The organism is Streptomyces sp. NPDC014733 (assembly GCF_043083385.1).
Lineage (GTDB): Bacteria > Actinomycetota > Actinomycetes > Streptomycetales > Streptomycetaceae > Streptomyces.
The window spans coordinates 154,937-268,676 of sequence record NZ_JBIBYO010000005.1; the positions used below are offsets into that span (position 1 = coordinate 154,937).

At 73.6% G+C, this 113,740-nt stretch carries 95 protein-coding genes, 1 other RNA gene and 1 pseudogene (1 of these 97 only partly in view); 51 read left to right on the forward strand and 46 right to left on the reverse strand.

Annotated elements, in window-relative coordinates:
- Window positions 1-327, forward strand: a pseudogene (locus tag ACF1BH_RS14485) (hypothetical protein); the annotation flags it as partial.
- A gap of 273 nt (window positions 328-600) precedes the next feature.
- Here the strand turns inward: ACF1BH_RS14485 and ACF1BH_RS14490 are convergent.
- Window positions 601-1,245, reverse strand: coding sequence for a TetR family transcriptional regulator (locus ACF1BH_RS14490; protein ID WP_391642794.1), 645 nt, complete (start codon window positions 1,243-1,245; stop codon window positions 601-603).
- 240 nt (window positions 1,246-1,485) lie between these two features.
- Here ACF1BH_RS14490 and ACF1BH_RS14495 point away from each other — a divergent pair, with 240 nt between their 5' ends.
- The 4 genes from ACF1BH_RS14495 to ACF1BH_RS14510 all read left to right on the forward strand — a co-directional run bounded on the left by ACF1BH_RS14495 (window position 1,486) and on the right by ACF1BH_RS14510 (window position 5,614).
- Window positions 1,486-2,859 carry a glycosyltransferase family 4 protein gene (locus ACF1BH_RS14495; RefSeq protein WP_391642795.1) on the forward strand — a complete coding sequence of 458 codons (1,374 nt, stop codon included), beginning with the start codon at window positions 1,486-1,488 and terminating at the stop codon, window positions 2,857-2,859.
- 59 nt (window positions 2,860-2,918) lie between these two features.
- Window positions 2,919-3,653 carry a class I SAM-dependent methyltransferase gene (locus ACF1BH_RS14500; protein WP_391642796.1) on the forward strand — a complete coding sequence of 245 codons (735 nt, stop codon included), beginning with the start codon at window positions 2,919-2,921 and terminating at the stop codon, window positions 3,651-3,653.
- Window positions 3,650-4,720, forward strand: coding sequence for a prenyltransferase (locus tag ACF1BH_RS14505; RefSeq protein ID WP_391642797.1), 1,071 nt, complete (start codon window positions 3,650-3,652; stop codon window positions 4,718-4,720). Before ACF1BH_RS14500 ends, ACF1BH_RS14505 begins: the two co-directional genes overlap by 4 nt.
- Window positions 4,721-4,804: 84 nt before the next feature.
- On the forward strand, window positions 4,805-5,614 hold the full coding sequence (locus ACF1BH_RS14510; protein WP_391642798.1) for a maleylpyruvate isomerase family mycothiol-dependent enzyme: 810 nt from the start codon (window positions 4,805-4,807) through the stop codon (window positions 5,612-5,614).
- 32 nt (window positions 5,615-5,646) lie between these two features.
- Here the strand turns inward: ACF1BH_RS14510 and ACF1BH_RS14515 are convergent, their stop codons facing one another.
- The 5 genes from ACF1BH_RS14515 to ACF1BH_RS14535 all read right to left on the reverse strand — a co-directional run bounded on the left by ACF1BH_RS14515 (window position 5,647) and on the right by ACF1BH_RS14535 (window position 10,076).
- A complete protein-coding gene (locus tag ACF1BH_RS14515; RefSeq protein ID WP_391642799.1) occupies window positions 5,647-6,657 on the reverse strand; it encodes an LLM class F420-dependent oxidoreductase in 1,011 nt (336 codons plus the stop codon).
- 218 nt (window positions 6,658-6,875) lie between these two features.
- Window positions 6,876-7,727 carry a hypothetical protein gene (locus ACF1BH_RS14520; protein WP_391642800.1) on the reverse strand — a complete coding sequence of 284 codons (852 nt, stop codon included), beginning with the start codon at window positions 7,725-7,727 and terminating at the stop codon, window positions 6,876-6,878.
- A 198-nt stretch (window positions 7,728-7,925) separates the two neighbouring features.
- Complete coding sequence (locus ACF1BH_RS14525) at window positions 7,926-8,831, reverse strand: N-acetylmuramoyl-L-alanine amidase (protein WP_391642801.1); 906 nt, start codon at window positions 8,829-8,831, stop codon at window positions 7,926-7,928.
- A 19-nt stretch (window positions 8,832-8,850) separates the two neighbouring features.
- On the reverse strand, window positions 8,851-9,510 hold the full coding sequence (locus ACF1BH_RS14530) for a class I SAM-dependent methyltransferase (RefSeq protein ID WP_391642802.1): 660 nt from the start codon (window positions 9,508-9,510) through the stop codon (window positions 8,851-8,853).
- Window positions 9,511-9,791: 281 nt separating this feature from the next.
- Entirely contained in the window at window positions 9,792-10,076 is a 285-nt protein-coding gene (locus tag ACF1BH_RS14535) for a hypothetical protein (protein ID WP_391642803.1), read from the reverse strand.
- Window positions 10,077-10,165: 89 nt separating this feature from the next.
- Here ACF1BH_RS14535 and ACF1BH_RS14540 point away from each other — a divergent pair, with 89 nt between their 5' ends.
- The 3 genes from ACF1BH_RS14540 (at window position 10,166) to ACF1BH_RS14550 (ending at window position 15,244) form a co-directional block, all read left to right on the forward strand.
- The gene (locus ACF1BH_RS14540; protein WP_391642804.1) at window positions 10,166-12,397 is read left to right on the forward strand and encodes an acyl-CoA dehydrogenase; all 2,232 of its coding nucleotides are present in this window, start codon (window positions 10,166-10,168) and stop codon (window positions 12,395-12,397) included.
- A 52-nt stretch (window positions 12,398-12,449) separates the two neighbouring features.
- Window positions 12,450-13,643 (forward strand): lipid-transfer protein, encoded by a 1,194-nt coding sequence (locus tag ACF1BH_RS14545; protein WP_391642805.1) that lies wholly within the window; start codon window positions 12,450-12,452, stop codon window positions 13,641-13,643.
- A 161-nt stretch (window positions 13,644-13,804) separates the two neighbouring features.
- The gene (locus ACF1BH_RS14550; protein ID WP_391642806.1) at window positions 13,805-15,244 is read left to right on the forward strand and encodes an MFS transporter; all 1,440 of its coding nucleotides are present in this window, start codon (window positions 13,805-13,807) and stop codon (window positions 15,242-15,244) included.
- 109 nt (window positions 15,245-15,353) lie between these two features.
- On the opposite strand, the gene ACF1BH_RS14555 is transcribed toward ACF1BH_RS14550, so the two are convergent.
- Window positions 15,354-15,986 (reverse strand): response regulator, encoded by a 633-nt coding sequence (locus ACF1BH_RS14555; protein ID WP_391643066.1) that lies wholly within the window; start codon window positions 15,984-15,986, stop codon window positions 15,354-15,356.
- Between the two features lie 323 nt (window positions 15,987-16,309).
- Window positions 16,310-17,614, reverse strand: coding sequence for a sensor histidine kinase (locus tag ACF1BH_RS14560; protein ID WP_391642807.1), 1,305 nt, complete (start codon window positions 17,612-17,614; stop codon window positions 16,310-16,312).
- 578 nt (window positions 17,615-18,192) lie between these two features.
- On the opposite strand from ACF1BH_RS14560, the gene ACF1BH_RS14565 reads away from it, so the two are divergent.
- From ACF1BH_RS14565 to ACF1BH_RS14575, 3 genes are all read left to right on the forward strand, one after another.
- Window positions 18,193-19,077 carry a MaoC/PaaZ C-terminal domain-containing protein gene (locus ACF1BH_RS14565; protein ID WP_391642808.1) on the forward strand — a complete coding sequence of 295 codons (885 nt, stop codon included), beginning with the start codon at window positions 18,193-18,195 and terminating at the stop codon, window positions 19,075-19,077.
- A 68-nt stretch (window positions 19,078-19,145) separates the two neighbouring features.
- Window positions 19,146-20,222, forward strand: coding sequence for a Zn-dependent alcohol dehydrogenase (locus ACF1BH_RS14570; RefSeq protein WP_391642809.1), 1,077 nt, complete (start codon window positions 19,146-19,148; stop codon window positions 20,220-20,222).
- Between the two features lie 61 nt (window positions 20,223-20,283).
- Window positions 20,284-21,234 (forward strand): 3-oxoacyl-ACP reductase, encoded by a 951-nt coding sequence (locus ACF1BH_RS14575; RefSeq protein WP_391642810.1) that lies wholly within the window; start codon window positions 20,284-20,286, stop codon window positions 21,232-21,234.
- A gap of 86 nt (window positions 21,235-21,320) precedes the next feature.
- On the opposite strand, the gene ACF1BH_RS14580 is transcribed toward ACF1BH_RS14575, so the two are convergent.
- Window positions 21,321-21,488 (reverse strand): hypothetical protein, encoded by a 168-nt coding sequence (locus ACF1BH_RS14580; RefSeq protein ID WP_391642811.1) that lies wholly within the window; start codon window positions 21,486-21,488, stop codon window positions 21,321-21,323.
- A 206-nt stretch (window positions 21,489-21,694) separates the two neighbouring features.
- A complete protein-coding gene (locus ACF1BH_RS14585) occupies window positions 21,695-23,302 on the reverse strand; it encodes a hypothetical protein (protein WP_391642812.1) in 1,608 nt (535 codons plus the stop codon).
- A gap of 235 nt (window positions 23,303-23,537) precedes the next feature.
- Here ACF1BH_RS14585 and ACF1BH_RS14590 point away from each other — a divergent pair, with 235 nt between their 5' ends.
- The 4 genes from ACF1BH_RS14590 to ACF1BH_RS14605 all read left to right on the forward strand — a co-directional run bounded on the left by ACF1BH_RS14590 (window position 23,538) and on the right by ACF1BH_RS14605 (window position 27,444).
- Complete coding sequence (locus ACF1BH_RS14590) at window positions 23,538-24,569, forward strand: ABC transporter substrate-binding protein (protein WP_391642813.1); 1,032 nt, start codon at window positions 23,538-23,540, stop codon at window positions 24,567-24,569.
- A 115-nt stretch (window positions 24,570-24,684) separates the two neighbouring features.
- Window positions 24,685-25,557 carry a Nif3-like dinuclear metal center hexameric protein gene (locus tag ACF1BH_RS14595; protein ID WP_391642814.1) on the forward strand — a complete coding sequence of 291 codons (873 nt, stop codon included), beginning with the start codon at window positions 24,685-24,687 and terminating at the stop codon, window positions 25,555-25,557.
- Window positions 25,554-26,297 carry a zinc ribbon domain-containing protein gene (locus ACF1BH_RS14600; protein ID WP_391643067.1) on the forward strand — a complete coding sequence of 248 codons (744 nt, stop codon included), beginning with the start codon at window positions 25,554-25,556 and terminating at the stop codon, window positions 26,295-26,297. The genes ACF1BH_RS14595 and ACF1BH_RS14600 overlap by 4 nt, the downstream gene beginning before the upstream one ends.
- A 4-nt stretch (window positions 26,298-26,301) precedes the next feature.
- Window positions 26,302-27,444 carry a bifunctional RNase H/acid phosphatase gene (locus ACF1BH_RS14605; protein ID WP_391642815.1) on the forward strand — a complete coding sequence of 381 codons (1,143 nt, stop codon included), beginning with the start codon at window positions 26,302-26,304 and terminating at the stop codon, window positions 27,442-27,444.
- Window positions 27,445-27,505: 61 nt separating this feature from the next.
- Here the strand turns inward: ACF1BH_RS14605 and eda are convergent, their stop codons facing one another.
- Together eda and yaaA are read right to left on the reverse strand one after the other, a co-directional pair.
- Window positions 27,506-28,147, reverse strand: coding sequence for a bifunctional 4-hydroxy-2-oxoglutarate aldolase/2-dehydro-3-deoxy-phosphogluconate aldolase (gene eda, locus ACF1BH_RS14610; RefSeq protein ID WP_391642816.1), 642 nt, complete (start codon window positions 28,145-28,147; stop codon window positions 27,506-27,508).
- 70 nt (window positions 28,148-28,217) lie between these two features.
- Entirely contained in the window at window positions 28,218-29,015 is a 798-nt protein-coding gene (yaaA, locus tag ACF1BH_RS14615; RefSeq protein WP_391643068.1) for a peroxide stress protein YaaA, read from the reverse strand.
- A gap of 189 nt (window positions 29,016-29,204) precedes the next feature.
- Here yaaA and ACF1BH_RS14620 point away from each other — a divergent pair, with 189 nt between their 5' ends.
- Window positions 29,205-30,716: an RNB domain-containing ribonuclease gene (locus tag ACF1BH_RS14620; protein ID WP_391642817.1), complete on the forward strand. Its 1,512-nt coding sequence runs from the start codon at window positions 29,205-29,207 to the stop codon at window positions 30,714-30,716.
- A gap of 39 nt (window positions 30,717-30,755) precedes the next feature.
- Window positions 30,756-31,156, forward strand: an RNA gene (gene rnpB / locus ACF1BH_RS14625) — RNase P RNA component class A.
- A gap of 267 nt (window positions 31,157-31,423) precedes the next feature.
- Here the strand turns inward: rnpB and ACF1BH_RS14630 are convergent.
- The 5 genes from ACF1BH_RS14630 to ACF1BH_RS14650 all read right to left on the reverse strand — a co-directional run bounded on the left by ACF1BH_RS14630 (window position 31,424) and on the right by ACF1BH_RS14650 (window position 37,231).
- Window positions 31,424-32,263 (reverse strand): hypothetical protein, encoded by an 840-nt coding sequence (locus ACF1BH_RS14630; protein WP_391642818.1) that lies wholly within the window; start codon window positions 32,261-32,263, stop codon window positions 31,424-31,426.
- 173 nt (window positions 32,264-32,436) lie between these two features.
- On the reverse strand, window positions 32,437-33,804 hold the full coding sequence (locus ACF1BH_RS14635; RefSeq protein ID WP_391643069.1) for a DUF3616 domain-containing protein: 1,368 nt from the start codon (window positions 33,802-33,804) through the stop codon (window positions 32,437-32,439).
- Between the two features lie 284 nt (window positions 33,805-34,088).
- On the reverse strand, window positions 34,089-35,030 hold the full coding sequence (locus tag ACF1BH_RS14640) for a PhzF family phenazine biosynthesis protein (protein ID WP_391642819.1): 942 nt from the start codon (window positions 35,028-35,030) through the stop codon (window positions 34,089-34,091).
- Between the two features lie 160 nt (window positions 35,031-35,190).
- Entirely contained in the window at window positions 35,191-36,024 is an 834-nt protein-coding gene (locus ACF1BH_RS14645) for an SDR family oxidoreductase (protein ID WP_391642820.1), read from the reverse strand.
- A gap of 307 nt (window positions 36,025-36,331) precedes the next feature.
- A complete protein-coding gene (locus tag ACF1BH_RS14650; RefSeq protein WP_391642821.1) occupies window positions 36,332-37,231 on the reverse strand; it encodes a DUF4429 domain-containing protein in 900 nt (299 codons plus the stop codon).
- A 304-nt stretch (window positions 37,232-37,535) separates the two neighbouring features.
- Between ACF1BH_RS14650 and ACF1BH_RS14655 the strand changes: the two genes are divergently transcribed.
- The 6 genes from ACF1BH_RS14655 to ACF1BH_RS14680 all read left to right on the forward strand — a co-directional run bounded on the left by ACF1BH_RS14655 (window position 37,536) and on the right by ACF1BH_RS14680 (window position 44,602).
- Complete coding sequence (locus tag ACF1BH_RS14655) at window positions 37,536-39,188, forward strand: alkaline phosphatase D family protein (RefSeq protein ID WP_391642822.1); 1,653 nt, start codon at window positions 37,536-37,538, stop codon at window positions 39,186-39,188.
- 136 nt (window positions 39,189-39,324) lie between these two features.
- Window positions 39,325-40,647: a multidrug effflux MFS transporter gene (locus ACF1BH_RS14660; RefSeq protein ID WP_391643070.1), complete on the forward strand. Its 1,323-nt coding sequence runs from the start codon at window positions 39,325-39,327 to the stop codon at window positions 40,645-40,647.
- A gap of 35 nt (window positions 40,648-40,682) precedes the next feature.
- Window positions 40,683-41,816, forward strand: a complete 1,134-nt coding sequence (locus ACF1BH_RS14665) for a serine hydrolase domain-containing protein (RefSeq protein WP_391642823.1) — start codon at window positions 40,683-40,685, stop codon at window positions 41,814-41,816.
- Between the two features lie 224 nt (window positions 41,817-42,040).
- Complete coding sequence (locus ACF1BH_RS14670) at window positions 42,041-43,009, forward strand: small ribosomal subunit Rsm22 family protein (RefSeq protein WP_391642824.1); 969 nt, start codon at window positions 42,041-42,043, stop codon at window positions 43,007-43,009.
- 103 nt (window positions 43,010-43,112) lie between these two features.
- Window positions 43,113-43,709, forward strand: a complete 597-nt coding sequence (locus ACF1BH_RS14675) for a TetR/AcrR family transcriptional regulator (RefSeq protein WP_391642825.1) — start codon at window positions 43,113-43,115, stop codon at window positions 43,707-43,709.
- A gap of 149 nt (window positions 43,710-43,858) precedes the next feature.
- A complete protein-coding gene (locus ACF1BH_RS14680; RefSeq protein WP_391642826.1) occupies window positions 43,859-44,602 on the forward strand; it encodes a bifunctional DNA primase/polymerase in 744 nt (247 codons plus the stop codon).
- Window positions 44,603-44,654: 52 nt separating this feature from the next.
- Here ACF1BH_RS14680 and ACF1BH_RS14685 read toward each other — a convergent pair whose 3' ends face one another.
- The 5 genes from ACF1BH_RS14685 to ACF1BH_RS14705 all read right to left on the reverse strand — a co-directional run bounded on the left by ACF1BH_RS14685 (window position 44,655) and on the right by ACF1BH_RS14705 (window position 49,744).
- Entirely contained in the window at window positions 44,655-45,563 is a 909-nt protein-coding gene (locus ACF1BH_RS14685) for a hypothetical protein (protein ID WP_391642827.1), read from the reverse strand.
- The gene (gene efeU, locus ACF1BH_RS14690) at window positions 45,514-46,506 is read right to left on the reverse strand and encodes an iron uptake transporter permease EfeU (RefSeq protein ID WP_391642828.1); all 993 of its coding nucleotides are present in this window, start codon (window positions 46,504-46,506) and stop codon (window positions 45,514-45,516) included. Before efeU ends, ACF1BH_RS14685 begins: the two co-directional genes overlap by 50 nt.
- A 60-nt stretch (window positions 46,507-46,566) precedes the next feature.
- Window positions 46,567-47,877, reverse strand: coding sequence for an iron uptake transporter deferrochelatase/peroxidase subunit (gene efeB / locus ACF1BH_RS14695; RefSeq protein ID WP_391642829.1), 1,311 nt, complete (start codon window positions 47,875-47,877; stop codon window positions 46,567-46,569).
- The gene (gene efeO / locus ACF1BH_RS14700) at window positions 47,874-49,022 is read right to left on the reverse strand and encodes an iron uptake system protein EfeO (protein WP_391642830.1); all 1,149 of its coding nucleotides are present in this window, start codon (window positions 49,020-49,022) and stop codon (window positions 47,874-47,876) included. Before efeO ends, efeB begins: the two co-directional genes overlap by 4 nt.
- A 410-nt stretch (window positions 49,023-49,432) precedes the next feature.
- Window positions 49,433-49,744 carry a hypothetical protein gene (locus ACF1BH_RS14705; RefSeq protein WP_391642831.1) on the reverse strand — a complete coding sequence of 104 codons (312 nt, stop codon included), beginning with the start codon at window positions 49,742-49,744 and terminating at the stop codon, window positions 49,433-49,435.
- A 147-nt stretch (window positions 49,745-49,891) separates the two neighbouring features.
- Between ACF1BH_RS14705 and ACF1BH_RS14710 the strand changes: the two genes are divergently transcribed.
- Window positions 49,892-50,551, forward strand: a complete 660-nt coding sequence (locus ACF1BH_RS14710; protein ID WP_391642832.1) for a PhzF family phenazine biosynthesis protein — start codon at window positions 49,892-49,894, stop codon at window positions 50,549-50,551.
- Between the two features lie 31 nt (window positions 50,552-50,582).
- Here ACF1BH_RS14710 and ACF1BH_RS14715 read toward each other — a convergent pair whose 3' ends face one another.
- Together ACF1BH_RS14715 and map are read right to left on the reverse strand one after the other, a co-directional pair.
- The gene (locus tag ACF1BH_RS14715) at window positions 50,583-51,260 is read right to left on the reverse strand and encodes a heme oxygenase (biliverdin-producing) (RefSeq protein WP_391642833.1); all 678 of its coding nucleotides are present in this window, start codon (window positions 51,258-51,260) and stop codon (window positions 50,583-50,585) included.
- 131 nt (window positions 51,261-51,391) lie between these two features.
- A complete protein-coding gene (gene map, locus ACF1BH_RS14720; protein WP_391642834.1) occupies window positions 51,392-52,249 on the reverse strand; it encodes a type I methionyl aminopeptidase in 858 nt (285 codons plus the stop codon).
- 67 nt (window positions 52,250-52,316) lie between these two features.
- Here map and ACF1BH_RS14725 point away from each other — a divergent pair, with 67 nt between their 5' ends.
- Both ACF1BH_RS14725 and ACF1BH_RS14730 read left to right on the forward strand, forming a co-directional pair.
- The gene (locus ACF1BH_RS14725; protein WP_143940444.1) at window positions 52,317-52,547 is read left to right on the forward strand and encodes a hypothetical protein; all 231 of its coding nucleotides are present in this window, start codon (window positions 52,317-52,319) and stop codon (window positions 52,545-52,547) included.
- A gap of 188 nt (window positions 52,548-52,735) precedes the next feature.
- Complete coding sequence (locus ACF1BH_RS14730; protein ID WP_391642835.1) at window positions 52,736-53,812, forward strand: sugar ABC transporter substrate-binding protein; 1,077 nt, start codon at window positions 52,736-52,738, stop codon at window positions 53,810-53,812.
- A 21-nt stretch (window positions 53,813-53,833) separates the two neighbouring features.
- Here ACF1BH_RS14730 and ACF1BH_RS14735 read toward each other — a convergent pair whose 3' ends face one another.
- Genes ACF1BH_RS14735 through ACF1BH_RS14745 form a run of 3 tightly spaced genes read right to left on the reverse strand, consistent with a single transcriptional unit; the run spans window position 53,834 to window position 57,032 of the window.
- Window positions 53,834-54,457: a hypothetical protein gene (locus ACF1BH_RS14735; RefSeq protein WP_391642836.1), complete on the reverse strand. Its 624-nt coding sequence runs from the start codon at window positions 54,455-54,457 to the stop codon at window positions 53,834-53,836.
- 52 nt (window positions 54,458-54,509) lie between these two features.
- Window positions 54,510-56,021: a sialate:H+ symport family MFS transporter gene (locus ACF1BH_RS14740; RefSeq protein ID WP_391642837.1), complete on the reverse strand. Its 1,512-nt coding sequence runs from the start codon at window positions 56,019-56,021 to the stop codon at window positions 54,510-54,512.
- A 51-nt stretch (window positions 56,022-56,072) separates the two neighbouring features.
- The gene (locus ACF1BH_RS14745; protein ID WP_391642838.1) at window positions 56,073-57,032 is read right to left on the reverse strand and encodes a dihydrodipicolinate synthase family protein; all 960 of its coding nucleotides are present in this window, start codon (window positions 57,030-57,032) and stop codon (window positions 56,073-56,075) included.
- A 174-nt stretch (window positions 57,033-57,206) separates the two neighbouring features.
- Between ACF1BH_RS14745 and ACF1BH_RS14750 the strand changes: the two genes are divergently transcribed.
- The 6 genes from ACF1BH_RS14750 to ACF1BH_RS14775 all read left to right on the forward strand — a co-directional run bounded on the left by ACF1BH_RS14750 (window position 57,207) and on the right by ACF1BH_RS14775 (window position 63,072).
- A complete protein-coding gene (locus ACF1BH_RS14750) occupies window positions 57,207-57,890 on the forward strand; it encodes a FadR/GntR family transcriptional regulator (RefSeq protein ID WP_391642839.1) in 684 nt (227 codons plus the stop codon).
- Window positions 57,891-58,668: 778 nt separating this feature from the next.
- Entirely contained in the window at window positions 58,669-59,997 is a 1,329-nt protein-coding gene (locus tag ACF1BH_RS14755) for an ABC transporter substrate-binding protein (protein ID WP_391642840.1), read from the forward strand.
- A complete protein-coding gene (locus ACF1BH_RS14760; protein WP_391642841.1) occupies window positions 59,994-60,977 on the forward strand; it encodes a carbohydrate ABC transporter permease in 984 nt (327 codons plus the stop codon). Before ACF1BH_RS14755 ends, ACF1BH_RS14760 begins: the two co-directional genes overlap by 4 nt.
- Window positions 60,974-61,819, forward strand: a complete 846-nt coding sequence (locus ACF1BH_RS14765) for a carbohydrate ABC transporter permease (protein WP_391642842.1) — start codon at window positions 60,974-60,976, stop codon at window positions 61,817-61,819. The genes ACF1BH_RS14760 and ACF1BH_RS14765 overlap by 4 nt, the downstream gene beginning before the upstream one ends.
- 144 nt (window positions 61,820-61,963) lie before the next feature.
- Window positions 61,964-62,713 (forward strand): NADPH-dependent F420 reductase, encoded by a 750-nt coding sequence (npdG, locus tag ACF1BH_RS14770; RefSeq protein WP_391642843.1) that lies wholly within the window; start codon window positions 61,964-61,966, stop codon window positions 62,711-62,713.
- 134 nt (window positions 62,714-62,847) lie between these two features.
- Window positions 62,848-63,072 (forward strand): hypothetical protein, encoded by a 225-nt coding sequence (locus ACF1BH_RS14775; protein WP_391642844.1) that lies wholly within the window; start codon window positions 62,848-62,850, stop codon window positions 63,070-63,072.
- A gap of 22 nt (window positions 63,073-63,094) precedes the next feature.
- Here ACF1BH_RS14775 and ACF1BH_RS14780 read toward each other — a convergent pair whose 3' ends face one another.
- Window positions 63,095-63,889 (reverse strand): site-2 protease family protein, encoded by a 795-nt coding sequence (locus ACF1BH_RS14780; RefSeq protein ID WP_391643071.1) that lies wholly within the window; start codon window positions 63,887-63,889, stop codon window positions 63,095-63,097.
- 324 nt (window positions 63,890-64,213) lie between these two features.
- Between ACF1BH_RS14780 and ACF1BH_RS14785 the strand changes: the two genes are divergently transcribed.
- The gene (locus ACF1BH_RS14785) at window positions 64,214-67,675 is read left to right on the forward strand and encodes a BTAD domain-containing putative transcriptional regulator (RefSeq protein WP_391642845.1); all 3,462 of its coding nucleotides are present in this window, start codon (window positions 64,214-64,216) and stop codon (window positions 67,673-67,675) included.
- Window positions 67,676-67,787: 112 nt separating this feature from the next.
- On the opposite strand, the gene ACF1BH_RS14790 is transcribed toward ACF1BH_RS14785, so the two are convergent.
- The 3 genes from ACF1BH_RS14790 to panB form a co-directional block, all read right to left on the reverse strand.
- Window positions 67,788-68,618, reverse strand: coding sequence for an ABC transporter permease (locus ACF1BH_RS14790; protein ID WP_391642846.1), 831 nt, complete (start codon window positions 68,616-68,618; stop codon window positions 67,788-67,790).
- Complete coding sequence (locus ACF1BH_RS14795) at window positions 68,615-69,646, reverse strand: ATP-binding cassette domain-containing protein (protein ID WP_391642847.1); 1,032 nt, start codon at window positions 69,644-69,646, stop codon at window positions 68,615-68,617. Before ACF1BH_RS14795 ends, ACF1BH_RS14790 begins: the two co-directional genes overlap by 4 nt.
- Window positions 69,647-69,768: 122 nt before the next feature.
- Window positions 69,769-70,662 (reverse strand): 3-methyl-2-oxobutanoate hydroxymethyltransferase, encoded by an 894-nt coding sequence (gene panB / locus ACF1BH_RS14800; RefSeq protein ID WP_391642848.1) that lies wholly within the window; start codon window positions 70,660-70,662, stop codon window positions 69,769-69,771.
- Between the two features lie 196 nt (window positions 70,663-70,858).
- On the opposite strand from panB, the gene ACF1BH_RS14805 reads away from it, so the two are divergent.
- From ACF1BH_RS14805 to ACF1BH_RS14820, 4 genes are all read left to right on the forward strand, one after another.
- On the forward strand, window positions 70,859-72,478 hold the full coding sequence (locus ACF1BH_RS14805) for an MFS transporter (protein ID WP_391642849.1): 1,620 nt from the start codon (window positions 70,859-70,861) through the stop codon (window positions 72,476-72,478).
- Window positions 72,475-73,098: a TetR/AcrR family transcriptional regulator gene (locus ACF1BH_RS14810; RefSeq protein WP_391642850.1), complete on the forward strand. Its 624-nt coding sequence runs from the start codon at window positions 72,475-72,477 to the stop codon at window positions 73,096-73,098. Before ACF1BH_RS14805 ends, ACF1BH_RS14810 begins: the two co-directional genes overlap by 4 nt.
- A gap of 240 nt (window positions 73,099-73,338) precedes the next feature.
- Window positions 73,339-74,355, forward strand: a complete 1,017-nt coding sequence (locus tag ACF1BH_RS14815) for an endonuclease/exonuclease/phosphatase family protein (RefSeq protein WP_391643072.1) — start codon at window positions 73,339-73,341, stop codon at window positions 74,353-74,355.
- Between the two features lie 334 nt (window positions 74,356-74,689).
- Window positions 74,690-75,919: an MFS transporter gene (locus ACF1BH_RS14820; protein ID WP_391642851.1), complete on the forward strand. Its 1,230-nt coding sequence runs from the start codon at window positions 74,690-74,692 to the stop codon at window positions 75,917-75,919.
- A gap of 25 nt (window positions 75,920-75,944) precedes the next feature.
- Here ACF1BH_RS14820 and ACF1BH_RS14825 read toward each other — a convergent pair whose 3' ends face one another.
- Both ACF1BH_RS14825 and ACF1BH_RS14830 read right to left on the reverse strand, forming a co-directional pair.
- Complete coding sequence (locus ACF1BH_RS14825) at window positions 75,945-77,699, reverse strand: NAD+ synthase (protein WP_391642852.1); 1,755 nt, start codon at window positions 77,697-77,699, stop codon at window positions 75,945-75,947.
- A gap of 148 nt (window positions 77,700-77,847) precedes the next feature.
- On the reverse strand, window positions 77,848-79,452 hold the full coding sequence (locus ACF1BH_RS14830) for a multicopper oxidase family protein (protein WP_391642853.1): 1,605 nt from the start codon (window positions 79,450-79,452) through the stop codon (window positions 77,848-77,850).
- 756 nt (window positions 79,453-80,208) lie between these two features.
- On the opposite strand from ACF1BH_RS14830, the gene ACF1BH_RS14835 reads away from it, so the two are divergent.
- The 3 genes from ACF1BH_RS14835 (at window position 80,209) to ACF1BH_RS14845 (ending at window position 85,784) form a co-directional block, all read left to right on the forward strand.
- On the forward strand, window positions 80,209-81,030 hold the full coding sequence (locus ACF1BH_RS14835; protein ID WP_391643073.1) for an alpha/beta fold hydrolase: 822 nt from the start codon (window positions 80,209-80,211) through the stop codon (window positions 81,028-81,030).
- 312 nt (window positions 81,031-81,342) lie between these two features.
- On the forward strand, window positions 81,343-82,704 hold the full coding sequence (glnA, locus tag ACF1BH_RS14840; protein WP_345083548.1) for a type I glutamate--ammonia ligase: 1,362 nt from the start codon (window positions 81,343-81,345) through the stop codon (window positions 82,702-82,704).
- 56 nt (window positions 82,705-82,760) lie between these two features.
- On the forward strand, window positions 82,761-85,784 hold the full coding sequence (locus ACF1BH_RS14845; protein ID WP_391642854.1) for a bifunctional [glutamine synthetase] adenylyltransferase/[glutamine synthetase]-adenylyl-L-tyrosine phosphorylase: 3,024 nt from the start codon (window positions 82,761-82,763) through the stop codon (window positions 85,782-85,784).
- Between the two features lie 29 nt (window positions 85,785-85,813).
- Here ACF1BH_RS14845 and ACF1BH_RS14850 read toward each other — a convergent pair whose 3' ends face one another.
- Window positions 85,814-86,953 carry a Dyp-type peroxidase gene (locus ACF1BH_RS14850; RefSeq protein WP_391642855.1) on the reverse strand — a complete coding sequence of 380 codons (1,140 nt, stop codon included), beginning with the start codon at window positions 86,951-86,953 and terminating at the stop codon, window positions 85,814-85,816.
- An 87-nt stretch (window positions 86,954-87,040) separates the two neighbouring features.
- Between ACF1BH_RS14850 and ACF1BH_RS14855 the strand changes: the two genes are divergently transcribed.
- On the forward strand, window positions 87,041-88,378 hold the full coding sequence (locus ACF1BH_RS14855; RefSeq protein ID WP_391642856.1) for a nitrous oxide reductase family maturation protein NosD: 1,338 nt from the start codon (window positions 87,041-87,043) through the stop codon (window positions 88,376-88,378).
- A gap of 7 nt (window positions 88,379-88,385) precedes the next feature.
- Here the strand turns inward: ACF1BH_RS14855 and ACF1BH_RS14860 are convergent, their stop codons facing one another.
- The 4 genes from ACF1BH_RS14860 to ACF1BH_RS14875 form a co-directional block, all read right to left on the reverse strand.
- Complete coding sequence (locus tag ACF1BH_RS14860; protein ID WP_391642857.1) at window positions 88,386-89,060, reverse strand: hypothetical protein; 675 nt, start codon at window positions 89,058-89,060, stop codon at window positions 88,386-88,388.
- Window positions 89,061-89,369: 309 nt separating this feature from the next.
- The gene (locus ACF1BH_RS14865) at window positions 89,370-91,775 is read right to left on the reverse strand and encodes an SdrD B-like domain-containing protein (RefSeq protein ID WP_391642858.1); all 2,406 of its coding nucleotides are present in this window, start codon (window positions 91,773-91,775) and stop codon (window positions 89,370-89,372) included.
- 600 nt (window positions 91,776-92,375) lie between these two features.
- A complete protein-coding gene (locus ACF1BH_RS14870; RefSeq protein WP_391642859.1) occupies window positions 92,376-93,200 on the reverse strand; it encodes an aldo/keto reductase in 825 nt (274 codons plus the stop codon).
- Between the two features lie 113 nt (window positions 93,201-93,313).
- Window positions 93,314-94,534, reverse strand: coding sequence for an MFS transporter (locus ACF1BH_RS14875; protein WP_391642860.1), 1,221 nt, complete (start codon window positions 94,532-94,534; stop codon window positions 93,314-93,316).
- Window positions 94,535-94,716: 182 nt separating this feature from the next.
- Between ACF1BH_RS14875 and ACF1BH_RS14880 the strand changes: the two genes are divergently transcribed.
- Complete coding sequence (locus tag ACF1BH_RS14880) at window positions 94,717-95,184, forward strand: MarR family winged helix-turn-helix transcriptional regulator (protein WP_391642861.1); 468 nt, start codon at window positions 94,717-94,719, stop codon at window positions 95,182-95,184.
- A gap of 83 nt (window positions 95,185-95,267) precedes the next feature.
- On the opposite strand, the gene ACF1BH_RS14885 is transcribed toward ACF1BH_RS14880, so the two are convergent.
- Window positions 95,268-95,894: a TetR/AcrR family transcriptional regulator gene (locus ACF1BH_RS14885; RefSeq protein ID WP_391642862.1), complete on the reverse strand. Its 627-nt coding sequence runs from the start codon at window positions 95,892-95,894 to the stop codon at window positions 95,268-95,270.
- A 165-nt stretch (window positions 95,895-96,059) separates the two neighbouring features.
- On the opposite strand from ACF1BH_RS14885, the gene ACF1BH_RS14890 reads away from it, so the two are divergent.
- The gene (locus ACF1BH_RS14890) at window positions 96,060-97,640 is read left to right on the forward strand and encodes an APC family permease (RefSeq protein WP_391642863.1); all 1,581 of its coding nucleotides are present in this window, start codon (window positions 96,060-96,062) and stop codon (window positions 97,638-97,640) included.
- Between the two features lie 53 nt (window positions 97,641-97,693).
- Window positions 97,694-99,307: an amidohydrolase gene (locus ACF1BH_RS14895; RefSeq protein WP_391643074.1), complete on the forward strand. Its 1,614-nt coding sequence runs from the start codon at window positions 97,694-97,696 to the stop codon at window positions 99,305-99,307.
- A gap of 45 nt (window positions 99,308-99,352) precedes the next feature.
- Here the strand turns inward: ACF1BH_RS14895 and ACF1BH_RS14900 are convergent, their stop codons facing one another.
- From ACF1BH_RS14900 to ACF1BH_RS14910, 3 genes are read right to left on the reverse strand one after another with little or no spacing between them, the layout of a single operon-like run.
- On the reverse strand, window positions 99,353-100,210 hold the full coding sequence (locus tag ACF1BH_RS14900; protein WP_391642864.1) for a phosphatase PAP2 family protein: 858 nt from the start codon (window positions 100,208-100,210) through the stop codon (window positions 99,353-99,355).
- Between the two features lie 36 nt (window positions 100,211-100,246).
- Window positions 100,247-101,452, reverse strand: coding sequence for a LacI family DNA-binding transcriptional regulator (locus ACF1BH_RS14905; RefSeq protein ID WP_391642865.1), 1,206 nt, complete (start codon window positions 101,450-101,452; stop codon window positions 100,247-100,249).
- A 24-nt stretch (window positions 101,453-101,476) separates the two neighbouring features.
- Entirely contained in the window at window positions 101,477-103,087 is a 1,611-nt protein-coding gene (locus ACF1BH_RS14910; protein WP_391642866.1) for a glycoside hydrolase family 13 protein, read from the reverse strand.
- 261 nt (window positions 103,088-103,348) lie between these two features.
- Here ACF1BH_RS14910 and ACF1BH_RS14915 point away from each other — a divergent pair, with 261 nt between their 5' ends.
- The 3 genes from ACF1BH_RS14915 to ACF1BH_RS14925 are packed head-to-tail and all read left to right on the forward strand — an operon-like array spanning window position 103,349 to window position 106,412.
- The gene (locus ACF1BH_RS14915; RefSeq protein ID WP_391642867.1) at window positions 103,349-104,623 is read left to right on the forward strand and encodes an extracellular solute-binding protein; all 1,275 of its coding nucleotides are present in this window, start codon (window positions 103,349-103,351) and stop codon (window positions 104,621-104,623) included.
- On the forward strand, window positions 104,620-105,555 hold the full coding sequence (locus ACF1BH_RS14920; protein WP_391642868.1) for a carbohydrate ABC transporter permease: 936 nt from the start codon (window positions 104,620-104,622) through the stop codon (window positions 105,553-105,555). Before ACF1BH_RS14915 ends, ACF1BH_RS14920 begins: the two co-directional genes overlap by 4 nt.
- The gene (locus ACF1BH_RS14925; protein WP_391642869.1) at window positions 105,552-106,412 is read left to right on the forward strand and encodes a sugar ABC transporter permease; all 861 of its coding nucleotides are present in this window, start codon (window positions 105,552-105,554) and stop codon (window positions 106,410-106,412) included. Before ACF1BH_RS14920 ends, ACF1BH_RS14925 begins: the two co-directional genes overlap by 4 nt.
- Window positions 106,413-106,488: 76 nt before the next feature.
- On the opposite strand, the gene ACF1BH_RS14930 is transcribed toward ACF1BH_RS14925, so the two are convergent.
- Window positions 106,489-107,667, reverse strand: a complete 1,179-nt coding sequence (locus ACF1BH_RS14930; RefSeq protein ID WP_391642870.1) for an RNA-guided endonuclease InsQ/TnpB family protein — start codon at window positions 107,665-107,667, stop codon at window positions 106,489-106,491.
- A gap of 182 nt (window positions 107,668-107,849) precedes the next feature.
- Between ACF1BH_RS14930 and ACF1BH_RS14935 the strand changes: the two genes are divergently transcribed.
- Complete coding sequence (locus tag ACF1BH_RS14935) at window positions 107,850-109,469, forward strand: glycoside hydrolase family 13 protein (protein WP_391642871.1); 1,620 nt, start codon at window positions 107,850-107,852, stop codon at window positions 109,467-109,469.
- Window positions 109,466-110,503: a LacI family DNA-binding transcriptional regulator gene (locus tag ACF1BH_RS14940; RefSeq protein ID WP_391642872.1), complete on the forward strand. Its 1,038-nt coding sequence runs from the start codon at window positions 109,466-109,468 to the stop codon at window positions 110,501-110,503. Before ACF1BH_RS14935 ends, ACF1BH_RS14940 begins: the two co-directional genes overlap by 4 nt.
- A gap of 4 nt (window positions 110,504-110,507) precedes the next feature.
- Here ACF1BH_RS14940 and ACF1BH_RS14945 read toward each other — a convergent pair whose 3' ends face one another.
- Window positions 110,508-110,696: a DUF397 domain-containing protein gene (locus ACF1BH_RS14945; protein WP_391642873.1), complete on the reverse strand. Its 189-nt coding sequence runs from the start codon at window positions 110,694-110,696 to the stop codon at window positions 110,508-110,510.
- Complete coding sequence (locus ACF1BH_RS14950) at window positions 110,693-111,523, reverse strand: Scr1 family TA system antitoxin-like transcriptional regulator (RefSeq protein ID WP_391642874.1); 831 nt, start codon at window positions 111,521-111,523, stop codon at window positions 110,693-110,695. The genes ACF1BH_RS14945 and ACF1BH_RS14950 overlap by 4 nt, the downstream gene beginning before the upstream one ends.
- A gap of 193 nt (window positions 111,524-111,716) precedes the next feature.
- Here ACF1BH_RS14950 and ACF1BH_RS14955 point away from each other — a divergent pair, with 193 nt between their 5' ends.
- Entirely contained in the window at window positions 111,717-112,130 is a 414-nt protein-coding gene (locus tag ACF1BH_RS14955; protein ID WP_391642875.1) for an ATP-binding protein, read from the forward strand.
- A gap of 68 nt (window positions 112,131-112,198) precedes the next feature.
- On the opposite strand, the gene ACF1BH_RS14960 is transcribed toward ACF1BH_RS14955, so the two are convergent.
- Entirely contained in the window at window positions 112,199-112,855 is a 657-nt protein-coding gene (locus ACF1BH_RS14960; protein ID WP_391642876.1) for a TetR/AcrR family transcriptional regulator, read from the reverse strand.
- Window positions 112,856-112,973: 118 nt separating this feature from the next.
- On the opposite strand from ACF1BH_RS14960, the gene ACF1BH_RS14965 reads away from it, so the two are divergent.
- A protein-coding gene (locus ACF1BH_RS14965; RefSeq protein WP_391642877.1) for a hypothetical protein crosses the window boundary here: on the forward strand, window positions 112,974-113,740 show its 5' portion. 244 nt of this gene lie beyond the right edge of the window; only the first 767 of its 1,011 coding nucleotides appear in the window; its start codon is at window positions 112,974-112,976; its stop codon lies off the right edge, out of view.

Below are 113,740 nucleotides of genomic sequence, written 5' to 3' on the forward strand. Positions count from 1 at the left end.
ATCAACTCGGTCGGTGAGCGGACGGGGCACTGCCCGGCGCCGGAGAAGGGTGCCAAGCCGGTGGGTACGCCGAAGAAGCCCGGCGTGAAGTGCACGGACCAGATCAATTACGCGGGCGACTCGCGGTCCAATGCCGAGATCAACTCGGTCGGTGAGCGGACGGGGCACTGCCCGGCGCCGGAGAAGGGTGCCAAGCCGGTGGGTACGCCGAAGAAGCCCGGCGTGAAGTGCACCGACCAGATCAACTACGCGGGCGACTCGCGTCCCAACGCCGAGATCAACTCGATCGGCGAGGAGAGCGGTTACTGCCCGCCGGTCCAGAAGTAGGAAGGCAGCAGGCGGAGTACGGCGGCGCGGAGATACGCACCGCACGCGGGGCCCGACGCGAACGGCGTCGGGCCCCGCATGTCGTTGTACGGAGTCGCGGGAGGCGGACGGAGTTCCCCGTACGGGCGCCGGGCATGCCCCGTTCGGCCCCGTAGGGTGCGTCCCGTAAGGGTCACATGGCCCCCTTGCGGGCCAACTACCCCTGATCCCGCCGGAATCAACCCGTCGGCGCGGGGCCGGGAAACACCCCGCCCCGCAGGCGCCGGAGCCCCGCTACCGCCCGTCCCCGGCCTCGCTCCCGCCCCCCGTGACCGCGATCAGCCGGCAGGCCATCTCGATGTCGATCTTCACCTGGGCGATCGAGGCGCGGCCCGACAGCCAGGTGATGAGGGCGGAGTGCCAGGTGTGTTCGATGACGCGGACGGCGGAGAGCTGTTCCGGGGTGGGCGGGCCGTCGAGGCCCATGGCGTCGAGGATGATCGTGGTGGTGAGGCGGGAGACGGTGTCGACCTCGGGGCTGACGGAGCGGTCGGCGAAGGTGAGGGCGCGCACCATGGCGTCGGCCAGGTGGGGTTCGCGTTGCAGGGCACGGAAGGCCCGCATGAGGGTCTGGGCGACGCGGGCGCCGGGGTCCTCGTCGGACGGCGGGCGTTTGCGGAGCGTGGTGTGCAGGTGTTGGAGCTGGTCCTGCATGGTGGCGACCAGCAGGTGCACCTTGGACGGGAAGTAGCGGTAGAGGGTGCCGAGGGCGACGCCGGAGGATTCGGCGACCTCGCGCATCTGGACGGCGTCGAAGCCGCCGCGGCCGGCCAGCCGGGCGCTGGTGTGCAGGATGCGTCGGCGCCGCGCCTCCTGACGTTCGGTCAGGGGTGGACTCGCGGGAAGTGCCGGCCTGGCCGCCCTGGATTCCGTAGTCATATATCCCATTCCGTGGCATTTCGTCCGCGATGCGGTGCTGTGCCGGTGGTGCGATCGGCACAGCATGGCAGGGGTCCGGCCGTGGCGCGAATCACCCGATGCGGCTCCTCGGGCTCCGCGACCGGCCGGTAGATTCAACAGCTCGTGAACTGATCAGTAGCTCTTCAGTTCTGAAACTTGTTCTAGATTACCGTCAGCGGTTACGCTCCGGCGGACGTCCAGTGAGGAAGGGGGCCGCGCGTGACCGCAGAGGCCGTCCAGGCAGCGACGCCCCGCCCCGGTGGCGCTCCCTCCACCACCGCCCGGCCGCACGGCGACGACCCCCTCCGCATCGCGATGCTGACGTACAAGGGGAACCCGTTCTGCGGCGGACAGGGCGTCTACGTACGCCACCTCTCCCGCGAACTGGCCCGCCTCGGGCACACCGTCGAGGTCATCGGCGCCCAGCCCTACCCGGTGCTCGACGAGGGCGTCCCGCTCACCGAGCTGCCCAGCCTCGACCTCTACCGCCAGCCCGACCCGTTCCGCACGCCGAAGCGCGGCGAGTACCGCGACTGGGTCGACGCGCTGGAGGTCGCCACCATGTGGACCGGCGGCTTCCCCGAGCCGCTCACCTTCTCCCTGCGGGCCCGGCGCCACCTCGCCGCCCGCCGCGGCGAGTTCGACGTCGTCCACGACAACCAGACCCTCGGCTACGGCCTGCTCGGCGGCCCCGGCGCGCTCGGCGCCCCGCTGGTCACCACCGTCCACCACCCCATCACCGTCGACCGGCGCCTCGACCTCGCCGCCGCCGACGGAACGCTCCGCCGCCTCTCGGTGCGCCGCTGGTACGGCTTCACCCGCATGCAGAAGCGCGTCGCCCGCCGCCTCCCGTCCGTCCTCACCGTCTCCGGCTCCTCGCGCCAGGAGATCATCGACGACCTCGGCGTGCGCGGCGACCGTATCCACGTCGTGCCCATCGGCGCCGACACCGACCTGTTCTCCCCGGACCCGGCCGTCCCCGAGGTGCCCGGCCGCATCGTCACCACCTCCAGCGCCGACGTGCCCCTCAAGGGCCTGATCCACCTCGTCGAGGCGCTCGGCAAGGTCCGTACGGAGCACCCCGACGCGCATCTCGTCGTCGTCGGCAGGCGCGCCGACGACGGGCCGGTCGCCGCCGCCGTCGAACGCCTCGGCCTCGCGGGCGCCATCGAGTTCGTCAAGGGCATCACCGACGCCGAACTGGTCGACCTGGTGCGCAGCGCCCAGATCGCCTGCGTCCCCTCCCTCTACGAAGGGTTCTCGCTGCCCGCCGCCGAGGCGATGGCCACCGGCACCCCGCTGCTCGCCACCACCGGCGGCGCCATCCCCGAGGTCGCCGGGCCCGACGGGGAGACCTGCCTCGCCGTGCCGCCGGGCGACGCCGGCGCCCTCGCCGACGGACTGCTGCGCCTCCTCGGCGACGCCGCACTCCGCCGCCGCCTGGGCGCCGCCGGACGCGAACGGGTCCTGGCCCGCTTCACCTGGCGGCAGGCGGCCCTCGGCACCGCCGAGCGCTACCGCGAGGCCATCGCCCGGCAGTCCGGGGCCGGCGCCCGCCGCGCCGCCGCACCGAGCCCGGCCGCGCGCGTCTAGCCCCTCGTACCCGCCCAGAGTTCCCACCGCCCCGCCCCGCCGGACGAAAGCAGAACGCCGTGCTGACCGTCGACTTCTCCCGCTTCCCGCTCGCCCCGGGCGACCGCGTGCTCGACCTGGGCTGCGGCGCCGGCCGCCACGCCTTCGAGTGCTACCGCCGCGGCGCGCAGGTCGTCGCCCTCGACCGGAACGCCGACGAGATCCGCGAGGTCGCCAAGTGGTTCGCCGCCATGGAGGAGGCGGGTGAGGCGCCCGCCGGTGCCACCGCCACCGCCATGGAGGGCGACGCGCTGGCCCTGCCCTTCCCCGACGACTCCTTCGACGTCGTGATCATCTCCGAGGTCATGGAGCACATCCCCGACGACAAGGGCGTCCTCGCCGAGATGGTGCGGGTGCTGCGCCCCGGCGGCCGCATCGCCGTCACCGTCCCGCGCTACGGCCCCGAGAAGATCTGCTGGGCGCTGAGCGACGCGTACCACGAGGTCGAGGGCGGCCACATCCGCATCTACCGCGGCGACGAACTCCTCGCCAAGATGCGTGCCGCCGGACTCAAGCCGTACGGCACCCACCACGCCCACGGACTCCACAGCCCCTACTGGTGGCTGAAATGCGCCTTCGGGGTCGACAACGACCAGGCGCTGCCGGTGAAGGCGTTCCACAAGCTGCTGGTCTGGGACATCATGAAGAAGCCGCTGGCCACCCGGCTCGCCGAGCAGGCGCTCAACCCCCTCATCGGCAAGAGCTTCGTCGCCTACGCCACCAAGCCGCACCTGCCCGAGGCGGCCGCCAAGTGACCAGCCCCGGCCGCACCGAACGCCTCGTCCTCCCCGGGGTGCTCACCGCCGAACAGGCCGCCCGTACGGTCGCCGGCATCCTCGTCACCCAGCGCACCGACGGCGCCATCCCCTGGTTCCGCGGCCACCACCTCGACCCGTGGGACCACACCGAGGCGGCCATGGCGCTCGACGCCGCCGGTGAGCACGAGCGCGCCGCGGCGGCCTACGACTGGCTGCGCCGCCATCAGAACCCCGACGGCTCCTGGTACGCCGCCTACGCCGACGGCGACGCGGACGAGCCCACCGACCGCGGGCGGGAGACCAACTTCTGCGCCTACCTCGCGGTCGGCGTCTGGCACCACTTCCTGTCCACCGGCGACGAGGCGTTCCTCGACCGCATGTGGCCCGCCGTCTACGCCGCGATCGAGTTCGTCCTCGCCCTCCAGCAGCCCGGCGGCGAGATCGGCTGGAAGCGGGAGGACGACGGCACGCCCGTCACCGACGCGCTGCTGACCGGCTCGTCCTCCGTCCACCACGCGCTGCGGTGCGCGCTGGCCATGGCCGACCAGCGGGAGGAGCCGCAGCCCGACTGGGAGCTGGCGCTCGGCCGCCTCGGTCACGCGCTGCGCGAGCACCCCGAGCGGTTCCTCGACAAGTCCCGCTACTCCATGGACTGGTACTACCCGATCCTCGGCGGCGCGGTCCGCGGTGGGGCCGCCCGGGACCGGATCGACGCGCAGTGGGACGCGTTCGTCGTCCCCGGGCTCGGCGTCCGCTGTGTCCTGCCCAACCCGTGGGTCACCGGCGGCGAGAGCGCCGAACTGGCCCTCGCGCTGTGGGCGATGGGCGAGTCCGACCGCGCCGTGCAGATCCTCGCCTGGATCCAGCACCTGCGCGCCGATGACGGCATGTACTGGACCGGGTACGTCTTCGACGACAAGGTGATCTGGCCACGGGAACGGACCTCCTGGACGGCCGGTTCGCTGCTGCTCGCGGTGGCGGCGCTCGGCGGCGACGAGGCCACCACGTCGGTCTTCGGCGGCGAGAACCTCCCCACCGGCCTCGCCCCGGATTGCTGCCGCTGACACCGCACACGGGGCCAAAACGGCTCGCCCGCGTGTTCGGGAAAATCCGGCGCGCCCCGGGAGCCGCCGTATTACGGTGCGCCCATGACACTCCAAGGATCACTCAGCCACGAGCGGTACTGCGCCGAACTCCTCGCGGAGGCCGAGGCGTTCCGTGACACCGTGCGCGGCGCCGACCTCACGGCCACCGTGCCCACGTGTCCGGACTGGAAGCTCGCCGACCTGATCCGGCACGTCGGCGGCGCGCACCGCTGGGCCGGGGCGATGGTCGCCCGCCGCGCCACCGAAGCCCTCTCGTTCAGCGACGTCACGGACGTCCAGGGTCCCGAGGGCGACGACCCGGACGCCCTCGACAGCTGGCTCGCGGAGGGCGCCGAGGACACCGTACGGGCGCTGCGCGAGGCCGGTCCGGAGGCCACGGTGTGGACGTGGACGCCGGAGCGGCGGGCCGGGTTCTGGTCGCGGCGGATGGCCCACGAGACGGTCGTGCACCGCGCCGACGCCGCGCTGACCGCCGGTGTGCCCTTCGAGGTCGCCCCGGAGATGGCGGCGGACTGCCTGGAGGAGTGGTTCCAGCTGGGCGAGCTGTCCGAGGTCGCGGAGCGGCTGGCCGCCCGCGAGGGCCTCAAGTCGCCGTTCGCGCCCGGCCGTTCGATCCATCTGCACGCCACCGACGCCCCGCCGGAGCTGACCGCCGAGTGGCTCCTCGACCTCTCCGGCGACCGCGTCGTCCACCGCCGCGCCCACGAGAAGGCCACCGTGGCGGTCCGCGGCCCGCTCACCGATCTGCTCCTGCTCACCTTCCAGCGGCTGCCCGCCGACAGCGACCGCGTCGAGATCATCGGCGAGCGCGAGGTGCTCGACGACTGGCTGACGTACGCGACGTTCGGCTGAGCGGGGCGGGTCCGGAGCCGGCCGCCGCGCCGTTACGCCGTCAGCTCCGCCAGCACCCGCAGCGTGTGCGGATCGGGCGCGGTCACCAGCAGGTCGGTGACCGGGCCCGCCCGCCACGGCGCCAGCCGCTCCGCGATCCGTTCCCGCGGCCCCACCAGCGAGATCTCGTCGGCGAACGCGTCCGGCACGGCCCGCACCGCCTCGTCCCGGTGGCCCGCCAGGAAGAGTTCCTGGATGCGGTGCGCCTCCTCGGCGAAGCCCATCCGGGCCATCAGCCGGGCGTGGAAGTTCTTCGCGGCGTGCCCCATGCCACCGATGTAGAAGCCCAGCATCGCCTTGACGGGCCACAGTCCCTCGGCGACGTCGTCGCAGACCACGGCCCGCACCAGCGGCGCGATCCGGAAGCCCGCCGGCGCCTCGCGCAGCGACTCCTGGTACACGCCGGTGCGCAGCGGCGACCAGTACAGCGGCAGCCAGCCGTCCGCGATCCGGGTGGTCTGCGCGATGTTCTTGGGACCCTCGGCGCCGAGCAGGACGGGCAGGTCGGGGCGGAGCGGGTGGGTGATCGGCCGGAGCGGTTTGCCGAGCCCGGTGGCGTCGTCGCCGCGGTAGGGGAGCGGGTGGTACGGCCCGTCCGACGTCACCGGGGCGCCGCGCCGCAGCACCTGGCGGACGATGTCGACGTACTCGCGGGTCGCGGTCAGCGGGCTCGCCGGGAACGGCCGCCCGTACCAGCCCTCGACGACCTGCGGCCCGGACAGTCCCAGGCCCAGCAGCAGCCGCCCGCCGGAGAGATGGTCGAGGGTGAGCGCGTGCATCGCGGTGGCCGTCGGGGTGCGGGCGGCCATCTGCGCGATGCCGGTGCCCAGCGCGATCCGGGAGGTGTGCGCGGCGATCCAGGTGAGCGTGGTGACTGCGTCCGAGCCCCAGGACTCCGCTGTCCACACCGAGGCGTAGCCGAGCCGTTCGGCCTCCCGGGCCAGCTCCAGATGGCGGGGGTCGGGGCCGCGGCCCCAGTAGCCGAGCGCCAGCCCCAGTCGCATGCCCGCCCCTCCCGCCGCCGGAAACCGCAGAGCCCGCACGAGCTGACGTAGCGTCAGAAGCGGTCGGGTGGGCGCACTGTACGGTGCGGCGCCTGCCGGTGCAATGGGCGCTCCGCGTGGCGCCACGGCCCGCGCCCGGGGAAGCGTCCCGCTCCGCCCCGGGCAACGCGAAGGCCCCCTGCCGGACAGGCGAGGGGGCCGTCGGTGGTGCGGGTGTGTCAGCCGCGCTGGATGCCGGTGGTGTCTTGGAGGACACCGCGGCGACCGTCCTGGGTCTGCGCGATCAGGGCCTGGCCGCGCTGCTCCACCGCGAGGTACCAGGTGCCGGGCGCCAACTCCGCGATCGGCGACGGCGAACCGTCCTCGCCGTACAGCGGACGCGCCACCGGCACCGCGAACCAGAACGCCGCGAACTCCGCGGGGGCCGCCGCCCCCTGCGCGCCACCGACCGTGCCGCCGGCCGCCGCGGGCTGCTGGCCGCCGTAGCTCTGCTGCGCCGGGTCGGGCTGCTGCTGACCGCCGCCGGGGTAGCCGTACCCCTGGCCCTGCGGCTGCTGCTGCGCGCCCGGGTAGCCGTAACCCGGCTGCGGACCGGTGCCGTACGGCCCGGCCGCGGCCTGCGGCTTCGGGGCGCCGAGCAGCGGCGCGCCCAGGGCCGGGACCAGCGGCGTGGCGACGGCCCCCGCGGCCAGCACCAGCGCGGCGATCAGGCCGAGGATCATGCCGGCCGAGGCGCCGCTGCCGTTGACGATCCACCAGAACTCGGTCCAGGCGACGAACACGGACAGCACGACGCCGATCTGACCCAGCTCCAGGCCGAGAACCTTCGGGGTCTGCGGCAGCGCCCGCGCCAGGACGATCAGGGCCGCGGCGATGACGCCCGCGAGGTACACGCTCATCAGCAGCGGCAGCGCGTCCCAGGCGTTGGGGCCCGAGGACGGCGCCGGGCAGTACTTGCCGACACAGTCGGAAGCGCCGGTCGAATAGAGGGGGAGGAACGAGGCGATGAACAGCAACACCGCTGCTCCGGTCACCACGCCGTCACCTCGACTGAGGGAGCGGATGTTCACGTAAGGGTCCTTTGTCGGTTTCGGGTCGGATCGTCGCTGTCGCTCGTGTACGCGGCGGGAGGCGCGGCGGTGGCCCCCCATCGTAAAGGCGAACCTATCGCCCGGGCGGGCGGGCCGTCCTGCCGGTCGGTACACCGCAAGGGAACACCGGGAACCTGTGGGGGCGCATTCCGTACCCGGCGTTCCGGGAGGTCCGTCTCAATGCTCCAAGAAGTCCGTAATGCCCTCGGCGATCCCGCGCGCGGCCTTTTGCCGCCACTGCGGATCGGTCAATTGCGCGGCGTCCTTCGGATCGCGCATATTGCCGCACTCGATGAAGACCTTCGGCACCTTCGAAAGGTTGAGACCGCCGAGATCGGAACGGACGTCCAGCCCCGTTCCGTGGCCGATGTAATTGGACGGGGCACTGCCCGTCGCCGCCTTGAAGCGCTCGGCCAGCTGTGTGCCGAGCGCCCGCGACGGCGCCACGATCGCGGAGGTGTCCGCCGTGCCCGCGGTGACCCGCGCCGGGAGGATCACATGGAACCCGCGGTTGCCGACGGCCGAACCGTCCGCGTGCACCGACACCGCGGCGTCGGCGTGCGCGGTGTTGCCCAGCGCCGCCCGCCCGTCGACGCACGGCCCGTACGGCCGGTCGCCGTCCTGCGTGAACACCACCTTCGCGCCCTCCGCGCGGAGCAAGGCCCGCGCCCGCCGCGCCACATCCAGCGTGTACGACGCCTCGGCGTAGCCGTCGTCGGTCGACGTACCGGTGGTGTCGCACTCCTTACGGGCGTTGCCGACGTCCACCTGGCGGGCGATCTCCGCGGTGTGGTCGCGGTTGCGGAGGTTGTGCCCCGGGTCGAGGAGGACGACCTTGCCGCTCAGCCTGGCGTGCCCCGCCGTGGCGTGACCCGCGCCGCGCCCGGCGGGGGCGCCCGACGGGGCGGGCGAGACGGACGCGCCGTCCGGTGCCGCCGCCGTCGGCGGCTCGTCGCTGCCCGCCTGCCGGAGGAACCAGCCCGCCGCCCCGGCGGCGACCACCGCCACCAGCAGAACGGCGACGAGGACACCGCGCACACGACGACGGGGCTCGGGGGGCGTGGAGGAGGGGCCGGAGAACACGTCCGTGATGGTAGCCCGCTCAGATTCCGGGGCCGGTGCGCCGCAGTACGTGCAGGGAACGGCAGGCCGAGATCTCGGTGAACGCGCCGGATTCCAGCGCCCGCCGGTAGATCCGGTACGGCGCCTGCCCGCCGTCCGCCGGGTCCGCGAACACGTCGTGGATCACCAGCAGCCCGCCCTCCGCGAGATGCGGCGCCCAGCCCTCGTAGTCCGCGGTGGCGTGCTCGTCGGTGTGGCCGCCGTCCACGAAGACCAGCCCGACCGGCGCACCCCACACCGCCGCGACCTGCGGCGACCGCCCGACCAGTGCGATCACGTGGTCCTCCAGGCCGGCCGCGTGCAGGGTGCGGCGGAACGTCGGCAGGGTGTCCATCCGGCCCACCTCCGCATCGACCACCGACGGATCGTGGTACTCCCACCCCGGCTGCTGCTCCTCGCTGCCCCGGTGGTGGTCGACGGTGAGCGCCGTCACACCCGCCGCGCGCGCCGCGTCGGCGAGCAGGATCGTGGACCGCCCGCAGTACGTGCCGACCTCCAGCAGCGGCAGCCCCAGCGCCGCCGCCTGCACCGCGGCGGCGTACAGCGCCCGCCCCTCGTCCACGGGCATGAACCCCTTGGCCGCCTCGAAGGCGGCGAGCGTCTGCGGCGCGATCTGAACGTCGGCGGGCACGGCGGCCATGGCGTCCTCCTGGTCGTACGGTCCGGTGGGATTCCGCCGGGGGCGGGCCCGGTGGGTCATGGTGCCGTACGGGGGAGAGGAGCGGATCGGGTGGGGGCGTGGGTGCGGGGAAATCCGGAAAGAGGAGCGGCGGATCCGCATTCCGGAGAGCGCTTTCCGGGCTCTCTCGAGGAGGGCGCGGCGGCCATTCCCGAATACCGGCAATTCACCGGCCGGGACGCGGGATTCGAGCCGGGAAAGGGGAGGGGAATGTGAGGCGGAATCGGCAGCGGCGGCGCCGTTCACAGCTCCCGGGCCAACTCCCGGTACTCGGGCGGCGGACCGGCCAGTTCGGGGTGGCGGATCCAGTAGCACTCGCCGTGGAGCGTCAGCATCGCCCAGTGCCACGCCTCGTCGTGGAAGATGAGCCCGCGCAGCGGCGCACCGGCCGGTTCGTACGGGTATCGCCCGAGCGCCGCAGTCTGCGCCTCCTCCGGTGTGCGGTCGCCGTACCGGTGCAGTACCCAGGCGTAGAGCTGTCGCTCGCCCGCCAGGCAGGCGTGGTACTCCGCCTCGGTCCATGTCACGCGGAGAGCGTAAAGGGTGCCCACCGCGGTCCGCAGCCCACGCGTATCTGACCTTCCGTCAGATTGAAACGTGTTCTACTCTGCCCGCCATGGGCATCGGAATCACGCAGGAGCAACGCGACCTGGCCGAGGCGGTGCGGGGCTGGGCCGCACGGACCGTACCGCCCGAGGTGATGCGCGCATCGGTCGACGCCGACGGGGCCGGGAAGGCGGCCCGAGAGCGGCCCGCGTACTGGGGCGAGCTGGCCGCCCAGGGGCTGCTCGGGCTGCACCTTCCGGAGAGCGCGGGCGGGGGCGGCGGCTCGCTGCTCGAACTCGCGGTGGTACTGGAAGAGTTGGGTGCGGCGCTCTTCCCCGGGCCGTACCTTCCCGCCGTGCTCACCGCCGCACTGCTGCACCGCGGCGGAGCGGACGGCCTCGCGGCGGCGCTCGCCACCGGCGACCGGATCGGCGCCGTCGCCCTCGGCCCGGGCACCCTCACCGCCACCGCCACCCCCGACGGCTACGTCCTCGACGGCACCGCGCCCCCGGTCGTGGGCGGCGGACCCGCGGACCTGATCCTGCTGGCCGCCACGGAAGCCGCCGGAGGGCCGCCGGGCCCGGCGGAGGCCGGGGAAACCCCGCCCGCCCTCCTCTGGTTCGCCGTCGACGCCGCCGCCCTCACCCGCCGCGTCCAGAGCGCCGCCGACCCCACCCGCCCCACCGCCGAGGTACGGGCCGACGCCGTGACCGTGCCCGCCACCCGGCGCCTCGCCATCGATTTCGCGCTCGTCCGGGACCTCGCCGGGGTGCTGTACGCCGCCGAGAGCTGCGGCACCGCCGCCCGCACGCTGCGCACCGCCGCCGAACACGCTGCGGTACGCGTCCAGTTCGGGCGGCCCATCGGACAGTTCCAGGCGGTCAAGCACCTCTGCGCCACCCTGCTGATCCGCTGCGAGACGGCCCGGGCGCTCGTCTGGGACGCGGCGCGGGCGCTCGACGCGCCGCCCGCCGAACGCGGACTCGCCGCCGCCCTCGCCACCGCCACCGCCCTCGACGCGGCCTTCGACAACGCCAAGGACTGCCTCCAGATCCTCGGCGGCACCGGCTTCACCTGGGAACACGACGCCCATCTGCATCTGCGCCGGGCCACCGTCACCCGCCAGCTCCTCGGCGCCGGCGACACCCACCGGCAGCGCGCCGTCCGCCTCGCCGCCGACGGCGCCCGCCGCACCCTGCACCTCGAACTCCCGCCCGCCGCAGAGGAGTTCCGGCAGCAGGCCCGTACCGCTCTCGACGCCGCCCGCGGTCTCGACCCGGCCGCCGCCCGCCGCGCGCTCGCCCCCTCCGGGTACGCCGCCCCGCATCTGCCGCCCCCCTACGGGCTGGGCGCCGGGCCCGTCCAGCAGCTCGCCATCCAGCAGGAGACGGCCGCCGCCGGGATCGAGATCTCCGGACTGTCCATCGCCACCTGGGTCGTCCCCGCCCTCCTCACCCACGGCACCGAGGAACAGCGCGCCCGCTACCTGCCGCCGACGCTCCGCGGCGACCTCGCCTGGTGCCAGCTCTTCTCCGAACCCGAGGCCGGATCCGACCTGGCGTCGCTGCGCACCCGCGCCGAGCGGACCGCCGACGGCTGGCAGATCACCGGCCAGAAGGTGTGGACCTCCGCCGCCCGCGAGGCCGACCACGGCATCCTCCTCGCCCGCACCGACCCCGACGCCCCCAAACACCGCGGCCTGACCTTCTTCGTCGTCGACATGCGCGCCCCCGGCATCACCGTCCGCCCGCTGCGCGAGATCACCGGCGACGCGCTCTTCAACGAGGTCTTCCTCGACGGGGTCGAAGTGCCCGCCGAGGCGGTGGTCGGCGCCGTCGACGACGGCTGGAAGGTCGCCCGCACCACCCTGGGCAACGAACGTGTCCACATGGCCGACCAGATGACGTTCGGCACCGGCCTGGGCACCCTCCTCGACCACGCCGCCCGCCGCGACGGCGCCGTCCGCGCCCGCGCCGGGGCGCTCGCCGCCGAGGCGCACGCCCTCGGCTGCCTCGCCCTGCGCACCACCCTCCAGCAGGTCGCCGGCGAGGAACCGGGCGCCGGGGCCAGCATCCGCAAACTCGTCCAGACCGCCCACCAGCAGAGGAGCGCCGAACTGGCCCTGGAACTCCTCGGCCCCGACGGCGCCCTCGACGAGGGGCCGGGCGCCCGCGCCCTGCACGGCTTCCTGATGTCGCGCTGTCTGACCATCGCCGGCGGCACCACCCAGGTCCAGCTCAACGTCGTCGCCGAACGACTCCTCGGCCTGCCCCGCGACCCCGAGCCCCGCCCCCTCATCTGACCCGCATCCGGTACGCGCCCCGGGGCGCGGCCGTCGACGCCCAGGAGGCCCCATGACCGGCAAGGCGTACATCGTCGGCGTCGGAATGACGCCCTTCACCAAACCCGAGAGCGGCGACCGGCAGTACTGGGACCTGGCGGCGGAGGCGGGCAGCAACGCCCTCGCCGACGCCGGGATCGGCTACGACGCCGTCGAACAGGTCCCCGTCGGCTACTGCCACCAGCAATCCACCGCAGGTCAGCGCGCCGTCTACGAGCTGGGCACGACCGGCGTCCCCGTCTACAACGTCAACAACAACTGCGCGACCGGCGCCACCGCCCTGATGCTGGCCCGCCAGTTCGTCGAGGCGGGCGTCAACGACTGCGTCCTCGCCCTCGGCTTCGAGCAGATGCGGCGCGGCGCGCTCGGCGCGGGCGCCGGCAGCGGCGACTTCGCGGCCTCACCCGTCGCCCGCCACTACGGCGTGATGGCCGCCGCCCACGGCTTCGCGAGGACCCCGCCCACCGCCCAGCTCTTCGGCAACGCCGCGCGCGAACACATGGCGCGTCACGGCACCACCGCCGAACAGCTCGCCGCCGTCGGCGCCAAGAACCACCGCCACTCCGCGCACAACCCGTACGCGCAGTTCCGGGACGTCTACACGGTCGAGGAGATCCTCGCCGCCCCCGTCGTCCACGCCCCGCTGACCCGGCTTCAGTGTTCCCCGACCTCGGACGGCGCGGCCGCCGCGGTGGTCGCCTCGGAACGGTTCGTCGCGGCCCACGGCCTCGCCGACCGCGCCATCGAGATCGCCGCCCAGGCCATGACCACCGACACCGAGGAGAGCTTCGCCTCCGGCACCTGCACCGACGTCGTCGGCACCCCGCTGACCCGCGCCGCCGCCCGCCAGGTCTACGAGGCGAGCGGTCTCGGCATCGAGGACGTCGACGTCATCGAGCTGCACGACTGCTTCTCCGTCAACGAACTCCTCACCTACGAGGCGCTGGGCATGTGCGCCGAGGGGGCGTCCGGCGCGCTCGTCGCCGACGGCGCGACGACCTACGGCGGCCGCTGGGTGGTCAACCCGTCCGGCGGGCTGATCTCCAAGGGCCATCCGCTGGGCGCCACCGGCCTCGCCCAGGCCGCCGAGCTGGTGTGGCAGCTGCGCGGCGCCGCCGGGGAACGGCAGGTGCCCGGCGCCCGGACCGGCCTCGCCCACAACATCGGCCTCGGCGGCGCCGCGGTGGTGACCCTGCTCCGCAAGTGACCCCGGGGAGGCGGGAGTTGGCCGGTGCCGGGACCCCGGATCGGCCCTCCCTGGGGCAGCATCGGTCGTAGGTCCTAGGACCATGCCCGCGACCTGCGACGGGGCCGGGGCCGGGCCGATATCCGATACCTGTTCGGTCCGGCGGGTGCGACCATGGGCGCATGCCGTCTGCTGCCACGTCCACCGCCCTGCCCGCACCCCCACGCCCCGGAAGGACCGCGCCCGGCTGGCTCGTCACGCTGCTGGTCTGCGCCGGCCAGTTCCTCGTCATCCTGGACGTCTCCGTCGTCAACGTCGCGCTCCCCGCCATGCGGACGGGCCTGGGCCTGAGCGAGCTGGGCCTGCAGTGGATCGTCAACGCCTACGTCATCACCTTCGCCGGTTTCATGCTCCTGGGCGGACGCGCCGCCGACCTCTTCGGCCGTAAGCGGATATTCGTCCTCGGGCTGGCGCTCTTCACCGTCGCCAGCCTCGCCGGGGGAGCGGCGCAGCAGCCCTGGCAGCTGATCGTGGCCCGCTCCCTCCAGGGCATCGGCGCGGCCGTGCTCTCCCCGGCCACCCTCACCATCCTCACCACCTCCTTCCCGACCGGCCCCGCGCGCACCCGGGCCATCGCCACCTGGACGGCGGTCGGCGCCGGCGGCGGTGCGGTCGGCGGCCTGGTCGGCGGGGTGCTCACGCAGTACCTGTCCTGGCGCTGGGTGCTGCTGATCAACGTCCCCGTCGGCGCGCTGGTGCTGGCCGGTGCCGTGCTCTGGCTCACCGAGAGCCGCCAGGCCACCGCCCGGCGCCTCGACATACCCGGCGCGCTGCTGGCCACCGCCGGTCTCGGCCTCGTGGCCTACGGCATCGTGCAGACCGAGACGGCCGGCTGGGGCGCCGCCGCCGCGCTGCTGCCGCTCTTCGCCGGGCTGGCCGTCATCGCCGCCTTCCTCGCCGTCGAGGCGCGCGCCAAGGCGCCGCTGATGCCGCTCGGCATGTTCCGGATGCGGGCGGTCTCCTCGGCCAACGCCGCGATGCTGCTCTCCGGCGCCGCGATGTTCTCCATGTGGTACTTCCTCTCCCTCTACATGCAGAACGTCCTCGGCTACTCCCCGCTGCGGGCCGGACTCTCCTTCATCCCGCACTCGCTGAGCATCGTCATCGGCTCGAAGCTCGCCCCGCAGCTGATGCACCGGATCGGCGCCAAGACCCTCGCGATCTGCGGCGCGGGGCTCTCCGCCTGCGGCATGCTCTGGCAGGGCACCATGGGCGTCCACGGCACCTACCTCGGCACGCTGCTCGGCCCCGGCATCCTGATGGCGTTCGGCGCCGGGCTGGCCGCCACCCCGGTCGCCGCCGTCGCCACCTCCGGCGCCGCCCCCGGTGAGCAGGGCCTGGTCTCCGGGCTGATCAACACCTCCCGGCAGATGGGCGGCGCGCTGGGCCTGTCCGTCCTCTCCACCGTCGCCGCCGCCCAGGCCCTGACCGGCGACGGGCGCGCGGCCCTGGCGAGCGGCTACGGCCTGGCCTTCCACGTCGGCGCGCTGGTGCTGGTGGCCGCCATCGTCCTGATGCTCATCGCCCTGCCGCGCCGCCGGGAGGACGCGACCCGCGGCTGACCGGTCCGTGGGGCGGGCGTCCCGTGGGGCGGCGGCCGGTCCGGCCCACGGGAGCCGTCGCCCCGTCGCTCCGCCCCGGCCCCCGGGCAGCCGCCGCTCTGCCCCGGCGTCACAGCCAGCCGTTGCGCCGGGCCGCCCGGACCGCCTCGATACGGTTACGGGTCCCGGTCTTGCCGATCGCCGCGGAGAGGTAGTTGCGGACCGTGGCCTGGGAGAGATGCAGCACCCCGGCGATGTCCGCGACGGTCGCGCCGTCCACCGCGGCGGTCAGTACATCGCGTTCGCGGGGCGTGAGCGGGTTGGGCCCGGCGCTGAGCGCCGCCGCGGCCAGCCCCGGATCGATCACCCGCTCCCCGGCCAGCACCCGCCGGATCGCCGCCGCCAACTCCTCCACCGGCCCGTCCTTCACCAGGAACCCGGCGGCCCCCGCCTCCATCGCCCGGCGCAGATAACCGGGCCGCCCGAAGGTCGTCAGGATCAGCACCTTGCACGACGGCAACCGGGTCCGCAGCTCGGCGGCCACGTCCAGCCCGCTGCGGCCCGGCAGTTCGATGTCGAGGAGCGCCACGTCCGGCCGCGTCGCCAGCGCCTCCGCCAGGATCCGGTCGCCCGCCGCGACCTGCGCGACGACCTCCATGTCCGCCTCCAGCCCCAGCAGCAGCGCCAGCGCGCCGCGCATCATCCCCTGATCCTCCGCGAGCAGCAGCCGCACCGGCCGCTCCGCCCGCTCGTCCCGCACCATGTCGTCCACGGGGGGAGGGTACGGGCCTGGGACACGGCAGGGGCGGCCTTGGCGGTGTCTTTCCACCACGCACCGCGCCACCACGCACCGCGCCACCACGCACCGCGCACCGCGCACCGCGCACCGCGCACCGCGCCACCGCGCCACCACGCACCGCGCACCGCGCCACCGCGCACCGCGCCACCGCGCACCGCGCCACCGTGTACCGCGTACCGCGCACCGCGCCACCGCGCGGCGGACCGCCCCGTGCCACCCGCCGCAGGCCCGAGGCATGCCCACCCCGGACCACCCCTCCGCGGGCCCAGGACCTGCCCGCCCCGGGCTCACCCCGCACCGGCCCCGTACTCCGCCGCGCCCGCGTCCTCCGCCGTCCCCACCGGAAGTTCGGCCGTCAGCCGGAAGCCGCGCCGTCCGTCCCGTCCGGTGGTCAGCGTCCCGCCCGCGGCGGCCAGCCGCTCGGCCAGCCCGCGTAGCCCGGTCCCGCCGGCCGGCCGCGATGCCTCCTCCGGCGCCCCCGCCTCCCGTGGGGCGCCCTCCCGTGCGCCGTCCCCGCCGGGCCCCGGAGCCCCGTCGCCGGGCGGCTCCGCCGGGCCCCGGCCGTCGTCCGTCACCGTCAGCCGGGCCCGCTCCTCGTCCGCCCGGACCTCGATGGTGCAGCGGGTCGCGCCGCTGTGCCGCACGGCGTTGGTGACGCCTTCGCGGACCACCCAGCCCAGCAGTGCCCCGGCCTGCGGCGGCAGCGGCGGGCCCGACTGCCGGACCTCCGGGGCGATCCCGGCGGCCTCCAGCAGCGAGCGGGCCCGGTCCAGTTCGACGGTGAGGCTGCCCTCGCGGTAGCCGTTGACCGCCTCCCGGATCTCGGTCAGCGCCTGCCGGCCGACCGCCTCGATGTCGGCCGCCTGCTCCAGCGCCGCCGCCAGATCGCGCGGGCCCAGCCGCCGTACCGCCTCCGCCTTGACGACCACCACCGACAGCGTGTGACCCAGCAGGTCGTGCAGATCGCGGGAGAACCGCAGCCGCTCCCGCTCCACCGCGCCGCGCGCCAGTTCCTGCCGGGTGGCGTTCAGTTCGTTGACGGTGTCGAAGAGGCTGAGCACCGTCGCCGTCACCATGCCGGACAGGAACGCGCCGTACCCGATGCCGAAGGCGCTCCTGGGGTCGTGCCGGCCCATCAGAAAACCGGCCGAGCCGCCGATCACGAGCAGCCAGAGCGCCAGCTTCCGGCCACGTAGCGGCTGGACGGTGCCGGACGCCAGGGCCAGCAGCAGGAAGAAGAGGTACCAGCTCCCGCCGAAGCCGAGAGCGACGGCGTAGGTGACGGCGGCCAGCGCGGCCAGCGCCCACAGCGGTGCGGCCGTGGCGCGCAGCCGCGGGTGGAAGGCGAGGAGGACGACGGAGACGTAGAGGGAGCTGAAGGCCAGCAGCCCGGCACCGGCCAGCCACGGATGACCGGTCCTCCCCTGGAGGAGGTGGGCGAGCGGGCCCGTCCCCAGCAGCAGCCAGGGCAGGAACGCCGCCCGCCCCGGCCCCCGCCCGCGCCGCCGCGCCGCCCACCGCGCCCGGCGCCCCGGCCTCCGCTCCCCGTCGGGCCCGCCCGCCGGGTCCCACACCCCGCCGAGCCGGTCCATCCCCCGCCACCGCCCCCGGCGGCGCGCCCCGCCCTCGGAGTGATCCGTCCACCGCACTGCCGTCCCCCAGGTCCGATCGGTCTCCGCGACGCACGCACCGGCCGCCCGGCCCGCCGCGTCCGTGTGCCACGCCCATGGTTCTCCCGGCACAGACGCTACGCAGCGCCGGTGCGGCCGGGCAGGGACGGATGACGTGCCGGACCGTCCGACAGATGTCACGGGTGCGCCCTTACTGACGGACCGTCAGGGGGTTCCGGGTGCCGGAAGGATCGGCTATACAGGAGCCCATCGGCTAGAACGCGTTCTAAAAGCGCGGGCGCGCCCCGGCACCACCGGACGCGCACCGGACCCGCCGCCCCGGAGCCACCGGGCGCCCACCGGGACCACCGCCCGCCACCGGCCCGAGCCACCCAGGCCCGGTCCACGCCCGGAGAGCGCCGCCCGCCCGCAGCCACCGGGCGGCCGCCGCCCGCCCCGCGCCGCCGGACGCGCCCCGGCCGAACCGGTACGGCCCCGGCCCGTCGACGGTGCGGACGGCGGGCCGGGGTCCTCACAGCCCTAAGGAGCGAGACAGCCCGATGCCCATCGACGTCGCCAAGGCCACCGCCGCCCCGCCGCGGACCACCGAACTCAGCTGGGACCACAAGGACGTTCAGCTCTACCACCTCGGCATCGGCGCCGGCGCGCCCACCCCGGAGAAGGAACACCCCGCCACCGACCCCGACGAGCTGCGCTACACGCTGGAGAGCGCGCTGCACGTGCTGCCCAGCTTCGCCACCGTCGCCGGCGGGGGCATGGCCGTAGCCGGGGGGCTCTCCGCCCCGGGCATCGACGTCGACCTCGCCGCCGTGCTCCACGGCGGCCAGCGCGTCACCGTCCACCGCCCCCTCCCGGTCCGCGGCCGCGCCACCCAGACCTCCACCGTGCCCGCCGTCCACGACAAGACCAAGGCGGCCGTCATCGTGCTGCGCTCCGAGGTCGCCGACGACGACGGGCCGCTGTGGACCTGCGACACCCAGATCTTCGTCCGCGGCGAGGGCGGCTTCGGCGGCGACCGCGGCCCGTCCACCCGGATCGAGGTGCCCGAACGCGCCCCCGACCTCACCACCGAACGCCGCATCCGCGAGGACCAGGCCCTCCTCTACCGCCTCTCCGGCGACTGGAACCCGCTCCACGCCGACCCGTCGTTCGCGAAGCTCGCCGGGTTCGACCGGCCCATCCTGCACGGCCTGTGCTCGTACGGCGTCGCCCTCAAGGCCGTCGTCGACACCGCCCTCGGCGGCGACGTCTCCCGGGTGCGCGCCTACACCACCCGCTTCGCCGGGGTCGTCTTCCCCGGCGAGACGCTGCGCCTGCGGCTGTGGCGCGACGCTCCCGCACCCGGCCGCATCCAGGTGCTGGTCACCGCCGCCGACCGCGACGACGCCCCGGTCCTCGCCGACACCGTCGTCGACCACACCTGACCCACCCGCACGCACCCGCATCCGCACCGCCATCCGCACCGTCCGTTCGTACGAGAAGGAGCCGCACCGTGCGCGCAGCCGTACAGCACGAGACAGGACAGGACACCCTCGACGTCCTCGACGACGTCGAGGCGGTGGGCTTCGGCCCCGGGAAGGTCAGGATGCGGGTGCGGGCCACCGGCCTGTGCCACTCCGACCTCTCCGCGATGAGCGGGGTGCTGCCGCAGCCCGCGCCGTTCGTCCCCGGCCACGAGGGCGCCGGGGAGATCACCGACGTCGGCGACGGCGTCACCGCCCTGTCGCCCGGCGACCGCGTCCTGATGTGCTGGCTGCCCTCCTGCGGCACCTGCCCGTCCTGCAAACGCGGCCAGACCCATCTGTGCCTGGCCGGCTTCATGAACGCCGGGACGCCCAACTTCCGGCGGCCCGGCGGCGACGTCTTCGGCTTCGCCGGCACCGGCACCTTCGCCGAGGAGGTCGTCGTCCCCGCGCACTGCGCCGTCCCCATCCCCGACGACGTGCCGTACGACATCGCCGCGCTCATCGGCTGCGGCGTCACCACCGGCCTCGGCGCCGTGATCAACACCGCGAAGGTGGAGGCGGGATCGTCGGTCGCGGTGATCGGCTGCGGCGGCGTCGGCATCTCCGTCGTCCAGGGCGCCCGGGCCTGCGGCGCCGCCCACATCACCGCCGTCGACCCGGTGCCCGCCCGCCGCGAGGCCGCCCTCCGCTTCGGCGCCACCGAGGCGCTGGCGCCCGACGCGCTCGCCGACGCCAAGGCCAAGGTCACCTCGGGCGAGGGCTACGACTACGTCTTCGAGGTCGTCGGCAGGTCGGCCACCGCCCGCACCGCCTACGAGACCACCCGTCGCGGCGGCACCCTCTGCGTCGTCGGCGCGGGCGCCCTCGACGACACCTTCCAGGTCAACATGTTCGAGCTGTTCTTCGACGAGAAGCGCATCCTGCCCTCCCTCTACGGCGGCGGCGACGTGCTCCGCTCCTATGAACGCGCCATCGCCCTGTGGCGGGCCGGCCGTATCGACCTCGAAGGGCTGATCACCCACCGCGTCCGCCTCGACGACATCAACGACGCCCTCGACCAGATGCGCACCGGCACCTCCCTGCGCACCTGCATCGAGCTGTGACCGCCCGGGCCCAGGCCGCGCCCGACAGGGCCGCCCGCCCCCGCGACCGAGAGGAACGGCATTGACCGGCACTGCACTTCCCCTGGACGGACGCACCGCCGTCGTCACCGGCGCGGGCCGCGGCCTGGGCCGCGCCGAGGCGCTGGAACTGGCCCGGCTCGGCGCCGCCGTCGTCGTCAACGACTTCGGGGCACCGGGCCGCGACGGCTCCGGTGCGGCGTCCGCCGCCCCCGCCGAACAGGTCGTCGCCGAGATCACCGCGGCCGGCGGCCGGGCCGTCGCCCACACCGGCGACGTCGCCGACCACACCCAGGCCCGCGAACTGGTCGAACTGGCCGTCGCGAGCTTCGGCGGCCTCGACATCCTGGTCAACAACGCGGGCATCCTCCGCGACCGGATGGTCTTCTCCATGACCGAGGACGAATGGGACTCGGTCATCCGCGTCCACCTCAAGGGCCACTTCAACACCACCCACTTCGCCGCCGCGTACTGGCGCGGCCGCGCCAAGGCGTCCGGCGGGCCCGCCTACGGCCGGATCGTCAACACCTCCTCCGAGGCGTTCCTCGCCGGCTCCGCGGGCCAGCCCAACTACGCCGCGGCCAAGGGCGGCATCGTCGGCCTGACCACCTCCACCGCGCTGGCGCTCGCCAAGTACGGCGTCACCGCCAACGCCATCTGCCCGCGGGCCCGCACCCGGATGACCGAGGACGTCTTCGCCGGATTCGCCGAGCCCACCGACGGCGGCCTCGACCCGCTGGCCCCGGAACACGTCGCCCCGCTCGTCGGCTACCTCGCCTCCCCGGCGGCCGCCCGCGTCAACGGCCAGCTGCTGGTGGTCCACGGGGGCATGGTCGCCGTCGCCGAACGCCCGCGGATCGCCGCGCAGTTCGACAGTGCGAAGGAGACCTTCACCTACGACGAACTCGACGCGCGGCTCACGCCGTACTACGCGGACCGCCCGGCGGGGGAGACGTTCGCCGCCACCGAGGTCCTGGGCCTCAAGCGGGCCTGATCCCGCGACGGTCACCGCAACGGCAACGGCCCCCGTGCCTTCCGAGGAAGGAGCGGGGGCCGTGACAGGCTCCGGGCGCCGGATGGTCAGGCGTTCTGGGGCTGCTTGGTGCGGCGGTGACGGCCGTTGGCGGCCGCTTTGGCCTCCTCCGTCGCTGCCGGACCGCGGTGCCTGCCGGAGCCATGGGCCTCGGCGGCCTGGGCGGATGCCTCCTGGGGGCGCGCCTCGGTCGTGTCGGTCTGGGCTTCGGGCATGAAAAGTGTCACTCCGTCGGATCGCTTACGGCTGTACGCGTCGGGACCGCCGCGGTGTCGCCGCCGATGGGCCGGGTCGACCAGCAGCTGCGCGGAGGACGTCCCGCGCTCCGTCAGGAGTGAACAGAACAGGGCGACCCCCCTCAGGCCCTGTCGATACACGCACGGCCGCCCTCCGGGCGACAACGGGAGTGTGGCGACAGGCCCTAGCCCCGCTGAATCCTAACGGGGCGGGTGATCACGCTCCACCGGGCCTCCCCGGCCGACAGCGGCGCCTCCTGCAACGGCACCGGTCGGTACGGAGAAGGATGCGCGGAGCCCCCGTACGGTTCCCGGAGCGGGCCGTCCGGATGGGGGGATGGTGTGGAGTTGCCGTCCCGGGGCGGCGGGAACGCCGTGCCGACCGGGGCGATCCGGTTGCGCTCCTGCCACCGCCGGACGGCGTCGAGGTTGTTGCGCACCGGGAGCGGCGGGCGGGTGGTGCGCAGCCCCTGCATCGTGCGCACCGCCTGCGGCAGCCGCGGCCGCTGCGCGTCCGGCGTCTGCACGGTGGCCCCCACCGGCGGCACGGGCACGGTGGCGGGGGCCGGCGGCCGGGGCTCCGCGGAGCGTGCCGCGGGCAGCGCCGGTACCGGGGCGGGCGCGGGGAGCAGGGCCGCCACCGGCGGTGCGGCGGGTGGTGCGGTGGCGGGTGCGGCCGGTGCGGCGGGTGCCGTCACCGGCTCGGGCGCTGGGTCCGGTGCCGGGTCCGGCAGCGGGTCCGGCGCCGGTTCCGCGGTGCGCGGCCACGGCCCGTCGGACGGCTCCAGCGGTACGGCCATCCGCGCCAGACCGCACTCGACCCTCTCCGTGACGTACGGCAGCAGCAGTTCGCCGTCCGCGCTCCAGCGGCCCGCACCGGACAGCCAGCCGTCGGGGGCCGGGAGCTGACGCAGGCCCTTGGCGGCCGGGCGCCAGACGCCGAGGCGCTCGCCGTCGGCGTCCTCGACGCGCCAGGCCACTGCGGACTGCTCCGGCGTCAGCAGCTGCCCGGGCTGGACGGCGAACGGGGTGAGCGTGGCGCCCGGCGGCCGCAGACAGGAGGGGAACCGCACCGGGAGCGCACTGCCGAGGACGCCCCAGCCCAGCCGGTCCTCGCCCGGTGCGTCGGAGCGGACCAGCAGCAGTCCGCTGTCCGGATCGGCCAGCAGCAGCCGGTCGTTGCTCTCCTCGGTGATCTGGAGGAGGAGTGTCGTTTCGCCGTCACGGGTCAGATCGACGGCGACGGTCTTCGTCCGGCCGTCCAGCTCCTGATCGACGGCGAGCAGCTGCCCGGAGCGGTCCAGCCAGGCGCCGCCGGTGCACCGCCCGGGGAGTTCCGCGAGGTGCTCGGGGCCGTCCGGACCGCCGTGCAGCAGCCACAGGGAGGTGGAGGTGTCACCCGGCGTCAGCGCGTGCGCGCTCCGGCCGCCCGGCGCCGGGGGCAGCAGCGTCAGCTCCGGCGCCTCGATGGTGCCGAGCGGGAGTTCGCCGGTGCCCGGGCCCGTCGGGTACAGCAACGCGAGGGAGAAGCCGTCCTCGACCGGCCGCCGGATCAGCACCCGGCCGTCCGCCAGCGGCAGCAGCGCGCTGTCCGGCGCCTCGGGGGCGTCGCCGGGCAGCGGTACGGCGTAGGGCTCCGGTCCGCTGAGCGTCCAGCGCTCCGGGAACCAGCCGTCCCCTCCGCCGTCCTGACGCACCAGCCGGGCCGCGTACGAGCCGTCGGCGGCGAGGGTGAGCGGTGCGCGGGGCGGACGTCCGGGCGCCGCACCGTCTTCCCTGACACAGACCGTCATCGGATGGTCACCTCCAGTCATCATGGCCGAAGGTAGTTTTCGGACTTCCGGCCGATCAACGTGTGCGGAGAGGGTTCACGCATAAGGGTGGCGAAAGTCCGGTTCGCCGGTCTTGGTCGGGGTGCCTGTGCTGCGAGTTTCAAGCATGCGTAAAGTAAGGGCTGCCTAACCTCACGTTGCGCCGGGTGTGCCGCCTGCCGTGGGCCGCCCGCAGTCCGACCCCCTGGAGTACGCGATGTCCCTTCGCCGCCGCGGCACCGCCGCCGCAGCCCTCGCCGCCGCCGGTGCCCTCGCCCTCGCGGCCTGCGGTTCCTCCGACGGGGGCGGCAAGAACGACAACGGCGCCGGCTCCAAGTCCGTCGCCCAGGGCGGCAAGGACTTCGCCAAGGCGGCGGAGGAGACCGCCAAGATGGGCACCGACGCCGAGCCCGGCCAGTTCCCCCGCACCATCAAGCACGCCATGGGCACCACCGAGCTGAAGGCCGCACCCAAGCGCGTCATCGTCCTCGACGTCGGCGAGCTGGACAACGTCGTCTCCCTCGGCATCAAGCCCGTCGGCTACGCCCCCACCGAGGGCGACGAGTCGATCCCGGACTACCTGAAGAAGGACGCCGGCAACCCCAAGAGCGTCGGCACCATCAACGGCCTCAACCTGGAGGCCGTCAACAAGCTCAAGCCCGACCTGATCCTCGGCAGCAAGCTCCGCGCCGAGAAGCAGTACGCACAGCTCTCGAAGATCGCCCCGACCGTCTTCTCCATCCGCCCGGGCTTCACCTGGAAGGAGAACTACCTCCTCAACGCCGCCGCGCTGGACAGGACCGCCGAGGCGAAGGCGAAGCTCGCCGCGTACGAGGAGAAGGCGAAGAAGCTCGGCGAGGACATCGGCCCGAAGAAGCCGACCGTCACGATGCTGCGCTACATGCCGCAGTTCACCCGCCTCTACGCCCAGCAGTCCTTCATCGGCACCCTCCTCAAGGACGTCGGGCTGCCCCGCCCGAAGAACCAGCAGGTCGACGATCTCGCCACCGAGGTCAGCCCGGAGAACATCAACCAGGCGGACGCCGACTGGATCTTCACCGGCGTCTACGGCGACCCGAAGGCCACCAAGCGGGACACCGCCGAGTCCAACCCGCTGTGGAAGAACCTCAAGGCGGTCAAGGACGGCCACGCCAAGAACGTCGAGGACGAGACCTGGTATCTCGGCCTCGGCGTCACCGCCGCCGACAGCGTCCTCGACGACCTGCGCGGATACCTCGTCAAGAAGTGACGTCCCGGCCCGGCGGCGCGGCGGCGGACGGGGGCGCGCCGCGCCGCCGGGCACCCGTCGCCGCCCGCCGGGGACGCGGGACCGCGGGCCCCGGGCGGGAGGTAACCTTCCACCCGTGCCCGCACTGTCTGAAGTCCTCACCGCTCTCGACGCCCTCTGGCCCGCCGAGCGGGCCGAAGGCTGGGACGCCGTCGGCACGGTCTGCGGCGACCCCGCCGCGCGGGTCGAGCGCGTCCTGTTCGCCGTCGACCCCGTCCAGGCCGTCGCCGACGAAGCGGTCTCCCTCGGCGCCGACCTCCTCGTCACCCACCACCCGCTCTACCTGCGCGGAACGACGACGGTGGCGGCGTCCACCTTCAAGGGCAAGGTCGTCCACACGCTGATCCGCGCCGGTATCGCCCTGCACGTCGCGCACACCAACGCCGACACCGCCGACCCGGGCGTCTCCGACGCCCTGGCCGGCGCCCTCGACCTGCGGATCACCGGCCCGCTGGTGCCGGACACCACCGACCCGCACGGCCGCCGCGGCCTGGGCCGGATCGGCGAACTGCCGCAGCCGATGACGCTCGCCGAGCTGACCGCGTACGCCGCGGCCCGGCTGCCGGCCACCGCGCAGGGCATCCGCGCGGCCGGTGACCCGGACCGCGTCATCCGCACGCTCGCCGTCTCCGGCGGCTCGGGCGACAGCCTCTTCGACGCGGTGCGGGCCTCCGGTGTGGACGCGTTCCTCACCGCGGACCTGCGCCACCACCCGGCCTCCGAGGCCACCCAGAGCGTGGGCGCCGTCCCCCCGGCGCTGCTCGACGCCGCGCACTGGGCCACCGAGTGGCCCTGGTGCGAGCAGGCCGCCGCCCAGCTCGACGCCGTCTCCGACCGCCACGGCTGGGGCCTGCGCACGCACGTCTCCCGTACGGTCACCGACCCCTGGACCGCCCACGCGGCGTCCGCCCCTCTCACCCCGACACACACCACAGGAGCCCCCCGCTGAACGCCGCGCCCGCCGACCAGATCCGCCTCCTCGACGTCCAGGCCCTGGACGTCCGCCTCACCCAGCTCGCGCACAAGCGCAAGAACCTCCCCGAGCTGGCCGAGCTGTCCACCCTGGAGGCCGACCTCACCCAGCAGCGCGACCTGCTCGTCGCCGCGCAGACCGAGGAGAGCGACACCGCCCGCGAGCAGACCAAGGCCGAGCAGGACGTGGACCAGGTGCGCCAGCGCGCCGCCCGCGACCAGAAGCGCCTGGACTCCGGCGCCGTCACCTCGCCCAAGGACCTGGAGAGCCTCCAGCGCGAACTGGCCTCCCTCGCCAAGCGCCAGGGTGACCTGGAGGACATCGTCCTGGAGGTCATGGAGCGCCGCGAGGCCGCCCAGGCGCGCGCCGCCGAACTCTCCGAGCGGGTCGCCGCCGTCCAGGCCCAGGTCGACGAGGTCACCGCCCGCCGCGACGCCGCGTACGCCGAGATCGACGGCGAGGCCGAGACGGTCACCAAGGAGCGCGGGCTGACCGTCGCCGACATCCCCGCCGACCTGCTGAAGCTCTACGACCGGCTGCGCGAGAAGCACGGCGGCATCGGTGCGGCCCGCCTCTACCAGCGCCGCTGTGAGGGCTGCCGCCTGGAGCTGGACCTCACCGAGCTGAACGACGTCCGCTCGGCCGCCGCCGACACCGTCGTGCGCTGCGAGAACTGCAGCCGCATCCTGGTCCGCACGCCCGACTCCGGTCTGTAGGCCCGTGGTCCGCACCCTGATCGTCGAGGCGGACGGCGGCTCCCGGGGCAACCCGGGCCCGGCCGGTTACGGCGCCGTCGTCCTCGACGCGGCCACCGGCGAAGCCCTCGCCGAGGCCGCCGAGTTCCTCGGCACCGTCACCAACAACGTCGCCGAGTACCGCGGTCTCGTCGCCGGGCTGCGGGCGGCGCACGCCCTCGACCCGGCGGCCCGGATCCGGGTGCGGATGGACTCCAAGCTCGTCGTCGAGCAGATGTCGGGCCGCTGGCAGATCAAACACCCCGGCATGAAGCCGCTCGCCGCCGAGGCGGCCGCCGCCCACCCGGCGGATCTGGTCTCGTACGAGTGGATCCCGCGGGCGCGGAACAAGCACGCCGACCGGCTCGCCAACGAGGCGATGGACGCCGGGCGCGACGGCCGGCAGTGGCAGCCCGCGGACTCCCGCGCCGCACTCGACGCCCCCGCGCGCACCGGCAAGGACACCTCCGCGAACGCCGCCCCGGGCTGGGGCGACGCCGACCTCGGCAAGCCCGCCACCCTCGTCCTGCTGCGCCACGGCGAGACGGCGCTGACCCCGCAGAAGCGCTTCTCGGGCAGTGGCGGCGGCGACCCGGAGCTGTCCCCGGCCGGACTGCGGCAGGCCGAGGCGGCCGCCGCCGCGCTGGCCGCCCGCGGGACGATCGAGGCGGTCGTCAGCTCCCCGCTGCGCCGCTGCCGGGAGACCGCCGCGGTCGTCGCGGGCAGGCTCGGGCTCGACGTCCGGATCGAGGACGGGCTGCGCGAGACGGACTTCGGCGCCTGGGAGGGCCTGACGTTCGGCGAGGTCCGCGAGCGGTACCCGGACGACCTCGACGCCTGGCTGGGCTCCACCCGGGTCGCGCCGACCGGCGGCGGCGAGGCGTTCGCGACGGTGGCCCGCCGGGTCGCCGCCGCCCGCGACGCGCTGACCGCCCGGTACGCGGGCCGTACCGTCCTCGTGGTCACGCATGTCACGCCGATCAAGACGCTGGTCCGGCTGGCGCTCGGCGCGCCGCCCGAGGCGCTGTACCGCATGGAGCTGTCGGCCGCCTCGCTCTCCGCCGTCGCGTACTACGCCGACGGCAACGCCTCGCTGCGGCTGCTGAACGACACCTCGCACCTGCGCTGACGACGGTACGACGACGGGCCCGGCACCTGCGGGAGGTGCCGGGCCCGTCGTCGTACGGAGATCAGACCGCCAACGCGGCGGCCTCGCGGGCGAGTTCGGTGACCCGGCCCCAGTCCTTGGCGGCCAGCGCGTCGGCCGGGAGCATCCAGGTGCCGCCGACGCAGCCGACGTTGGGCAGCGCCAGGTAGGACGGCGCGGAGGCGGCGCCGATGCCGCCGGTCGGGCAGAAGCGGGCCTGCGGCAGCGGCGAGGCCAGCGACTTCAGGTACGGGGTGCCGCCCGCGGCCTCGGCGGGGAAGAACTTCATCTCCGTCACGCCGCGCTCCAGCAGCGTCACCACCTCCGACGTCGTCGAGACGCCGGGCAGGAACGGCACACCGGAGTCCTCCATCGCGGCCAGCAGCCGCGGCGACCACCCGGGGCTCACCAGGAACCGCGCACCGGCGCCGCAGGCGGCCGTGACCTGCTCGGGCCTCAGCAGGGTGCCCGCGCCGACCACCGCGTCCGGCACCTCGGCGGCGATAGCGGCCAGCGCGTCGAGTGCGGCGGGCGTGCGGAGCGTCACCTCGATCGCGGGCAGTCCGCCGTCGACCAGGGCGCGGGCGAGCGGCACGGCGTCGGCGACGTCCTGGATCACGACGACCGGGATGACGGGGGCGAGGCCCAGCACGGAGGCGGGCGCGGGGGAGGGGGCAGCGTGCATCACGCGCCCATACTGCGCCCCTCCCCGCACAATCCGCAACGCGCGTTGCATAATGCGCAACGCGCTGGTCTCAGACCTCCGTGACGACGACGTCCACCGCCCACGGGCGGCCCGCCCGCGCCGGGGCCTCGGCCTCCACCGTGTACCCGAGCGCGCGCAACGCCTCCACCAGCTCCGCCGGACCCTCCGGCGCCACCCCGGCGGTCAGCAGATCGCGGACCATCCGCCCCTTCGTCGCCTTGTTGAAGTGGCTGACCACCGACCGCTTCTCCACCCCGTCCACGATCTTCGACTGGAGCACCCGCACCGTCACCGTCCGCCCCGCGACCTCCCCCTTCGGCTTCCACGCCGTCGCATACGCCGCCGACCGCAGATCCAGCACCACCCCGGTCGCCGCCACCTCCGGCAACACCTGCGCCATCGGCTCCCGCCAGTACGCCCCGAGCGCCCCCAGCCCCGGCAGCTTCACCCCCACCGAGCAGCGGTACGACGGGATCGCGTCATCGGGCCGCACCGCGCCCCACAGCCCCGAGAACACCAGCAGCGACCGGTCGGCCCGCGCCCGCGCCGCCGCATCCAGCGTCGTCAGCCCCAGGGCGTCGTAGAGCACCCCGGTGTAGATCTCCGCGGCGGGCCGGGTGCCCGCCGTCCGCAGCGCCGCGTTCTTCGCGACCTCGCCCCGCAGGCCCACACCGATGCCCAGCGTCTCGCGCGCCTTCTCCTCGTCGCCCGAGCAGAGCGCGATCAGCTCCTCCAGCACCGCCTCCCGCGCGCTGCCGAGCCCCGGCAGCGACAGCCCGGCCATCTCCAGCGGCGCCCCCTCGCCCCCCGCGGCCTTCCCCTCGGACGGCGGCAACAGCACCAGCACGGTCTTCTCCTTCACGCGGCGACGGCGGTACGACGGCCCCGGCGACGCACCGCGCCCCGGACCCCGCCACAGCGTAGATCCTGCCGACGACCGGGACGGAACCGCAGCTCACGGCCGCGTTCGGGGCCCGCACCCGACCGGCCCCGCCGTACCGCGCCGCGCCCGCCGCACCGCCTTACGCTCGGTGACATGCCCCGCCGCCCCATGCATGTGACCGACGCCGCGCAGGACCCGCTGCGCGCCGCGCTGCGCGGACTGCGCTGGCGGCTGGAGATCCCCGAACACTTCCCGCCCACCGCCCAGGCCGAGGCCGACAGCGCGGCCCTCGCCCCGCGCATCCCCACCGCCACCGGCGACGTCGCCACCGCCCACAGCCTCGCCGACGCCACCGACCTGCCGCTCTTCACCCTCGAACCGCCCGGCACCCCCGACCTCGACCGCGCGATGTTCCTCGCCCGCCGCCCCGCCGGACGCGGCTTCCGCCTCCACTACGCCGTCGCCGACGTCGCCTCCTTCGTCACCCCCGGCGGCGCCCTCGACGCCGAGGCCCACCACCGCGTCACCACCCTCCACTTCCCCGACGAACGCGTCCCCCTCCACCCGTACGCCCTCAGCGAGCGGGCCGCCGGACTCCTGCCCGACGAGGACCGCCCGGCCGTCCTGTGGCAGCTCGACCTCGACGCGGACGGCGCGCTGACCACCGCCTCCGTCCGCCGCGCCCGCGTCCGCTCCCGCGCCCGCCTCGACCACCCCGCCGTCCAGCGCATCCTCCACGACGGCACCGCCGAGGAGCCCCTCACCCTGCTCCGCGAGGCCGGACTGCTGCGCGAGGCCCGCGAACGCGCCCGCGGCGGGGTCTCCCTGTACGTCCCCGAGGCCCGCCTCACCGCCCACGACGGCCACTACGCCCTCGCCTACCGCGCCCCGCTGCCCGTCGAACGGTTCACCGCCCAGCTCGCCCGGCTGGTCGGCGTGGCCGCAGCCGACCTGATGCTCGCCGCCGGCACCGGCATCCTGCGGACCCTGCCCACCGCCCCGCACGGCGACGTCGCCCGCCTGCGCCGCACCGCCGACGCCCTCGGGGTCGACTGGCCGCACCACACGTCGTACGCCGCGCTCGTCCGCGGCCTCGACCCGCACCGCGCCTCGCACGCCGCGTTCCTCCAGGAGTGCGCCACCGTGCTGCGCGGCGGCGACTACCTCGCGTTCGACGGCCGCCCCCCGCCCCCGCCCGCCGCGGTGCACGCCGCCGTAGCCCTGCCCTACGCCCACGCCACCGCCCCGCTGAGCCGCCTCGTCGACCGCTACACCTCCGAACTCTGCCTGGCCGCCTCGGCCGGTATCGCCCCGCCGCCCTGGGTGCGCTCCGTCCTGACCGGCCTGCCCGCCACCATGGCGACCGGCGCCCGCCGCGCCGACGCCGCCGAGCGCGCCTGCGTCGCCCTCGTCGCCGCCGCCCTGCTGCGCGACCGGATCGGCGAGACCTTCGACGCCGTCGTCACCGGCACCGATGCGGACGCCGCCCCCGACGGCGACGCCGACGCTCCCGCCGGGGCCACCGTCCACCTCCGTACCCCCGCCGTCACCGGCCACCTCACCGTCCCGCCCGGCGCCCCCGCCCCGCGCCCCGGCGACGCCCTCCGCGTCCGCCTCGCCGCCGCCGAACCGGGCAGCGACCCCGTCCGCTTCACCCCGGCCTGACCGCCGGCCCCGGCCGGGTAGCATGGTCACCACGGCGGACGAGCCGGCCGGGCGGCCGCGTGAGGATCTTCGGACCCTCCCGAGGAACGTCCGGGCTCCACAGGGCAGGGTGGTGGGTAACGCCCACCCGGGGTGACCCGCGGGACAGTGCCACAGAGAACAGACCGCCGGAGCCGCAAGGCGCCGGTAAGGGTGAAACGGTGGTGTAAGAGACCACCAGCCTCCGAGGTGACTCGGAGGGCTCGGTAAACCCCACCCGGAGCAAGGTCAAGAGGGAGCGCCCCGGCGCTCCTGCGCGGACGATCGAGGGCTGCCCGCCCGAGTCCGCGGGTAGACCGCACGAGGCTGTCGGCAACGGCAGCCCTAGATGGATGGCCGCCTCCCCTCGGCCCGCAAGGACCGGGGGAGACAGAACCCGGCGTACAGGCCGGTCTCGTCCGCCGGCTGACGTAAAAGGGCCTCCGGCCTGGGAAAATTCCAGGTCGGAGGCCCTTTTCGTGTCCCGTGAGGACGTAGCGACATGGTCACTCCTGAATATAAAGAAGGCTCCCCTGCGTACGGCAGGGGAGCCTTCGCCATTTCTTGTACGGATCGTCGTTCACCCACCCGGACAACACCGAATTGGGCGACCCCGATCTGTTCGAATGGTGGGACGACGGCCCCGACGGCTGGTGGCCGACTGCTCTCGATGCCCTTCCGGCCGAGCTTCAGATTCGTTGTGCGATGCGGGTGAGTTCGGCGCTGAATTCCCGAAGTTCTGGTGACGGCCGTTTCGCCTCGGCCACAACTTTCCGGACGGCTTCTGCCTCTTTCCGAATGCAGCCCGGTTCTGGAATGCTCAAACCCTCAGTTGCTGCCCGACGTGCATTTTCCAGGTAGGACTCCAGTAGATCAGGTGTCACGATCATGGTCGCTTCTGGCACGTCGATGCGGACGTCGTCGTCGGCGTGCAGCGCGACATCGAACGTGTAGATATACGGCAGATTCCCACTCCACTCGACTTCGGGACCGAGGCTGAATGCCACCCGCTCTTGACGATGCGGCGGCACAGTGTATTTCATCTTCCGCTTTACGGAGAAGGATGTGCCGCCTTGGTTGGGGACCTTGATGTTGTACTGCGCCCTGAGTTCGGTACCCCCCGCTCCGGAGGTGCACTTCAGTTCCTCTGCCGAACTGAAGTGGAAGACGGCATCCGTCACCAGAACCGGGTCGTCGCTGGTGTTCCTCAGTGTCACACTCAGCATGGAGGCTCGCATATTTATGCGCCCGGGCGGGCTGTCGGGCGTCGTGAAATCGGCGCGGATGTTCTCCTCGCGGTCCACATCGGAGTCGACCAGCTCAATTCCTTTTGCGGCCTCCGGCTGCAAGCCCGGAACAAGAAGAAAAACCAGCCCAACGACACCTGCGACAGCGCCGACTGCCCCGCCGACGGCCGCGATCACCGCTTGCGCACGTGCCCAGAACCCCCCGGAGCTGCCTTCCGGACCCGGCGCTGACCCGTCCGGCATCTCTCCGGTCTGACCAAGCTCTTCATCGCTACCAGGCATGAAGCCCCCCGTCGGGAACCGACCTACGAATCAGGGGAGTTGATGATGTCACGCTTCTGCATGTCCCGGGCCTCGTGAGGGCTGGGAATGAGCAACCTGACGTACGGGCCGGTCTCGTCCGCCAGGGGAAGGCGGCATCCGGCCCGTACGCACCGGATGCCGCCCCCTCACGCCTACCGACCGCCCCCTGTCCCCACCGGGAACCACGTCGCGCGGGACTTCTTCCACTCGTCGTGCGGGAGGTCCTTCGCCTCGGTGCCGTCGCCGTAGAGGTCGGCGGAGCCGTCGTCGGTGATGAGTTGGGCGCGGGCGTCCGGGGTGGTGAGGTCGGGGACGTCCACCACGGCTTCCCAGCCGCCGGGGTCCTTCGTCGGCAGGTCCTGCGACTTGACCGGGGCGTGCCCGGGGACGCCGTCCCAGGTGTAGAGGGCGTACGGGGCGCTGTTGTCCTCGGCGGACCAGGAGCCGGCGACGATCAGGTACTGGTCGGCGGCGTTCTTGCGGATGTCGCGGACGGAGAGGCCGCCGAGGTCCAGTTCGACGGGGGTGCCGACGGTGGCGTGGGCGCCGTCGGCGACGACCTTGTCGAAGTTGGTGACCGGCACCAGCAGCGCCTTGCCGCCCTTCTTCGGCGGGACCAGCGGCGCGCGGAAGCCGATGTACGCGGTGCTGGTGGAGCCGGGCGCGAACTCCAGGCCCTCCACGTTGAACCCGTCGATCTGCTTGGGCACCTGGCCCTCGGCCGTACCGGCGGCGAAGCCGTACCTGTCGTCGTGCTTCTCGTCCCACTTCACGAGGTCGTCGCGGAGCTTCTTGTACGAGCCGCCGAGGGACAGTCGGGTGGCGGCGCCGGAGCCGGAGACCTTCGTGGTGAAGACGGTGGCGCGGTCGGGCTTGAAGTTGCCCTTCTTGTTGTTGCCCAGCGAGCCGGTCCAGTAGATCGTGTCGCCGGCGCGGGCCGCCGCCTCGATGTCGATCTCTTTGGAGACGCCCAACTCGTCGCTGAAGTCCCAGGTCTTCACAGGGGCGCCGCCGGCCCTCCGGTCGTACAGACGCAGCACGTTCGACTCGTCGTCGGCGACGACGACATAGCCGCCGCCGACGTCCACGGCGGCCGAGGCGTCGCTGGAGCCGGTGAAGTAGCGGGTGTCCGCGGCGCGTTGGACGGCGGCGGAGGCCGCGTAGTGCAGCGTGGTGGTGGCCGAGCCGCCGTCGCCGTCCGTGACCTCGATCTTCAGGTCGGTGTAGCCGGCGCCGCGGGCGGTGACGGTGAGCTTCCGGGTGGCGCCGTCACCGCTGACGTGCACGTCGCCGGTGCGGGCGACGGAGGTGTCGGAGCTGGAGCGCGCCGACACCTTCAGCGCCGAGGCGTCGCCGCCGGACAGTGTGACGGTCACCGACGGGTCGCCGGTGGCGTCCACCGCACCGGAGAGATAGCCGGCCGACAGGGAAATGTCCGGTCCGCCGGAGGCGGCGGCGAGTGCGGGACCGCCCAGCCCGGCGGCGGTGAGGCCGAGGGCCGCGCCGAGGACGAGCGGGATCCGGCTCCGGGACCCGCGGAGGGAGGGGCGGGGCGACGGGTGGGGGGACGGGGAAAGACGACTGCGCACGGGTGTGCCCTTCGACGGCTCCGGTGTCGCGAACAATGTCCAAGGCCGCCGTCAACGGCAGCCGCACCCCCGGGCGTACGCGGGGTGAACAGCGGTCGGCGGCGCGGGCAACACGATACGGAGCGACGGGCCCCCGCGACCATGGTCCGGACCACGCCGATTCCGTCCGGGTGCGCACACCCGCCGCGCCGAACTCCCTCACATGGCTGGGTCGTTCAGCTCTCGGGCAGAGCGGTGGCGGTGCCGCCGACGTGGGCGCGGGGGTCCCCGTCGCGCAACTCGACGGTGAGCAGCCCGGGGCGGCCCAGGTCGTGGCCCTGGTGGAGGGTGAGGGCGGTGGGGGCCGTGACGAGGCCGAGGGTGCGGGCGTAGGCGCCGAGGGCGGCGGCCGCGGCGCCGGTGGCCGGATCCTCGACGACACCACCGACCGGGAACGGATCACGGACGTGGAAGACCGACTCGCTCTCCCGCCAGGCGAGTTGGAGCGTGGTGAGATCGAGGCGCCGCATCAGCGCGGCCAGGCGCGGGAAGTCGTAGTCCAGGTCGGCGAGACGGGCGCGGGTGGCGGCGCCCAGCACCAGATGGCGGGCCCCGGCGTAGGCGATCCGGGGCGGCAGCGCCGGGTCGAGGTCGGCGGGGGGCCAGCCCAGCGCGGCCAGCGCCTCGGTGAGGTCGTCCGGGGTGACGTCGGTGACGTACGGCTCGACGCTGCTGAGGGTGGCGACGAGGCGGCCGCCTCTCTCGCGGACGGTGACCGGGACGGTGCCGGAGCGGGTGGCGAAGACCAGCTCGCCGGGGCCGATCCGCTCGGCGAGGGCGACGGCGGTGGCGATCGTGGCGTGACCGCAGAACGACACCTCGGCCAGCGGGCTGAAGTACCGGATGGTGAAGGCGCGTCCGGGGGCGCCCAGGCCCTCGGGCGGGGCGGTGAGGAACGCCGTCTCGGAGTAGCCGAGGCGCGCGGCGACGGCGAGCCGGGCGGCGTCGTCGAGGCCCGTCGCGTCCAGGACGACACCGGCCGGGTTGCCGCCCGCGGGGTCGTCCGAGAAGGCGGTGTAGCGCAGGATCTCGGGGTGCCCGGGGGAGCTGTCCGGGTGCGCCGCCGTCGTGACGCCCGTGGTTCCGCTGCCGGCCGTGGAGGTGTCGTCGCGTGTCATGGCCGCGAGAACCCGCTGCCGCGGTGAGCTATTCCCGGAGGTGCCCGCCCTTGGGCGCGGTGGTTCCGCGGACCGGGGCCGGCCGGGCGTTCCCGGGGCGCGGCCGCTTGCGCGGGGCCCGGGGCGCGCCGAGTGGCGTCCCCGGGCCCCGCCCGGTCGCTCAACCCCGGCCGATGTACGGCATGTTCGTCGCCATCACCGTCGCGAACTGCACATTGGCCTCCAGCGGCAGCGCCGCCATGTGCACCACCGTGCGGGCCACGTCCGCCGCGTCCATGACGGGCTCGGGGGCGGTGGCGCCGTTGGCCTGGAGGATGCCGGTCCGCATCCGGCCGGTCATCTCGGTGGCGGCGTTGCCGATGTCGATCTGCCCGCAGGCGATGCGGTACGGACGGCCGTCCAGGGAGAGGGACTTGGTCAGCCCGGTCATGGCGTGCTTGGTCGCGGTGTACGCGACGGAGTGCGGGCGCGGGGCGTGCGCGGAGACCGAGCCGTTGTTGATGATCCGGCCGCCCTGCGGGTCCTGGGCCTTCATCGCCCGGAACGCACCCTGGGCGCAGAGGAACGCGCCGGTGAGGTTGGTGTCGACGACTGTCCGCCAGTCGTCGGCGGACAGCTCGTCCAGGGGGACCGCCGGGCCGAACGTCCCGGCGTTGTTGAACAGCAGGTCGAGGCGGCCGAAGCGGGTGCGGACGGCGGCGAAGAGGGCGTCCACCTCGGCGGGCCGGGTGACGTCGGTGGGCAGGGCGAGGGGCGGCGGCCCCGGGGGCGCGGTCGCCGCCGTCTCCGCCAGGGCCTCGGCGCGCCGCCCGGCGAGCGCCACCCGCCAGCCCCCGGCGGTCAGGGCGTGCGCCACGGCCCGCCCGATACCGGAGCCCGCACCGGTGACCACCGCGACGGGCGGACCGCCCGCGGCCGCGCCGTCCGGCCCACCCGCTTCGTACGCCTCCGGCCCGGGACCGGCCGGTGTCTGCTGTGCCTGTACCTGTGCCATGGCGGCAGGGTAGGGCGCGGGGGCACCGAGTGGCGGGGCGTCTCAGGAGGTGATCGGGGCGAGGACGGCGCTTCCCGAGGGATCGGGGGGAAGCGCTCCCCGGTGGCGTCACCCGAGGGCCGCCTCCCCGGGCCTTCCGGGACGCGCCCGGCCCCTACGGGAAACCTCCGGGCCTTCCCGGGGACCACCCCCGGTCCCTCTCCTCACCGGCCGGGCAGGGGCAAGTCCGGGGGCCCACCCACCCCCTAGGGAACAACCCCGACCCCGCCCCCCGCGGCGCGTACCCCCGGCCACCCCGGCCCCGCCGTCACCCCGCCCCGTTGAACCGCTCCAGCACCGCCGCCTTCGCCGCGGTGAACTCGTCCTCGGAGAGGATCCCGTCGCGGCGCAGATCGCCCAGTTCGCGCAGGCGGCGCAGGAGGGTGTCGTGGTCGTCGGCGGGGGCCGCCGGGGCCGGTCCGGTGGGCCGGCCCGCGAGTTCGGTCGGGGCGGGGCGCCGGGCGGGCGCCTTGGGGTGCGGGAGGCGGGCGGTGACCGCCGCCGCCAGCAGCACGGTGCCGCTCTCCTTCTTGAAGCCCCACAGCTCGATGGCGTGCGGGTCGTGCTCCGGAGCGGAGGGCAGTTTCACGCCGTGCGGGCGGAAGCGCAGAAAGCCCGACTCCAGACCGGCCGGCGGCTGCCACTCCACCGCCGCCAGATCGCCGACCGCGAACTCCTGGGGGCCGGCGTGCTTCTTGTGCTCGGTGGTGTTCCACCGCCAGCTGACCGCCACCCGCTCGCCGTCGAACGTCGCGGTGCCGTCGACGCCCGCCCCCGACACCGGCACCGCCGGGCCGGGCAGCAGATAGTGGTCGCAGGGCCCCTCCGGGATCTCCTCCAGCAGCAGCGACCGCCGGACCTCGTCGACGAAGTACTCGGCGACACCGGCGCGGTCCGCCTCGACCGACAGGTGGTACGGGCTCGCCTCGTCCGGCAGGTGGCCGCCGGTGGCCTGGAGCAGCGGATCGGCGCCGTCGCGCAGCCGCAGCCGCAACCGGCCGCCCTTCCGGCCCGGTTCGTAGGAGATACTCGCCACCGCCGCCAGCGGAACGGTCTGCTCGCCCAGCTCCTGCCGCAGCCGGTGCACTCCGCGCTCGCTGCCCGGCACGATGCGGACGGCCTCACCGTCGAAGGCCCAGGTACCGTCCCGCGTCATCAGTTCTGCCATGCCCCGGAGCCTAATGAGCCGCCGGTGCGGTGGCCTCCGGGGAGACGCGTACGGTCCCGGAATCGCGCCCCCTGACCGCGCCGGGGGCGTACGGCACGGGAAACGCGCCCCGCGCCCGGGGCCGGTCCAGGGGGCGCCCGGCCCACCCCACGCGCCCTTTTCGGCACGCCCCGCTTTGCCCCGCCGCGTCCGTTGCGGGCCGAGTTCTCACCGAGCTGTCATGCATGCGTCGTACACGGGACAGCGGCCCGCCGTCCCCCGCCCCTGCAATCACAGGTGACAACCACCGTCAGGGGAGGGGCAGATGACCCAGCACGCAGCGCACGAGCAGGGAACGGCCGCACACGACCGGGAGCTGCGGAACGCCGCCGCGCACCTCGGACGCCGCCGCTTCCTCACCGTCACCGGCGCCGCGGCGGCGCTCGCCTTCGCCACCAACCTGCCGCGCCCCGGCGCCGCCCACGCCGCCGAGGCCGACCCGCAGCGGCTCACCGAGAACCCGTTCACCCTCGGCGTGGCCTCCGGCGACCCGCAGCCCGGCTCCGTCGTCCTGTGGACCCGCCTCGCCCCGCGCCCCTACGAGCCCGGCAACGGCATGCCCGCCGCCCGCGTCCCGGTCCGCTGGGAGGTCGCCTACGACGAGAAGTTCACCAAGCTCGCCGGCCGCGGCCGCGCCGACGCCCACCCGGAGTTCAACCACTCCGTCCACATCGAGCCCACCGGCCTCGCCCCGGACCGCGTCTACTACTACCGCTTCCGCGCCGGGACCTGGATCAGCCCTGTCGGCCGCACCCGCACCGCCCCCGCCCGCAGCGCCCGCACCACCGCACTGCGGCTCGGCGCCGTCTCCTGCCAGGCGTACCACGACGGCTACTTCACCGCCTACCGCCACCTCGCCGAGGAAGACCTCGACGTCGTCTTCCACCTCGGCGACTACCTCTACGAGTACGCCGTGGACGCCGCGGGCGGCGCCCGCCGCTACACCGACCGCACCCTGCCCGCCCACTTCCACCACGAGACGGTCACCCTGGAGGACTACCGGCTGCGCTACGCCCTCTACAAGTCCGACCCCGACCTCCAGGCCGCACACGCCGCGCACCCCTTCATCGTCACCTGGGACGACCACGAGGTGGAGAACAACTACGCCGCCGACATCAGCGAGGACGACGCCCCCCGCGCGCAGTTCCTGGCCCGCCGCGCCGCCGCCTACCGCGCCTACTGGGAGAACCAGCCGCTGCGCCGCCCCCAGCTCCCGCGCGGCGCCGACGCCCGGCTCTACCGCCGCATCCACTACGGGCAGCTCGCCCAGTTCGACATCCTCGACACCCGCCAGTACCGCTCCGACCAGGCGTACGGCGACGGCTGGCACGCCCCGGGCCCGGACTCCGCCGACCCGGCGCGCACCCTGACCGGCGCCGCCCAGGAACGCTGGCTGATCGACGGCTGGCGCGGCTCCACCGCCCGCTGGAACGTCCTGCCCCAGCAGGTCACCTTCTCCGAACGCCGCTCCACCCCCGGCGACACGTACAAGGTGAGCATGGACAGCTGGGACGGCTACCCCGCCTCCCGTGAGCGGCTGCTGGCCGGCGCCGAGGCGGCGGGCGCCGACAACCTCGTGGTCCTCACCGGCGACGTCCACGTCCACTACGCCTTCGACGTCAAGCGCGACTTCGCCCGCCCCGACTCGCGCACCATGGGCGTCGAGTTCGTCACCACGTCCGTCACCAGCGGCCGGGACGGCGCGGAGAAGCCCGCCAACTGGGAGACCTACCTGGCCGCCAACCCGCACATGAAGTTCTACGACGGCCGCCGCGGCTACGTGACCGTCACCCTGGACCACGACACCGCGCGCGCCGACTACCGCACGGTGTCCGCCGTCACCACCCCGGGCGCCCCGCTGCACACCGCCGCCTCCTTCGTCACCGAGGCCGGCAACCCCGGGCTGCACGCCGCCTGACCGGCCCCCGGGAGCGGGCGGGCGCCGGGCCCGTCCGCCCCGGGACGTAGGTCCGCAGACCTCGGGCGAAGCGGTCGGAAACGGGCCGGTGCATGACACGATGGTCCGCGGCCATCAACAAAAACTGGAGACGCTCATGACGGACGCCGCGCCCGGCACGGCAGAGAACAAGGATCTTCCTCCGATACCCGGGCGGGGCCCGGCGGCCCGGCCGTCCGCGTCCCGCCGCACCGGACTCCTCCTCACTCTCGTCCTCGGCGGCCTCACCGCCGTCCCGCCGCTCTCCATGGACATGTACCTCCCGGCCCTCCCGGAGGTCACCCAGGCACTGCACAGCCCTGCCGCCACCGTCCAGCTCACCCTGACCACCTGCCTCGCCGGGATGGCGCTGGGGCAGCTGGTCGTCGGCCCGATGAGCGACAAGTGGGGCCGCCGCCGCCCGCTCCTCACCGGCATGGTCATCTACGTCCTCGCCACCGCGCTCTGCGCCCTCGCCCCCGACGCCGAGATCCTCATCGCCTTCCGGCTGCTCCAGGGCCTGGCGGGCGCCGCCGGCATCGTCATCGCCCGCGCCGTCGTCCGCGACCTCTACGACGGCGTCGCGATGGCCCGGTTCTTCTCCACCCTCATGCTGATCTCCGGCGTCGCCCCCGTCGTCGCCCCGCTCATCGGCGGGCAGATCCTGCGGATCACCGACTGGCGCGGCGTGTTCGTCGTCCTCACCGCCGTCGGACTCGTCCTGACCACCGTCGTCTGGCGCACCCTGCACGAGACGCTGCCGCCCGAGCGGCGCCACGCCGGCGGCCTGGGGGAGACCCTGCGCACCATGCGCGACCTCCTCGCCGACCGGGCGTTCTCCGGCTACCTGCTGGTCGGCGCCTTCGGCTTCGCCGCCCTCTTCGCCTACATCTCCGCCTCGCCGTTCGTCGTCCAGGAGATCTACGGCGCCTCCCCGCAGACCTTCAGCCTGCTGTTCGGCGTCAACTCCGTCGGGCTGGTGCTGGTCGGCCAGATCAACGGCAAGATCCTCGTCGGCCGGGTGCCGCTCACCAAGGTGCTGGGCACCGGCCTCACCCTGATCGCGCTGGCCGCCACCGCACTGCTGCTGATGTCCTCCGGCGTCTTCGGCCCCGTCGGGCTGTGGCCCATCGCGTCCGGACTCTTCGTGCTGATGTCGTCGATGGGCCTGGTCATGCCCAGCACCAACACCCTGGCGCTGCTGCGCACCCCGCACGCCGCCGGCTCCGCCTCCGCGCTGCTGGGCACCTCGACGTTCCTGCTCGGCTCCGTCGCCTCCCCGCTGGTCGGCATCGCCGGTGAGCACACCGCCGTCCCGATGGCCGTTGTCCAGCTCGGATGCGCCGTTCTGGCGCTGGTGTCCTTCCTCGGCCTGTGCCGCCCGTGGCAGCGTGGGGAGGGCACACACGGAGGCACCGCCGACGGAAGGGCCACGCTCTGAACACACCGAAGCCACCGCACACCCCCGGTGCCCCGGTGCTCCGGCCGGGCACCCCGGCCGGAGCCGGGCTCGACCCCGGCTGGACCGCGCGGCTGACCGACGGCGTCCGGGCGCTGCCGCACGGCCGCACCCCGTGGTGTGCGGGCGCCGTCGTCCTCGCCGGACGCGGCCCGGTCGTCGCCGTCGAGGAGGCCACCGGGTGGGCGGTCCGCTACCGCGCCCACGACCCGGCGACCGACCGCGGCGTCCCGCTGCCCCGCGACGCCTGGGAGCCGATGCGTTCCACGACCGTCTTCGACCTGGCGTCGGTCAGCAAACTCTTCACCGCGCTCGTCGCCCTCCAGCACGTCGAACGCGGCGCCCTCACCCTCGACGAGGAGGTCCGCACCACCCTCCCCGCCTTCGCCCCCGGCATCACCGTCCGCCACCTCCTCACCCACACCTCGGGCCTCCGTCCCGAACTGCCGCTCTACGCACACCACGGCAGGGAACGGCAGCTGGCGCTGCTGTGGGAGCACGCCGCCGCACCCGACGACCGCCCCGGCAGCGGCCCCCGCTACTCCGACCTGAACCTCCTCACCCTCCAACTGCTGCTGGAGCGCCGCACCGGCCGGGGCCTGGCCACCCTCGTCCGCGACGGCCTCACCGCCCCGCTGGGCCTGCACTCCACGTCGTACGGGCCGCTGGCGCCGCAGGGCGTGGCGGCGACGGAGGACCAGCGGCGGCCGTGGGCGAAGGCGGACCGCGGCATGGTGCGCGGCGAGGTGCACGACGAGAACGCCTGGGCCCTGGGCGGCGTCGCCGGACACGCGGGCCTCTTCGCCACCGCCCAGGACCTCGCGGTCCTCTGCCGGACGCTGCTCAACGGCGGGGCGTACGGCGCGGTGCGGGTGCTGCGGCCGGAGACCGTCGCCGCTCTCCTCGACCCGCCGGGCCTCGGCTTCGCCGTCGACCAGCCGTACTTCATGGGCGAACTGGCGGGCCGCGGCGCCGCCGGCCACTGCGGTTTCACCGGCACCAGCCTCGTCCTGGACCGCGCCACGGACACCTTCCTCGTCCTGCTGGCCACCACCGTCCACCCCCGCCGCCGCACCGCGGGGAGCGCACCGCGCGCGGCGGTCGCCACCTGCCTGGCGCGGGCGGTGGCGACGTGGGAGGGGACGGGGTGAGGGGCGGGGCGCGGGGGGCGTTCGTTGTCGGGGTTGTTCCCTAGGGGGTGGGTGGGCCCCCGGACTTGGCCCTACCCGGCAGGGGCGCGGGGGACCGTGTGCGGTCCCCGGGAATGCCCGGGGGTTTCCCGTAGGGGGCAGGCGCGTCCCGGGCGTCCTTCCCGTCCGCTGCCGTCTCCCCGCGCCGGTCCAGGGGGGCCGCCCCGCCCCGTAAACTTGGCCGAATGCACGACGAACTGCGCGCCGCCCTGGCCGGCCTGCTCGACGGCCTGCCGCCCACGCAGGCCGCGCGGGCCGTCGACCGGCTGATCAGCCACTACCGCGGCACCACCCCGACCGACGCCCCGGTGCTCCGCGACCGCGCCGACGTCGCCGCCTACGCCGCGTACCGTATGCCCGCCACCTTCGAGGCCGTCCGCTCCGCGCTGGCCGCGTTCGCCGCCCGGGCGCCGCAGTTCGCGCCGCGCACCCACCTCGACATCGGCGGCGGTACCGGCGCCGCCACCTGGGCCGCCGCCGCGACCTGGGACGGTCACCGCTCCACCGTCGTCGACTGGGCGCAGCCCGCCCTGGATCTGGGCCGGGAGCTGGCCGGGGCCACGCTGCCCGGCACCGAGTGGCGGCGCGGCGTCATCGGCGACGGCCTCGCCGTCCCGGAGGGCACCGACCTGGTGACCGTCTCGTACGTGCTGGGGGAGCTGCGGCCCGAGGCCCGCCGCGCGGTGGTCGACGCCGCGGCCGCCGCCACCGCCGTCGTGCTGATCGAACCGGGCACCCCGGACGGCTACCTCCGCATCCGCGAGGCCCGCGAGCAGCTGACCGCCGCCGGGCTGCGGATCGTCGCGCCCTGTCCGCACGGCTCCGCCTGCCCGATCGTGCCCGGTGAGGACTGGTGCCACTTCTCCGCCCGGGTCAGCCGCTCCTCCCTGCACCGCCAGGTCAAGGGCGGCTCGCTGGCGTACGAGGACGAGAAGTTCGCCTATGTCGCGGCGGTCCGGCCCGGCCCGGCGCCCGGCGGCCCCGCCGCGCCCGCGGAGGCCCGTATCGTCCGCAAGCCGCAGCTCCGCAAGGGCCAGGTGCTGCTGGACCTGTGCACCGCCGAGGAGGGGCTGCGCCGTACGACGGTGACCAAGCGCCACGGCACGCGGTACCGCGCGGCCCGGGACGCCGCCTGGGGCGACACCTGGGAGTGACCCGCCGGGCGCCGGGCCACGGGGCCCCTGAGGGTGGTGGCGGGCCCGGATTTCTGCGAGACGACCCGTCTCGCCCAGGGGCTCCGCTCGGTACGATCGCGCCATGCCCACCACCCCCTCGCCCAACGCCGCGCGCCGCAGCGAGCGCTCCCGCCGCGCGATCTTCGACGCCGCCCTCGCCCTGGTCGGTGAGGTCGGCTATCCGCGCCTGACCATCGAGGGCATCGCCGCCCGCGCCGGCGTCGGCAAGCAGACGATCTACCGCTGGTGGCCCTCCAAGGCCGCGGTCCTGCTCGACGCGTTCACCGAGGGCGTCGCGAGCTACGGCGAGGGCCTGCCCGACACCGGCGACCTGGCGGCCGACCTGAAGTCCGTGCTGCGGGCCACCTGCGACGAGTTCAACGACCCGGCCTTCCAGGCGCCCTACCGCGCGCTCGCCGCCGCGGGCGCCGCCGACGAGGAGCTGTCCCGCGACTTCGTCGCCCGTCTGATGGAGCCCGGAACCGCCGTCTACGCGGCCCGGCTGCGCGCCGCCCAGGAGGCCGGGGAGATCGACCCGGAGGCCGACCCCCGCATCCTCGCCGAGATGCTGCTGAGTCCCTTCTCACAGCGCTGGCTGATGCGCACCGGCGAACTCACCCACGCCTACACCGACACCCTCGTCGACCTGGTACTCCGCGCGGTGCGCACCCGCGACTGAGCCGTGCGCCCGGCGTGCGCTCCCTCGTACGGGACGGCAAATGCCCGCTTCGTCCGTCCCGTACGGGCCCCGGATCCTCACACGGGTCACCCGAAGCGCCAGATGGTGGCAGCATTGTTCCCAGACCACCGCTCGAATTGAGGGGATAGATGGAACGCAAGAGCAGGTTCTCCCAGTGGCTGCGCCGGCCGAAGAGCGGATCGGACGGCGATGAGACGGACACGGGATCGGCGGCCGCACGCGGCCGCGAGGACCTGCTGCTGGCGGCGGCCGACGCGGGCTTCCCCATCGCCCCCGCCGCCCACCCCTCCGGCTACGGTTGCTCCTGCGAACGCATCGGCTGTCCCACCCCCGGCCGCCACCCCGTCTCCTTCGGCTGGCAGACCGTCGCCACCACCGACCGCGACAAGGTCGCCGCCTGGGTCCGCACCCTCCCGCAGGCCAACTTCATCACCGCCACCGGCATCGCCCACGACGTCCTCGACGTCCCCGCCGACGCCGGCCGGACCGCTCTGGAGCGCCTGGAGGCCGCCTCCGTCGAGCTGGGCCCGGTCTCGCTCAGCGGCGCCGGGATCGGCGACGGCCGGATGCTCTTCTACACCGCCACCCGCGGCACCCCGGACGACGAGGACGAATGGTGGCCCTGCGAGCTGGACTGCCACCCCGAGACCCTGGACGAACACCCCGGCCTGCGCTGGCACTGCCGCGGCAGCTACGTCCTGCTGCCGCCGTCCCGCCTCCCCGGTGACCGCCCCGCTGTCTCCTGGCTGCGCGGCCCCGAGCGCCCGCTGCCCGACCCGCTGACGCTGCTGGAAACCCTCACCGACGCCTGCGCCGAGTTCATCGGCCGCACCCCGGACCACGAGACCACCGCCTGGCCCATCGGCCGCTGACCGGGGCCCGGCGGGGCACCGCCGGGGCGCCCCGGCGGACCTCCGGCACCGCCTACGGCACCTTCGCCGAGGTCCGCGACTCGATGTGGTTCAGCACCGCGACCTTGCCGCCCGCGCCCTTCGCCGGAACCTTCACGGCCTGCGCCGACAGATTGGTCAGCGTGATCTTCGGGGCCTCTTCCACCGGCTTGTCCATGACGCCCTGCACCTGCGGCGTCACATGCATCATCGAGCCCTCGGACACCGTCTTCTGCTGGTGGTAGTAGCTCGCGAAGAACACCAGCGCACCGCCGTCCGCGGTCCGCAGCGCCACCGGAGCGAACCGCGCCGGCTGGTCCACCCACTGGATCTGCGCCCCGGGCATGCGCGACTTCGCCGCCCGGTCCCGGCGCCAGGCGTCGGTCCGCGGCCCCGGCGCGAAAAGATCGCCCTTGCCGGTCCGCAGATAGTCCGTGTACGCCTTGCTCAGCTCCGCCGGGTCGACGGTCAGGCCGCTCCCGTCGCCGGGCACCGGCTCCGCGAACCCGTCCGCGTCCGTCCGGAACTGCGGCACCTGGCCGGCGGCGAGCGACGCCAGATACACCGCCCGCCACGGGGCGTCGGCGGCGGAGCGGCTGAACACCAGGAACCAGCGGGCGTCCCGCCCGCTGCGGTCCTGCCGGTTGGTGACCGCGTCGGCCAGGAAGAAACGCGGCCAGCCCGCCTGCTTCGGGACCGTGAAATGCGGGTCGCGGAAGCTCAGCGGGCTGGCGTTGGGGTTGCCCTGCGGATGCGCGGCCCGGGAGGCTTTGAGGCCCGCCCGGTCGATCATGAGCAGCGCATCCGACTCGTACGAGGAGGTGACGGCCGGGTCCAGCGTGCGGTTCGCCTTGTTGAAGCCGTCGGTGAACTGCTTGAGCGCCTCGGCGGCGTCAGCCTTCGTCACCGCCGGGACGATCTCCCGCTCGCCGTGCACCGTCACGCACCCGGTCAGCATCGTCAGCGCCGCCGCTGCCGACGTCAGTGCGAGCGCCACCCGGAACGGCGACCTGCGTGTCATGGGACTCGGGCTCCTTCGGGGCGACCGGGGCGGACGCGGGCGCCGCCGGGGTGGCAGGATTCGGCGCCACCCTACCGGGGGAGAGGAACACCGCGAGCGTGGGGACCAGATACGCCGCCCACACCACGACCTGAAGCACCGTCGGATCCGGCTGGAAGTTGAAGATGCCCTTCAGCAGCGTGCCGTACCAACTGTCCGCCGGGATCTGCTCGCTGATGTCGAACGCCAGGGTCGACAGCCCCGGCAGCCAGCCCGCCTCCTGCAGGTCGTGGAAGCCGTACGCGAGGACACCCGCCGCGACGATCACCAGCATCCCGCCGGTCCAGGTGAAGAACTTCGCGAGGTTGATACGGACCGCGCCGCGGTAGAACAGCCACCCCAGCACCACCGACGTGGCCAGCCCCAACAGCGCGCCGACCAGCGGCCGTACGCCGTCCTGCGCCGACTGCGCCGCCGTCCACACGAACAGCGCGGTCTCCAGACCCTCGCGCCCCACCGACAGGAACGCGGTCACCACCAGCGCCGTGGTGCCCATCGCCAGCGCGGCGTCCAGCTTGCCGTGCAGCTCCTTCTTCAGATGCCGCGCGGTGCGCCGCATCCAGAACACCATCCACGTCACCAGGCAGACCGCGATGACCGACAGCGAGCCGCCCAGCGCCTCCTGCGCCTGGAACGTCAGCGTCTGCGAACCGAACTGGAGCGCCGCACCGAACCCGAACGACAGCAGCACGGCGAGCGCGATGCCGGTCCACACCGGACGCAGCGCCTCCCGCCGCCCCGTCTTGACCAGATAGGCGATGAGGATGCAGACGACGAGGCTGGCCTCAAGACCCTCGCGCAGACCGATCAGATAGTTGCCGAACACGTCGGTCCCTTCTCTTCCTTCATGGCGTTCGTGGCGTACGGCGGTGGTGGTGCGGGCGGTTCAGGCGGATGTGAACAGCGCCCGGCCCCACCAGTCGGCGGCGTCCCGGACGCCCGGCGGCACCGCGAACACCGCGGAACCGACGTGCTGGATGTACTCGTTGAGCGCGTCGTGCCGCGCCAGCTTCCGCTGCAACGGCACGAACCCGTGCCGCACATCGCGCTGGTAGGCGAGGAAGAACAGCCCCGCGTCCAGCCGCCCCAGCCCGTCGGTGCCGTCGGTGAAGGAGTAGCCGCGGCGCAGGATGCGGATGCCGCCGTTGCTGTCGGGGTGGGCGAGGCGGACGTGCGCGGTCGGCAGCATCGACGGCAGATGCGCCGCGTCCCGCTCGTGGGTGCGGCCCGCCGGGGCGCCCTCGGCCTTGTCCCGGCCGAAGACGTCCTCCTGCTCCTTGAGCGAGGTGCGGTCCCAGGTCTCGATGTGCATCCGGATGCGCCGCGCGACGAGGTACGAACCGCCGGCCATCCACGCCGCGTCGCCCTTCGCCTCCGACGAGGGCACCCACACGTGCTTGTCCAGCGACTTCGGGTCGTCGCCCGCGACGTTCTCGGTGCCGTCCTTGAAGCCGAACATGTTCCGCGGCGTCTGCGCGCCCGGCGTCGTCGACGAGGTCTTGCCGAAGCCCAGCTGCGACCAGCGGATGGCGACCTTGCCGAAGCCGATCCGGGCGAGGTTGCGGATGGCGTGCACCGCGACCTGCGGATCGTCGGCGCACGCCTGGACGCACAGATCGCCGCCGCTGCGCGCCTTGTCGAGGTTGTCGCCGGGGAACTGCGGCAGATCGATCAGCGCGTCCGGCCGCCGGTCCTTGATCCCGAAACGGTCCTTGCCGTCCTTGGCGAAGAGCGTGGGCCCGACGCCGAACGTCAGCGTCAGCCGGGACGGCGGCAGCCCGAGCGCCTCGCCGGTGTCGTCCGGCGGCGCCTCGGCGAGCCCGCCGACCGCACCGTCACCGACCGCGTCGCCCGCCGTCATCGCGGCAGCCGCCTTCGTCCACTCCTTGAGCAGCGAGATCAGCGCCTCGCGGTCGTCGGTGGTGACGTCGAACGCCGCGAAGTGCAGCCGGTCCTGGACGGCGGTGGCGATGCCCGCCTGGTGCGCGCCGTGGAACGGCACGGCGGCCCCCGCGGCGGCGTCCGCGTCCGCCGGGTCGGCGCCGCCGGAGCGCATCGCGGTGGCGGTGCCGCCCGCCGCGACGGCGCCGAGCGCCAGCCCCGCACCGCCCCAGCCCAGCAGCTTCCGCCGCGACGGCGCGGTCTTCTCCACGGCGGGCGTCTCCTGCGCGGGCGTGTCGTTCTCCGGCTCGCTCACTTGGTCACCGCCACGGCGGCGGCCAGCTTCGACAGCGGCTCGGCCAGCGCGTTCACGCTGTCCGACAGCTTCTTGCGGGCGTCCTTGCCGACCGTGTCGTACGGGACGAAGCCGTCGGCGGAGCCCTTGTCGCGGTGGTCGTCGAGCTGGGTGTGGATGGCCGTGAACTGCCGGTCGAGCTCCTTCGCCAGCTCCGGGTCGTTCTTCGACACCACCGGCTTCAGCAGCTCGTACGCCTTCTGGGCGCCCTCGACGTTGCCCTGGAAGTCGACCAGGTCGGTGTGGCTGTAGCGCTCCTCCTCACCGGTGACCTTGCCGGTGGCGACCTCGTCGAGGAGTTCCTTGGCGCCGTTGGCCATGCTGGTCGGCGTGATGTCGGCGGTGCCGACGCGCTTCTGCCAGTCCTTGAGGTCGGTCATCAGCTGCGCGGCGAGCTTCTTGTCGTCCGCGGTGATCTTCTTGTCCTGCCAGAGGGACTTCTCCAGCCGGTGCCAGCCGGTCCACTTCTGACCGTCCTCCAGCCCGTCCTCGCGCACATCGACCTTGGGGTCGATGTCCCCGAACGACTCGGCGACCGGCTCCGTCCGCTCCCAGCCGACGCGGGAGAGGGCGTAGGTCTTCTTCGCCTCCTCGACGTCCCCGGCGCGCACCGCGTCGGCGAACTTCTGCGCGGCGGGCAGCGTCCGGTCCGCCTCCTGCTGGACGTAGGTGCGGTACGCGGCGACCGCGGAGTCGAGGCGCGGGTCGCGCTTGACGCCGGCGCCCTTGCCGTCGGCCGTCACCTTCTTGCGGATGCCGCTGCCCTTCATCCCGGGCTTGCAGGCCACCTCGTAGTGGCCCGGCTTGATCTCGGCGGTGATCTCCGCGCTGGTGCCGGGGCCGATGTTCTCCCGCTCGGTGACGATGCGGTCGCCGGGCGCGTAGACGTAGACCTCGGTGACCTTGGAGCCCTTGTTCTGCACGGCGAAGCGGACGTGTCCGGCGGGGAACGTGTCGGCCGACAGTTCACAGGCGCTGTCGCTCGCCGTCACCTCGATCACCCCCTTGCCGCCCTTGCCGTCGCTCTTGGCCGCGCAGCCGGAGACGACGGTCAGGGCCGCGGCCACGGCGACGGCGGCGACGACGGGTGAGCGGAGGGCTCGCATGCGGGCTCCAGTGGAGGCGAGGAACGGTAAGGGGCGCTAAGGCAGACCTAAGTTATCTGAGGCTTACCTGAAAGAAGCCCCCGTACGCCCGTGATCCGGCTCTCATGGGACACGGCTCGATGACGGAATGGCCGGAATTACGTCATGGAAAAGTCATCAAAATGCCAAGTAAGGGGCGTGAGGGTGGGGTGTCCATGACGCCCCGCCGCCCGGCCGGGCGGCTCCGGCCCGCACCTTTCGGCCACCGCGCATCCGTGGGTCCTGTACGCGGCGGAGCCGGGCGGTCACCCGTCGTCGGGGTGACCGCCCGGCTCTCCTGCCGTGTCGAGGCGCGCCGCCCGCCCTCGCGGCCGCGGTTCCGCGCGGGCCGGGCGGCGCCGTCGGGGCCGGGGCGCCCGGCCCGGTGTCCGTTACAGCGGGCGCGCCCACAGGTCGTACATGAGGCCGGAGCCGTCGCAGAACGGGTCCGCCCACTTGCCGCTGGACACCAGGTCCGTCCCGGCCTCCTGGCAGCCGCTGAGCGTCCAGAACTTCTTGCCCGTCCAGACGGTTCCGGGCGGGCCGTCCATCGGCTTGTACTGCGGGGCGGCGTGGGCGGCCGGGGCGGCGGCCTTCGCCTCGGTGACGGTCGCGGCGCCGGCGGCGGTCTGCGTCGCCCCCAGAGCGGCCGCCGTCAGTGCGGCGGTCGTGAGTACGCCGCCGAGGATTCGCCTGTTACGCATCGTGTGCATCCTTTCCCCGTGGTGCGGGGCCCCGTTGTGACCCCGTCCCCCTGTACACGGATGCGGCCGCCGTCCCGTATGACACCGCCCCATGTGACCTGTGCCACACTGCCGTCGGGGGTGCCTCCCGGTCCCGAGAATGGCCCGATGACCGACATCGAAGTGCTCCGGGTGTTCTGCGGCGACGACGGCGCGGGCGGCAATCCGCTGGGCGTCCTCCGCGACGGCGCCGCCCTGCCGGACCGCGCCGCACGCGCCGCCCTCGCCGCCGAACTGGGCTACAGCGAAACGGTGTTCCTCGACGACCCGGACCGCGCCACCGTCGACATCCACACCCCCTCCGTCCGCCTCCCGTTCGCCGGTCACCCCCTCGTCGGCCTCGCCTGGCTGCTGCGCGATCTCGGCCGCCCGCCCGCCGTCCTGCGCCCGCCGGCCGGGGAGGTGACCGTCACCCACGAGGGCGAGACGGTCTGGGTGCGCGGCCGCGCCGCCTGGGTCACCGAACGCCGCTGCGTGCGGTACGGCTCGCCCGCCGAGGTCGACGCGCTGCCCGCACCGCCGCCCGGCGAGGGCTGGCTCTACGCCTGGGCCTGGCAGGACGAGACCGCCGGGACCGTGCGCGCCCGCGGCTTCCCCCGCCGCGGCGACGGCATCACCGAGGACGAGGCGACCGGCGCCGCCGCCCTCCTCCTCACCGACCGGCTCGGCCGCCCCCTGGAGATCCACCAGGGCACGGCCTCCCGCATCCTGACCCGGCCCGGACCGGACGGCACCGTCGAGATCGGCGGCCGGGTGCGCCGCGCCTGACGGCGCCGGGGCGGGCCTGCCGCGCCCTGCCCTACGCGCTCAACGGGAACCGCGCGCTCAGCGCCCGGAACACCGCGTCGTTCAGCGCGAAGGCCCGCTTGCACTCGTCGATGATCCGCTGCTTCTCCAGATCGTCCACCGGGAGGGCGTCCAGCAGCCCGCGGTACTCCCGCTTGAAGGCGGCGGGGTTGGCGATCCCCTCGAAGACGTAGAAGCGCACCCCGTCGCCTCGGGGCGCGAACCCCCACTCCTTCTCGGCGGTGGCGCGCAGCACCTGGCCGCCCGAGAGGTCGCCGAGGTAGCGGGTGTAGTGGTGCGCGACGTAGCCGCCGGGCCAGTGGCGCGCGCAGTGCCGGATGCGGTCGGTGTACGCCGCCGTCTCCGGCAGCGGCGCCACCCGCGTACGCCAGGCCGGGCCGTGGAAATGGGCGAGATCGCGCGCCAGCTCCGGCGCGCGGGTCAGCTCGGGGCGGACGAACGGACCGGCGACCGGGTCCCGCGCCAGCCGCTCCGCCTCCTCCTCCAGGGCGTCGTAGACCCACCACAGCTGCTCGGTGTAGCAGCGGAAGGCGGTCACGCCGTGCCGGGCGCCGATGAGGTCGGCCAGGAACGAGTCGCCCGACGTGGCGTCGTGCTGCGGCCGCGAGGCGGTGCGCAGCTGGGCCGAGAAGGGGGCGGGCGCGGGCGAGGCCGTGCTGTGCGTGTCCATAGCTGACCTCCGGGAACGGGTTGCTCAGGTAAGCCTGAGTAGACCCGTGGCCCGGGCCCGGGTCAACCCGTTCCCGACAATCTGTCGGTAAACATGTGGTGCACGGCGCCGCCGCACCGCGCGGCCCCTGGTCAGGGCAGTGTCAGGATCTCCGCGCCGGTGTCCGTGACGACCAGCGTGTGCTCGAACTGCGCGGTCCGCCGGCGGTCCTTCGTCACGACCGTCCAGCCGTCCTCCCACATGTCGTACTCGTACGAGCCCAGCGTCAGCATCGGCTCGATGGTGAACGTCATGCCGGGCACGATGTCCGTCGTGTGGTGCGGGCTGTCGTAGTGCGGAACGATCAGTCCGGAGTGGAAGGACGTGTTGATGCCGTGCCCGGTGAAGTCCCGCACGACGCCGTAGCCGAACCGCTTGGCGTACGACTCGATGACCCGGCCGATGATGTTGATCTGCCGGCCCGGCTTCACCGCCTTGATCGCGCGGTTGAGCGCCTCCCGCGTCCGCTCCACCAGCAGCTTCGACTCCTCGTCGACCTCGCCGCACAGATAGGTGGCGTTGTTGTCGCCGTGCACGCCGTTGAGGTACGCGGTCACGTCGAGGTTGACGATGTCGCCGTCCTTGAGGACGGTCGAGTCGGGGATGCCGTGGCAGATGACCTCGTTGAGCGAGGCGCACAGCGACTTGGGGAAGCCGCGGTAGCCCAGCGTGGACGGGTAGGCGCCGTGGTCGCACATGAACTCATGAGCCACCCGGTCGAGTTCGTCGGTGGTCACGCCGGGAGCGATCAGCTTGGCGGCCTCCTCCATCGCCTGCGCGGCGATCCGGCCGGCGATCCGCATCCGCTCGATCGTTTCGGCGTCCTGGACCTCGGGGCCGTCGTACGGCGTGGGCGCGGCCTTCCCGACGTACTCGGGCCGCGGGATCGAGGCGGGGACGGGGCGGGTGGGGGAGATCTTCCCCGGGACAAGAAGCGACTGGCCAGACATGCCAGCGAGTGTATCGGCGGGCCATCGGGCAGGATGGCGGCACGGAAACGGACCACAGGAGGCGGCGATGGCGCTGTTCAAGAGGCGGACCGAGGGCAGGCCCGGAGAGTGGTTCTACTGCCTGCGGCACCAGAAGGTCGAGGAGGGCCCCGAATGCCGGGCCGCCGACCGCTTCGGACCGTACGCCACCCGCGAGGAGGCGGCGCACGCCATGGAGACGGCCCGCGAACGCAATCTGGAGTGGGAGACCGACCCCCGCTGGCACGACAGCGGCAAGAAGGACGACCCGGAATCCTGACGGACCGGCCCCGGTGAGCGGCGCGGAAAGCGGGCGCCGGGCGAAGAAGTCCTGACGAAGAAGGGCGTTCCGGCGCCCTCCCTTCCTTACCTCCGATTTCATATCGTTACTCTCCCGATTATTGACGTTACGGCTGGTAGTGGCGTTCACTTCAGCCGTTCCGAGCGGCCCACGGGGGAGATTTCGAAATGCATGTACAACCGCGCAGATTTTTCATCGGCGCATTGACTCTCTCCCTGGCCCTGCCGTTGGCCGCCTGCGGAAGTGAACAGCCGAAGACGCGGAACGACGACAACTCCATCGGATTGCTGCTGCCGGACAAAGCCGAGCGTTACGACGACTTCGACCGCCGCATCATGGCCTCGAAGATCGCCTCGCGCTGTCTGGAGTGCAAGCTCGCCTACCGGAATGCCGCGGGCGACGTGGAGACACAGCGGCGCCAGTTCGAGGAGATGGTGGACCGCGGCGTCCGCGTCATCGTCCTCGACGCGGTCGACTCCCGCGCCGCCGGCCCGTGGGTGGACGCCGCCGCGAAGAAGGGCGTCAAGGTCGTCGCCTACGACCGGCTCGCCGAGGGCGCCATCGCCGCCCATGTCTCCTACGACAACGAGAAGATCGGCGAACTGCAGGCCGAGGGCCTGCTCACCGCCCTCGGGACGCGCGCCGCCACCGCCCGGGTGCTGATGCTGAACGGCTCGCCCTCCGACCCCAACGCCGTCTCCTTCAAGAAGGGCGCCCACGCCGTCCTCGACCACAAGGTCGGCCGGATCGTCTACGAGAAGGACATTCCCGGCTGGTCCGTACCGCTGGCCCGGAAGAAGATCACCGAAGCGGTGAACACCCTCGGCCCGACCGGATTCGACGCGGTCTACGCCGCCAACGACGGAATGGCGGGCGCCGCCGCCGAGGTGTTGGAGAAGTCCGGTACGCATCTTCCGCTCGGCGGCCAGGACGCCGAACTCACCGCACTGCAAAGGCTGGTGAAGGGCGTTCAGACCTTCACCGTTTACAAGGAAGTCAGACCCGAGGCGCAAACCGCCGGGGAAATTGCCGTCGATCTGCTCCAGGGAAAGAGCATCGGATACCTGACCCCGACAACCGTCGCGAGCAAGAGCCATTCACATATTCCCGCCAAGCTCTTCAGCGCCCGCATCGTCACCCGGAAAAACATGGCGGACACCGTGATCCGCGACGGTGCGGTCCGCGCCGATCTCATCTGCACCAAGGACCTCAAGGCCGACTGCGCCGCACTCGGCATCGAATGACGGAGCCGGGTCCGGCGTCCGTCACCACCGGGGCGGCGGCGGGGACGTCAGCGCGTCGGCCAGCCGGGAGAGCCGGTCGCGGAAGCGGCGGCCCCCGCGCGCGGCGGCCGCACCGTTCTCCCCGGCGGCCGCACTGACCAGGTGCTGCACCGTCTCCAGATCGAGCGGCGAGGCGTCCGCGCCGCCCGCGTCCACCGACGGCGGCGCCGCCAGCGCCTCGTGCGCCAGCGCGTGCAGCTCGGCGTCCCCGCCGCCCAGCGCCAGCACCGTGGCGCCACCGCGCCGGGCGTCGCCGACCCGCTCCAGCAGCCCGGCGCCCGGCGCCCACGGCGAGACGACCAGCAGCGTGTCTCCGCGCCCGGCCGACGCCAGCCGCTCCGTGGAGACCGCCAGATGCGCCGGACTCCCGGCGGGCACCCGGTGCCGTACCAGCGTCGGCGCCAGCTCCGGCACCCCCGACCACGCCGCCTCGTCGTCCAGATGCGCCGCCAGATGCCACGGCTCGTACGCCTCGCCGCCCACCAGCAGCAGCCCGCCGTGCGGGGTGACCGAGGAGCGCAGCGCCCCGGCGAAGCGGCGGGTGGCCTGCAGCCACTCCGTCCCGGCCAGCACATCCCGCAGCAACGCGACTCTTACGGCATCCATGGCCCGGCATCCTCGCCCAGCCCCCGCCGCGCCGGGCCGACCCGACCGCACTTCACCCGAAAGGGGGTGCGGCCCCCGGGGCGGCCCCCTCCGCCGCCCCGGGAGCCGCCGTGCCGTCCGCGGCGGCGCCCCGCTCCGCGGCGAGATGGTCGCGCGGCGCGTCCGGGTTCCGCAGCCGGTGCAGCCGGCCCGGGACGTCACCGCCGACCAGCACCACCACCAGCAGCGTCCCGGCGAACGTCAGCCCCGCCAGCGCCCCGCCCAGCGACCGGCCCTCGGCGAGCCGCGCCCCCAGCACCGGCGCCACCGCCCCGCCCAACGCCCCCACGTTGTACGTGAACCCCAGCCCGGCGCCGCGGCCCTCCGTCGCGAAATGCCCGCCGAGATAGCGCGGCAACAGCCCGGAGACCCCGGTGCTCAGCCCCTGGAGGACGAAGAGCAGCACCCCGAGCGGCACCAGGTGATCCGCGACCGCGAACACCGGGAAGACGAACACCAGCGACACCAGCAGCGTGGACGCGTACGCCCGCCGCGCCCCGAACCGGTCCCCGGCGAACCCCGCCAGCCAGCAGCCCGCCATCGTGCCGAACCCGGCGAAGTACAGGACGTCGGCCACCTGCCCCGCGTCGTAGTGCAGCTCCGTCTTCAGATACGTCGGCAACAGCGCCTGCAACGGCCAGCTGTAGAGGAACGCGACGAACACCGTGGCGCTCAGCGAGAGATACAGCACCCAGCCACGGGCGCCGCCCAACTGCACCGCCAGCGCGACGAGGGCCACCCCGCCGACCACCGCCAACTCCGGCACCGCACCCGCGCCGACCGGGGTGAACACCCCGAACAGCGCCGCCGTCGCCACCGCCGTCACCACGGTGTTACCCACCGCCCGCAGCGGCGTCGCGAACAGCGGGCGGAACGGGCTCGGCGCGGCGGCCCGCTCCCCGACGGCCGCCCGCCACTGCTCCGTCTCCGGCAGCGACCGGCGCACCCACAGCGCCACCGCCAGCGGCGCCAGCCCCAGGTAGAACATCCAGCGCCAGCCCAGCGCCGGGACGACCCACTTGTAGCACTCGGCGGCGGCCACCGAGCCCAGCGAGAACCCGGAGATCAGAAAGGCACCGGCCCGGCTGCGGAACCGGGCCGGCCAGCTCTCCAGGACGTACGTCGCGCTCGCGCCGTACTCCCCGGCCATGCCCATGCCGATCAGCAGCCGGGCGGTGAACAGGCTGGTGTAGTCCCAGGCGAAGCCGCAGGCGAAGGTGGCGCCCGCGTACAGCGTGATCGACGCGGTCATCGCCGTCCTCCGCCCGAAGCGGTCCCCGACCGCCCCGAGCACCGCGCCGCCCAGCCACCGGGTGATGAACGCCCCCGACACCAGACCGGCCGCCGCCACCGTGTCCAGCCCGAACTCGTCGCCGATCTCGGTCAGGACGAGCGTGATGAGGACGAAGTCGAAACCGTCCAGGACATAGCCGAGCCAGGCGGCGAAGAACGCCTTCCACCGGGCGCGGCCCACCTCCCGGTACCACGGAACGGCGGCCCGGGGCGGCTGCTGAGGAGTGGGCACGGTGCCTCCAGGCGGGCCGGACGTGCACGGGCTGCGGGGATGCTGCGGGCGTCACCGCACCGGGAGCAGCCCGGCGGCGTCCAGCAGCCGGCCGACCTCGGCGACGGCCCTCCCGTCCAGCGGGAGCTGGGGCGCGGCGGTCGTGCCGTGCGCGAGGACGCCGCGCAGCGCCAGCGCCGCCTTGAACGCCCCGAGCGCCGACGAACTGCGCCCCATCTCGGCCTCCGGGCCGACGTCCACCATGGCGAACAGCGCCGCCAGCCGCTCCTGTTCGGCGGCGGCCGCCGCCCAGTCCCCGGCCCGCGCCGCGGCGTGCAGGCGGACGTACCCGGCCGGGTCGACGTTGCCGAGGCCGGGCACCACCCCGTCCGCGCCCGCCAGCAGGGCGGCGTCCACGGTGAGTTCGGAACCGGTCAGCACCGAGAAGCCGGGCGCCGGGCCGGTGCGGCGCCCGGTGCGGCCGCCCAGCGCGACCAGGAGCCGCCGCAGCCCGGCCTCGTCCCCGCTGCTGTCCTTGAGCCCGGCCAGCGTGGCGTCCGCCGCCAGCTCCCGCACCAGCGCGGCGGGCAGCTTGGTGTGGACGGCCATCGGGATGTCGTACGCGAGGAGCGGCAGGTCGACGGCGGCGCGGAGGCGGCGGAAGTGCGCGGCGATCTCGCGGGGGTGGGTGCGGGTGTAGAACGGCGCGGTGGCGACGAGGGCGTCGGCGCCGAGGCGGGCGGCGGTGGCGGCGTGCGCGAGGACGCGGGGGGTGGTGGTGTCGATGACGCCGGCGAGCACCGGGACGCGGCCGTCCGCCGCCCGGACCACGGTGTCGAGGACCTGGGCGCGCTGGGCGTCCGTGAGGTAGGCGACCTCGCCGGTCGAGCCCAGCGCGAACAGCCCGTGGACGCCGCCGTCGAGGAGGTGGTGGACGAGGCGGGTGAGCGAGGCGGTGTCGACCTCGCCGCGCGGGTCGAGCGGCGTGCAGACCGGGGGGACGACGCCGTGCAGCGGTGCGGGCAGTGCCATGGGCTCTCCAGCGGTGGTGCGGGGGCGGGCGTACCGTCCTGCGGGACATCGGACATGGGATGTCCTATGTCTGGGTCACAATAGCCAGGTGGACACGCGGTCGGTCAAGGGTGCCGCGCTCCGTACGGGGCGCGTCGCCGACCGCCGCACGGCAGAGGCGGGAGAGGGAGATTCATGGCGCGAGGCACGCTGTCCGAGGACGTCCAGGCGCAGATCAAGCAGCTCATCCTGGAGCGCAGGCTCACCCCGGGCGACCCGCTGCCCACCGAGGCCGAACTGGTCGCCCTCCTCGACGTCAGCCGCAACTCCGTCCGCGAGGCGCTCAAGGCGCTCCAGGCCATGCGGATCGTCGAGATCCGGCACGGCTTCGGCACCTACGTCGGCCCGCTCACCCTCGAACCGTTCGTCGAGGGCGTCGCCTTCCGCGCCGCCGTCCGCCACCACCAGGGCGAATCCAGCCTCTACGAACTGATGGAGGTCCGCGAGGCGCTGGAGTCCGGCCTCATCGCCACCGTCGCCCGCGATCTGCCGCCCGAGGACCTCGCCGCCCTCAAGGGGCTCGTCGACCGCATGGGGAAGGAGGCCGCCGCCGGGCAGGTCAACCGCTCCACCGACCGCGCCTTCCACCTCGCCCTCTACCGCTCTCTCGGCAATCAGTTGCTCAGCGACGTCCTCGACGCCTTCTGGGACGCGCTCCGCCGGGTCAGCGACGACCTCGCCGACGGGCCCCGGGACCCCCGGGTGACCCACCATCAGCACGCCGAGATCGTCGCCGCGCTGGAGGACGGCGACGGGGACCGCGCGGTCGAGGCGATGCACCGGCACTTCGGGGACATCCGGCGACGGTTGGCGGAGTGAGGCGGGGTGGGGGCCGGGGCCGCCGGGGTGCCCCGGGGGCGGTTTGGTTCCGGGTGGCGGTACCGGGGCGGTCGGCTCCGGGGCAGCTCCCGGGGGCGGAACCGGAGCGCGCCTGAGGGCTCCGGGGCGCGTCGCGCGCCCCCAGGGCGCCGCCCCGTCACGCACCTCCCGGACGCCGTGCCGTCAGGCGCTTCCCGAGGGCTGCCCGCCACACGCCTCCCGGACGCCGCCCCGCCGGGCCCCACGCCTGCGCAACCCGCTCCGGTTCACCAGAAGTTAACGCCCCATCAGGTCCGTCGTCGCCGACCCCTGCGACACGAATTCGGGACATCCCCGGTCTCTTGACGCTCTGTGGGGGGCTCCTTATGGTCACCGCAGGACGAGGGACGTCCTACGTCCGGCCGATGGGGGTGCCCCGTGGCATACGAGACGTCGGTGCCGTACCGCGCCGGGGACGACGGCTACGCCGCTTTCCGGATCCCCGCCGTCGTCCGTGCCCGCTCCGGTGACCTCCTCGCCTTCGCCGAGGCGCGCCGCCACTCCGCCGCCGAGACCGGCACCATCCACCTCGTCCTCAAACGCTCCGCCGACGGCGGCCGTACCCGGGGCCCGCTCCAGGTCGTCGCCCGCAACCAGGCGCCCGCCGTCTCCGGCCGCCCGCCGCCTACGGCGACCTCGGCCGCGCCGGCCCCGCCACCGTCGGACTCCTGCACGAGACCGGCGACTTCAGCGCCTACACCACGCTCACCTTCCGCCGCATCCCCGTGGAGGAGCTGCTGTGATCCACCGCCCCCTGCGCCGCAGAACGGTCCTCGGCACGGCAGCCGCCGCGGCCACCGCCACCCTCGCCGGCTGCTCCGGCGCCGCCGACCGGCCCGCCGCACCCCGCCGCCGCAAGAAGGGCGAGAAGATCCACCTCAGTTTCTGGTCCTGGGTCCCCGGCATCGACAAACCCGTCGACCTCTGGAACCGCACCCACCCCGACGTCCACGTCACCGTCGAAAAGGTCTCCGCGGTCAACGGTCAGCAGTACGCCAAGATGCATGCGGCCATCAAAGCCGGAAATCCACCGGATCTCGCCCAGATCGAATACCCCGTCATCCCCAGCTTCCTGCTCGACAACGGGCTCTACGACCTCGCCACGCTCGGCGCCGCCCGGCACCGGAAGCGTTTCGTCGGCTGGCAGTGGCAACAATCCGTCTTCGGCGACGGCATCTATGCCATTCCCCAGGCATCGGGCCCGATGGGCCTTTTCTACCGGCACGATCTCTTTCGGAAATGGGGCCTGGCGCCCCCGGAAACCTGGGACGCGTACGAGGCGGCCGCCGCCGTCATCCGTGAGAAAGGCGCCTGGATCGACACCTTCGCGCCCACCAACGGCAACCGCTTCGCCGGTCTCGCCTGGCAGGCGGGCGCCGCCTGGTACTCCGCCCGCGGCGAGACCTGGACCGTCCACCTCGACGATGCCCCCACCCGCCGCGTCGCCGACTACTGGGAGTCCCTCGTCAAAAGGAAACTCGTCAAGACGATCCCGGACCGCCAGAACGCCTGGTACAAGGACATCCAAACCGGCGCCGTACCCGCCTGGATCGGCGCCAGCTGGGGAGACGCACTGCTCGCCGGAAATGCCCCCGCCACCGCCGGGAAATGGCGGGTGGCGCCCCTTCCCCAATGGAAGAAAGGCGCCGACGCACAGGCGAATTGGGGCGGCTCCACCACCGCCGTCCTCGCCGGCGCCTCCTATCCCGAGGACGCCCTCGACTTCGCGCTCTGGCTCAACACCGACCCGCGATCCGTCGCCCTCCTCATCGACGGCGGATACGGATTCCCCGGCGCGGTGAAGGGCTATGCCACCACCGATCTCGACGTCGACCGTGCCTTCTTCGGCGGCCAGGAATACAGCAAGGTCTTCGCCGACGCCGGAGCCCATGTCGACACCGCCTGGAAATGGGGCCCCGGCGTCGACACCCTCTACCAGCGCCTCGGCGACGCGTTCACCCGCGCCCTCGCCGACGGCACCCCGTTCCGCGCCGTCCTCGCCGACGTCCGGCGCGCCACCGTCACCGACCTGAGGAACAAGGGCCTCGACGCGGTGAGCGGCGCATGAGCCACACCGCCCTCACCCGCCCGCGAGCCCCCGGCGCGCGCGTCCGCCCCGCACGCCCCCCGCGCGGCCGCCGCCCGGGCCGGGCCCGGACCCGCCACGCCCGCGCCGCCACCGTCCTTCTCCTGCCCTTCCTCGCCCTCTTCGTCCTCTGCTTCCTCGCCCCGCTCGGGTACGCGGTGTACCAGAGCGTCCACCGCACCCACCGCACCGGACCGCTGGGCCTCGGCGGCCACCCGACCGAGACGTTCGCCGGGCTCGACAACTACGCCCAGGCCCTCGGCGACCCCACCTTCCTCGCCGGATTCGGCCGCGTCCTGCTCTTCGGCGCCGTCCAGATCCCCCTGATGATCGTCCTCGCCACCGCCCTCGCCCTCCTCCTGGAGAGCGCGAGCGCCCGCGGCGTCCCCTTCTTCCGGACCGCCTTCTTCCTCCCGTACGGCGTCCCCGGCGTCATCGCCTCGCTGCTGTGGGGCTTCCTCTACGTCCCCGGCATCAGCCCGCTCGTCGAGATCGCCGGACAGCTGGGCGTACACGTCGACTTCCTCGCCCGCGACACCGTCCTGTGGTCCCTCGCCAACATCGTGACCTGGCAGTTCACCGGCTACAACATGCTCGTCCTGATCGCCCAGCTCAAGGCCGTACCGCCGGAGCTGTACGAAGCCGCCCGCATCGACGGCGCCAACGCCTGGCGCCTCGCCCGGCACATCAAGATCCCGCTGATCCGTCCCGCGCTCGTCCTCACCGGCGTCTTCAGCATCATCGGCACCCTGCAACTCTTCGCCGAACCGATGGTCCTGCGCCCCCTCGCCTCCGCCATCGACTCCGGCTACACCCCCAACCTGCACGCCTACAGCGAGGCGTTCACCGGGAACAACCCGCACCTCGCCGCCGCCGAGGCGGTGCTGCTCGCCCTCGTCGCCTGCGTCCTCTCCTTCGGCTTCCTGCGGCTGACCGCCGGGCGCGGAACGGACCGCGGATGACCACCCCGCCGCTGCGCCACCGCATCCTGACCGCTTCCCTCCTCACCGTCGCCGCCCTCTACTTCCTCACCCCCGTCTACTGGCTCGCCGTCTCCGCCACCAAGAACACCGCCGACCTCTTCGGCACCTTCGGCTTCTGGTTCGCCCACCCGCACCCGCTCGACCGCCTCGGCGCCGTCCTCACCTACGACCACGGCGTCTACCTCCGCTGGTTCGCCAACTCCCTGCTCTACGCCGGGATCGGCGCCACCGCCGCCACGCTGCTGGCCGCCGCCGCGGGCTTCGCCCTCGCCAAGTACCCCTTCCGCGGCCGCGAGACGGTCTTCCGGGTGGTCCTCGCCGGGGTCCTGCTCCCCGGCACCGCCCTCGCCCTCCCGCTGTACTTCCTCTTCAGCGACCTGGGCCTGGCCGACACCTACTGGGCGGTCCTGCTGCCCGGCACGGTCAGCCCGTTCGGCGTCTACCTCTGCCGGATCTACGCCACCGCCGCCGTCCCGGACGCGCTCCTGGAGGCGGCGCGGATCGACGGCGCGGGCGAGACCCGGATCTTCGCCACGCTCGGGCTGCGGCTGATGACGCCCGCCCTCGTCACCGTCTTCCTCTTCCAGTTCGTACACATCTGGAACAACTACTTCCTGCCGCTGGTCATGCTCTCCGACTCGCGGCTCTACCCCGTCCAGCTCGGCCTCACCACCTGGACCGGCTACGCCGACCGCCATCCCGTCCTCTACCAGTACACGGTCGGCGGCGCGCTGCTCTCCGTCATCCCGCTGATGATCCTGATGACCTTCCTCCAGCGGTACTGGCGTACGGGGCTGGCCGACGGCGGTCTCAAGGCGTGACGGCGGACCCGAAGCGTGACGGCGGGCGGGCGTCCCGGCGCGGGGACGTACGCGGCGGGGCGTGGCGCGGCGCCCCGGACCAAGATCGAAAGGCCCGTCCACAGCATGATCCGCGGTCCCGCCGGCCGTGGCACCATCACTGCCATGACTACCGCTGACCAGAACCCCGCCGCCGACCCCGCCCTCTCCGAGAACGTCGCGACCCGCGCCAAGGCCGCCCTCAAGCGCGACCCGTGGGACCTGCCCGACGTCTCCGGTCTCACCGTCGGCGTCCTCGGCGGCACCGGCGACCAGGGCCGCGGCCTCGCCTACCGCCTCGCCAAGGCCGGGCAGAAGGTGATCATCGGCTCCCGCGCCGCCGACCGCGCGCAGAGCGCCGCCGCCGAACTCGGCCACGGCGTCGAGGGCGCCGACAACGCCGAGTGCGCCCGCCGCAGCGACATCGTCATCGTCGCGGTGCCTTGGGACGGCCACGCCAAGACCCTCGAATCCCTCCGCGAGGAGCTGACCGGCAAGCTGGTCATCGACTGCGTCAACCCCCTCGGCTTCGACAAGAAGGGCGCCTACGCCCTCAAGCCCGAGGAGGGCAGCGCCGCCGAACAGGCCGCCGCGCTGCTGCCGGACTCCCGCGTCACCGCCGCCTTCCACCACCTCTCCGCCGTCCTCCTCCAGGACCCGGAGACCCACGAGATCGACACCGACGTGATGGTCCTCGGCGAGTCCCGCGCCGACACCGACCTCGTCCAGGCCCTGGCCGGCCGCATCCCCGGTATGCGCGGCGTCTTCGCCGGCCGCCTGCGCAACGCCCACCAGGTCGAATCCCTCGTCGCCAACCTGATCTCCGTCAACCGCCGGTACAAGGCCCACGCGGGGGTGCGCCTCACCGACGTGTGAGCCGCCCACGGGGAACCGCCCGGCGGGACGGCGCGGCCGCTGCCGGGCGGGCCGCCCCCGACCCCCGCCGGGCCCCCGGAACCCATGGGGGACACTGGGAGGGACCACACCATTCCCGACAGGAGCCGACCGCCATGCCCTCCGTTCCCTCGTCCCGCCCGGCACCCCGACTGGCCGTCTTCGCCGTCGTGGTCTGCGTCCTCGCCGTGGCGGCCGCCGTCGTCTCGTTCGTCCAGGGCAGCCTGCTCGGCATCGTCTGGATCCTGATGGCCGGCATCTCCAGCAACATGGCGTGGTTCTACGCCCGCCGCGACCGGATGACCCGGGCGGCGGAGGGGGAGGCGGCGCCGACGGCGTGACGCCCGGCCCCCGCCCGTCCCCCTACCGCACCGGAACCTGCGGTTCGCCCTGCCAGAAGCGGAAGAATTCCTGGCCCCAGTAGGAGTCCCAGCGGGTGACGCCCAAGGTGTCGAGGACCGTGTCCACGAGCTGGAAGAAGACGTGGTTGATCTCCGGGACCCACAGCAGGCCGAAGACCGCCAGCAGGCCGAACGGGGCGAACGGCTCCACCTGGCGGCGCAGGCCGGGGGAGAGCCACGGTTCGAGGACGCCGTAGCCGTCCAGGCCCGGGACGGGGAGGAAGTTGAGGATCGCCGCCGTCACCTGGAGCAGGGCCAGGAACGCCAGGGCGTAGCGGAACGTGTCGGGGACACCGTCCAGGGCGTGCAGCCAGAAGGGGGCGGTGACGACGGCGGCGAAGAGGATGTTGGTCAGCGGACCGGCGGCGGAGACCAGGCTGTGGCGCCAGCGGCCCCGGATGTGGCCCCGTTCGATGAAGACCGCGCCGCCGGGCAGCCCGATCCCGCCCATGATCACGAAGATCACCGGCAGCACGATGCTCAGCAGGGCATGGGTGTACTTGAGCGGGTTCAGCGTCAGATAGCCCTTGGCGCCCACCGAGGTGTCGCCGCTGTGCAGCGCCGTCCTGGCGTGCGCGTACTCGTGGAGGCAGAGCGAGACCACCCAGCCGGAGACGATGAACAGGAACACCGCGAAACCGGTGCTCGCGGCGAGCTGCCCGCTCCAGACGGCCCACCCCGAGACCGCCATCACGGCGACGAGTGAGAGAAAGACCGGGCTGATGCGGCGCTCGGCGGGCCGTACGGCGGTGGTCATCGTGCGGGGCTCCCAGGTGCGGACGGCGGTGGACGGTGCGTACGCGGTGGGGCCGGGCCGCACGGTCCGGGTGACGGTAGCCCCGACCGTATCGGCGGCGGGGTGGTCCGCGCACGGGGCCGGGGGAACCGGCGCGCGGGGCGCGCGCCGCCGTGCGTGCGCCGCGCACGGGGCGGCCCCGGGCGCCGCCCGTGCCCCGGCGCCGGGGCACGCCGCCCGCGCCCCGGCACGGATTCCGGTGGTGGTGGGGCGGGCGCCCGGGAGAAGGTGGGGCGGGCCCGTTCCGGGGGGCGGCGGGCCGTACGGGGAGGAAGGGGGAGGAACGTGACCGACAATGTTCGGGTGCGGTACGGAATTCTGGGCACGACGCAGGCACTGAGGGCGGACGGGACGGCCGTGCCCCTGGGGGGCGCACGGTTGCGCGCGCTGCTGACGGCGCTCGCGCTGCGGCCCGGCCGGGCGCTGCCCACCGACGCGCTGATCGCGGACATCTGGGGGATGGACCCGCCGGCGGACGCGAACGGCGCGCTCCAGGCGCTGGTCGGACGGTTGCGGCGGGCGCTGGGGCACACGGCCGTCGCCTCGTCCGACGGCGCCTACCGGCTCTGTGCGGAGCCCGACGCGGTGGACCTGCCGCGGTTCGAGAGGCTGACCGCGGACGGTGCCGCGGCGCTCACCGGCGGCGATCCGCACCGTGCCGCCGCGGTGCTGGACGAGGCGCTGGGGCTGTGGCGGGGCCCCGCCCTCGCCGACCTCCCGGCGGCCCGTACGGACGCGGTCCGGGCCGAGCGGCGGCGGCTGGACGCCCGCCGGGTGCGGTGCGCCGCGGATCTCGCCCTCGGACGGGCCGAGGAGGCACTGCCGGGACTGGACGCGCTCTGCCGGGAGCATCCGCTGGACGAGCCGTTGCAGACGCTGCGGCTGCGGGCGCTGCGCGCCGCCGGCCGCACCGCCCAGGCGCTCGCCGCCTACGAGGAGATCCGCCGGGACATCGCCGACCGGCTCGGCGCGGACCCGGGACCGGAACTCCGGGAGCTGCACGGGGAGTTGCTGAGACCTGGCGGGACGGCGGGGACGGCCGGGACGGTTGTGCCCACCGGGACGGCGGGGACGGCTGCGCCCGCCGGGGCCGCCGCGCCCGCGGAACCCGCCGGGGCCACCGGGCCCGCGGAGTCCGCCGTACCCGCTGGCCCCGCACCGTCCGCCCACCCGCACCCGGCGCCCTCCGCTCCTCCCGCCACTCCGCCCCCCGGCAACCTCCGGGCCCGCCGGACCTCCTTCGTCGGCCGGGACGGCGAGCTGGCCGGGCTGCGTGCCGATCTCGCCGCGCACCGGCTGGTCACGCTGCTGGGGCCCGGTGGCGCGGGCAAGACGCGGCTGTCGCAGGAGGGGGCGGAGGCGGCCGCGGCGGGGGCGCCGGGGGCCTGGCCGCAGGGCGTGTGGCTGGTGGAGCTGGCGCCGGTCGACGATCCGGCGACGGTGCCGGAGGCCGTACTCACCGCCCTCGGCGCCCGCGAGACGGTGGTCCGCGGCTCCGCCGCCGAGGGGCTGCGCGCCGCCACCGACCCCACGGCCCTCGACCCGCTCGGCCGCCTCGCCGAGCTCTGCGCCGACCACCGGATGCTGCTGATCCTCGACAACTGCGAACACGTCGTCGGCGCCGCCGCCGCGCTGGCCGAGCGGCTGCTGACCGACTGTCCGGGCGTGACGCTCCTGGCGACGAGCCGGGAGCCGCTGGCCGTCCCCGGCGAGGTGCTGCGCCCGGTGGAGCCGCTGCCGGACCCGGTGGCGCTGCGACTCCTCGCCGACCGGGGCGCCGCCGCCCGGCCCGGCTTCCGCGCCGACGACGACCCGGCCGCCTGCGCCGAGATCTGCCGCCGCCTCGACGGGCTGCCGCTCGCCGTCGAACTGGCCGCCGCCCGGCTGCGGATGCTCTCCCCGCGGCAGCTCGCCGACCGCCTCGACGACCGCTTCCGGCTGCTGACCAGCGGCAGCCGCACCGCACTGCCCCGCCAGCAGACGCTGCGCGCCGTCGTCGACTGGTCCTGGGACCTCCTCGACGCGCCCGAACGCGCCGTGCTGCGGCGGCTGTCCGTCTTCGCCGGGGGCTGGGACCCGGAGCTGGCCGAAGAGGTCTGCGCGGGCGACGGCGTCGACCGGCGGGAGGTGGCCGCCGTCCTCGGCTCGCTGATCGACAAGTCGCTGGTGGTCGCCGCCCCCGTGGCCGATGGCCGGATGCGCCACCGCCTCCTGGAGACGGTCGCCGAGTACGCGGGCGAGCGGCTGGACGAGGCGGGCGAACGCGCCGCCGCCGAACGCCGTCACCTCGTCGCCCACCGCGAACTGGCCCGCACCGCCGACCCGTTGCTGCGCGGCCCCGGCCAGCGGGCCTGGCTGGAGCGGCTGGAGCTGGAGCACGACAACCTGCGGACCGCGCTGCGCCGCGCCGTCGCCGCGTCCGACGAACACGAGGCGCTCTGCCTGGTGCTGTCGCTCCAGTGGTTCTGGGGTCTGCGCGACCACCGGGCGGACGCCTGTACGTGGTCGCGGGCGGCGGGCGCGCTGGGCCCCAACCCCTTCCTGCCGCCCGTCACACCCGCGCCGGAACTGTACGACCGGCCGATCGACGCGCCGCCGCCGATGAGCGCGGAACAGCTGGTGGAGGCGCGCCGTCAGGTGCGGCTGGTGGAGCTGTCGTCCGCGGAGTCGTATGCGGAGATCTTCGCCGGCCGGGAGCGGAAGGCGGAGATGGCCGGGATCCTCACCGCGTACCGCGGGGGCGTGCCGCAGACCTGCCGGGTGCCGGGCGTGTTCTGGTTCTACCCGGTGCTGCTCTCCGGGGGCCAGGAGGACCTGGTCGCCCTCGTCGATCAGGGCGTGGCCGCCTGCCGGGCGCTGGGCTATGACTGGGAGCTGGCGTACGTCCTCCAACTGCGCGCGAAGATCCTCAACGACCGGCCCGGCGGCCTGGAGCAGGCGGCCCGGGACGCCGACGAGTCGCTGCGGCTGTTCCTGGAGATCGGCGACGACTGGGGCGTCGCCGAGGCGATGGCGGGGCGCGGCGAGGCCCGGGAGGGGCGCGGCCGGTACGCGCTCGCCGCCGACGACTACCGCGCGGCGATGCGGTACGCCGGTGACCTGGGCGCCTACGGCCAGACGCTGATCCTGCGGACCCGGCTGGGCGGGGTGCTCATCGAGGACGGGCGGGAGGCGGAGGGGGAGCGGCTGCTGCGCGAGGTGCTGGCGGGGACCGAGGATCTGGCCGCCGGACGGGACGCGCTGCCGTTCGCCCGGCTGACGCTGGCGATGCATCTGCTGGTGACGGGGCGGCTGGAGGGGGCGCGTGAGCAACTGCTGCTGGTCCGCGCGGAGTCGCTGACCTGGGGGCCGGACCTGTTCGCCGGGATGGTGGACGCGGCGCTGGTCACCGTGGACGCCGAGGCGGGCGGCTCCGACGGGCTGCTGGAGCGGCTGCGGTCGGCCGTCGCCAAGATGGGGGGCGAGCTGACCCGGCTGGTCGCCCCGGACCTGCCGGTGACCCAACTGCTCACCGGCGCACGGGTGCTGATCGCGGTGCGCGGCGCGGCGGCCGGCCGGGACGCGGCGCGGCTGGTGGGGGCGTACGACGCACTGTGGTCGCCGGGGCACGCCCCGCCGCGCGCCGTCCGGTATCTCAGGGGGACGGCGGAGGCGGCGGTCCGCGCGGCGGTCGGCGACGCGGCGTACACCCGGTGGCACGCCGAAGGCGGCGGCCTCTCCTTGGAGCAGGCCACCGCCCTCATCTGACGCGAGCCGGGCGAAGGACTCCCGGGGCGGACGGCCACCGGGCGCGTCAGGTCCGCTCCCCGGCCGACGACGGAACGCGTCCGCCGCCGGTGCGGGCACCTGTCCGTGACGATCAGGTCTTGGTACGGAACTTCTTGACCGCCAGCGGCATGGTGACCGCCGTGATGACCGCCGCCCAGCCGAGCGTGATCAGCGCGGGATGGGCGACCGCGCCGTGCCCGTTGATCAGGGCGCGGGCGGCGTCGGCGAGGTTGGAGAGCGGGTTGACCTTGGTGAAGCCCTCCAGCCAGCCGGGCATCGACGCGGTCGGCGCGAAGATCGACGAGCCGAACTGCAGCGGCATCAGGACGATCATCGCCAGCCCCTGCACCGCCTGCGGCGTCTTCACCGACAGGCCCAGCAGGATGAAGATCCACATCAGGGCGGCGCCGAACACCGTCGACAGGGCGACCGAGGCGAGGAACGGCAGGAAGCCGCCGTTGATCTCCAGGCCCAGCAGGAAGCCCATGACCAGCAGGATCGTGGTGGCGATCAGCATCCGCCCGATCTCGACGACGATCTTGGCGATCAGTACCGACGAACGGGCTATCGGCATGGTCCGGAAGCGGTCCATGACGCCCTTGCGGAAGTCCTCGTTGACGCCGGTTCCCACCGCCATGGCGATGTTCATGCCCATCATCGCCATCATGCCGGGCACCAGGTACTGCACGTACTCCTGCTGGTGGCCCTTGCCGGCGATGGCGCCGCCGAAGACGTAGACGAACAGCAGGATGAAGATGATCGGCATCAGCAGGACGTCGAACATCGACTCGGGATCCTGCTTGATCTGGAGGGCGTTGCGCCGCGCCAGCGCGACGATGTGGCGCAGGTTGGCCCGCAGCCCGATCCGGCCCTCGTCGGCGCCCGGCTTCGTCGCCGGCGGTGTCAGTGTCGCGGCACTCATGCCGGTACCTCCGCGTGCTGCTGGTCGCTCTCGCGTGCGTCGTCGGCCGGTGCTTCCGAGGACTTCTGGCCGGTGAGGGCGAGGAACACCTCGTCCAGGCTGGGCAGATGGGTGCTGATCCCGGCGAGGGCGATGCCCCGCGTCCCGAGCAGACCGATCACCGCGGTCAGCTGCTCGTCGCTGATGATGGGGACGTTGACGACGCCTTCGGCGGGGTCGGGTGTCGCCCCGCCGAGGCCGTCGAGCCCGGCGCCCGCCAGGGCCGCGGCCACCGTGTCCAGGGCGGTGGGGTCGGCGGGCCGGATCTGCAGGGTGCGGCCGCCGACCTTGGCCTTCAGCTCGTCGACGAGGCCCTCGGCGATCACCCGGCCGCGGTCGATGACCGTCAGCTCGCTCGCCAGCTGCTCGGCCTCCTCCATGTACTGCGTGGTCAGCAGCACGGTGGCGCCCTCGCGGACCATCCGCTGCACCTCGGTCCACACCTCGTTGCGGGTGCGCGGGTCGAGTCCCGTCGTCGGCTCGTCCAGGTAGAGGACGGCGGGCTGCCCGATCATGGAGGCGGCGAGGTCGAGGCGGCGGCGCATACCGCCGGAGTACTTCGCGGCCGGACGCTTGGCGGCTTCGGTGAGCGAGAACCGCTCCAGCATCTCGTCGGCGCGGCGCCGGGCGTCCTTGCGGGACAGGTCGAGCAGCCGGCCGATCATGTAGAGGTTCTCGTAGCCGGAGAGCTTCTCGTCGACCGAGGCGTACTGGCCGGTCAGGCCGATGGTGCGGCGCAGCGCGCGCGGCTGGCGCACCACGTCGTACCCGGCGACCACGGCGCTCCCGGCGTCCGGGACGAGCAGCGTGGACAGGCAGCGGACGAGCGTGGTCTTGCCGGCGCCGTTCGGTCCGAGTACGCCGAGCACGGTGCCTTCGCGCACGTCCAGGTCCACCCCGTCGACGGCTTTCACCTCGCCGAAGTGCTTGACCAGACCGCGCACCTCCACGGCGTTGCCGCCCCGGGGGGTCTTCGTCTGTCGTGTCATGTCCCCCACGGTGCCGGGCCCCGCCGACACCGCACCGACATCCCGCCGACACCGGTCGGGCCACGGCCACGGACCGCCGACACGGGGCCGGTACGCGCACGTACCGGCCCCGGTCGCCCTGCCTAGTGGAAGGTGTGCCGCTCCTCCGGGAACGTCCCGGCGACGACCTCCTCGGCGAACTCCTTCGCCGCGCCGCCCAGCAGCTCCCGCAGGGCGAGGTACTGCTTGACGAACTTCGGCACCCGGCCGGCGGTCATCCCGGCCATGTCCGTCCACACCAGCACCTGCGCATCGCACTCCGCGCCGGCGCCGATGCCGACGGTCGGGATGTGCAGCGATCGCGTGACCTCGGCGGCCAGCTCCGCCGGGACCGCCTCCAGGACCACCGCGAAGGCGCCCGCGTCCTGCACCGCCTTGGCGTCCCGCAGCAACTGCTGCGCCGCCTCCTCACCGCGGCCCTGGACCGGGTAGCCGCCGAACGCGTGGACCGACTGCGGGGTCAGCCCGATGTGCGCCATGACGGGGATCCCGGCGGACACCAGCAGCTCCACCTGGTGCGCGGAGCGCTCCCCGCCCTCCAGCTTCACGGCCCCGGCGCCGGTCTCCTTGACCAGCCGGGTGGCGTTGCGGAGCGCCTGGACGGGACCCTCCTGGTACGCGCCGAACGGCAGGTCGGCGACGATCAGGGCCCGGTCGGTGCCGCGGACGACGGCGGCGGACAGCAGGGCGATCTCGTCCATCGTGACCGGCACGGTCGTCTCGTAGCCGAGGTGGCAGTTGCCCATCGAGTCGCCGACCAGGAGGACGGGGATCCCGGCCTCGTCGAAGACCGAGGCGGTCATCGCGTCGTAGGCGGTCAGCATCGGCCATTTCTCCCCGCGCCGCTTGGCGGCGGCGATGTCACGGACGGTGACCCGGCGGGAGCGGGTGCCGCCGTAGAGGGTCTTGCCGGGCTCGGCGGGCGGCGGCGCCGAGGGCTCCGCGGACGGTTTCCGGGCAGGCGAAAGCTGCGTCATGGTGACGGCTCCTGTTCTCATCTCGAAGCGCCCTGACGGCGTCTCCGGACTCCCCTCCATGCTGGCACGCGCCGCCGGGACGGGGAAGGGGGAGTCGTGCCGGCGGGGCCGGGCCGCCGGCACGGCGTACCCGCGGCGCTCCGGCCGTACACCGATACGGAACGGTCCCGTATCGAAAGGCGGTACGCTGGCGGGCATGGCCAACTCCCCGATCCGCTCCGGCGGCCCGAGCCCCGGCCGCGTCGACGCGGCCGTGCACCGCCGCCGCTGGGTGATCCTCTCCGTGCTCATGCTGAGCCTGCTGATCGTGGTGCTCGACAACTCCATCCTCAACGTCGCGATGAAGACCATCGCCACCCCCGCACCCACCGGTCTGGGCGCCACCCAGAGCGAGCTGGAGTGGGCGATCAACGCCTACACGCTGGTCTTCGCCGGGCTGCTGTTCACCGCGGGCCTGCTCGGCGACCGCCTCGGCCGCAAGAAGGTCCTGCTGTTCGGGCTGGCGGTGTTCGGCGCCGGATCGGTGCTCGCCGCGTTCGCCGCCTCACCCGTCGAGCTGATCACCTTCCGCGCGCTGATGGGCCTGGGCGGCGCCTTCGTGATGCCCGCGACCCTCGCCATCCTGATGAACGTCTTCGAGCGCGAGGAGCAGCCCAAGGCGATCGGCATCTGGGCGGGCGGGGTGGGCCTGGCCATCGCCATCGGCCCGATCGCCGGCGGACTGCTGCTCGACCACTTCTGGTGGGGCTCGGTCTTCCTGATCAACGTTCCGATCGTGCTGATCGCGCTGGTCGCGATGGTCTTCCTGGTGCCCGACTCCCGCGACCCGGCGCCCGGCCGCCTCGACCCGGTCGGCGTCGCGCTCTCCGTCGTCGGCCTGGTCCTGCTGGTCTACGGCATCATCAAGGGCGGTCAGCTCGCCGACTTCACCGACCCCGAGGTCGTCGGCACCGTCCTCGGCGGCGTCGCCGTCCTCGCGCTCTTCGTCCTCCAGCAGAAGCGCAGCGACCACCCGTCCATCGACATCGGCTACTTCCGCAACCCGGCCTTCTCCGCCGCCGTCGGCGCCATAGCGCTGGTCTTCTTCGCGCTGATGGGCGTCACCTTCTTCATCGTCTTCTACGTGCAGAGCGTGCGCGGCCACACCCCGCTGGAGTCGGGGCTGCTGATCCTGCCGCTGGCCGCGGCACAGATGATCTTCGCGCCGCGCGCCCGGCACGTCGTCGACCGCTTCGGCGCCCGCGCGGTGTGCACCGCCGGGATGCTGAGCGTCGCCGTCACCATGGCCGGGATGCTGGTGCTCGGCACCGACACCCCGATGTGGGTGATGGAGGTGCTGTTCTTCCTCCAGGGCACCGGCATGGCGCACATCATGCCGCCGGTCACCGTCTCGATCATGCAGGCGCTGCCCCGCGAGAAGGCCGGCTCCGGCTCGGCGCTCAACAACACCTTCCGGCAGGTCGGCGGCACCCTCGGCGTCGCGGTCCTCGGCTCGGTGCTCTCCACGGCCTACCGCGACGGGATCAAGGCCACCCTCGACGCCGTCCCCGGGCTCCCCGGACCGGCGCGGCACGCCGCCGGCGAGTCCATCGAGGCCACCCTCGGCGTCGCCGCCCGGCTGGGCCCCGCCGGACGGCCCCTGGTCGCCGCCGCGCAGGACGCCTTCGTCCACGCCATGCACCTCACCGCGCTCGTCTCGTCCGGCATCGCACTCTTCGGCGCCGCGGTGGTCGCGGTCTTCCTGCCCGGCCGTCCGGCGCCCGCCGTGCCCGTCGCCGCCCCGCGCCCCGACGAGACCGAACGGGCCCCGCGATGACCGGCCCCGGACCGTCCGCCCCGGAGCCGGCCGGGGACGGGCGCCGCGGCCGTCCCCGCTCCGCCGCGGCGGACACCGCCATCATCGAGGCGGTGCTGCGCCTGATCGAGGAGGGCGCCTCCATCGGCGACCTGTCCATGGAGGGCATCGCGCGCGCCGCCGGCGTCGGCAAGGCCACCGTCTACCGCCGCTGGTCCGGCAAGAACGCCCTGCTCCTGGACGTCATCCGCTCCCTGGACGACGACCTCCCCCCGGCGCGCGGCGCCTCCGTCCGCGACGACCTCGTCGCCATGCTGGAGCATCTGCGCCACCGTGGCCTGGTCAAACGCCACTCCGCGGTCTTCCGCACCGTCCTCACCCACGTCCAGGCGCAGCCCGACGTCTGGCGCGAGTACCACGACACGGTCATACGGGCCCGCCGCGAGGCGATGCACGCCGTGCTGCGGCGCGGGATCGACCGGGGCGAGATCCGCGCCGACCGCGAGGTGGGCGTGCTCGCCGATCTCTTCGTCGGCCCGATGCTGGCGCGCGCCCTCCTCGACGAGCGTCAGGCGCTGCCCGAAGGGCTCGCCGAGCAGATCGTCGACACGGTGCTGGAGGGGGTGCGCCCGCGCCCCTGACGCACGGCGCCCGGACTGCGCGGGGGGCGCCCGGCGGCGTGCCGCGCGCCGGGGCGGACGGACGCATGTGCCCGTTCTGTCACAGGATGCGGTACGGCACCCGCGGCCGGAACTTTCCGCCGTGGGCACCTCGTCACTACGGGTGGAATGGCACCGCCCCACGATCACCTAGGGTCGGTGGGCGGAGTCGAGGCCGCGGCGGAACAGAGCAGTGAGGGAAGCGGAATGGCGCAGGCGTACATGACGGAGCCGGAGCAGGGGCCCGGCCCTGAACAGACCGGTTCCCGGGCCGAGCGTCTGCGCAGGTGGTGGCAGCCGGAGCGGATGTGGCGGCGCGGCATCGTCCTCGCGGTGCTGGCCGTGGCGCTCGGTCTGCTGATGCTGCTGCACGCCAAGGTCCCCAACACCGTGGGCAACCTCGGCAGCCTGCTGGAGACGTTCCTGCCGTGGGTCGGACTGGCCGTCCCGCTGCTGCTCGTGCTGGCGGTGGTGCGCCGCTCGGCGACCGCGCTGATCGCGCTGGTGCTGCCGGTCTTCGCCTGGGTCAACCTCTTCGGCGGCCAGCTCATCGGCAAGGCGGGCACCGGCGGCGACCTGACGTTCCTCACCCACAACGTCGACGCCGGCAACCCGGACCCCGCGGGCACCGCCCGCGACCTCGTCGCCGCCGACGCGGACGTCGTCGCCCTGGAGGAGGTCACCGCCCAGGCGCTGCCCGCCTACAAGAAGGGCCTCGCGGCGGCGTACCCGTACCACGCGGTCAAGGGCACCGTCGGCCTCTGGAGCAAGCGGCCGCTGTCCGACGCGTCGGCGGTGCCGATCAAGATGGGCTGGACGCGCGCGCTGCGCGCCACGCTGACCGCGCCGGACGGCGAGAAGATCGCGGTGTACGTCGCGCACCTGCCCTCGGTACGGGTCAAGGTCAAGGCGGGCTTCACCGCCAGCCAGCGCGACGACAGCGCCGCCGCGCTCGGCAAGGCCGTCTCGCAGGAGCCGCTGCACCGCGTGGTCCTCCTCGGCGACCTCAACGGCACGATGAACGACCGCTCGCTGGCGCCGGTCACCTCCCAGATGCGGTCGGCGCAGGGCGCGGCGGGCGACGGTTTCGGCTTCACCTGGCCGCAGTCGTTCCCGATGGCCCGGATCGACCAGATCATGACCCGGAACCTGGAGCCGGTGGCTGCCTGGACGCTGCCCGCCACCGGCAGCGACCACCTCCCGATCGCCGCCTCGATCAACCTCGACGGCGGCTCCTGACCCCAGCGGCCACCGGGCGGGCGGAACGGCGACGTTCCGCCCGCTCCGGCATGTCCGGGGCCGTACGGGAGCCGGACCCGCGGGGCGCCCGCCGGCCCGTACGCGACGGCCCCGCCCGCGCACCGCGCCCCCGTGGGAGACGGGTCCCGCCCACCGCACCGTGCGCGACGCCACACCCCGGGGTCACACCGCCGTCACCCCCCGGAATTCCGGACCTGCCAGACTTTGTTCCGTCCCCGAACTTATGACGGTGCCACCGAGGCGATCCGGCGGCGTGGCCCGCCCGGACACCCGTGCCCGTCGCCCGCCCGCGTCCCGCTCCGAAAGGTCTCCCATGCCCTTGGCTCTGCTCGCGCTCGCGATCTCGGCCTTCGGAATAGGCACCACAGAATTCGTGATGATGGGCCTGCTGCCCAACGTCGCGGACGATCTGGGCACCTCCGTGCCCACCGCCGGCCACCTCGTCTCCGCCTACGCGCTCGGCGTCGTCATCGGCGCGCCGCTGCTGACCGCGCTCGGCTCCCGCGTCCCCCGCAAGCCGATGCTGGTGGCGCTGATGGCGCTCTTCACCGCCGGCAACCTCGCCTCCGCCCTCGCCCCCGACTTCCCACTGCTGATCGCCGGGCGGCTGCTGGCGGGGCTGCCGCACGGCGCGTTCTTCGGCATCGGCGCGGTGGTCGCCGCCCGGCTGGTGCGCGAGGGGCGGCAGGCGCGCGCCGTCGCCACGATGTTCCTCGGCCTGACCGTCGCCAACATCGTCGGCGTGCCCGCCGCGACCCTCCTCGGCCAGCACCTCGGCTGGCGCGCCACCTTCCTCGTCGTCGCGGGCATCGGCGTCGTCGCGATGGCCGCGCTGGCCCGGCTGGTGCCGCCGCTGCCCGCCGGGGAGCGCAGCGGGATCGGCCGCGAACTGCGTGCCCTCGCCGGACGGCAGGTGCTGCTCGGGCTGCTCACCACGGTCCTCGGCTTCGCCGGGGTCTTCGCCTTCTACAGCTACCTCGCCTCGGCGCTGACCGAGGTCGCCGGCTTCTCCGAGACCTCCGTGACGGTCGTCCTCGCCCTCTTCGGCATCGGTATGACGCTCGGCGCCCTCGCCGCCGGACCGCTCACCGACCGGGCGCTGCGCCCCACCCTCTACGGTTCGCTGGCCGCCCTCGCCGCCGTCCTCGCGCTCTTCCCGCTGGCCGCGCCGCACCAGCCGCTCGTGCTGGTCGCCGTCGTCCTGATCGGCGCCGTCGGCTTCATGACGACCACCCCACTGCAGATGCTGGTGATGGAGAAGGCTCAGGGCGCGCCGACGCTGGCCGCCGCCTCCAACCAGTCGGCGTTCAACCTCGCCAACGCGGGTGGCGCCTGGGCGGGCGGCCTGGCCCTGTCGGCGCGCTGGGGCTGGACCTCGCCCGCCCTCGTCGGCGCGGGACTGGCCGCCGCGGGACTGGCGGTCGCCGTCACCGCCGGACTCCTGGACCGTACGGAGAAGGGCGACGCCTCCCGGGTGGTGGCCCGCGGTGGTGGTCCGGAGGCGGCCGCGGAGGCCACCGCGCCCGCCGACCACCACGGCTGACCGCGCCCGCCCGGCGCGGTACGCCTCAGGCGCCCTCCCGCCACAGGTTGGTGACCGGCAGCCGCCGGTCCTTGCCGAACCCCTTCACGGAGATCTTGGTGCCCGGCGGGTACTGCCGTCGCTTGTACTCCGCCGCGTCCACCATCCGCAGCACCCGTACCACCAACGCGTCGTCGAACCCCTCCGCGACGATCTCGGCCCGCCCCCGGTCCCCGTCGACGTACCGTTCCAGGATCCGGTCGAGGACGGCGTAGTCGGGCAGCGTGTCGGTGTCGAGCTGGCCGGGGCGGAGTTCGGCGCTGGGCGGTTTGGTGAGGGTGTGCTCCGGGATCGGCGGGGTGGCGCCCCGCTCGGCGGCCGCGGCGTTCCGCCGGCGGGCCAGTGCGTAGACCTCGCTCTTGTAGACGTCCTTGATCGGCCCGAACGCGCCGACGGAATCGCCGTAGAGCGTGGAGTAGCCGCAGGCCAGCTCGGATTTGTTGCCGGGGGCGAGGACGAGGTGGCCCTCCTGGTTGGAGAGCGCCATCAGCGTGGTGCCGCGCACCCGCGACTGCAGGTTCTCCTCCGCCGTCCCGCTCAGCTCCAGCGACGCCATGTACGCGTCGACCATCGGCCCGATCGGCACCGTACGGAACGCCAGCCCGGTGCGGCGGGCCAGTTCGGCGGCGTCGGTGAGCGAGTGCTCCGAGGAGTACGCGGACGGCATCGCGACGCCGTGGACGTTCCGGGGGCCCAGCGCGTCGCAGGCGAGCGTGGCCACCAGCGCCGAGTCGATACCGCCGGACAGGCCCAGCACCACGCTGCGGAAGCCGTTCTTCGTGACGTACGCCCGCACCCCGGTGACCAGCGCGGTGTAGATCTCGTCCAGGTCCGACAGCCGCTCCGCCGCGCCGCCCAGGCTCTGCGGGGGGTAGGCGGGCAGCGGGTCGGCGGAGAGCGTGACGTGGTCGATGCGCAGCCCGTCGTCGATCACCCCGGACGGCGGCTCGGCGGCGGCCCCGGGCAGCTCCAGATCGACCAGGAGGCACCCCTCGGCGAACTGCGCGGCCCGCGCCAGGACCCGGCCGTCGGGGGAGACCACCAGCGAGTCGCCGTCGAAGACCAGCTCGTCCTGGCCACCGGTCATCGCCAGGTAGGCGGTGGTGCACCCGGCCTCCCGGGCCCGGCGGCGCACCAGCTCCAGGCGGGTGTCGTCCTTGTGCCGCTCGTACGGGGAGGCGTTGAGGGAGAGCAGCAGCCCGGCACCGGCGGTGCGGGCGGCGGGCACCCGGCCGCCGTCCTGCCAGAGGTCCTCGCAGATCGCCAGCGCCACATCGACGCCGTGCACCCGCACCACGGGCAGCGTGTCGCCGGGCACGAAGTACCGGAACTCGTCGAAGACGCCGTAGTTGGGCAGATGGTGCTTGGCGAAGCGCAGCGCGACCCGGCCGCGGTGCAGCACCGCCGCCGCGTTCCGCGGCGCCCCGGCGGGCCGTCCGAAGCGCGCCGGCTCCGGTGCGCCGCGGTCGAGGTACCCGACGACGACGGGGAGGTCGCCCAGCCCCTCGGTGGCCAGCTGCCCGGCCAGCTCCGTCAGCGCCGCCCGGCTCGCCTCGACGAACGACGGGCGCAGCGCGAGGTCCTCGACGGGATAGCCGGTCAGCGCCATCTCGGGGAAGGCGACGAGGTGCGCGCCCTGCTGCGCGGCGCCCCGCGTCCAGTGGAGCAGCGTCCCGGTGTTGCGCGCGAGCGCGCCCACACAGGTGTCGATCTGGTTCAGGGCGAGCCGAAGCTGAGGCACCCCACCATTTTATTCGTCCGCCCGGCGCGGCAGGGGTCGGGAAGGTTACGGGGCCGGCGGCCGCGTTACGGGCGGATGACGGGGCGCGGACGCCCGGCCGGGCGAGGGGCGGCGGCCCGCGGCGCCCGGCCGCCGCCCCTCAACTCCCTTACACGCGGGGCTCGTCGCGGTATCCGAGCACCGTCATCATCCCGCTCTCCGAGTGGTACACGTTGTGGCAGTGCAGCATCCACAGGCCCGGGTTGTCGGCGTCCAGGTGGACCCGGATGGTGTGGCCCGGGCGCACGATGACGGTGTCCTTGCGCGCCCCGCCGTACGTCAGCTCGAAGGGGTGGCCGTGCAGATGCATCGGGTGCCACATCGGGGAGTGATTGCGGAACACCAGCTCCACCCGCTCGCCCTCGCGGACGGGGTAGCGCTGCGACGACGTGTACGGCTTGTGGTTGATCGCCCAGTCGAAGCGGCGCATCGACCCGGTCAGCACCAGCTCGTGGCGGCGGTCGACCTCGCGGTCGGGCAGCCGTACCGATTCCGCACAGTCCAGGTCGAACGCGGTGACCAGCTTCCCGTCCAGCTCCTGCGGGCGGGTGCCGGGGCCGGGCGCCGCGCCGCCGCCGGTCCGCAGTACGGCCTGGGCCAGGTGCTTCTTGCCCTCGGCGAGCGCGGTCAGCGGGAAGACGCCGTCCTTGGCGGTGACCAGCACGTCGTAGCGCTCGCTCATCCCGATCAGCAGCGTGTCGGTGTCGGCGTGCTCGACGGGGTGGCCGTCGGTGTGGGTGAGGGTCATGGTGTGCCCGCCGAGCGCCACCCGGTAGGCGGTGTCGCCGCCCGCGTTGATGATGCGGATGCGGATGCGGTCGCCGGGGGCGGCGGTGAAGGTCTCCGGGTCGTCCGCGGTCCGTCCGTTGATCAGGTGCAGCGGGTAGTCGACGTTGCCCGCCTCGCCGCCGAGCAGATCGCTGTGGGAGCGCTTCAGCATCCGCGACGGGCCCTTCGGCTCCGGCGCGGCGGCCCGCATCTCGTGGCCGCTGCTCATGCCGTGGTTCAGCTCCTTGAGGATGGCGTCCGGGTCGGAGCCGTCGATCCCGTCCACCCAGTCGTCGAGGACGACCACCCACTCCTTGTCGTACGCGAGCGGCTCCCGGGGGTCCTCGATGATCAGCGGCCCGTACAGCCCGCGGTCCTGCTGGACGCCGACGTGCGGGTGGTAGTAGTACGTGCCCGGCCGCTGCGTCATGTAGCGGTACGTGAAGGACTCCCCGGGGGGTACCGCGTCCTGGGTGATGCCGGGGACCCCGTCCATGTCGTTGCGGAGGGTCAGGCCGTGCCAGTGGACGGTGGTGGCTTGCGGCAGCTGGTTGGCGAAGTCGACCGCCAGCATGTCGCCGGCGGCCACCCGGATCTCCGGCCCGGTCAGTGCACCGCCGTAGGTCCAGGTGCGGACGGCGCGGCCGCCGAGCTGGACGAGGGCGGGCGTGGCGAGCAGGGACAACTGCCGCACGGGGCCGTTGCCGCGCCGCTTCTCGGCGTCGCGGACCTGGGGCCCGCCGGGCGTGACGTAGCCGGCCGGGACGTCGCCGGGGGCGGCCGCCGCGCCCCTGCCGCCGGCCGGGCGGGCGACGGCGGTGCCGCCCGCGCCGAGCAGCCCGGCGGCGACGGCGGCGGCTCCCGCGCCGAGCAGCGCCCGCCGTCCGGGTTCGGCGGGACGGGCGGACGGTTCGGTCTGGGGGCGGGAGGGGCGCTCAGGTCGCATGGAGTACCTCGGGGTGTCGGTGGGCGCCCGGCCGGATGGGCGGACGGGACGGAACGAGCGTGGTGCAAAAGTGAATGAATGCGGACAAATCGCCAGTGGGGGAGTGGGTGGAGGGAAGGCGGGTGGGGGTGTCGGGTGGGTGCCGGTGACGGCGCGCGGCAGACCCGGCGGTCGGGTGGTGCCTCGCGGGGCACCTTACGACCTGGGACCCGCGAATCCGCGGCGTCGCGGCGCCCACCCGGACGCCACTCCTCCCTCCGGGGTCATCCGCCACTCCGGGTCGTTACCCCCGTGGGGTATCCACCGGGTGGTGGAGGCGCCGTACGGCGACGGCGCCCGGAGCATTCGGCGCCTGCCCGCGGCGCACGGCCCGCGCGCCGCCCCGCGCGCCCGCTCCCGCCGGCCTCGCCCCGCCCGCGGGGGAGGCGCCGTGCGGGTCGGGGGAACCGCAGGGCCGGGTGGGCGGGAGAGCCCCTGGACCGGGCGGGCGAATCTCGACGCCGGGTGGGCGGGAGAATCGGTGGTGGGAGGGAAGAAACCGAGCAGGGCGCGGCCGGGGGCGGTGCGAGACGGATGAGCGGGAGGCCGCGGATGAACCGCAGCAGGGGTAGCAGTCACGACAGCAGCCACGACAGCGGCAGCCGCGGGAGCGGCGGCCAGGAGGGCACGTTCCCCGGCGGTGCGGGCCGCGCGCCGGACCGGCCCCGTGGCGCGGGCGCCACGGACGGCCCGGGCCCCGGCGCGCCGCCCGGCCGGATGCTGCGCGTCGACGGCGTGCCGCTGCACGTCCTCCGGGAGGGCACCGGCCCCGCCGTGGTGCTCTGCGGCGGCCTCGGCATGGCCTGGTTCGACTGGGAGGCGGTGACCGCCCTGCTCGCGCCGGACCGCACCGTCATCCGCTTCGACCGCCCGGGCCTGGGCCTGAGCGCCCCCGCGCCCGGCCCGCCGACCGCCGCCGCCGAGGCCGACCGGATCGCCCATGTCCTCGACGCGCTCGGCCACCCGGGCCCGGCCACCGTCGTCGGCCACTCCATGGCCGCCTTCCACGCCGAGGCGTTCGCCCGGCTCCACCCGCACCGCTGCGCGGGCCTCGTCCTCGCCGACGGTTCCCTCGCCGACCCGGCCCGCCCGGTGCTGCCGCGCGCCGTCCGGCACGCCTGGGCGGGCGGCGTGGCGGGCGCCGCCTCCGCCGCCGGACTGCCCCGCGCCCTCGGTCCGGCGGGCCGCCGGCTGATCTCCCGCGCCGGGGCGCTCGGCCCGCACCCCGCGCACCCCTGGGAGCGCACCACGTACCGCACCAGCCGGGTGGTGCGTGCCTGCGCGCTGGAGAACGCCGCCCACCCCTACCAGGCGGCGGAGGTGGCGGCGCTGCGTCCGCGGCGTGCGCTGCCACCCGTACCGGTGACGGTCCTCGCGGCGTACGGCGGCGGGGAGACCCCCCGTGAGCTGCGATGGCTGGAGCGGCAGCGGGGGCTCGCCGCGGAGCTGGGTGGCCGATTCGTGGTGGCCGCGCCCGCCGGACATCTGCTGATGGCCGACGCGCCGGAGGCCGTCGCCCGCGCCGTGCGCGAGCTGTGACCGGGCCGCGCTCCCGGCACCCCATGGGCGGGTCAACGGCGCCTCCCCGGGAGGTCAGGAGTGCGCCAAGCCGCCGGTTTGCCCTGCCGCGGCCCGTGACAGACGGCGCCCGGGCGCCCCACGCTGACCTTGGCGGGCCCGCCGGGCGCGCCCCGGACACGACGGGCGGTGGCCCGAGGACACGGCCGGGCGGTTCTGAATCAGGCCAAGGGTGCGTAATGTGACGGTAACCCCCGCGCGTGATACTGGTGTGCCACACGATGTGATCCCACACGTGGGACGGGCTGATTGACCTGCAAGGATTGGTGAACCATGGACAAGCAGCAGGAGTTTGTGCTCCGCACGCTGGAGGAGCGTGACATCCGTTTCGTACGGCTGTGGTTCACCGATGTGCTCGGGTTCCTGAAGTCCGTGGCGGTCGCGCCCGCCGAGCTTGAGCAGGCGTTCGACGAGGGCATCGGCTTCGACGGCTCCGCCATCGAGGGCTTCGCCCGGGTCTACGAGTCCGACATGATCGCCAAGCCGGATCCGGGCACCTTCCAGATCCTGCCCTGGCGCGCCGAAGGCCCCGGCACCGCCCGGATGTTCTGCGACATCCTGATGCCCGACGGCTCCCCCTCGTACGCCGACCCGCGCTACGTCCTCAAGCGCATCCTGGCGAAGACCTCCGACCTCGGCTTCACCTTCTACACCCACCCCGAGATCGAGTTCTTCCTGCTCAAGGACAAGCCGGTGGACGGCCGCCGGCCCACCCCCGGCGACTCCTCCGGCTACTTCGACCACACCCCGCAGAACGTCGGCATGGACTTCCGCCGCCAGGCGATCACGATGCTCGAATCGATGGGCATCTCCGTGGAGTTCAGCCACCACGAGGGCGCCCCGGGCCAGCAGGAGATCGACCTGCGGTACGCCGACGCGCTGTCGACCGCCGACAACATCATGACGTTCCGGCTGGTCATGAAGCAGGTGGCGCTGGAGCAGGGCGTGCAGGCGACGTTCATGCCCAAGCCGTTCTCCGAGTACCCCGGCTCCGGGATGCACACCCACCTCTCCCTCTTCGAGGGCGACCGCAACGCCTTCCACGAGTCCGGCGCCGAGTACCAACTCTCCAAGGTCGGCCGGTCGTTCATCGCCGGACTGCTCCGCCACGCCGGGGAGATCTCCGCCGTCACCAACCAGTGGGTCAACTCCTACAAGCGCATCTGGGGCGGCACCAACCGCACCGCCGGCGCCGGCGGCGAGGCCCCCTCGTACATCTGCTGGGGCCACAACAACCGCTCCGCGCTGATCCGGGTGCCGATGTACAAGCCCGGCAAGATGGGCTCCACCCGCGTCGAGGTCCGCTCCATCGACTCCGGCGCCAACCCGTACCTGACCTACGCGGTCCTCCTCGCCGCCGGACTCAAGGGCATCGAGGAGGGCTACGAACTGCCGCCCGGCGCCGACGACGACGTCTGGGCGCTGACCGACGCCGAGCGCCGCGCGATGGGCATCGAGCCGCTGCCGCAGAACCTCGGCGAGGCCATCGACCTGATGGAGCGCAGCGAACTGGTCGCCGAAACCCTCGGCGAGCACGTCTTCGACTTCTTCCTGCGCAACAAGAAGCAGGAGTGGGAGGAGTACCGCTCCGAGGTCACCGCCTTCGAACTGCGCAAGATGCTGCCGGTCCTGTAGTCCACCCCCGCCGTCGCCCGGCCCGGCGGCCGGGCGGACCCCGAGAGGCGCCCGCCATGGCACAACCCGCTCCGCAGGGCCGGCGGAGCAGCACCTTCACCCGGCTGCTGCGCCACGGCTTCACCGACCCGTCGGCCGCCGCCCGGCTGCTCCGGACACCCGAACTCGCCGCCGTGCACGAGGACCCGGTGCTGCTGGAGGCGTTCTCCGGTGTCGCCGACCCGGATCAGGCGCTGCTCGGGCTGGTCCGGCTCGTCGAGGCGCAGGACGAGGCGGAGCGGCAGCGGCTGCTGGCCACGCTGGTCACCGCGAAGCCGCTGCGGGACCGGCTGCTGGGCGTCATGGGCGCCTCCGAGGCGCTCGCCGACCACCTCGCCCGCCATCCGCGCGACTGGCAGTCGCTCGTCACGTACGAGGCGGCCGACCTCCACCCGGCCACCCCGGAGTTCGAGGAGGCGCTCGCCGAGGGCGTCTGGGGCGAGGAGGGCTCCGCGCTGCCGCGGCCGGACGCGCTGCGGATCGCCTACCGCCGCTGCCTGCTGGGCATCGCCGCGCGCGACGTGTGCGGCACCACCGACGTCAGCGAGGCCGCCGCCGAGCTGGCCGACCTGGCGACGGCGACCCTCCGCGCCGCCCTGCAGATCGCCTCCGAGGAGGCGCCGGGCGACGCCGCCGTCTGCCGCCTCGCCGTCATCGCGATGGGCAAGTGCGGCGGCCGGGAGCTGAACTACGTCTCGGACGTCGACGTCGTCTTCGTCGCCGAGGCCAAGGAGGGCACCGAGGAGGCGGCGGCGCTCCAGGCCGCGACCCGGCTGGCGGCGCGGCTGATGCGGGTCTGCTCGGACGTCACCGTCGAGGGCACCATCTGGCCGGTCGACGCCAACCTCCGCCCCGAGGGCCGCAACGGCCCGCTGGTCCGCACCCTCAGCAGCCACCTCGCCTACTACCAGCGCTGGGCCAAGACCTGGGAGTTCCAGGCGCTGCTGAAGGCCCGGCCGACGGCGGGCGACCCCGAGCTGGGCCGGGCGTACGTCGACGCCCTCGCCCCGCTGGTGTGGCAGGCCGCCGAGCGGGAGAACTTCGTCACCGACGTACGGCAGATGCGGCGCCGGGTGATCGCGGGCATCCCCGTCGCGGAGGTCGACCGGGAGCTGAAGCTCGGCCCCGGCGGGCTGCGGGACGTCGAGTTCGCCGTCCAGCTCCTCCAGCTGGTCCACGGCCGCAGCGACGCCACGCTGCGCAGCGCCACCACCCTCGACGCCCTCGCCGCGCTCGCCGCCGGCGGCTACGTCGGCCGTCAGGACGCCGCCGCCCTCGACGCCGCCTACCGCTTCCTGCGCACCCTGGAACACCGCATCCAGCTCCAGCGGATGCGCCGCACCCATCTGATGCCCGAGGGCGAGGCCGACCTGCGGCGGCTGGCCCGCTCCCTGGGCCTGCGCACCGAACCGGTCGACGCGCTGCGCGCCCAGTGGAAGTGGCACGCCCGTGAGGTGCGGCGGCTGCACGAGAAGCTCTTCTACCGCCCGCTGCTGGACGCCGTCGCCCACCTGGAGCCCGGCGAGATCCGCCTCTCGGCGAAGGCCGCCGGCCAGCGCCTCGAAGCGCTCGGCTACGCGGACCCGGTCGGTGCGCTGCGCCACATGGAGGCGCTGGCGTCCGGTGTGACCCGCAAGGCGGCGATCCAGCGGACGCTGCTGCCGGTGCTGCTCGGCTGGTTCGCCGACTCCGCCGACCCGGACGCCGGACTGCTCAACTTCCGCAAGGTCTCCGACGCGCTCGGCAAGACCCCCTGGTACCTGCGGCTGCTGCGCGACGAGGGCGCCGCCGCGGAGAACCTCGCCCGGGTGCTGTCCGGCGGCCGCCTCGCCCCCGATCTGCTGCTGCGCGCGCCCGAGGCGGTGGCGCTGCTCGGCGCCGCCGACGGGCTGCGCCCGCGCGGCCGCCTCGCGCTGGAGCAGGAGGTGCTGGCGGCGGTCGGCCGGGCGGACGGCGCGGAGGCGGCGGTGGCCGCGGCCCGCGGGGTGCGCCGCCGCGAACTGTTCCGCACCGCCGCCGCCGACCTGATCGGCGCGTACGGCACGGAGGACCACCCCGCCGAGGAGGACCACGGGCGGCTGCTGGACGCGGTCGGCTCCGCGGTCTCCGATCTGAACGCCGCGACGCTCGCCGGCGCGCTGCGCGCCGCCGTCCGGGAGAGCTGGGGCGACACCCTGCCGACCCGCTTCGCGGTGATCGGCATGGGCCGCTTCGGCGGCCACGAGCTGAGCTACGGCTCGGACGCCGATGTGCTCTTCGTCCACGAACCGCGCGAGGGCGCCGACGAACAGGAGGCCGCCAAGGCCGCCCGCGCCGTCGCCAACGAGATGCGCCGGCTGCTCCAACTCCCCTCCTCCGACCCGCCGTTGCCCATCGACGCGGACCTGCGCCCGGAAGGCCGCTCCGGCCCGCTGGTGCGCACCCTCGCCTCGTACGCCGCGTACTACCGGCGCTGGTCGCTGACGTGGGAGGCGCAGGCGCTGCTGCGCGCCGAACCGGTCGCGGGCGACGCCGAGCTGGGCCGCCGCTTCATCGATCTGATCGACCCGCTGCGCTACCCCGTCGAGGGCCTGCACGAGGACGCGGTCCGCGAGATCCGGCGCCTCAAGGCCCGGATGGAGTCCGAACGGCTGCCCCGCGGCGCCGACCCGACCACCCATGCCAAGCTGGGCCGCGGCGGGCTGAGCGATGTCGAGTGGACCGTCCAGCTCTTCCAGCTGCAGCACGGCTGGGAACTGCCCGGCCTGCGCACCACCCGCACCCGCGAGGCCCTGGCCGCCGCCCACCAGGCCGGGCTGATCGGCACCGAGGAGGCCCAGATCCTCGACGAGGCCTGGGTGCTCGCCGCCCGCGTCCGCAACGGCGTGATGCTGGTCCGCGGCCGCCCCGGCGACACCTTCCCCGCCGACGCCCGCGAACTGGCCGCCGTCGGCCGCTACCTCGGCTACGAGGAGGGCCACGTCGGCGACATGCTCGACGACTACCGCCGCCTCACCCGCCGCGCCCGCGGGGTGGTGGAGGAGGTGTTCTACGGGGGGTGAGGGCCCCGGCGGGCCCGGGTGGGTCGTGCTCAGCCGAACAGCGGGGATCCGAGCGGGCGCCGCCGGTCGAAGCCGGGGAGGATCAGGAAGGTGGCGCCGGCGGTGGTGGTGGTGAAGGGCAGCAGCGCGTCGGAGACATCCATGTGGGTGAGGGTGGCGGTGAAGGTCCGCAGGTCGTTCTGGAAGCTGATGAAGAGCAGGCCGGGGGCGGGCGCGGCGATGCTGTAGGAGCGGCGGAGCATGAGCCCGGCCCCGACCACGGTGGCGTGCGCTCGGCGTACGTGGGCGTCCGCGGGGACGAGATAGCGTCCGTCCGGTGTCTTGGCCCCGAGGTCCGGGCCCGCGGCGGCGGTCCCGCCGGAGAGGGGCACGCCGCTTGCCCGGCGCCGCCCGAAGACCGCTTCCTGTTCGGCCACGGACAGGGCGGCGAACCGCGGCAGGTCGAGTTCCATACGCCGCAGTACGGCAAGGGTGCCGCCGGCGACCGCGGGGGGCCCCGTCAGCCACAGGTCGCGTCGTTGTTCGGCGGGCGTTTGCGGACCCACGATGCCGTCGAGGAATCCGAGCGGGTTGCGCGGCGCGGTGAGGCCGTTGCCGACGGACACCTGCGCACCGCGGTGTGCGGACTGGCGCCAGCGTTCGCGGACGCGGTCACCGGCCTGGTCCAGCAGCGCGGAGGCGACGGCCGGTAGGAGCAGCGGGTCGCCAGCGCAGATCTGTATCAGCAGGTCACCGCCGTGTGCTCGCGGGGCGATCCGCTCGCGGGAGAAACGCGGGAGGTCGGCCGCGCCGGGCAGCGAGGCACCGGCCGTGCGCACCAGCCGGGGGCCCACACCGACGGTCACGGTGAGGTCGCCCGGCGGCAGGCCCAGCAGCCGCGGGTCGGTCCCCGCCGTGAGCGTGCGGATGGCCTGGCCGAGTTCGGCCAGTACCGGGCCGGGAGCCACGGTGGCGCCGAGGTCGGCGACCACGGCGAGCAGGTGGGCCTGGGCCGGTCGGGGAAGCGTGATGCCCGCCTGATGGCGGCCCGTCGCGGGAACCGGCCCGGGCGTCGGGGCGTGCTGCCGGGCGGGGGCCGGTGTGCACCCCGCGGTCAGGCCGGCGGCCATCATGGCGCCGGTGACATCGAGGAACGCCCGGCGTGACGGCTGGTGATCGGCTCGGCGCATGGGGTGCAGAGTGCCACACCCGAATTGTGCGCGTCCGTCAACTTCGCGATTCTGGCGTGGAATTGGGCGTCATGCCAGACTGGGATCATGCCTCGATCAGCTCTTCGTGTGGTGGCCGCGGTGGTGGGCACGCTGGCACTGGTCTCCGGCTGCGGCGGCGACGGCGGCTCCGGCAGAGGCCACCGCCCGACCGGTGCGCGGGTGACGATCCGGGTACCCGCCGATGCCCCGACGGTCTCGGACGCGGTGTCCTTGGCCCGGCCCGGCGACCTGGTGCTGGTCGCGCCGGGTGTGTACCACGAGTCGGTGAGGATCGACACGGCGCGCATCACGCTCCGCGGGGTGTCCCGGGACAAGGTCGTCATCGACGGGCGGCTGCGGCAGCCGAACGGCATCGTCGTCTCGGCGCCCGGGGTGGCCGTGGAGAACCTGACCGTGGAGAACAACACACAGAACGGCGTCCTGGTCACCGGTTCGGCGAAAGCGGCCGCCGGCCTGCCGGGGCGAGGCGGCGGCTACGACACCGGCGACGAGCCCGTCACCTTCCTGAAGTCGTTCCTGGTCTCCCACGTGACCGCGACCCGCAACGGCCTGTACGGCATCTACGCGTTCTCCGCCCGGAACGGTGTCATCGCGAACTCGTACGCATCGGGCGGCGCCGACTCGGGGATCTACGTCGGCCAGTGCAAGCCCTGCAACATCGTGGTGCGGGACAACGTCGCCGAACTCAACGCGGTCGGTTACGAAGGCACCAACGCCGGCGGCGACATGTACGTGGTCGGCAACCGTCTGGTCGGCAACCGGGTCGGCCTCACCACCAACTCCGACCACCAGGAGAAACTGCTCCCGCAGAAGGGCGCCCTCATCGCGGGCAATCTGATCGCCGCCAACCAGCAGACGGCCACCCCGGAGCAGGCCGACGGCGGGTGGGGCATCGGCGCCGGCATCGACGGCGGCACCGACAACCGGTTCCTCCGCAACCGCATCGCCGGCAACACCGACGCCGGGCTGGTGATCACCGCGACCACCGACATACCGCCGGTCGGCAACCAGATCGTGGACAACGTGTTCACCGGCAACGGCATCGACGTCGGCTGGACGTTCCCCACCGCCACGCGGGGCCGGGGCAACTGCCTGCGGGGCAACGATCTGCGCACCACCGTGCCCGCCCGGCTCGCGGCGACCGCGGCCTGCCCGGTTCCGGCCGGGGCGTCCTCGCCGACCGGTACGTGGACGGCGCCGGCGGCCCCCGGCGGCATCCCGTTCACCGAGGTCGCGGCGCCTGCTCCGCAGCCGCAGTTCCCCGACGCCGCCACCGCGGGCCCCACCGTGGTCCCGCCCGTCGTGACCCCGCCGAAGGTGGCGGACATCCGGCTGCCGCCGGCGTCCCTGCTCGCCGCGCACGCGCGGGTGCGGACGTCCTGAACCGCGGCTACCGGGCCGGGGTGGTTCCGGGGACCGGCTTCACCGGAACGTAGGGGTGGGTGTCGAAATCGACGACCACCGGCTCCGGCTGCGAACCCGCGCTGACGCGGACCCGGTACATGGTGCCGTCGGAGCCGATCCAGTAGCGCACGTTGCCCGCCGTACCGGAGTGGCCGGGGGAGGACGGCCCGGTGAGGACGTCCGTCCAGCGCCCGTCCAACTGCTCCCGCCCCTGCCAGGCGGCGCCGTTCTGCGGCAGCAGTTCGGCGTTGTCCGGCCGGTCGCCGCCGAGACCGAGCACGATGGACAGGGAGGTGTCCAGCGCGCTGCCGGATGACAGCAGCGGACGTTCGTACCAGCCCGAACGGGGCGGCGACGCGGGGGCGTGCGCCGGGGCGTCCGGCATCGGGCGGATGCGCACCGAGGTGGGCGTCCACCGGATCAGCCCGTCGCTGGACTCGTCGCGCCCGGTACCGTGCACCACGCCGTAACCGGCCTTGCGCCGGTAGTCGACGGACGCGGTGACGGTCAGCCCGCCGGCCGTGCCCGGCACGGTGATCGTCACCGCGCGGCCCCGCGCCTGGTAGTTACGGAATCGCGTGAGCGCCAGCCGGTTCGCCTCATCCGTCGTCAGGGGGCGCGGACCGCCGGCGCCGCCGTCGGCGATCAGGAACGCGGACACCGCGGCCGCCACGACGGCCGCGGCGCCGACGAGGGCCGCGGCCCGGCGCGCCCGCGGCCCTCGGCGCCGTTCGGCCGGACGGCCCGGTGGGGCCTGCCGGATTCTCCTGCTCCGCACGCGGTTCGACGCTGACACTCTCCGACGCATCCTTTCGCTGACCCCACCGTCCGGCCGCCGCGGGCTCACGGTGGCACGCGGCGGTCCGGTGGCAGGCGACGCCGAGGCCGGCCCTGGTGGACCGGCCGGGACGTGAGCTGCCCGTCCGCGCCGTCCGGAGCGTGGACGGGCAGCTCACCGTGGTGCGTTCGTTCAGTGGTGCCGGGTGCGGCGATCCCGGGTCACGAACGCGATGACCAGGCCGGTGCCCACCAGCAGGCCGACGATGCCGGCCATCTCCACCAGCCCGGGCGTACCGGTGTTCGCCAGCGAACCCCCGCCCCCACCGGCCGGGGCCGGGTGGGGGGCGGGCGGCGCGGGCGACGGCGGCGTGGAGGCCGCGGGCGGCGTCGGAGCCGGCGTCGGTGTCGGGGTCGGTGTCGGGACCGGTGTTTCCTTCGGGATGTACACCCCGGCGTCGATGGTGTGATCGACCCCGCCCGGCTTCTCCGGCGCCGTGACCGGCGCGTCGCCGCTGCACAGCGGGCCGGTGGTCGGCGGGGGCACGTTGGAGTCGTGCGCACGGTCGGCACCGGCCCGCGGGAGCGTGAACCGCAGCTCGTCCGCCGGGGGATGCTCGGGCACCTGGCTGGTGTCCGCCGTGCACACGTCGAACTGCACCGTGTACTTCGCGCCCGGCGTGAGCTCGTACGCGGCGCCGACACCACCGAAGTAGTACTCGCCGGCGGCATCGGTCCTGGTCGTGGCGACCTGTTTGCCGTCCGCGTCCAGCAGGTTGACCGTCGCCCCCGGCAGCAGCACGTGCCCCGGGTCCTGGATGCCGTTGTGGTCGCCGTCGAACCACACGACGTTGCCGATCTGGACCGGGGCGTTCGCCGCCGCGTACGCGATGTCACCGAGCCCGCCGGCCTTGCCGAACCCGCCCTGTCCCGGGCTGACGAACTGGAATCCGTTGGCGGTCGGGTTGTTGCCCGGGCCCTGGCCGGTCGTGATGTCGTGGTAGCCGGTCCCCGAGGTCGCGACGTTGACGACCGGGTCGAACTCCGTGCTGACGACCCACTGCTGCTGCGGGATGTAGGCCACCGACCCCAGCGCGGTCTCCTGGTGCGCGTTGGCGTAGAAGTCGCCCGGGAAGTATTCGACGACATCGGCGGACTGGCCGCCGTTGTCGGCGGGGGTGGCGTGGTTGGGGCAGCTCCCGGTGCCTTCCCACTGGTACGCACCGGTGGGAGTGGCGCAGACCATGGTGATGTCCCCACCGGACATGCCGTTTTCCGCCGTGTCGTTCCCCGGGCGGGGGTCCAGCCCTCCCCAACTGAGCACATCCATGAACCGGTCACGGAATCCCAGGATCATCGAGCCGTCGCGGGCGAAGGCGAGGGAGGCCAGCTCCGGCTGCGGGTCGATGAAGACGTTGCCGGCCTTCCGGTCGTCCCAGGTGTCCAGGCCGGTGTTCCACGGGTTCCAGTGGGTGGCCTTGTCGCCGGAGCCGAAGACGCTGCCGCGTTCGTCGGTGAGCGGGTGGCTCAGCACCGTGGTGAACCGCTTCCCGTCGTAGGCGGAGACGACGGCCCTCAGGTCCGCGCGCCGCTGTGTGCTCTCCGCGCTGCACACGCCGCCGACGTACAGCGTGTTGTCGTGGACCTGGAGACCGAACGGCCGCCAGTCGCCGGGGCTCGCGCACCCCGGGTCCGGGACGGGGACCGTGGACTCGGGCGCCGCGGCGGTGGCTCCTGTCGCGTCAAAGCTCACCACTGTGCGGTTCCGCAGGTTCACCGCGTACAGCGTGGAACCGTCCTCCGACAGGGCCAGGCCACCGATGCTCTCCTTGCCCGGCGCGTCGGTGAACCCGGGATCCTTGATCACGTGGGCGGTGTCGTGGCGCGTCACCGCGGCGTCCGGCACCCGCGCGAAGAGCTTCGGCGCACCCGATCCGTTGACCGGCACCGTGTAGATCGCGCCGCCGCCCTGCGGCCCGTACGGGGCGTACCGGCGGGCGAACGCGCTCTGGAACAGCCGGGTCCGGTACTTGTCGTACGCCAACCCGAATGTCGTGCCCACCTGGTCCTGCGTGGCCAGCGTGGCCGGGCACGCCACATCGGTGGGACACGTGCCCCGGACCTTCGTCCCGAACGCCACCAACGCCCGGTTGTCGGTCCCGTTGGCACCGTTGTGGACCGGTACGAAGTACCGCGAGTCCGGTAGCGCGTAGTCGGCCGGATTCCACACCCCCGTCACCACCGAGGCGTTCTTTCCGCCCGACACGTCCACGAACGATGTGAAGCTGTCGAAGTGGTTCCCCGCCGTCGACGCGGGCGCCGCCCGCAGATAGCCGCTGTGCGGCGCCGGGATGCTGACGTCGACGCGGTAGCGGCCGCCGCTCAGCACGGTCGACGGCGCCACCACGACCTTTCCCGTGGCATCCGTGACGCCGGTGACCACATGCCCGGCGGGGTCGGAAACCGCCACCTCCATGCCCCGCTGCGGCATGTCCATCGCCGCGTTGATCACGCCGGTGCCGAAGAAGTCGCGCAGCACCTCAACGGTGAGAGTGCCGTCGGCGGGCGAAGCGGCGGCCGGTCCGGCCGCCGTTCCCACGGCGCCGCCTGCCAGCAGAAGAACGGATAACGCGATGCGGGCCGGCGGCTCCGCGAGCCTCCGGGCCCATCGGCGCGAGTCCCTGCCGAGTCGGTTCATGGCATCACACTCCACACTTCTCGTGTCGTGGAAAAGGAGCCCCCGCTGCTCGCCACCCGTGCGCTTCGTGCCCTTGGGTGCGGACGCCGGTCGCGCACGTCATGGGAGAAAAAAGGGCCCACGGCTGTTGCGTGGACCGCTTTGTGGTGAGGGTGCGAGGGGTATTGCGGCTGAGCTGTGAGCGCGGTGGAACAGGAAAAGCGAACGCGCTTTCGTGATCTTGGGCGGGACCGCCCTGACGTGCGTGTTTGTGCAGCTCAAGCACGGTTTTCCCCCGACCTCACCCGTTATCGCGAGCCGCGCGCGATATCTTATCCCCGAGAGTCTCGCCGTCACCAGTAGAACTTTTCGCATTCCTCGGGAGCCGCGGAATTGCCCGGACGCTCGGAGAATGACGTCCGGAAGAATGTACGAGATGAAGTGGTGGCCGAATCCGGTCCCGTCGGACGGGTGCCCCGTGGCGCCGGTCCGCGGGGGACCGGCGCCACGGGGCGGTGCGGCTCAGTTGAGGGTGTCGGGGTCCGGGCCGGTGCGCAGGCCCCGGTCGAGTCCGGCGATCCCGGTCATCTCGGCGTCGGTGAGGGTGAAGCCGAAGACGTCGAGGTTCTGCCGGATCCGGGCGGGGGTGACGGACTTGGGGATCACGACGTTGCCGAGCTGGAGGTGCCAGCGCAGCACGGTCTGCGCCGGGGTGACGCCGTGTGCCGCGGCGATGCGCACGATCGCCTCGTCCGCCAGGACCGCGCCCTGGGCGAGCGGGCTCCACGCCTCGGTCGCGATCCCGTGCTCGGCGTGGAAGGCGCGCAACTCGGCCTGCTGGAGGCCGGGGTGCAGCTCCACCTGGTTGACCGCCGGGGTGATGCCGGTGTGCTCCATGAGGCGCTGGAGGTGCGGGATCTGGAAGTTCGAGACGCCGATGGCGCGCGCCCGCCCGCCGGCGAGGATCTTCTCCATCGCCCGGTACGTCTCCACGTACAGGTCGCGGGCCGGGGTGGGCCAGTGGATGAGGTAGAGGTCGACGTGGTCGAGGCCCAGCTTGTCCAGCGAGGCGTCGAACGCGGCCGGGGCGCGGTCGGCGCCCTGGTCCTCGTTCCACAGCTTGGTGGTGACGAACAGTTCCTCGCGGGGGATGCCGGAGTCGGCCAGCGCCTTGCCGGTGCCGCGCTCGTTGCCGTAGATCGCGGCGGTGTCGATGCTGCGGTAGCCGGCCTCCAGGGCGGACGAGACCGCGGCGGTGGTCGCCTCGTCGGGGACCTGGAAGACGCCGAAGCCCAGCTGCGGCATGGTCACGCCGTTGTTGAGCGTCACGTGCGGTACGGAGGTCATCAGGGGGTTCCTTTCACGGGTGCCGTGGGGGCGGGGAGGGTGGGCGGCGGCGCGCCGGGGAGGGGCGCCGACCGGTCCGGGGGCGGGCCCGCGGTCGGTCTGCGGGCGCGGGGTCAGGAGTGGACGGATCCCGCGGGGGCGGGCGCGGCGGCCCCGGCGGCAGCCGCCGGGGCGGCGGTCACCGCGGCGGGGGAGCGCAGCTCCAGCCGGCGGGAGATGAGGGCCAGCACCAGGGCGGCGGCGGCCAGGACGGCGCCGACGGCGTTGGGTGCGGCGTAGCCGAGGTGGGCGGAGATCACCAGGCCGCCGAGCCAGGCGGCGAGGGCGTTGCCCAGGTTGAAGGCGCCGATGTTGGCCGCGGAGGCGAGCGTCGGGGCGCCGTGGGCGTGGTCCAGGACGCGCTTCTGGAGCGGCGGGACGGTGGCGAAGCCCAGTGCGCCGATGAGGAAGACGGCGACGACGGCGGCGATCTTGCCGGAGGCCAGGAAGGTGAAGAGCAGCAGGACCAGGGCCAGGCCGCCCAGGGCGGTGAAGAGCATCGGCATGAGCTTGCGGTCCGCGAACCGGCCGCCGGTGAGGTTGCCCACGACCATGCCGACCCCGAAGACCACCATCAGCCAGGTGACGGAGGACTCCGCGAAGCCGCTGACCTCGGTCATCATCGGCGCGATGTAGGTGATCGCGGCGAACACGCCGCCGAAGCCGAGGACCGTCATCGCCATCGCCAGGATGACCTGGCCGTTCCTGAACGCGCCGGCCTCGTCCCGCAGCCGCACCCCTTCCGGCTTGGGGACGTCGGGGACGAGCTTGGCGACGCCGGCGAGCCCCACGACGCCGAGGGCGGCGACGATCAGGAAGGTCACCCGCCAGCCGGCGCTCTGGCCCACGAACGTGCCCACGGGCACGCCGACGACGTTGGCCACGGTCAGGCCGGTGAACATCATGGAGATGGCGCCCGCCTTCTTCTCCGGGGCCACCAGTTCGGCGGCGACGACGGAGCCGATGCCGAAGAACGCGCCGTGCGCCAGTGAGGCCACCACCCGGCCGATCAGCATGACGGCGAAGACGGGGGCGACGGCGGAGATCACGTTGCCGACGATGAACAGGCCCATGAGCAGCATGAGCATGTTCTTGCGGGAGATCCTGGTGCCGAGGGCGGTCATGATCGGGGCGCCGATCATGACGCCGAGGGCGTAGCCGGTGACCAGGAATCCGGCCGTCGGTACGGACACCCCGAGATCCGCGCCGACCTGGGGCAGCAGCCCCATGATGACGAATTCCGTGGTGCCGATTCCGAAGGCTCCCATGGCCAGGGCCAGAAGTGCGAGCGGCATGACGAGGGTCCTTTGAGATGCGGGGAAAGGGCGACAGCCAGAAGATGCATGAGCGTCTTACGTGCATTGACAATAGTTGCAGACGATGGCTAATGGCAAACGCGGGTATAGTGGATCCCGTGATACGGCGGCAGGAACCTGCCGGCGCCTCCGCTCGTACGACCCGACCGAGGGAGCTGTCCATGACCGCCACCGACCCGGCGATGACCGCACTGGCGCACAGCTGGTCGGCGCTCTCGCTGCTGCACGGCCGCATCGAGGGCAGCGTCGAGCGGGCGCTGCAGGCCGGGCACGGCCTGAGTGCCCGCGAGTACTCACTGCTGGACGTGTTGAGCCGCCAGCACGACGGCGAGGGCGGCCACCTCCAGATGCGGCAGGTCGCCGACGCCGTGGTGCTCAGCCAGAGCGCCACCACCCGGCTGGTGACCCGGCTGGAGGAGCGCGGGCTGCTGGCGCGGTATCTGTGCCCCACCGACCGCCGCGGCATCTACACCGATGTCAGCGACGCCGGTCTGCGCCTGCTGGAGGAGGCCCGCCCCACCCACAACACGGCCCTGCGGGAGGCACTGGACCGCGCGGCCGCCGAGCCCGCGCTCGCGCCGCTGGTGACCGCCGTCGAGGAGTTGCAGGGCGAGGTCCGCCCGGTGTGACCCGCCGGGGCGCCCGGTCGCTCCGCAGGGTGCCGATGCCGTCGGCGTCCGCCGTTCCGGCGGGTGTCGGCGGCATCGATGTGTTACGCCGTCCCCTCCTGCGCGCCCGCCGCGTGCAGCGCCCGCACCCGCTCCATCACCCCCGCCAGGGAGAGCGCGAAGGCGGTGTCGGCGCGGTGCGGTCCCGCGTGGGCGACGGCGGCGGCGAGGCGCGGGGTGTCGGCGGGGTCGGCGACCTCCCACATCGTCTCGGGGGCGGCGAGGTCGAGGGCGGAGCCGAGGACGACGTTCTCCACCGCGACGATCACCGGGATCACCTCCGGCGGGGCGAACCCGGCGTCCAGCAGCACCCCGCACGCCCGCTCGTAGAGGGCCAGTACGCGCGGGGCGCGGACGGGGGAGACGGTCAGCAGCGGGATGGTGCGGGGGTGTGCGGCGAAGGCGGCGCGGTAGCTGCGGGCCCAGGCCTCCAGGGCCGCGTCCCACGGGGTGATCTCCAGCGTGGCGGGGTCGATGGCGCCGCCGACGTGCTCGCGCAGCAGCTCGATGACGCCGGCCCGGCCGTCGACGTGGTGGTAGACGGAGGCTGTGCGCACCCCCAGTTCCCGGGCGATCTGCGGCACGCTGAAATCGCCCTGTTCGTCCACGAGCCGCAGCGCCGTCTCGCCGATCCGCGCCCGGTCCAGCAGCGGTGTCCGCGGCCTCGCCATGTCGTCTTCTCCCGCCCGTGAGGTCTTCCCGAATCGTACGGGCGGGGGTTACGGTGCAAAAACCGAAAGGCTTTAGGTTAAATTCCTTGCGGTCCCGTTGCCGTGCCCACCCCTCCCGCGCACCGGGCCGCCCTCCTCTCCGCCGCAGAAGGGCACCCGCACGCCATGGCCGCACCCGCCACCGCCCCGCAAGGGGCCCCGCCCCGCCCCGCGCCACCCGGCACCTCGGAACCGACGCTGCGCCGCGGCAGCCTCTCCGCCGCCGACATCGCCTTCTTCGTCATCTCCGCCGCCGCCCCGCTCACCGTCATGGCCGGGACCTCGCCCGTCGCCATCGGCGCCGGCGGTCTCGGCGCCCCCGTCGGCTACCTCCTGGCCGGCGCCACCCTCGCCCTCTTCGCCGTGGGCTTCACCACCATGGCCCGCCACGTCCGCCACGGCGGCGGCTTCTACGCCTTCATCACCCGCGGGCTGGGCCGCCCCGCCGGACTCGGCGCCGCCACCCTCGCCCTCCTCGCGTACAACGGCATGCAGATCGGCGTCCACGGGCTGTTCGCCACCGCCACCCAGGAGGCCCTCGAAGCCTTCTGGGGCGTGCACGTCCCCTGGCCGCCGCTGGCCTTCGCCGGGATCGCCGTCATCTGGTACCTCGGGTACCGCAGCATCGACTTCGGCGCCAAGGTCCTCGGTGTGCTGCTGGTCGCCGAGACCGGCATCCTCGTCCTGCTGGCCGGCGGCGTCCTGCTGCACGGCGGCGCACACGGTCTCGGCGCCGACTCCTTCACCCCGGCGCACGTCCTGGTGCCCGGCACCGGTGCCGTCCTGGCCTTCGCGTTCGCCGCCTTCACCGGCTTCGAGTCGACCGCCATCTACCGCCGCGAGGCCCGCGACCCGGGCCGCACCATCCCCCGCGCCACCTACGTCGCGGTCGCCTTCCTCGGCCTCTTCTACGCCTTCATCATCTGGATCATCGTCCAGGCGTACGGCCCCGACCGGATCGTCGCCGCCGCCCTGCACGACCCGGCCGGACTCTTCTTCTCCGCCACCACCCGCTACGTCGGCGCCTGGGCCACCGACCTGATGCACATCTTCATCGTGACCAGCATCGTCGCCTCCCAACTCGCCTTCCACAACGCCATCAACCGCTATGCGCTCTCCCTCGCCCAGGAGGGCGTGCTGCCCGCCGCCCTCGGCCGCGTCCACCCCCGCAACCGCTCCCCGTACGTCGCCGGAGCCGTGCAGAGCGCCCTCGCCGTCCTCGTCGTCGCGGGGTTCGCGGTGGCCGGCGCCGATCCGTACCGGCAGCTGCTGCTCTGGATGAACACCCCCGGCATGCTGGGCCTCCTCGCGCTCCAGGCGCTCACCGCCGCCGCCGTTCCCCTCTTCTTCCGCCGCTTCACCCACGGCGAGGGCGTCTGGCGCACCCGCGTCGCCCCGCTCGCCGCCGCCGTGCTGATGACCGGCGCCCTCGGCCTCGTCATCTCCAAGATCGACCTGATGACGGCCGCGCCGCTCGCCACCAACACCGTCCTGGTCCTCCTCGTCCCCGCCGCCTTCCTCCTCGGCCTGGCACTCGCCCGGCGCCTGCGGCTCCGCCGCCCCGCCGTGTACGAGGGGTTCGCCGCCGAGCCCCCGGAAGCCGACGACGATGACGGCGGGGACGGCGCGGATGGCGCGGCGCCGGGCGGTCCCGCCACGGCCCCCGCCACGGCCCCCGCAACCACCCGTCCCGCCGACCACTCCTGACCCCGCCCCACCCCGACCGAGGAGGCCCCGTGCCCACCGCATCCCCCGCCCCGCTGACCGCCGCCGACACCGTGCTGACCGGCGCCCGGGTGCGCACCCTCGACCCGCAGCGCCCCTGGGCGAGCGCCGTCGCCGTCAAGGACGGCCGGATCGCGGCGGTCGGCGAGGACGCCGACGTACGGGACTGGCGGGGCGCGGCCACCGAGGTCGTCGACCTGGGCGGCGCCACCCTCACCCCGGGCCTCGTCGACGGGCACAGCCACCCCGTCTGGGGCGTCGACATGTCCGACGGCACCGACCTCACCGCCGTCCGCGACCTCGACGGGCTCCGCGCCGCCCTCGCCACCGCCGCCCGTGACCTGCCGCCCGGCGGCTGGGTCACCGGCTGGGGCCTCGACCACAACGTCTTCGGTGACCACCCCGTCCACCGCTCCCTCATCGAGGACGCCCTCGGCGGCGCCCCCGCCTTCCTCCGGCTCTACGACGGCCACTCCGCGCTGGCCAGCGGCGCGGCGCTGGCCGCCGCCGGGGTCACCGGACCGCGTACCTTCGCCCAGCGCGCCAGCGTCGTCTGCGACGCGGACGGCCCCACCGGGCATCTGATCGAACACGCCGCGATGGAGCTGCTGGCGGACGTCGTCCCGCTGCCCGACCCCGCACAGCGCCGCGCCCGGCTGCTCGCCTCGCTGAACGAGATGGCCGCCGCCGGGCTGACGGGCGCCCATGTGATGGACATGCAGAGCCCCGGCGTCCCCGAACTCCTCGCCGCCGTCGAAGCCGACGGCCATCTCCCCGTCCGCCTCCGCCTCGCCCCCTGGTGCATGCCCGGCATCGACACCGACGGCCTCGACCACCTCGTCGCCCTCCAGCAACTGCACGGCCGCCACTGGCGGGTCGGCGGCGTGAAGTTCTTCATGGACGGCACCGTCGAGGGCGGTACCGCCTGGCTGGAGCACCCGGACTGCCACGGTGAGTCCACCGACGCCCTCTGGCCGGACCCGGCCGCGTACACCCGCGCCGTCCACCACCTCGCCCGCGCCGGGGTCCGCACCGTCACCCACGCCATCGGCGACGCCGCGGTACGCCACGCCCTCGACACCGTCGAACTCCTCGGCGACACGGGCGCGGCGGGCCGCCACCGCCACCGCATCGAGCACATCGAGACCGTCCCCGCCGACCAGCTGCCCCGCTTCGCCGCGCTCGGCGTCGCCGCCTCCATGCAGCCGCTGCACACCGCCTACACCCGCGCCGACCACACCGACGCCTGGTCCCGCCGGGTCGGTGCGGAGCGCGCCGGACGCGCCTGGCGCTGCCGTGATCTGCGGGACGCCGGGGCCGTCCTCGTCCTCGGCTCCGACTGGCCGATCGCCCACCACGACCCCCGCGCCACCCTCGCCACCGCCCGGCTGCGCCGCCCCGCGGGCGCTCCCGGCACCGCGCCGGTCACCCCCGAACAGGCCCTGACCGGCCTGATGGCGCTGGAAGGCTGCACCACCCACGCCGCGCTCGCCGTCGGCGAGGAGCACGAGGCGGGCCGGATCGCCCCCGGCTACCGCGCCGACCTCACCGCCCTCGCCGTCGACCCGGTCACCGCCCCCGCCGACGACGTCGCCACGGCCCCCGTCCGGCTGACGATGTCCGGCGGCCGCGTCACCCACCGCGGCTGAACGGAGGCGGGGCCGGGGCCACCGCCCCGGCCCCGCCCCGGCGCCTCAGATCCGCACCGGTTTCCGTTCCCGCCCCACCGCGTACCGCGCCAGATGGTGCGGCAGCGTCCCGTACCAGAGGAAGGCCACCGCGAAGCCGAACAGCAGGCACAGTGCGCCGCCGAAGGCGTCCAGCCAGAAGTGGTTGGCGGTGGAGACGATCACCAGCAGGGTGAAGAACGGGTAGAGCAGCGCCGCCGTCCTCACCCACACCCGGCGGGCCAGCAGCGCCACCGTCAGACCGCACCACAGCGACCAGCCGATGTGCATCGACGGCATCGCCGCGTACTGGTTCGACATCGACGCGAGGTTCCCGGACGCCATCGAGCCCCAGGTGTTGTGCTGGACCAGGGTGTCGACGAACCCGCCGTCGGCCATCAGCCGCGGCGGCGCCAGTGGATAGAAGTAGTAGCCGACGAGGGCGACGCCGGTGGTCGCGAAGAGCGCCAGCCGGGCGGCGGCGTACCGGCCCGGGTGCCAGCGGTAGAGCCAGACCAGCACACCGATCGTCGCCACGAAGTGCAGCGTGGCGTAGTAGTAGTTCATCGGCACGATCAGCCAGGTCACGGCGTTCACCGCGTGGTTGACGGTGTGCTCGACGGCGATGCCGAGGGTGTGCTCGATCTGCCAGATCCAGTCGGCGTTCCGCAGCGCCTTCGCCTCCTGCTCGGGCACCGCGTTACGGATCAGCGAGTACGTCCAGTAGCTGAGCGCGATGAGCAGGATCTCGAACCACAGCCGGGGGGCGCGCGGTGCCCGCAGCCGGGTCATCCGGCCCGGGCGGGGCGGGCGCTTCGCGGTCGCGCCATGAGGTGGCGGGCTGGCCGGCCGGTCGTCGACGGTCCTCACATGCGCTTCACCCATAGGCAGACAGTTTGCCAGAAAGGGGTTACCCGTCTGTCATTCCCTGGTGGGGTTGGCGACGACCTGTGTACCTCTCGGGGTGGATGTCCCGACCCCGTCCTCCGGGGGCGGAGTGGATGGTTCCGGGATCTTTGTCCGCTTTGTGGGGGAAGGGGGTTCGGTCGTCGCGGTGCCGGTGGCCTCCGCGGCGCCGCCGGGCCACCCCGCCGCATCCGCGCCCGCCGCCGTCCGCGGCGCCGACGCGGTCGAGCCCCGCACCACCAGCTCCGGATGGAAGACGAACTCGCTGTGCGGCGCGGGCGTCCCGCCGATCTCCTCCAGGAGCGCCCGCACCGCGGCCTGTCCCATCGCCGGGACCGGCTGCCGGATGGTGGTCAGCGGCGGGTCGGTGAACGCGATCAGCGGGGAGTCGTCGAACCCGACGACCGAGACCTCACGCGGCACGTCGAGCCCCCGCTGCCGGGCCGCCCGGATCGCCCCGAGCGCCATCATGTCGCTGGCGCACACCACCGCCGTCGCCCCGCGGTCCAGCAGCGCACCGGCCGCCGCCTGCCCGCCCTCCAGGGAGTACAGCGAGTGCTCCACGCACCGCTCGGCCGCCGCCGCGTCCAGCCCCAGCTGTTCGCGCACCGCCCGGACGAACCCCTCGATCTTCCGCTGCACCGGTACGAACCGCCGCGGTCCGAGCGCCAGCCCGATACGGCGGTGGCCGAGCGCCGCGAGGTGGGTGACCGCCAGGTGTACCGCCGCCCGGTCGTCGGGGGAGACGAACGGCGCCCGCACCTCGGGGGAGAAGCCGTTGATGAGGACGAACGGGACGCCCTGGCCGCGCAGCCGGGCGTAGCGCTGCATGTCGGCGGAGGTGTCGGCGTGCAGCCCGGAGACGAAGATGATCCCGGCGACCCCGCGGTCGACCAGCATCTCCGTCAGCTCGTCCTCGGTCGAGCCGCCCGGCGTCTGCGTGGCGAGCACCGGCGTGTACCCCTGCCGCGTCAGCGCCTGGCCGATCACCTGGGCGAACGCCGGGAAGATCGGGTTCTCCAGCTCCGGGGTGATCAGCCCGACCAGACCCGCGCTGCGCTGCCGCAGCCGTACCGGGCGTTCGTAGCCGAGGACGTCGAGGGCGGCCAGCACCGATTGGCGGGTGGTCGCGGAGACGCCCGGTTTACCGTTGAGCACCCGGCTGACGGTGGCCTCGCTGACACCCGCCTGCGCTGCGATATCGGCCAGCCGGGCGGTCATGCCAGGGACTTTACCTTTCGCCCCTCAGATTGCCCACCAGGCGCAGCTGTCCCCCGGGAGCACCGCCGACGCCCCCCTGGCGGGCAGTGGCGCGCTGGCCAGCAGCAGCTTTCCGGGCGCCTCCAACGCGACGTCGCCACCGGTGGTGTTGACGGTGCAGACCAGCCCGGGGCGGGCGAACGCCAGCACTCCGTCCGGCGCCTCCCGCCAGGTCATCCCGCCGTCGCCCAGGCCCGGCAGCGCCCGCCGCAGGGCCAGCGCCGCCCGGTACAGCTCCAGCGTGGAGTCCACGTCGCCGGTCTGCGCCGCGACCGACAACCCGCCCCACGCGGCCGGTTGCGGCAGCCAGCTCCCGCCGTCGCCGAAGCCGTACGAGGGCCCGTCCGCGGTCCACGGCAGCGGCACCCGGCAGCCGTCGCGCAGCCCGTCCTGCCCGGAGGAGCCGGCGCCGGCGGCGCGGCGGCGGAGGAACGCCGGGTCCTGGCGGACCTCGTCGGGCAGGTCGGTGACCTCGGGGAGGCCCAACTCCTCACCCTGGTAGAGGTAGACGGAGCCGGGCAGCGCCAGCATCAGCAGCGTCGCCGCCCGGGCGCGGGCCAGGGAGCCGAGGCGGGTGGCGTGGCGGACCACGTCGTGGTTGGAGAGGACCCAGGTCGTCGGGGCGCCGACGGAAGCGGTGGCGGCCAGCGAGGCGTCGATGACCTCACGCAGCGCCGCCGCCTCCCAACCAGCCGTCAGGAACTGGAAGTTGAACGCCTGGTGCAGCTCGTCGGGGCGGACGTAGAGCGCCAGCCGTTCCGGGGTGGGCGCCCATGCCTCCGCGACGCCGATCCGGGCGCCGCCGTAGCTTTCCAGCAGGGTGCGCCAGGAGCGGTGGATGGCGTGGACGCCGTCCTGGTCGAAGAAGGGCAGCGACTGGTTGCCGATCAGGGTGGCCTGGCTGCCGCGGCCGATGTCCGGCAGGCCCGGCGCCTTGACCATGCCGTGCGCGACATCGATCCGGAAACCGTCGACACCGAGGTCGAGCCAGAACCGCAGGATCGCCGCGAACTCGGCGTGCACCTCGGGGTTGTCCCAGTTCAGATCGGGCTGCTCGGGCGCGAAGAGGTGGAGGTACCAGTCGCCGCGGTCGGTGCGCGTCCAGGCGGGGCCGCCGAACACCGACTCCCAGTCGTTGGGCGGCAGCGCGCCGTCGGCGCCGCGGCCGGGCCGGAAGAGGTAGCGCTCCCGGGCCAGCTCCGGGTCGCGGAACCACGGGTGCCGGTCGGAGGTGTGGTTCGGCACGATGTCGACGATCACCCGCAGCCCGTGGGCGTGGGCCGCGCGGAGCAGCGTGTCGGCGTCCTCCAGGCTGCCGAAGAGCGGGTCCACGGTGCGGTAGTCGGCGACGTCGTACCCGCCGTCGGCCTGCGGTGACGCGTAGAACGGCGTGAGCCAGACGGCGTCCACGCCCAGCTGCTTGAGGTACGGCAGCCGCTCGCGGACCCCGCGCAGATCGCCGATGCCGTCGCCGTCGCTGTCCGCGAACGACCGTACGTAGACCTGGTAGATGACGGCGTCGCGCCACCAGCCGGGCCCGGAGGTCTCTCCGGCGGCGCGGCGGGCGGGGCTGGGGGAGGTGAGCTGCTGGGTCATCTGCCGTCCCTGTTCGTGCGGGGAGGGCGGACGGCGGGCCGCCGGTGCGGCGCGGGGCCGCCGGGGCGCCGTGCGCCACCAGGAGTAGGTCGCCTGGCACCGGAAACAACGCGCCAGAGGGCGCCGGGTGACGGCTCGTACGCCTTCCCGCCGCAGACCTTTCCAGCAACCTTGCAGAAATATCCCGCAAGGTCTTTCGGTTTTCTTGCGGCGCTGTTACGTTCCTCCACGCCATCTCAGGCGATTCCCAAAGGAGTTCACATGCGGCGTGGCATACGTGGCGTCACCGCCACCGCACTGGCGGCGGGCCTGGCCCTGACGGCGACAGCCTGCGGTGGCGGCGGCGGTGACAGCAAGGCCGACGACGGAAAGATTTCCGGCACCGTCACCTTCTGGGACACCTCCAACGACGCCGAGAAGGGCACCTACCGCAAGCTTGCGGAAGGCTTCGAGAAGGAACACCCCGGCGTCCACGTCAAGTACGTCAACGTGCCCTTCGGCGACGCCAACGCCAAGTTCAAGAACGCGGCGGGCGGCAACGCCGGCGCCCCCGACGTGATGCGCACCGAGGTCGCCTGGACCGCCGACTTCGCCCACCTCGGCTACCTCGCCCCCCTCGACGGCACCCCCGCCCTCGACAACACCGCCGACTACCTCCCGCAGGCCCTCGGCTCCACCAAGTTCGACGGCAAGACCTACTCCGCCCCGCAGGTCATCGACACCCTCGGCCTCTTCTACAACAAGGCGTTGCTGAAAAAGGCGGGCGTGGGTGTCCCCAAGACCTTCGACGAGCTGGAGTCCGCCGCGAAGAAGATCAAGGCGAAGACCGGCGCCACCGCCCTCTACCTGCGCGGCGACGACCCGTACTGGTTCCTGCCCTACCTCTACGGCGAGGGCGGCGACATGGTCGACGCCCGCGACAAGACCGTCGAGATCGACGACGACGCCGGCACCCGCGCCTTCGCCACCCTCAAGCGCCTCGTCGACTCCAAGGCGGCCGTCACCGACGCCACCGACGGCCAGGAGAACGAACTCAAGGCGCTCAAGGACGGCGACGTCGCGATGGCGATCGACGGCCCCTGGGACATCGAGGGCGCCCGCGCCGGCAAGGCGTTCGCCGACAAGGACAACCTCGGCGTCGCCCCCGTCCCCGGCGGCAGCAAGGCCCAGGGCTCCCCGCAGGGGGGCTGGAACCTCTCCGTCTACGCCGGGTCCGCCAACCTCACCACCGCCTACGCCTTCGTCAAGTACATGAGCGGCGCGGACGTCCAGCGGAAGACCACCGAACAGCTCAGCCTGCTGCCGACCCGCAAGTCCGTCTACCAGCTCCCGTCAGTCGAGAAGAACGAGATGGTGAAGTTCTTCAAGCCCGCCGTCGACGGCGCCGTCCAGCGCCCGTGGATCGCCGAGGGCAACTCCCTCTTCGAGCCGATCAAGGTCCAGATGAACAAGGTCCTGACCGGCGCCGCCACCCCCAGCCAGGCCGCCAAGGCCACCGGCGACGCCTACCGGAAGCTGCTCAAGGACTACAAGTGACCCTCGCCGCCCGCGTCCGCCGCGCGCTGGCACCCCACTGGTACGCCTGGACGATGGTGGCGCCCGTCACCGTCGTCCTGGGCGTCATCATCGGGTTCCCGCTGGTGCGTGGCGTCTACCTCTCCCTCACCGACGCCGACGAGGCCAACGTCGCACGCGACATCGGCGTGAACCACCTGCCGGCGACCTACCACTTCACCGGCCTCGACACCTACCGCGCGATCCTCACCGACCCGGTGTTCTGGGGCCGCCTGGGCTGGACCGTGGTCTGGACGGTCGCCTGCGTCGGCATCACGTACCTCATCGGGCTGGGCCTGGCGACGCTCCTCAACCGCCCGCTGCGCGGCCGCACCGGCTACCGCCTCGCGCTGATCTTGCCGTGGGCGCTGCCCGCCTTCGTCTCCGTCTTCACCTGGCGGATGCTCTTCAACGACCGCAACGGGCTGCTCAACTCCGTCCTGACCGGCGGCGGCATCGGCGCGATCCCCTGGCTCAACGACCCCACCTGGGCCAAGATCGCGGTCATCGCCGTCAACGTCTGGCTCGGCGTCCCCTTCATGCTCGTCGCCCTCCTCGGCGGCCTCCAGTCCCTCCCGGGCGAGCTGTACGAGGCGGCCGAGATGGACGGCGCCGGGCCCTGGCAGCGCTTCCGGCACATCACCCTGCCGGGCCTGCGCACCGTCAGTTCCACGGTGATCCTGCTCTCCACCATCTGGACGTTCAACATGTTCCCGGTGATCTTCCTGCTCACCCGGGGCGGCCCCGGCGACGCCACGGAGATCCTGGTGACCTACGCCTACCGCCTCTCCTTCGTCGACAGCCCCCGCGACTTCTCCGGCTCCGCCGCCTGGGGCGTCCTGATCCTCCTGCTCCTTTGCGCCGCCGCCGTCCTCCACCGCCGCGCGCTCCGCAAGCAGGGAGAGACGTGGTGACCGTGACCGCAGCTACGAAGCCCCCGCGCCGCCGCGGCGCGCGCTCCCCCCTCGCCTCCGCCGGCCTGCACGCCACGCTGCTGCTCGCCGCCGTGATCGCCGTCTTCCCGCCCCTCTGGCTGCTGATCACCTCGTTCAAACCGAAGAACGACGCCTTCACCACCGACGTCGTCTCCCACCCCACCCTCGCCAACTACCGCCACGTCCTGGGCGACACCTCCTTCCCGACCTGGTTCGGCAATTCCGTCCTCGTCGTCGCCGTCACCACCGTCGTCGGCGTCCTCCTCGCCGCCACCACCGGCTACGCGCTCAGCCGCTTCCGCTTCCCCGGGATGCGCCCGCTGCTGTGGCTGCTGCTCATCACCCAGATGTTCCCGGTGGCCGTGCTGATCGTGCCGCTCTACAACCTGATGGCGGGCCTCGGCCTCCTCAACCAGCCCGGCGGCCTGATCATCACGTACCTGACCATCGCCGTGCCGTTCTGCGCCTGGATGATGAAGGGCTACTTCGACACCATCCCCGTCGAGATCGACGAGGCGGGCCGCGTCGACGGCCTCTCGCCGTTCGGCACCTTCTGGCGTCTGGTGCTGCCGCTGGCCCGCCCCGGCCTCGCCGTCACCGGCTTCTACACCTTCGTCACCGCCTGGGCCGAGGTCGCCTACGCCTCCGCCTTCATGACCGGCGACGAACACCTCACCCTCGCCGGCGGGCTCCAGACCTTCGTCAACCAGTACACCAACGACTGGGGCTCGATGACCGCCGCCGCCGTCCTCATCGCCGTCCCGGCCACCGCCGTCTTCGCCTTCGCCCAGCGCCACCTCGTCGCCGGACTGACCGCCGGCACCACCAAGGGTTGACTCCTCCCCTTCGTGAACGAGGGGGATTTCCAGCTCACGTCGCCTGACCCCCGACGGGGGTGCAGGTCTTACACGATCAGCACTGGCCGGGTATGAGACCAGCCCGGACGAGCATCACGCGGGCTGAGTTTTTGTCCCTCGGTCGGGACACTCCGCACGCGGTGCACGTATACGTTCGTTCAGAGAGAGGCAGCGCGTGCTTGGTTCTCGCTCCGCAGTCTGCGCAATCCGCCGTGGTGTGCGCCGGGTGCACCAGGTGCACGATCCGGCCGTGCTTGCGGCCCATCTCGACCAGGGCCTTCTTCGTCGCCGAGATCGCGGCGTCGGCGGCTCTTCGGGCCATGGTGGTCTTCGCCAGGAACTTCGGGCGGAAGTCCTCCACCGCTATGGCGTCATGGTCGCGGACCACGGACTTGGCCCACTTGCGGCCGGTGTCCTGCCGCTGGGCTGCGACCTTCCGATGCAGCTTCGCGGTCTGCCGCTTCGCTTCGCGGTAACCCTTCGAAGCTGCCTGCCCCTTGGGTGGCCCACGCCGGGCCATCGTCCGCTGGTAGCGGGCCATTTTCTGCGCCGCAGTGCGCCCATGCTGCGGGTGGGGAAGATCATGAACATCGCTGGTGGTGGTCGCGGTCTCCTTCACGCCCCAGTCGATCCCGATCACGCGGCCGGTCAGGGGCAGATCCTCGGTCACGGCGGCCGTCACGAAGGAAGCCCACCAGTGCCCTACCGCATCGCGGTACACGCGCACCGACGACGGCGGTCCGGGCAGCTCCCGCGACCACACCACTGTCACGACAATGCCGCCCGCCAGATGCAGACGGCCATCCTTGAGACGGAATCCCCGCTTGGTGTATTCGAGGGTGGGCAGCGCTTCGCGCTTCCTCTTCCACCTGGGCATCCCGGCCCGCTGCCGCATCGGCAATCTGGCCTTGATGTCCTTGAGGGCCTTCGCCCGCGACGTGCCGAAGTCGCGTATCACCTGCTGCTGAGGTACACACGCGCCCTCACGCAGCCACGGTGTGCGGGCTCGGGCCTCGGTCGGCATCGCTGCGAGCTGCACCGGCCCACACGTCGTCTTCGCGCCGGTCGCCCGGTTGTGCGCGTGGACGACCTTGGACTTGGCCACGCACTCATTCCACACCCAGCGCACCCGGTCCCACTCGGCTTCGAGCGCCGTACGCGCCGACGACGACAGGCGAAGGCGGTAGGTGTACCGGCAATACCCGGCCGCCTGCGCACTCACCTCTGCCGTCATGCATCAGAACCTACATGGGAGGACTGACAGTTGAGCCCCCTTACTCTTTGCGACGCCCCTCACCAGCGGTTTTGGTGTACGCCGATCCGTCCTGGCAGCAAATCGGCTTTTCCTGCCCCGCTCACGCGGGAGCTTCGTTTCCTCCCCCGGCTGAAGCCGGCGACATCCACGAAGGAGACCTGATGTTTCCGGACCCCTCCGCATCCGCCCCGAGCCAGGACGCCGCCCGCCCCGACTGGTGGCGCGACGCGGTGATCTACCAGGTCTACCCCCGCAGCTTCGCCGACGCCGACGGCGACGGCATGGGCGACCTGGAAGGCATCCGCCGCCGCCTGCCCCACCTGCGCGACCTCGGCGTCGACGCCGTCTGGCTCTCCCCCTTCTACGCATCGCCGCAGGCCGACGCCGGATACGACGTCACCGACTACCGCGCCGTCGACCCGATGTTCGGCACCCTCGACGACGCCGACGCGATCCTGCGCGACGCCCGCACCCTGGGCCTGCGCGTCATCGTCGACCTCGTCCCCAACCACTGCTCCGACCAGCACGCCTGGTTCCGGCAGGCCGTCGCCGAGGGCCCCACCTCCCCGCTCCGCCACCGCTTCCACTTCCGCGACGGCCGCGGTGAGGGCGGCGAACTCCCGCCCAACGACTGGGAATCCGTCTTCGGCGGCCCCGCCTGGACCCGCCTGCCCGAGCCGGACGGCCAGTGGTACCTCCACCTCTTCGCCCCCGAGCAGCCCGACTTCAACTGGGAGCACACCGCCGTACGCGACGAGTTCCGCTCCGTGCTGCGCTTCTGGCTCGACCGCGGCGTCGACGGCTTCCGCATCGACGTCGCCCACGGCCTGATCAAGGCCGCCGGCCTGCCCGACATCGGCCGCGGCAGCCAGGCCACTCTGATCGGCAACCAGGAGCTGCCCTTCTTCGACCAGGACGGCGTCCACGAGATCTACCGCGACTGGCGCACCCTCCTCGACGAGTACGACGGCGCCCGCATCGCCGTCGCCGAGGCATGGGCCCCCAGCCCCGACCGCACCGCCCGCTACGTCCGCCCCGACGAACTCCACCAGGCGTTCAACTTCCACTACCTCGGCACCGCCTGGGACGCCCCCGCCCTCCGCGAAACCATCGACGCCTCCCTCGACGCGATGCGCCCCGTCGGCGCCCCCGCGACCTGGGTCCTCTCCAACCACGACGTCGTCCGCCACGCCACCCGCCTCGGCGGCGGCCTCGCCCGCGCCCGCGCCGCGACCCTGCTGATGCTCGCCCTGCCCGGCTCCGCCTACCTCTACCAGGGCGAGGAACTGGGCCTGCCCGAGGTCACCCACCTGCCCGACGAGGCCCGCCAGGACCCGGCGTTCGCCCGCCGCACCGCCACCTCCGGCCAGGACGGACTGCGCGACGGCTGCCGCGTCCCGATCCCCTGGGAGAAGGACGGCTGCTCCTACGGCTTCGGCCCCGGCGGCAGCTGGCTCCCGATGCCCGCGGAGTGGGGCGCCCTCTCCGTCGCCGCCCAGACCGGCGACCCGGGCTCCACCCTGGAGCTGTACCGCGCCGCCCTCGCCCTGCGCCGCACCCACCCCGGCCTCGGCGCGGGCACCGGCGTCACCTGGCTGGACGCCCCCGACGGCATCCTCACCTTCCGCCGCCCCGGCGGCCTCGTCTGCACCGTCAACACCACCGACACCGCCGTCCGCCTCCCGGCCCCCGGCAAACCTCTGCTCTCCTCCGGCCAGATCCCCGCGGTGGACGGCGAGTTCATCCTTCCCGCCGACACCACCGTCTGGTGGGAAGAGTGACCGCACCGGCCTCCCGCGCCACCCCCCGCCTCGCCGACCTCGCCGCCCAGGCGCAGGTCAGCGAGGCGACCGCGAGCCGCGTCCTCAACGGCCGCGCGGGCGTCGCCCACGCCACCCGGCAGCGCGTCCTCGCCGCCCTCGACGTCCTCGGCTACGAACGCCCCGTCCGGCTCCGGCGCCGCAGCGCCGGGCTGGTCGGGCTGGTCCTCCCGGAGCTGACCAACCCGATCTTCCCGGCGTTCGCCCAGATCATCGAGCAGTCACTGGCCGGCCACGGCTACACCCCGGTCCTGTGCACCCAGATGCCGGGCGGCTCCACCGAGGACGAACTCGTCGAGCAGCTGGAGGAACGCGGCGTCACCGGCATCGTCTTCCTCTCCGGCCTGCACGCCGACACCGGCGCCGACCCGGCCCGCTACCACCGCCTCCGCGACCGCGGCGTCCCGTACGTCCTGATCAACGGCCACCGCCCGGACATCCCGGCGCCGTCCGTCTCACCCGACGACGGCGCCGCCGCCCGCATGGCGGTCGACCATCTCGCCGCCCTCGGCCACACCCGCATCGGCCTCGCGGTCGGCCCCGCCCGCTACGTCCCCTCCCGCCGCAAGGCGGAAGGCTTCAAGGCGGCCCTGACCGACCGCCTCGGTCTGCCGCCCGCGGACGCCGAACGCCGCGTCTGCCACACCCTGTTCAGCGTCGAGGGCGGCCACGCGGCGGCCGACGCCCTCCTGGACGACGGCTGTACGGGCCTGGTCTGCGGCAGCGACCTGATGGCCCTCGGCGCCGTCCGCGCCGCCCGTGGACGCGGCCTGCCCGTCCCCGGCGCGGTCTCCGTCGTCGGCTTCGACGACTCTCCGCTGATCGCCTTCACCGACCCGCCCCTGACGACGGTCCGCCAGCCCGTCCAGTCGATGGCCGCCGCCGCCGTCGACACCCTCATCGAGGAGATCCAGGGCCATCCGGTCCGGCACACGGAGTTCGTCTTCCAGCCGGAGCTGGTGGTGCGGGGGTCGACGGGGGCGCTACGGGGGTGAGCGCTCAGCGCCGAGCGACCGCGTACGCGACGAACGCGCTCCAGGTGTCGGCGCCCACCGCGAGCTGCGGTCCGTCCTTGTCCTTGGAGTCACGGATGTGGATGGTGGTGGGGGAGGGGGCGATCTCGATGCAGTCGCCGTCTTCGCTGCCGCTGTAGCTGCTCTTACGCCAGGCCGGTTCGGTGGTGTTCATAGTGCTCCTCGCATCCGCTGCAACAGGCTCAGTGAGTCTTCGGGGGAGAGAGCCTGTGAACGCATCCTGGCATAACGCATATGGAGCACACTGATCTCCTTGGGGTCGGAGATAAGGGTGCCGGATCGTTGGCCCTCGCAGTAGGCGAACCACTTGTGCTCCGGGGTTTCCGCCAGCTGCATCGGCCCCGCCAATCCAGCATGAGTTTCTCGTACTTGAGGCATGATCTGTACCTCTACGTTGCGCATCTGGGCGATCTCGATCACGTGGCCAATGAGTTCCCTGGTCACGTCCTTGCCGCCCGCGCAACGCAGGAACAGGTGCTCTTCCAGGATGAAGCTGTACGCCGTGTTCGGGCGCTCCCGCAGCAAGCGTTTCCGATCCATCCTCGCCGCGAGTTGGTTCGCCATCTGTTCGTCGTCCAGGGGCGGCAGCCGGTTGGCGAACAGCGACTTCGCGTACGCCTCCGTCTGCAACATTCCAGGCACCATCCGGCACTCATACGCGTACAGGCTCAGCGCTTTCTGCTCCAGTGCAGCCCACTGACGGAACCATGCCGCCAACCCCGGCTTCCGGGCGAGATGCGGTGCCATCGCAGCCAACACGCCGTGTGCGTCCAGCACTTCCTCTGCCTTCTTCACGAAATCCGGCTGAGGGAATCGCCGTCCCTGCTCGACCGACGCCACTGTCTGGGCCGAGAACCCCACCAGCGGAGCGAACTCCTCCTGCGTCAGATCGGCCCGTTCCCGGAATGCCTTGACTGCCGCGCCGAACGCCTTGAGGCTGTCCGTGCACTCCGGCTCGCCGCCGCCCTTTTTCTTCGCCATGTTCGGCACCTCCGCTGTGCGCGCCCCTCCGCCAACTCGGCCATGCTCACGGTCGGTTACCCGTACTGTCCACTCTCCGCACCCGTACGCTGACCGAGCGTACGGGCTCAGGTGCTGGTCAACGCGCTGCTCGGGGCGCCAACTTGGGCATATGCACGCCTCTCCCGTCACCCCCACCCCCGTTACCGCGCGTATGTTCGCGCAACGCTTCAGCGCCACCCGTCGGGGCGCCCGCCTCGCCCGTCGGCTGGCCACTGCGCAACTCGATGCCTGGGGCACCCCCTACGGCAGCGAACGGTCCGACACCGTCGCCCTGCTCGTCGCCGAACTCGCCGCCAATGCCGTCCTGCACGGCCGCGTCCCGGGCCGGGATTTCGAGCTGCGGCTCACCCCCGTAGCCGGTCCCGACGGGCGCGACCGGCTACGCATCGAGGTCGCCGACACCCGTACCGAGGCCCGGCCGCCGGACCCGGGCGACCTGCGGCCACTCGCCCCGGACGCCGAATCGGGCCGCGGCCTCCTCCTCGTGGCCGCCCTCGCCGAGCGCTGGGAGGTCACCGACCGCCCCGGCGTCGGCAAGATCGTCCGCGCGGAGGTGACGCTGTGAGGGACGTTGCCGCGCGGGCGTCTTCCGGATCTACCGCTTGTCCGGCGGATGCCCCAGTGGGGCCGGTTTCACCGCTGGGTGTGCCGCTCGGCGGCGTCGAAGGCGGGCGCGAGCGGGGCCAGCGCCGCGCGGAGCTGGTCGGGCAGTGAGCCGGAGGGCACGACGAGTCCTCCGGTACCGGAACCCCCGGCGGCCTCCGGGTTCGCGGCCGGCCGGAGCCAGCCTTCCAGTGCGATGCGAACCGCCGCGGCCACGCTTGCCGCGAGAACGCGGGCCGTGTGCGCTCCGCTGTCGCCCAGGCGTTCGGCGATCACCGCCGTGAGCGGGGGCTCGATGGCGGCGGTGGCGTCGAGGAACGCGTCGCGCAGCGCGGTCCGGGTGGTGATCAGCAGCAGAGCCTGCTGTTCGCGCTCGCCGGTGTGCGTGTACTGCTCGACCACCGCGTCGGTGACGGCGTCGGCCAGGCGCACTCCCGCGGGCCGGGCCGTGACCGCCGCCGCGATCCGGGCCTCCCGGTCTGCGGTGACAGCGGAGGCGATCGCCTGCTCGCGGCTGGCGAAGTAGTTGTTGTAGGTGCGCGGCGAGACCCCGGCCGCCTCGGCGATGTCCTCGACCCGCACCTGGTCCGGTCCGCGCTCCACGGCCAGGCGCAGGGCCGCCTCGCGCAGCGCCTTGCGTGTGGCCTGCTTCTTCCGCTCCCGCAGCCCGGGTGGTGGTGTCGTCACGGTGCTCAGCGTTCCACACAGGACTGCGTGCACGCAAACTTGCGTGCACGCAAGTTTCCTGTCACTCTCGGCCCGACCGAGACCGACATGAGGGGACGTCACCATGCGAGCAAGAGGAATGACCTACGACACCGGGTTCGTCGTGCACGGACAGATGTCCCGCGAGCGCTTCGACCCCGCGGTGGTCCGGCGTGAGCTCGCCATCATCCGCGACGACCTGCACTGCAATGCGGTCCAGATCATCGGCGGTGACCCGGACCGACTGGCGCTGGCCGCCGGTGCCGCCACCGAACTCGGCCTGGAGGTCTGGTTCTCGCCCTACCCGCTGGAGCTGGCTCCGGAGCAGATCCTCACGCTCTTCCGCGACTGCGCCGAGCGAGCGGAACGGCTCCGGCAGCAGGGGGCCGCAGTCGTGTTCGTCGCAGGCGTCGAGCTGAGCGTCATGAACCGCGGGTTCCTGCCCGGAGAGAGCCCCGAGGAGCGGGTCGAGCAGCTGATGAGCCCACCCGAGCGGCGGGCCGACGCGATGCGCGGGCTCGGCGTGCGTATCAACGCGTTCCTCCGCGATGCCGCGGCCACGATCCGCGAGCGCTTCCAGGGCAAGCTCACCTACGCAGCCATCCAGTTCGAGCAGGTCGACTGGACTCCCTTCGACATGGTGACGTTCGAGCTGATCCGCTCCGCCGAGGTCGCCGACCGGTTCCGGGAAGCGGTGCGCACCCTGGCCCAAGGCCCGAAGCCGCTCGCCATCACCGGGTTCGGCACCGCGGCCTACCGCGGCGCGGGAGACCGCGGCGGGCGCGTGCTGGAAGTGGTCGAGCACGATCCGCGGACCAAGGCCCCTGTGCGGCTGAACGGCATGTACGAGCGTGACGAGGCCGGCCA

Excerpts from the sequence above, each read along its gene's own strand:
- ACF1BH_RS14660 (WP_391643070.1), top strand. The coding sequence starts at position 39,325 with ATGACGGACGCCGCGCCCGGCACGGCAGAGAACAAGGATCTTCCTCCG.
- ACF1BH_RS14640 (WP_391642819.1), bottom strand. The coding sequence starts at position 35,030 with ATGACACGCGACGACACCTCCACGGCCGGCAGCGGAACCACGGGCGTC.
- ACF1BH_RS14490 (WP_391642794.1), bottom strand. The coding sequence starts at position 1,245 with ATGACTACGGAATCCAGGGCGGCCAGGCCGGCACTTCCCGCGAGTCCA.
- ACF1BH_RS14710 (WP_391642832.1), top strand. The coding sequence starts at position 49,892 with ATGACCGACATCGAAGTGCTCCGGGTGTTCTGCGGCGACGACGGCGCG.
- ACF1BH_RS14620 (WP_391642817.1), top strand. The coding sequence starts at position 29,205 with ATGCCCCGCCGCCCCATGCATGTGACCGACGCCGCGCAGGACCCGCTG.
- ACF1BH_RS14810 (WP_391642850.1), top strand. The coding sequence starts at position 72,475 with ATGACCGGCCCCGGACCGTCCGCCCCGGAGCCGGCCGGGGACGGGCGC.
- ACF1BH_RS14765 (WP_391642842.1), top strand. The coding sequence starts at position 60,974 with ATGACCACCCCGCCGCTGCGCCACCGCATCCTGACCGCTTCCCTCCTC.
- ACF1BH_RS14705 (WP_391642831.1), bottom strand. The coding sequence starts at position 49,744 with ATGCGTAACAGGCGAATCCTCGGCGGCGTACTCACGACCGCCGCACTG.
- ACF1BH_RS14670 (WP_391642824.1), top strand. The coding sequence starts at position 42,041 with ATGCACGACGAACTGCGCGCCGCCCTGGCCGGCCTGCTCGACGGCCTG.
- ACF1BH_RS14880 (WP_391642861.1), top strand. The coding sequence starts at position 94,717 with ATGACCGCCACCGACCCGGCGATGACCGCACTGGCGCACAGCTGGTCG.
- npdG (WP_391642843.1), top strand. The coding sequence starts at position 61,964 with ATGACTACCGCTGACCAGAACCCCGCCGCCGACCCCGCCCTCTCCGAG.
- map (WP_391642834.1), bottom strand. The coding sequence starts at position 52,249 with ATGTCTGGCCAGTCGCTTCTTGTCCCGGGGAAGATCTCCCCCACCCGC.
- ACF1BH_RS14830 (WP_391642853.1), bottom strand. The coding sequence starts at position 79,452 with ATGCGACCTGAGCGCCCCTCCCGCCCCCAGACCGAACCGTCCGCCCGT.
- ACF1BH_RS14585 (WP_391642812.1), bottom strand. The coding sequence starts at position 23,302 with ATGACGGTCTGTGTCAGGGAAGACGGTGCGGCGCCCGGACGTCCGCCC.
- ACF1BH_RS14900 (WP_391642864.1), bottom strand. The coding sequence starts at position 100,210 with ATGGGTGAAGCGCATGTGAGGACCGTCGACGACCGGCCGGCCAGCCCG.
- ACF1BH_RS14935 (WP_391642871.1), top strand. The coding sequence starts at position 107,850 with ATGTTTCCGGACCCCTCCGCATCCGCCCCGAGCCAGGACGCCGCCCGC.
- ACF1BH_RS14945 (WP_391642873.1), bottom strand. The coding sequence starts at position 110,696 with ATGAACACCACCGAACCGGCCTGGCGTAAGAGCAGCTACAGCGGCAGC.
- ACF1BH_RS14730 (WP_391642835.1), top strand. The coding sequence starts at position 52,736 with ATGCATGTACAACCGCGCAGATTTTTCATCGGCGCATTGACTCTCTCC.
- ACF1BH_RS14650 (WP_391642821.1), bottom strand. The coding sequence starts at position 37,231 with ATGGCAGAACTGATGACGCGGGACGGTACCTGGGCCTTCGACGGTGAG.
- ACF1BH_RS14790 (WP_391642846.1), bottom strand. The coding sequence starts at position 68,618 with ATGAGTGCCGCGACACTGACACCGCCGGCGACGAAGCCGGGCGCCGAC.
- ACF1BH_RS14905 (WP_391642865.1), bottom strand. The coding sequence starts at position 101,452 with ATGACCGCCCGGCTGGCCGATATCGCAGCGCAGGCGGGTGTCAGCGAG.
- ACF1BH_RS14795 (WP_391642847.1), bottom strand. The coding sequence starts at position 69,646 with ATGACACGACAGACGAAGACCCCCCGGGGCGGCAACGCCGTGGAGGTG.
- ACF1BH_RS14855 (WP_391642856.1), top strand. The coding sequence starts at position 87,041 with ATGCCTCGATCAGCTCTTCGTGTGGTGGCCGCGGTGGTGGGCACGCTG.
- ACF1BH_RS14675 (WP_391642825.1), top strand. The coding sequence starts at position 43,113 with ATGCCCACCACCCCCTCGCCCAACGCCGCGCGCCGCAGCGAGCGCTCC.
- ACF1BH_RS14645 (WP_391642820.1), bottom strand. The coding sequence starts at position 36,024 with ATGGCACAGGTACAGGCACAGCAGACACCGGCCGGTCCCGGGCCGGAG.
- ACF1BH_RS14950 (WP_391642874.1), bottom strand. The coding sequence starts at position 111,523 with ATGGCGAAGAAAAAGGGCGGCGGCGAGCCGGAGTGCACGGACAGCCTC.
- ACF1BH_RS14545 (WP_391642805.1), top strand. The coding sequence starts at position 12,450 with ATGACCGGCAAGGCGTACATCGTCGGCGTCGGAATGACGCCCTTCACC.
- ACF1BH_RS14820 (WP_391642851.1), top strand. The coding sequence starts at position 74,690 with ATGCCCTTGGCTCTGCTCGCGCTCGCGATCTCGGCCTTCGGAATAGGC.
- ACF1BH_RS14835 (WP_391643073.1), top strand. The coding sequence starts at position 80,209 with ATGCTGCGCGTCGACGGCGTGCCGCTGCACGTCCTCCGGGAGGGCACC.
- ACF1BH_RS14630 (WP_391642818.1), bottom strand. The coding sequence starts at position 32,263 with ATGCCTGGTAGCGATGAAGAGCTTGGTCAGACCGGAGAGATGCCGGAC.
- ACF1BH_RS14655 (WP_391642822.1), top strand. The coding sequence starts at position 37,536 with ATGACCCAGCACGCAGCGCACGAGCAGGGAACGGCCGCACACGACCGG.
- ACF1BH_RS14680 (WP_391642826.1), top strand. The coding sequence starts at position 43,859 with ATGGAACGCAAGAGCAGGTTCTCCCAGTGGCTGCGCCGGCCGAAGAGC.
- ACF1BH_RS14910 (WP_391642866.1), bottom strand. The coding sequence starts at position 103,087 with ATGACCCAGCAGCTCACCTCCCCCAGCCCCGCCCGCCGCGCCGCCGGA.
- efeO (WP_391642830.1), bottom strand. The coding sequence starts at position 49,022 with ATGCGAGCCCTCCGCTCACCCGTCGTCGCCGCCGTCGCCGTGGCCGCG.
- ACF1BH_RS14510 (WP_391642798.1), top strand. The coding sequence starts at position 4,805 with ATGACACTCCAAGGATCACTCAGCCACGAGCGGTACTGCGCCGAACTC.
- ACF1BH_RS14715 (WP_391642833.1), bottom strand. The coding sequence starts at position 51,260 with ATGGACACGCACAGCACGGCCTCGCCCGCGCCCGCCCCCTTCTCGGCC.
- ACF1BH_RS14845 (WP_391642854.1), top strand. The coding sequence starts at position 82,761 with ATGGCACAACCCGCTCCGCAGGGCCGGCGGAGCAGCACCTTCACCCGG.
- ACF1BH_RS14560 (WP_391642807.1), bottom strand. The coding sequence starts at position 17,614 with ATGGACCGGCTCGGCGGGGTGTGGGACCCGGCGGGCGGGCCCGACGGG.
- panB (WP_391642848.1), bottom strand. The coding sequence starts at position 70,662 with ATGACGCAGCTTTCGCCTGCCCGGAAACCGTCCGCGGAGCCCTCGGCG.
- ACF1BH_RS14760 (WP_391642841.1), top strand. The coding sequence starts at position 59,994 with ATGAGCCACACCGCCCTCACCCGCCCGCGAGCCCCCGGCGCGCGCGTC.
- ACF1BH_RS14850 (WP_391642855.1), bottom strand. The coding sequence starts at position 86,953 with ATGCGCCGAGCCGATCACCAGCCGTCACGCCGGGCGTTCCTCGATGTC.
- ACF1BH_RS14955 (WP_391642875.1), top strand. The coding sequence starts at position 111,717 with ATGTTCGCGCAACGCTTCAGCGCCACCCGTCGGGGCGCCCGCCTCGCC.
- eda (WP_391642816.1), bottom strand. The coding sequence starts at position 28,147 with ATGCACGCTGCCCCCTCCCCCGCGCCCGCCTCCGTGCTGGGCCTCGCC.
- ACF1BH_RS14875 (WP_391642860.1), bottom strand. The coding sequence starts at position 94,534 with ATGCCGCTCGCACTTCTGGCCCTGGCCATGGGAGCCTTCGGAATCGGC.
- ACF1BH_RS14565 (WP_391642808.1), top strand. The coding sequence starts at position 18,193 with ATGCCCATCGACGTCGCCAAGGCCACCGCCGCCCCGCCGCGGACCACC.
- ACF1BH_RS14550 (WP_391642806.1), top strand. The coding sequence starts at position 13,805 with ATGCCGTCTGCTGCCACGTCCACCGCCCTGCCCGCACCCCCACGCCCC.
- ACF1BH_RS14815 (WP_391643072.1), top strand. The coding sequence starts at position 73,339 with ATGACGGAGCCGGAGCAGGGGCCCGGCCCTGAACAGACCGGTTCCCGG.
- ACF1BH_RS14890 (WP_391642863.1), top strand. The coding sequence starts at position 96,060 with ATGGCCGCACCCGCCACCGCCCCGCAAGGGGCCCCGCCCCGCCCCGCG.
- ACF1BH_RS14805 (WP_391642849.1), top strand. The coding sequence starts at position 70,859 with ATGGCCAACTCCCCGATCCGCTCCGGCGGCCCGAGCCCCGGCCGCGTC.
- ACF1BH_RS14540 (WP_391642804.1), top strand. The coding sequence starts at position 10,166 with ATGGGCATCGGAATCACGCAGGAGCAACGCGACCTGGCCGAGGCGGTG.
- ACF1BH_RS14885 (WP_391642862.1), bottom strand. The coding sequence starts at position 95,894 with ATGGCGAGGCCGCGGACACCGCTGCTGGACCGGGCGCGGATCGGCGAG.
- ACF1BH_RS14915 (WP_391642867.1), top strand. The coding sequence starts at position 103,349 with ATGCGGCGTGGCATACGTGGCGTCACCGCCACCGCACTGGCGGCGGGC.
- ACF1BH_RS14745 (WP_391642838.1), bottom strand. The coding sequence starts at position 57,032 with ATGGCACTGCCCGCACCGCTGCACGGCGTCGTCCCCCCGGTCTGCACG.
- ACF1BH_RS14725 (WP_143940444.1), top strand. The coding sequence starts at position 52,317 with ATGGCGCTGTTCAAGAGGCGGACCGAGGGCAGGCCCGGAGAGTGGTTC.
- glnA (WP_345083548.1), top strand. The coding sequence starts at position 81,343 with ATGGACAAGCAGCAGGAGTTTGTGCTCCGCACGCTGGAGGAGCGTGAC.
- ACF1BH_RS14750 (WP_391642839.1), top strand. The coding sequence starts at position 57,207 with ATGGCGCGAGGCACGCTGTCCGAGGACGTCCAGGCGCAGATCAAGCAG.
- ACF1BH_RS14735 (WP_391642836.1), bottom strand. The coding sequence starts at position 54,457 with ATGGATGCCGTAAGAGTCGCGTTGCTGCGGGATGTGCTGGCCGGGACG.
- ACF1BH_RS14775 (WP_391642844.1), top strand. The coding sequence starts at position 62,848 with ATGCCCTCCGTTCCCTCGTCCCGCCCGGCACCCCGACTGGCCGTCTTC.
- ACF1BH_RS14590 (WP_391642813.1), top strand. The coding sequence starts at position 23,538 with ATGTCCCTTCGCCGCCGCGGCACCGCCGCCGCAGCCCTCGCCGCCGCC.
- ACF1BH_RS14930 (WP_391642870.1), bottom strand. The coding sequence starts at position 107,667 with ATGACGGCAGAGGTGAGTGCGCAGGCGGCCGGGTATTGCCGGTACACC.
- ACF1BH_RS14580 (WP_391642811.1), bottom strand. The coding sequence starts at position 21,488 with ATGCCCGAAGCCCAGACCGACACGACCGAGGCGCGCCCCCAGGAGGCA.
- ACF1BH_RS14515 (WP_391642799.1), bottom strand. The coding sequence starts at position 6,657 with ATGCGACTGGGGCTGGCGCTCGGCTACTGGGGCCGCGGCCCCGACCCC.
- ACF1BH_RS14530 (WP_391642802.1), bottom strand. The coding sequence starts at position 9,510 with ATGGCCGCCGTGCCCGCCGACGTTCAGATCGCGCCGCAGACGCTCGCC.
- ACF1BH_RS14870 (WP_391642859.1), bottom strand. The coding sequence starts at position 93,200 with ATGACCTCCGTACCGCACGTGACGCTCAACAACGGCGTGACCATGCCG.
- ACF1BH_RS14555 (WP_391643066.1), bottom strand. The coding sequence starts at position 15,986 with ATGGTGCGGGACGAGCGGGCGGAGCGGCCGGTGCGGCTGCTGCTCGCG.
- ACF1BH_RS14780 (WP_391643071.1), bottom strand. The coding sequence starts at position 63,889 with ATGACCACCGCCGTACGGCCCGCCGAGCGCCGCATCAGCCCGGTCTTT.